General features: G+C 51.0%; 91 protein-coding genes, 1 other RNA gene and 18 pseudogenes. 72 read left to right on the top strand and 38 right to left on the bottom strand.

Annotated elements, in window-relative coordinates; genetic code table 11:
* The first annotated feature begins 173 nt into the window (after nucleotides 1–173).
* Complete coding sequence (locus tag A3SI_RS08540) at nucleotides 174–956, top strand: NUDIX domain-containing protein (protein WP_009055115.1); 783 nt, start codon at nucleotides 174–176, stop codon at nucleotides 954–956.
* Here A3SI_RS08540 and coaD read toward each other — a convergent pair.
* From coaD to A3SI_RS08520, 4 genes and pseudogenes are all read right to left on the bottom strand, one after another.
* Nucleotides 895–1,349, bottom strand: a pseudogene (coaD, locus tag A3SI_RS08535) (pantetheine-phosphate adenylyltransferase). The gene A3SI_RS08540 and the pseudogene coaD sit on opposite strands and share 62 nt — an antisense overlap.
* On the bottom strand, nucleotides 1,346–2,113 hold the full coding sequence (locus tag A3SI_RS08530; protein ID WP_009055113.1) for a DUF3822 family protein: 768 nt from the start codon (nucleotides 2,111–2,113) through the stop codon (nucleotides 1,346–1,348). Before A3SI_RS08530 ends, coaD begins: the two are co-directional and overlap by 4 nt.
* A 74-nt stretch (nucleotides 2,114–2,187) precedes the next feature.
* Entirely contained in the window at nucleotides 2,188–2,769 is a 582-nt protein-coding gene (locus A3SI_RS08525; protein WP_040670494.1) for a hypothetical protein, read from the bottom strand.
* A gap of 63 nt (nucleotides 2,770–2,832) precedes the next feature.
* The gene (locus tag A3SI_RS08520) at nucleotides 2,833–3,324 is read right to left on the bottom strand and encodes an NUDIX domain-containing protein (RefSeq protein ID WP_009055110.1); all 492 of its coding nucleotides are present in this window, start codon (nucleotides 3,322–3,324) and stop codon (nucleotides 2,833–2,835) included.
* Nucleotides 3,325–3,359: 35 nt separating this feature from the next.
* Between A3SI_RS08520 and A3SI_RS08515 the strand changes: the two are divergent.
* Together A3SI_RS08515 and A3SI_RS08510 are read left to right on the top strand one after the other, a co-directional pair.
* A pseudogene (locus A3SI_RS08515) lies at nucleotides 3,360–4,822 on the top strand (ATP-dependent DNA helicase).
* Nucleotides 4,823–4,911: 89 nt separating this feature from the next.
* Entirely contained in the window at nucleotides 4,912–5,298 is a 387-nt protein-coding gene (locus A3SI_RS08510; protein ID WP_009055109.1) for a DUF1573 domain-containing protein, read from the top strand.
* A 67-nt stretch (nucleotides 5,299–5,365) separates the two neighbouring features.
* Here A3SI_RS08510 and A3SI_RS08505 read toward each other — a convergent pair whose 3' ends face one another.
* The 3 genes from A3SI_RS08505 to A3SI_RS08495 form a co-directional block, all read right to left on the bottom strand.
* Entirely contained in the window at nucleotides 5,366–5,977 is a 612-nt protein-coding gene (locus A3SI_RS08505) for a DUF6992 family protein (protein ID WP_009055108.1), read from the bottom strand.
* A gap of 110 nt (nucleotides 5,978–6,087) precedes the next feature.
* Entirely contained in the window at nucleotides 6,088–6,729 is a 642-nt protein-coding gene (locus tag A3SI_RS08500) for a LysE family translocator (protein WP_009055107.1), read from the bottom strand.
* The gene (locus tag A3SI_RS08495; protein WP_009055106.1) at nucleotides 6,729–8,270 is read right to left on the bottom strand and encodes a GH3 family domain-containing protein; all 1,542 of its coding nucleotides are present in this window, start codon (nucleotides 8,268–8,270) and stop codon (nucleotides 6,729–6,731) included. Before A3SI_RS08495 ends, A3SI_RS08500 begins: the two co-directional genes overlap by 1 nt.
* Before the next feature lie 106 nt (nucleotides 8,271–8,376).
* Here A3SI_RS08495 and A3SI_RS08490 point away from each other — a divergent pair, with 106 nt between their 5' ends.
* The 7 genes from A3SI_RS08490 to A3SI_RS08470 all read left to right on the top strand — a co-directional run bounded on the left by A3SI_RS08490 (nucleotide 8,377) and on the right by A3SI_RS08470 (nucleotide 12,530).
* Nucleotides 8,377–8,982 (top strand): YggS family pyridoxal phosphate-dependent enzyme, encoded by a 606-nt coding sequence (locus A3SI_RS08490; RefSeq protein ID WP_316929146.1) that lies wholly within the window; start codon nucleotides 8,377–8,379, stop codon nucleotides 8,980–8,982.
* Nucleotides 8,983–9,381: a DUF423 domain-containing protein gene (locus A3SI_RS18890; protein WP_316929149.1), complete on the top strand. Its 399-nt coding sequence runs from the start codon at nucleotides 8,983–8,985 to the stop codon at nucleotides 9,379–9,381. It abuts the gene before it with no gap.
* A gap of 1 nt (nucleotide 9,382) precedes the next feature.
* Nucleotides 9,383–9,919 carry a hypothetical protein gene (locus A3SI_RS20615; RefSeq protein WP_238531675.1) on the top strand — a complete coding sequence of 179 codons (537 nt, stop codon included), beginning with the start codon at nucleotides 9,383–9,385 and terminating at the stop codon, nucleotides 9,917–9,919.
* A complete protein-coding gene (locus A3SI_RS20610) occupies nucleotides 9,856–10,692 on the top strand; it encodes a D-alanyl-D-alanine carboxypeptidase (RefSeq protein WP_238531674.1) in 837 nt (278 codons plus the stop codon). The genes A3SI_RS20615 and A3SI_RS20610 overlap by 64 nt, the downstream gene beginning before the upstream one ends.
* A gap of 88 nt (nucleotides 10,693–10,780) precedes the next feature.
* A complete protein-coding gene (locus A3SI_RS08475; protein WP_316929145.1) occupies nucleotides 10,781–11,545 on the top strand; it encodes a S66 peptidase family protein in 765 nt (254 codons plus the stop codon).
* A complete protein-coding gene (locus A3SI_RS22590; RefSeq protein ID WP_316929144.1) occupies nucleotides 11,482–11,850 on the top strand; it encodes a hypothetical protein in 369 nt (122 codons plus the stop codon). Before A3SI_RS08475 ends, A3SI_RS22590 begins: the two co-directional genes overlap by 64 nt.
* Before the next feature lie 89 nt (nucleotides 11,851–11,939).
* Nucleotides 11,940–12,530 (top strand): SGNH/GDSL hydrolase family protein, encoded by a 591-nt coding sequence (locus tag A3SI_RS08470; protein ID WP_040670502.1) that lies wholly within the window; start codon nucleotides 11,940–11,942, stop codon nucleotides 12,528–12,530.
* Between the two features lie 164 nt (nucleotides 12,531–12,694).
* On the opposite strand, the gene ald is transcribed toward A3SI_RS08470, so the two are convergent.
* Nucleotides 12,695–13,813: an alanine dehydrogenase gene (gene ald / locus A3SI_RS08465; RefSeq protein WP_009055101.1), complete on the bottom strand. Its 1,119-nt coding sequence runs from the start codon at nucleotides 13,811–13,813 to the stop codon at nucleotides 12,695–12,697.
* Nucleotides 13,814–14,246: 433 nt separating this feature from the next.
* Here ald and A3SI_RS08460 point away from each other — a divergent pair, with 433 nt between their 5' ends.
* Entirely contained in the window at nucleotides 14,247–16,664 is a 2,418-nt protein-coding gene (locus A3SI_RS08460; protein WP_009055099.1) for an alpha-ketoacid dehydrogenase subunit alpha/beta, read from the top strand.
* 143 nt (nucleotides 16,665–16,807) lie between these two features.
* On the opposite strand, the gene A3SI_RS08455 is transcribed toward A3SI_RS08460, so the two are convergent.
* A complete protein-coding gene (locus A3SI_RS08455) occupies nucleotides 16,808–17,482 on the bottom strand; it encodes a hypothetical protein (protein WP_009055098.1) in 675 nt (224 codons plus the stop codon).
* A gap of 117 nt (nucleotides 17,483–17,599) precedes the next feature.
* On the opposite strand from A3SI_RS08455, the gene A3SI_RS08450 reads away from it, so the two are divergent.
* On the top strand, nucleotides 17,600–18,538 hold the full coding sequence (locus A3SI_RS08450; protein ID WP_009055097.1) for an acyltransferase: 939 nt from the start codon (nucleotides 17,600–17,602) through the stop codon (nucleotides 18,536–18,538).
* A gap of 251 nt (nucleotides 18,539–18,789) precedes the next feature.
* Here A3SI_RS08450 and A3SI_RS08445 read toward each other — a convergent pair whose 3' ends face one another.
* Together A3SI_RS08445 and rnpB are read right to left on the bottom strand one after the other, a co-directional pair.
* Nucleotides 18,790–19,947: a sigma-54-dependent transcriptional regulator gene (locus A3SI_RS08445; RefSeq protein ID WP_009055096.1), complete on the bottom strand. Its 1,158-nt coding sequence runs from the start codon at nucleotides 19,945–19,947 to the stop codon at nucleotides 18,790–18,792.
* A gap of 20 nt (nucleotides 19,948–19,967) precedes the next feature.
* Nucleotides 19,968–20,363: RNase P RNA component class A (gene rnpB / locus A3SI_RS17345), an RNA gene on the bottom strand.
* A gap of 325 nt (nucleotides 20,364–20,688) precedes the next feature.
* Between rnpB and A3SI_RS08440 the strand changes: the two genes are divergently transcribed.
* The 5 genes from A3SI_RS08440 to A3SI_RS08425 all read left to right on the top strand — a co-directional run bounded on the left by A3SI_RS08440 (nucleotide 20,689) and on the right by A3SI_RS08425 (nucleotide 27,575).
* On the top strand, nucleotides 20,689–23,136 hold the full coding sequence (locus A3SI_RS08440) for a TonB-dependent receptor (RefSeq protein ID WP_009055095.1): 2,448 nt from the start codon (nucleotides 20,689–20,691) through the stop codon (nucleotides 23,134–23,136).
* Between the two features lie 348 nt (nucleotides 23,137–23,484).
* Nucleotides 23,485–25,902: a TonB-dependent receptor gene (locus A3SI_RS08435; protein WP_009055094.1), complete on the top strand. Its 2,418-nt coding sequence runs from the start codon at nucleotides 23,485–23,487 to the stop codon at nucleotides 25,900–25,902.
* A 491-nt stretch (nucleotides 25,903–26,393) separates the two neighbouring features.
* Complete coding sequence (locus A3SI_RS18885; protein WP_009055093.1) at nucleotides 26,394–26,681, top strand: hypothetical protein; 288 nt, start codon at nucleotides 26,394–26,396, stop codon at nucleotides 26,679–26,681.
* A gap of 70 nt (nucleotides 26,682–26,751) precedes the next feature.
* On the top strand, nucleotides 26,752–26,883 hold the full coding sequence (locus A3SI_RS21580; protein WP_262491766.1) for a hypothetical protein: 132 nt from the start codon (nucleotides 26,752–26,754) through the stop codon (nucleotides 26,881–26,883).
* A 107-nt stretch (nucleotides 26,884–26,990) separates the two neighbouring features.
* The gene (locus tag A3SI_RS08425) at nucleotides 26,991–27,575 is read left to right on the top strand and encodes a DUF3109 family protein (RefSeq protein WP_009055091.1); all 585 of its coding nucleotides are present in this window, start codon (nucleotides 26,991–26,993) and stop codon (nucleotides 27,573–27,575) included.
* Nucleotides 27,576–27,585: 10 nt separating this feature from the next.
* Here the strand turns inward: A3SI_RS08425 and A3SI_RS08420 are convergent, their stop codons facing one another.
* Genes A3SI_RS08420 through A3SI_RS08405 form a run of 4 tightly spaced genes read right to left on the bottom strand, consistent with a single transcriptional unit; the run spans nucleotide 27,586 to nucleotide 30,679 of the window.
* Complete coding sequence (locus tag A3SI_RS08420) at nucleotides 27,586–27,984, bottom strand: hypothetical protein (protein ID WP_009055089.1); 399 nt, start codon at nucleotides 27,982–27,984, stop codon at nucleotides 27,586–27,588.
* A complete protein-coding gene (locus A3SI_RS19320; protein WP_009055087.1) occupies nucleotides 27,981–28,919 on the bottom strand; it encodes a hypothetical protein in 939 nt (312 codons plus the stop codon). Before A3SI_RS19320 ends, A3SI_RS08420 begins: the two co-directional genes overlap by 4 nt.
* Nucleotides 28,920–28,949: 30 nt before the next feature.
* Complete coding sequence (locus A3SI_RS08410; RefSeq protein ID WP_009055085.1) at nucleotides 28,950–29,843, bottom strand: hypothetical protein; 894 nt, start codon at nucleotides 29,841–29,843, stop codon at nucleotides 28,950–28,952.
* The gene (locus A3SI_RS08405; protein ID WP_156810230.1) at nucleotides 29,840–30,679 is read right to left on the bottom strand and encodes an aminotransferase class IV; all 840 of its coding nucleotides are present in this window, start codon (nucleotides 30,677–30,679) and stop codon (nucleotides 29,840–29,842) included. The genes A3SI_RS08410 and A3SI_RS08405 overlap by 4 nt, the downstream gene beginning before the upstream one ends.
* Nucleotides 30,680–30,836: 157 nt before the next feature.
* Between A3SI_RS08405 and sdaAB the strand changes: the two genes are divergently transcribed.
* The 3 genes from sdaAB to A3SI_RS08390 all read left to right on the top strand — a co-directional run bounded on the left by sdaAB (nucleotide 30,837) and on the right by A3SI_RS08390 (nucleotide 34,287).
* A complete protein-coding gene (sdaAB, locus tag A3SI_RS08400) occupies nucleotides 30,837–31,511 on the top strand; it encodes an L-serine ammonia-lyase, iron-sulfur-dependent subunit beta (protein ID WP_009055081.1) in 675 nt (224 codons plus the stop codon).
* Between the two features lie 105 nt (nucleotides 31,512–31,616).
* The gene (locus tag A3SI_RS08395; RefSeq protein WP_009055080.1) at nucleotides 31,617–32,957 is read left to right on the top strand and encodes a TolC family protein; all 1,341 of its coding nucleotides are present in this window, start codon (nucleotides 31,617–31,619) and stop codon (nucleotides 32,955–32,957) included.
* A gap of 34 nt (nucleotides 32,958–32,991) precedes the next feature.
* Nucleotides 32,992–34,287, top strand: a complete 1,296-nt coding sequence (locus tag A3SI_RS08390; protein ID WP_009055078.1) for an efflux RND transporter periplasmic adaptor subunit — start codon at nucleotides 32,992–32,994, stop codon at nucleotides 34,285–34,287.
* 165 nt (nucleotides 34,288–34,452) lie between these two features.
* On the opposite strand, the gene A3SI_RS08385 is transcribed toward A3SI_RS08390, so the two are convergent.
* The 4 genes from A3SI_RS08385 to accC (A3SI_RS08375) are packed head-to-tail and all read right to left on the bottom strand — an operon-like array spanning nucleotide 34,453 to nucleotide 37,828.
* Complete coding sequence (locus A3SI_RS08385; protein WP_009055076.1) at nucleotides 34,453–35,052, bottom strand: Maf family nucleotide pyrophosphatase; 600 nt, start codon at nucleotides 35,050–35,052, stop codon at nucleotides 34,453–34,455.
* Nucleotides 35,049–35,792, bottom strand: a complete 744-nt coding sequence (locus A3SI_RS22585) for a DUF1015 family protein (protein ID WP_316929143.1) — start codon at nucleotides 35,790–35,792, stop codon at nucleotides 35,049–35,051. Before A3SI_RS22585 ends, A3SI_RS08385 begins: the two co-directional genes overlap by 4 nt.
* Nucleotides 35,687–36,319, bottom strand: coding sequence for a DUF1015 domain-containing protein (locus tag A3SI_RS22580; RefSeq protein ID WP_316929142.1), 633 nt, complete (start codon nucleotides 36,317–36,319; stop codon nucleotides 35,687–35,689). The genes A3SI_RS22585 and A3SI_RS22580 overlap by 106 nt, the downstream gene beginning before the upstream one ends.
* Before the next feature lie 3 nt (nucleotides 36,320–36,322).
* On the bottom strand, nucleotides 36,323–37,828 hold the full coding sequence (accC, locus tag A3SI_RS08375; RefSeq protein WP_009055070.1) for an acetyl-CoA carboxylase biotin carboxylase subunit: 1,506 nt from the start codon (nucleotides 37,826–37,828) through the stop codon (nucleotides 36,323–36,325).
* Nucleotides 37,829–38,038: 210 nt separating this feature from the next.
* Between accC (A3SI_RS08375) and A3SI_RS08370 the strand changes: the two genes are divergently transcribed.
* Both A3SI_RS08370 and A3SI_RS08365 read left to right on the top strand, forming a co-directional pair.
* Nucleotides 38,039–39,289, top strand: a complete 1,251-nt coding sequence (locus tag A3SI_RS08370) for an aminotransferase class I/II-fold pyridoxal phosphate-dependent enzyme (RefSeq protein WP_009055068.1) — start codon at nucleotides 38,039–38,041, stop codon at nucleotides 39,287–39,289.
* 94 nt (nucleotides 39,290–39,383) lie between these two features.
* Nucleotides 39,384–39,563: a hypothetical protein gene (locus A3SI_RS08365; protein WP_009055066.1), complete on the top strand. Its 180-nt coding sequence runs from the start codon at nucleotides 39,384–39,386 to the stop codon at nucleotides 39,561–39,563.
* A gap of 165 nt (nucleotides 39,564–39,728) precedes the next feature.
* Here the strand turns inward: A3SI_RS08365 and A3SI_RS08360 are convergent.
* Nucleotides 39,729–41,566: pseudogene (locus A3SI_RS08360) on the bottom strand (M1 family metallopeptidase).
* 229 nt (nucleotides 41,567–41,795) lie between these two features.
* Here A3SI_RS08360 and A3SI_RS08355 point away from each other — a divergent pair.
* The 11 genes and pseudogenes from A3SI_RS08355 (at nucleotide 41,796) to A3SI_RS08320 (ending at nucleotide 54,225) form a co-directional block, all read left to right on the top strand.
* Nucleotides 41,796–44,951, top strand: a complete 3,156-nt coding sequence (locus tag A3SI_RS08355; RefSeq protein ID WP_009055064.1) for a VPS10 domain-containing protein — start codon at nucleotides 41,796–41,798, stop codon at nucleotides 44,949–44,951.
* A gap of 247 nt (nucleotides 44,952–45,198) precedes the next feature.
* Nucleotides 45,199–46,065 carry a hypothetical protein gene (locus tag A3SI_RS08350; protein ID WP_156810229.1) on the top strand — a complete coding sequence of 289 codons (867 nt, stop codon included), beginning with the start codon at nucleotides 45,199–45,201 and terminating at the stop codon, nucleotides 46,063–46,065.
* A 157-nt stretch (nucleotides 46,066–46,222) separates the two neighbouring features.
* On the top strand, nucleotides 46,223–47,407 hold the full coding sequence (locus A3SI_RS17330; RefSeq protein WP_009055061.1) for a VOC family protein: 1,185 nt from the start codon (nucleotides 46,223–46,225) through the stop codon (nucleotides 47,405–47,407).
* 488 nt (nucleotides 47,408–47,895) lie between these two features.
* Nucleotides 47,896–48,468, top strand: a complete 573-nt coding sequence (locus tag A3SI_RS08335; protein ID WP_009055057.1) for a helix-turn-helix domain-containing protein — start codon at nucleotides 47,896–47,898, stop codon at nucleotides 48,466–48,468.
* Nucleotides 48,469–48,648: 180 nt separating this feature from the next.
* Nucleotides 48,649–49,134, top strand: a complete 486-nt coding sequence (locus tag A3SI_RS20605; RefSeq protein ID WP_238531673.1) for a TolC family protein — start codon at nucleotides 48,649–48,651, stop codon at nucleotides 49,132–49,134.
* On the top strand, nucleotides 49,088–49,999 hold the full coding sequence (locus A3SI_RS08330) for a TolC family protein (protein ID WP_394330367.1): 912 nt from the start codon (nucleotides 49,088–49,090) through the stop codon (nucleotides 49,997–49,999). Before A3SI_RS20605 ends, A3SI_RS08330 begins: the two co-directional genes overlap by 47 nt.
* Nucleotides 50,000–50,002: 3 nt before the next feature.
* Nucleotides 50,003–50,191 carry an efflux RND transporter permease subunit gene (locus A3SI_RS22575; protein WP_238531672.1) on the top strand — a complete coding sequence of 63 codons (189 nt, stop codon included), beginning with the start codon at nucleotides 50,003–50,005 and terminating at the stop codon, nucleotides 50,189–50,191.
* A complete protein-coding gene (locus A3SI_RS22570; protein ID WP_316929141.1) occupies nucleotides 50,188–50,640 on the top strand; it encodes an efflux RND transporter permease subunit in 453 nt (150 codons plus the stop codon). Before A3SI_RS22575 ends, A3SI_RS22570 begins: the two co-directional genes overlap by 4 nt.
* 31 nt (nucleotides 50,641–50,671) lie before the next feature.
* A pseudogene (locus tag A3SI_RS23240) lies at nucleotides 50,672–51,819 on the top strand (efflux RND transporter permease subunit).
* Nucleotides 51,816–53,138 (top strand): efflux RND transporter permease subunit, encoded by a 1,323-nt coding sequence (locus A3SI_RS22555; protein WP_238531671.1) that lies wholly within the window; start codon nucleotides 51,816–51,818, stop codon nucleotides 53,136–53,138. The pseudogene A3SI_RS23240 and the gene A3SI_RS22555 overlap by 4 nt, the downstream one beginning before the upstream one ends.
* A 4-nt stretch (nucleotides 53,139–53,142) precedes the next feature.
* Nucleotides 53,143–54,225, top strand: a complete 1,083-nt coding sequence (locus tag A3SI_RS08320; protein WP_009055052.1) for an efflux RND transporter periplasmic adaptor subunit — start codon at nucleotides 53,143–53,145, stop codon at nucleotides 54,223–54,225.
* Between the two features lie 181 nt (nucleotides 54,226–54,406).
* Here A3SI_RS08320 and accC (A3SI_RS08315) read toward each other — a convergent pair.
* From accC (A3SI_RS08315) to pdxA, 7 genes and pseudogenes are all read right to left on the bottom strand, one after another.
* A pseudogene (accC, locus tag A3SI_RS08315) lies at nucleotides 54,407–55,758 on the bottom strand (acetyl-CoA carboxylase biotin carboxylase subunit).
* A gap of 26 nt (nucleotides 55,759–55,784) precedes the next feature.
* Entirely contained in the window at nucleotides 55,785–56,285 is a 501-nt protein-coding gene (gene accB / locus A3SI_RS08310; protein ID WP_009055051.1) for an acetyl-CoA carboxylase biotin carboxyl carrier protein, read from the bottom strand.
* Nucleotides 56,286–56,366: 81 nt separating this feature from the next.
* Nucleotides 56,367–56,930: an elongation factor P gene (efp, locus tag A3SI_RS08305; protein WP_009055050.1), complete on the bottom strand. Its 564-nt coding sequence runs from the start codon at nucleotides 56,928–56,930 to the stop codon at nucleotides 56,367–56,369.
* Nucleotides 56,931–57,011: 81 nt separating this feature from the next.
* Nucleotides 57,012–58,009 (bottom strand): annotated as a pseudogene (locus A3SI_RS08300) (beta-ketoacyl-ACP synthase III).
* A 251-nt stretch (nucleotides 58,010–58,260) separates the two neighbouring features.
* Nucleotides 58,261–58,453, bottom strand: a pseudogene (gene rpmF, locus A3SI_RS18175) (50S ribosomal protein L32).
* Nucleotides 58,454–58,493: 40 nt separating this feature from the next.
* Nucleotides 58,494–59,060, bottom strand: a complete 567-nt coding sequence (locus A3SI_RS08295; protein ID WP_009055048.1) for a YceD family protein — start codon at nucleotides 59,058–59,060, stop codon at nucleotides 58,494–58,496.
* Between the two features lie 173 nt (nucleotides 59,061–59,233).
* On the bottom strand, nucleotides 59,234–60,268 hold the full coding sequence (pdxA, locus tag A3SI_RS08290) for a 4-hydroxythreonine-4-phosphate dehydrogenase PdxA (protein ID WP_009055047.1): 1,035 nt from the start codon (nucleotides 60,266–60,268) through the stop codon (nucleotides 59,234–59,236).
* A 175-nt stretch (nucleotides 60,269–60,443) separates the two neighbouring features.
* On the opposite strand from pdxA, the pseudogene rsmA reads away from it, so the two are divergent.
* The 18 genes and pseudogenes from rsmA (at nucleotide 60,444) to A3SI_RS08210 (ending at nucleotide 74,414) form a co-directional block, all read left to right on the top strand.
* Nucleotides 60,444–61,225: pseudogene (gene rsmA / locus A3SI_RS08285) on the top strand (16S rRNA (adenine(1518)-N(6)/adenine(1519)-N(6))-dimethyltransferase RsmA).
* Nucleotides 61,212–62,582, top strand: coding sequence for a magnesium transporter (mgtE, locus tag A3SI_RS08280; RefSeq protein ID WP_009055046.1), 1,371 nt, complete (start codon nucleotides 61,212–61,214; stop codon nucleotides 62,580–62,582). The pseudogene rsmA and the gene mgtE overlap by 14 nt, the downstream one beginning before the upstream one ends.
* Nucleotides 62,583–62,584: 2 nt before the next feature.
* Nucleotides 62,585–63,561: pseudogene (locus tag A3SI_RS08275) on the top strand (NAD(P)-dependent oxidoreductase).
* 206 nt (nucleotides 63,562–63,767) lie between these two features.
* Nucleotides 63,768–64,241, top strand: coding sequence for a transcription elongation factor GreA (gene greA / locus A3SI_RS08270; protein ID WP_009055045.1), 474 nt, complete (start codon nucleotides 63,768–63,770; stop codon nucleotides 64,239–64,241).
* Between the two features lie 116 nt (nucleotides 64,242–64,357).
* Nucleotides 64,358–64,756 carry an HIT family protein gene (locus tag A3SI_RS08265; protein ID WP_009055044.1) on the top strand — a complete coding sequence of 133 codons (399 nt, stop codon included), beginning with the start codon at nucleotides 64,358–64,360 and terminating at the stop codon, nucleotides 64,754–64,756.
* A gap of 76 nt (nucleotides 64,757–64,832) precedes the next feature.
* Nucleotides 64,833–65,276 (top strand): annotated as a pseudogene (locus tag A3SI_RS23235) (glycosyltransferase); the annotation flags it as partial.
* A gap of 334 nt (nucleotides 65,277–65,610) precedes the next feature.
* Nucleotides 65,611–65,814 (top strand): annotated as a pseudogene (locus tag A3SI_RS23230) (hypothetical protein); the annotation flags it as partial.
* A gap of 3 nt (nucleotides 65,815–65,817) precedes the next feature.
* Nucleotides 65,818–66,000: a hypothetical protein gene (locus tag A3SI_RS19315; protein ID WP_162098436.1), complete on the top strand. Its 183-nt coding sequence runs from the start codon at nucleotides 65,818–65,820 to the stop codon at nucleotides 65,998–66,000.
* A gap of 103 nt (nucleotides 66,001–66,103) precedes the next feature.
* Nucleotides 66,104–67,157: pseudogene (locus A3SI_RS08250) on the top strand (NAD-dependent epimerase).
* 4 nt (nucleotides 67,158–67,161) lie between these two features.
* Entirely contained in the window at nucleotides 67,162–68,223 is a 1,062-nt protein-coding gene (rfbB, locus tag A3SI_RS08245) for a dTDP-glucose 4,6-dehydratase (RefSeq protein WP_009055035.1), read from the top strand.
* Between the two features lie 148 nt (nucleotides 68,224–68,371).
* Complete coding sequence (locus A3SI_RS08240) at nucleotides 68,372–69,031, top strand: hypothetical protein (protein ID WP_009055034.1); 660 nt, start codon at nucleotides 68,372–68,374, stop codon at nucleotides 69,029–69,031.
* 77 nt (nucleotides 69,032–69,108) lie between these two features.
* Nucleotides 69,109–69,653: pseudogene (locus A3SI_RS20580) on the top strand (DUF6503 family protein).
* A complete protein-coding gene (locus A3SI_RS20570) occupies nucleotides 69,595–69,879 on the top strand; it encodes a DUF6503 family protein (protein WP_009055032.1) in 285 nt (94 codons plus the stop codon). The pseudogene A3SI_RS20580 and the gene A3SI_RS20570 overlap by 59 nt, the downstream one beginning before the upstream one ends.
* A 158-nt stretch (nucleotides 69,880–70,037) precedes the next feature.
* Nucleotides 70,038–71,251 (top strand): annotated as a pseudogene (locus tag A3SI_RS08230) (arginine deiminase).
* Between the two features lie 113 nt (nucleotides 71,252–71,364).
* Nucleotides 71,365–72,669 (top strand): DivIVA domain-containing protein, encoded by a 1,305-nt coding sequence (locus A3SI_RS08225; protein WP_009055029.1) that lies wholly within the window; start codon nucleotides 71,365–71,367, stop codon nucleotides 72,667–72,669.
* A gap of 4 nt (nucleotides 72,670–72,673) precedes the next feature.
* The gene (gene folB, locus A3SI_RS08220) at nucleotides 72,674–73,042 is read left to right on the top strand and encodes a dihydroneopterin aldolase (protein WP_009055028.1); all 369 of its coding nucleotides are present in this window, start codon (nucleotides 72,674–72,676) and stop codon (nucleotides 73,040–73,042) included.
* A 34-nt stretch (nucleotides 73,043–73,076) separates the two neighbouring features.
* Nucleotides 73,077–73,955: a ChaN family lipoprotein gene (locus A3SI_RS08215; RefSeq protein WP_156810234.1), complete on the top strand. Its 879-nt coding sequence runs from the start codon at nucleotides 73,077–73,079 to the stop codon at nucleotides 73,953–73,955.
* 3 nt (nucleotides 73,956–73,958) lie between these two features.
* The gene (locus A3SI_RS08210) at nucleotides 73,959–74,414 is read left to right on the top strand and encodes a DUF4268 domain-containing protein (RefSeq protein WP_009055025.1); all 456 of its coding nucleotides are present in this window, start codon (nucleotides 73,959–73,961) and stop codon (nucleotides 74,412–74,414) included.
* Between the two features lie 66 nt (nucleotides 74,415–74,480).
* Here the strand turns inward: A3SI_RS08210 and A3SI_RS08205 are convergent, their stop codons facing one another.
* The 6 genes from A3SI_RS08205 to A3SI_RS08185 all read right to left on the bottom strand — a co-directional run bounded on the left by A3SI_RS08205 (nucleotide 74,481) and on the right by A3SI_RS08185 (nucleotide 78,754).
* The gene (locus tag A3SI_RS08205; RefSeq protein WP_009055024.1) at nucleotides 74,481–75,071 is read right to left on the bottom strand and encodes a hypothetical protein; all 591 of its coding nucleotides are present in this window, start codon (nucleotides 75,069–75,071) and stop codon (nucleotides 74,481–74,483) included.
* Nucleotides 75,072–75,073: 2 nt separating this feature from the next.
* The gene (locus A3SI_RS08200) at nucleotides 75,074–75,253 is read right to left on the bottom strand and encodes a hypothetical protein (protein WP_040670489.1); all 180 of its coding nucleotides are present in this window, start codon (nucleotides 75,251–75,253) and stop codon (nucleotides 75,074–75,076) included.
* A 21-nt stretch (nucleotides 75,254–75,274) separates the two neighbouring features.
* Nucleotides 75,275–75,862, bottom strand: coding sequence for a transglutaminase-like domain-containing protein (locus tag A3SI_RS08195; protein ID WP_316929140.1), 588 nt, complete (start codon nucleotides 75,860–75,862; stop codon nucleotides 75,275–75,277).
* Nucleotides 75,811–76,131, bottom strand: coding sequence for a hypothetical protein (locus tag A3SI_RS22550; protein ID WP_316929139.1), 321 nt, complete (start codon nucleotides 76,129–76,131; stop codon nucleotides 75,811–75,813). The genes A3SI_RS08195 and A3SI_RS22550 overlap by 52 nt, the downstream gene beginning before the upstream one ends.
* Nucleotides 76,132–76,225: 94 nt before the next feature.
* A complete protein-coding gene (locus A3SI_RS08190; protein ID WP_009055021.1) occupies nucleotides 76,226–77,854 on the bottom strand; it encodes an acyl-CoA carboxylase subunit beta in 1,629 nt (542 codons plus the stop codon).
* A gap of 99 nt (nucleotides 77,855–77,953) precedes the next feature.
* Nucleotides 77,954–78,754 carry an N-acetylmuramoyl-L-alanine amidase family protein gene (locus A3SI_RS08185; protein WP_040670497.1) on the bottom strand — a complete coding sequence of 267 codons (801 nt, stop codon included), beginning with the start codon at nucleotides 78,752–78,754 and terminating at the stop codon, nucleotides 77,954–77,956.
* Between the two features lie 68 nt (nucleotides 78,755–78,822).
* Here A3SI_RS08185 and A3SI_RS22545 point away from each other — a divergent pair, with 68 nt between their 5' ends.
* Entirely contained in the window at nucleotides 78,823–80,334 is a 1,512-nt protein-coding gene (locus A3SI_RS22545) for a putative LPS assembly protein LptD (protein ID WP_316929138.1), read from the top strand.
* The gene (locus A3SI_RS22540; RefSeq protein WP_316929137.1) at nucleotides 80,270–81,583 is read left to right on the top strand and encodes a putative LPS assembly protein LptD; all 1,314 of its coding nucleotides are present in this window, start codon (nucleotides 80,270–80,272) and stop codon (nucleotides 81,581–81,583) included. The genes A3SI_RS22545 and A3SI_RS22540 overlap by 65 nt, the downstream gene beginning before the upstream one ends.
* A gap of 7 nt (nucleotides 81,584–81,590) precedes the next feature.
* Here A3SI_RS22540 and A3SI_RS08175 read toward each other — a convergent pair whose 3' ends face one another.
* Nucleotides 81,591–82,508: a WD40 repeat domain-containing protein gene (locus A3SI_RS08175; RefSeq protein WP_009055019.1), complete on the bottom strand. Its 918-nt coding sequence runs from the start codon at nucleotides 82,506–82,508 to the stop codon at nucleotides 81,591–81,593.
* 14 nt (nucleotides 82,509–82,522) lie between these two features.
* On the opposite strand from A3SI_RS08175, the gene A3SI_RS08170 reads away from it, so the two are divergent.
* The 9 genes and pseudogenes from A3SI_RS08170 (at nucleotide 82,523) to A3SI_RS23220 (ending at nucleotide 92,977) form a co-directional block, all read left to right on the top strand.
* Nucleotides 82,523–83,176 carry a 4'-phosphopantetheinyl transferase family protein gene (locus A3SI_RS08170; RefSeq protein ID WP_009055018.1) on the top strand — a complete coding sequence of 218 codons (654 nt, stop codon included), beginning with the start codon at nucleotides 82,523–82,525 and terminating at the stop codon, nucleotides 83,174–83,176.
* 392 nt (nucleotides 83,177–83,568) lie between these two features.
* On the top strand, nucleotides 83,569–84,675 hold the full coding sequence (locus A3SI_RS08165) for a chorismate mutase (protein ID WP_009055017.1): 1,107 nt from the start codon (nucleotides 83,569–83,571) through the stop codon (nucleotides 84,673–84,675).
* A 63-nt stretch (nucleotides 84,676–84,738) separates the two neighbouring features.
* Nucleotides 84,739–85,175, top strand: a pseudogene (locus tag A3SI_RS23545) (3-dehydroquinate synthase); the annotation flags it as partial.
* On the top strand, nucleotides 85,164–85,793 hold the full coding sequence (locus tag A3SI_RS23540; protein ID WP_449406404.1) for a 3-dehydroquinate synthase family protein: 630 nt from the start codon (nucleotides 85,164–85,166) through the stop codon (nucleotides 85,791–85,793). The pseudogene A3SI_RS23545 and the gene A3SI_RS23540, both read left to right, overlap by 12 nt.
* A 173-nt stretch (nucleotides 85,794–85,966) precedes the next feature.
* Nucleotides 85,967–87,045 (top strand): annotated as a pseudogene (locus A3SI_RS08155) (3-phosphoshikimate 1-carboxyvinyltransferase).
* Nucleotides 87,032–87,900: pseudogene (locus tag A3SI_RS08150) on the top strand (prephenate dehydratase). Before A3SI_RS08155 ends, A3SI_RS08150 begins: the two co-directional pseudogenes overlap by 14 nt.
* Nucleotides 87,897–89,060 (top strand): pyridoxal phosphate-dependent aminotransferase, encoded by a 1,164-nt coding sequence (locus A3SI_RS08145; protein WP_009055012.1) that lies wholly within the window; start codon nucleotides 87,897–87,899, stop codon nucleotides 89,058–89,060. Before A3SI_RS08150 ends, A3SI_RS08145 begins: the two are co-directional and overlap by 4 nt.
* Nucleotides 89,061–89,111: 51 nt before the next feature.
* Complete coding sequence (locus A3SI_RS08140) at nucleotides 89,112–89,960, top strand: prephenate dehydrogenase (protein ID WP_009055010.1); 849 nt, start codon at nucleotides 89,112–89,114, stop codon at nucleotides 89,958–89,960.
* A gap of 66 nt (nucleotides 89,961–90,026) precedes the next feature.
* Nucleotides 90,027–92,977 (top strand): annotated as a pseudogene (locus A3SI_RS23220) (FAD-binding and (Fe-S)-binding domain-containing protein).
* A gap of 23 nt (nucleotides 92,978–93,000) precedes the next feature.
* On the opposite strand, the gene A3SI_RS08130 reads toward A3SI_RS23220, so the two are convergent.
* The 3 genes from A3SI_RS08130 to A3SI_RS18875 are packed head-to-tail and all read right to left on the bottom strand — an operon-like array spanning nucleotide 93,001 to nucleotide 94,624.
* A complete protein-coding gene (locus A3SI_RS08130; RefSeq protein WP_156810226.1) occupies nucleotides 93,001–93,603 on the bottom strand; it encodes a hypothetical protein in 603 nt (200 codons plus the stop codon).
* Complete coding sequence (locus A3SI_RS08125) at nucleotides 93,587–94,252, bottom strand: hypothetical protein (RefSeq protein WP_009055006.1); 666 nt, start codon at nucleotides 94,250–94,252, stop codon at nucleotides 93,587–93,589. The genes A3SI_RS08130 and A3SI_RS08125 overlap by 17 nt, the downstream gene beginning before the upstream one ends.
* 54 nt (nucleotides 94,253–94,306) lie before the next feature.
* Nucleotides 94,307–94,624, bottom strand: a complete 318-nt coding sequence (locus A3SI_RS18875; RefSeq protein WP_394330366.1) for a hypothetical protein — start codon at nucleotides 94,622–94,624, stop codon at nucleotides 94,307–94,309.
* A 177-nt stretch (nucleotides 94,625–94,801) separates the two neighbouring features.
* Here A3SI_RS18875 and A3SI_RS08120 point away from each other — a divergent pair, with 177 nt between their 5' ends.
* The gene (locus A3SI_RS08120; RefSeq protein ID WP_009055005.1) at nucleotides 94,802–95,113 is read left to right on the top strand and encodes a transposase; all 312 of its coding nucleotides are present in this window, start codon (nucleotides 94,802–94,804) and stop codon (nucleotides 95,111–95,113) included.
* Nucleotides 95,114–95,151: 38 nt separating this feature from the next.
* Entirely contained in the window at nucleotides 95,152–96,231 is a 1,080-nt protein-coding gene (locus A3SI_RS08115) for a DDE-type integrase/transposase/recombinase (RefSeq protein WP_009055004.1), read from the top strand.
* A 415-nt stretch (nucleotides 96,232–96,646) separates the two neighbouring features.
* Here the strand turns inward: A3SI_RS08115 and A3SI_RS08105 are convergent, their stop codons facing one another.
* Nucleotides 96,647–97,195, bottom strand: a complete 549-nt coding sequence (locus A3SI_RS08105; RefSeq protein ID WP_009055003.1) for a hypothetical protein — start codon at nucleotides 97,193–97,195, stop codon at nucleotides 96,647–96,649.
* A 291-nt stretch (nucleotides 97,196–97,486) separates the two neighbouring features.
* Here A3SI_RS08105 and A3SI_RS17325 point away from each other — a divergent pair, with 291 nt between their 5' ends.
* From A3SI_RS17325 to A3SI_RS08090, 8 genes are read left to right on the top strand one after another with little or no spacing between them, the layout of a single operon-like run.
* Complete coding sequence (locus A3SI_RS17325) at nucleotides 97,487–99,409, top strand: UvrD-helicase domain-containing protein (RefSeq protein ID WP_050977443.1); 1,923 nt, start codon at nucleotides 97,487–97,489, stop codon at nucleotides 99,407–99,409.
* Between the two features lie 29 nt (nucleotides 99,410–99,438).
* The gene (locus A3SI_RS17320) at nucleotides 99,439–100,425 is read left to right on the top strand and encodes a hypothetical protein (protein WP_050977441.1); all 987 of its coding nucleotides are present in this window, start codon (nucleotides 99,439–99,441) and stop codon (nucleotides 100,423–100,425) included.
* Nucleotides 100,338–100,772 carry a PD-(D/E)XK nuclease family protein gene (locus tag A3SI_RS18170; RefSeq protein WP_083836464.1) on the top strand — a complete coding sequence of 145 codons (435 nt, stop codon included), beginning with the start codon at nucleotides 100,338–100,340 and terminating at the stop codon, nucleotides 100,770–100,772. Before A3SI_RS17320 ends, A3SI_RS18170 begins: the two co-directional genes overlap by 88 nt.
* A 4-nt stretch (nucleotides 100,773–100,776) precedes the next feature.
* The gene (locus A3SI_RS20560; protein WP_238531669.1) at nucleotides 100,777–101,454 is read left to right on the top strand and encodes a hypothetical protein; all 678 of its coding nucleotides are present in this window, start codon (nucleotides 100,777–100,779) and stop codon (nucleotides 101,452–101,454) included.
* Nucleotides 101,364–102,611, top strand: a complete 1,248-nt coding sequence (locus A3SI_RS20555) for a hypothetical protein (protein WP_238531668.1) — start codon at nucleotides 101,364–101,366, stop codon at nucleotides 102,609–102,611. The genes A3SI_RS20560 and A3SI_RS20555 overlap by 91 nt, the downstream gene beginning before the upstream one ends.
* Nucleotides 102,612–102,654: 43 nt before the next feature.
* The gene (locus tag A3SI_RS20550) at nucleotides 102,655–102,837 is read left to right on the top strand and encodes a PD-(D/E)XK nuclease family protein (RefSeq protein WP_009055001.1); all 183 of its coding nucleotides are present in this window, start codon (nucleotides 102,655–102,657) and stop codon (nucleotides 102,835–102,837) included.
* Nucleotides 102,822–103,640, top strand: a complete 819-nt coding sequence (locus tag A3SI_RS20545) for a PD-(D/E)XK nuclease family protein (RefSeq protein WP_009055000.1) — start codon at nucleotides 102,822–102,824, stop codon at nucleotides 103,638–103,640. The genes A3SI_RS20550 and A3SI_RS20545 overlap by 16 nt, the downstream gene beginning before the upstream one ends.
* A 27-nt stretch (nucleotides 103,641–103,667) precedes the next feature.
* Nucleotides 103,668–104,858, top strand: coding sequence for a bifunctional 3-deoxy-7-phosphoheptulonate synthase/chorismate mutase type II (locus tag A3SI_RS08090; RefSeq protein WP_009054999.1), 1,191 nt, complete (start codon nucleotides 103,668–103,670; stop codon nucleotides 104,856–104,858).
* Nucleotides 104,859–105,007: the final 149 nt, after the last annotated feature.

Genomic DNA, 105,007 nt, shown 5'->3' with positions numbered 1-105,007 from the left:
TGAAAGGATTTTTCGGCTGTAAACGTATGGCTTCGATGGATAAAAGTGCCCCAGCTACCCGAGAGGCTACTTCTCTGTCTAAAATTTTCATGACTCAAAATTAACATTTTATCCATTGGAAATTGGTGTGCCTGTTTTTTTTGTGCATTTTTGAAAGGATTACCTTTGCGACTATGCGAATTTTTGTAAATGATAAGCCGCTGGATCTGCTGGCAGTACGGGATGTGGAACAGCGCGAGCGCTTCGATCACGTGTATGAGGGAGAAAACCTGACGGTGGATCAAGTGAAACTGGAGGACGATGTGCTGATTTTGCACCCTTCACAGACCTGCATCATCTCGCTGCTGCAGCGCCTAAGGACGCGTAGACTGAATAAGTTGGATACGCTCACGCTAGTGTGGACGGATAAGGACGCGCTGAAGAAATTTGTAAAAAGCCGCTTTTTAACCATCGAGGCGGCTGGCGGACTCGTCCGCAAAGGGGAGCAACTCCTTTTCATCCATCGGCTAGGGAAGTGGGACTTGCCGAAAGGCAAATTCGAAAAAGGAGAGCGCCCCGTGCAGTGCGCTGTACGTGAGGTGGAGGAGGAATGTGCTGTGCGGGTAAAAGCAGGGCCATTGGTACTGAAAACCTGGCACACCTACACCCAAAACCGAAAAAATATTCTGAAAAAGACGTATTGGTTCGAGATGGAATGCATAGATGATCGGGAGATGGCCCCACAGAAAGAGGAGGGGATCCACGACATCGCATGGAAGAATCATGAAGAGGCGAAGCTGGCACTCATTAATTCGTACCCTTCCATGCGTTATCTCTACCAGATGTATCTGAAAAAAGGAACAGGAGGCTGCCCGCTAAAAAACGTGTCGGGAGGCTTTCTTCTTTTCCTTCTTCCTACAGGCTGTAGGGCAAGTAGTCCTTTACATTTCCTCCATAGCGATGCACCTCCCGGATGATCGTGGAGCTGATCGGAGAATAGGTCGGCGAAGTGATGAGAAAGACAGTTTCCAGGTCTTCGTTTAGGTAGCGATTCATCTGACTGATCGTATTTTCGTACTCGAAATCGGTGGTATTCCGCAGGCCCCGAATGATAAAGCGGCGCCCTCACTTTTCGCTAAGGTAGAGGTGAGCTCGTTATAGACGATGACGCGAACACGTGGATTTTCTTCGTACACACTGGAAATCTTTTCTACCATTAGTTCTACATCGAAGTACCTATTTTTTTTCGCTGAGTTATAGCCGATGCCGATGATCACCTCATCGAATAAATGGAGGCTGCGCAAGACGATGTCATGGTGGCCCATAGTAAAGGGGTCAAAAGATCCCGGAAATATAGCTATCTTCTTCATGGTTTTTTGGGTTTAGTGTTCGATAAGCCTTCGAGTGGAAGCATGAGCATGTCCAGCTGCAAGTCGGGATGCAAGCGAAGACTAGGCTTAATCGGGTCAATGATGAAATTTTTAAAATACTGAGCCCCCCAGTTTTGATCGATGCTCAGCGCCTGCCTGTTGCCGATGAAGGAGCAGCGGCACATAAAGCGGTCGAAGTTCAAATGCTCTGCTACGCCTAAAGCATACTGGGTGATCTCTGTCCAACTGTTAATTTCATAGCGATTAAAGCTTAAGAGTCGCTGATTCCCTAAGGCTGCGATGTACATGAATCCCGGATAGCTGATCAGTACGAGCTCCTCTTTTAGCATTTTGCGCTTTTCTTCGCCAGTATATTGAAGGCCGGTGAAGGCACCATGCCAAAATTCCACATCCCAGTGCTTGGGAAGCGCCGCTAGCAGCTCTTGTGGCAAGCTGTATAGGAGTTGGAGCGACCAGGAGGAGACCCGATCGGAGCGCAGCACATGATTTTCCTGAGGGCCGCAGGTGGCTTCCAGGAACGTTTTATTTCCCTCTTCTCCCGCTAAGTGGGCAGGCACCAGCGTAAAGTCGGCGCCGTGGTAAAAAATACGTAGCCGTAGCTTATCATGGTCGGGGAAGCTCGCCGAAAAGTCCCTAATAAAAGCCGCTTGCTCTGTAAATGCGTACTTTTCGATCCCACATACCAGTCCCTGTGCCGTAAAGTACAGCACAAGTGCCTCCTGTGGAAACAGTACTAAATGCAAACGGAAAACGCTATGTTTTCCCGTTCGTCACGATTATACGATTGAAATAATTTCTTCACGTCTTGGCGTTAAGCTTATTCCCAGTTTCCTGATGTAGAAGTGTCTGTGCGTGAACCTACGCGCAAGGCATTTTCTTTGTTATTCGCTCTTCTTTTCGGGTTCACTGGATCTGGATCACGGATCTCAAATACCCCGATCTCGCGGTTACTTCTTTCGATTTTATCAGCGAAAAACTCGAAAGTCTGGCCACCGGAACCTGGCACTACATTTAGCGCTTCTAAGTTAAAGTTCGGGTAACGACGCTCATTAAATAAGGAGTCGATTACTTTCACAGACCCTAAGGTGTCGAACGTTACCGTCGTCTCTTCTTTTCCGTATTCCAGTAGTTTCGTTTCTTCGATGCGCTGTACCAACCAAATTTCACCTGACTCGATGAATGCGCGCAGGTCTTCCCAGTTGTCTGCGTACTCATTATTGGTAGCATAATACGCCACTTGAGCATCGCGAAGCATCTGAAGTTTTTCGATGATGCGGGCCTCTGTACTTGCGATACGCTTCTCTTCTTGCATTACGTCATCCACAGACTTGTATAGAAGATATCCTAATCCAAAGGAAATCAGCAGTGCTACAAGGGATACAATACGTGTTACGTTCATTTCAAATTAAATTTATGAGGTAAACAAAGGTTGATGGTTTCTAACAGGATGCTATTTTAGGTATTATTTTTCAAATTTAAAATAACCTTTCCATTTTAGCACGTCATTGACCGTTTTTATTCCCCAAAATAGCTGATGTACGGCGTCCTGAGGTAAAGCAGCGATGTTTTTGGCGTCCATAAACCGTAATTCTTCCAGTAATTGCTTGTTTTCAGGCATTTCAGGGTCTTTGCCCAGCATGGGCTCCCCTGCCACACGCTCCACCTGAAAAAATAGCTCTACGGCATGTAAAGGAGGCTCCAGATACTCGTGCACCCCTAAAAATGCGCCCACACGTACCTCTAGGCCTGTTTCCTCCCGAAATTCCCGCCGTAGATTCTCCCGGGCACTGCTTCCGAACTCCATCCCTCCGCCTGGCACATTCCAAAACAGCCGCTCCGGCCCCATCCGATGACAGAGCAGGAGTACCTTACCTTCCTCGATTAGAACCCCATTTACGCGTGTACGCAGCCGATGCCCGAAGGTCTTATCGATTTCATTCTGTATATTTGACATCCTTTGTTGAATCGCCCTAAAAATTTTCCCTTTTCATGGAGGAAAACCCTCGGAACCCGGTAAAAGTTGCACTTCTCCCCCATCTGCTTCGGCAGTTTCCTTTTGCGCCCACGGCGGGGCAGGAAGACTTCTTCCGTCAGATAGCGGCTTTTTTAGAAGGTGCGGCGCTGCGCAAAAGCTCCTTTGCACTCTTTATCCTAAAGGGTTTCGCCGGAACCGGAAAGACCAGCGTCCTGGCGGCGCTCGTGCGCGTGCTACCGAAAATCAACATGCGGGCCTTGCTGCTGGCACCTACCGGAAGGGCTGCGAAGGTGATGGGCAACTACAGCGGGAGGACCGCATTTACCATTCATAAAATCATCTACCGCCCTGTGGAGGAAAATACCCCTGGAGAAGGTTTTTTTCTGCTGCAGCGAAATTATTATAAAAATACCCTCTTTATCGTCGATGAGGCCTCCATGCTCGGGGATCAACTGACTGCCGCTGCGGGCAATCTTCTCCGCGACTTGATCGAGTTTGTGCAGGACGGGGAGGGGAACCAACTGCTTTTCGTGGGAGACACTGCGCAGCTCCCTCCTGTAGGAAGCACGGAAAGTCCGGGGCTGGATGCCGACTATTTACGTAGGCACTACCGACTGCCAGTGGAAGAGGTGCTGCTGACCGAAGTAAAGCGGCAGCAGAGGCTTCTGGGATCTTGTGGAATGCCACGGCGCTGCGCCAGCTTTTATTTCTGCCCACGCCCGAAGTACGTTTTGTGACCAAGGGCTTTGCGGACTGTTTTCGCATGACAGGGCAGCGACTAGAAGACGGCCTGCGCTATGCCTATGAAAAGTACGGCGTGGAACAGAGCATCATCATCACGCGCTCGAACCGTGCCGCCGTACAATACAATGGCTACATCCGCCGTGTCATTCACTTCTTCGAAGAGGAAATCGAAGCGGGCGATTACCTGATGATCGTGAAAAACAATTACGTGTACATGGCCGACTCCGAGCAGGTGAATTTTCTGGCGAATGGGGACTTCGTGGAGGTGATGAAAATCCGTGGTTTTGAAACACAGTATGGCCTGCGCTTTGCTACATTAGAACTTCGGCTGGTAGACTATCCTGAAGAGCCCTATTTCGAGGCGAAAGTCCTGCTCGATGTGCTGGCCAGTCATGCGCCCAGTCTGGAGCCTGAGGCTTATCGTGCCTTGTATAAGGCTGTGGCCGAAGACTATAGGGATGTAGCCTCGAAGGTGGAGCGCCGGGATTTGATCCGTAAGGATCCCTACCTGAATGCGCTTCAGGTGAAATTCGCCTACACGCTTACATGCCATAAGGCACAGGGGGGGCAGTGGGATGCCGTTTTCGTGGATCAGGGCTACCTTCCCGAGACGGGGGTGGACCGGGAGTTTATCCGCTGGCTGTACACGGCCATCACGCGGGCGAGAAAAGAGCTGTATTTCGTGAATTTCAAGCCCGAATTCTTTGGCGGCAGCGCCCCTTCTGAGGATTAGACCGAGCGGCGTGGAAACTTATTGGCGGAGCACCTCGTTATCTTGTTTGAATTTATTCGCATCATTTAAATACCCACATACATACTATCATGAAAAAGTATCTTTTATTTTCACTCGCAGCGCTCTTCATGCTTTTAGCGGAGGCGCATGCACAGGCCGATGGTGCCGTGATTACCTTTAAAGAAAAAGAGGTGGATTACGGGGACATCAAGCATGGGGAAAAAGTGACCCATGTCTTTACATTTGAAAATACGGGCAAGCAGCCGCTGGTGATTTCTAATGTAGCGGCCTCTTGTGGCTGTACCACACCGGAATGGCCGAAAGAGCCGATTATGCCGGGGAAGTCAGGCGAAATGAAGGTGGTTTTCGATTCTACAGGTAAGCGCGGGGCGCAAAAGGCAACAGTGCGCATCTATTCGAATGCTTCTGAGCCGATCGAGCGTATCGCCATTATCACGAATGTGATGACCCGATAAGGAAACTTTCTTTTTTCGACATACAAAATGGGCCTCCGATCGGGTGGCCCATTTTTGTTTAGCCCTTTCATTTAAATTTCTTGCCTAAGCTATCTTCTAAAATTCCCAAAGGAGGCCCACTTGTCCGCCGCCCACTTGCACCTTTTCGAGGAGCGGATAGAGGCTTGGGTGTTTGCACGGTGAAAGAAATACTTGATAAGGTCAAAGCTAAACAGGAAGGCACCCTGCAGTACGACCGACTGCCCCAGCCATGGAGACGGGGCTGATCCCGCCGCTGGCCCCGCTCGATCAGGTAAAGCCCTCCTACCATGTAGCCTACATCCAGGGCGGCATTTACCAAGAGTACTTTTTCGATGCTATGCTGTTCCTGAAGGGAAAGCAGCAGACTGCCGCCCTCTACCGCTCGGCTGGCACTGTAATAGCCGACACCTGCGATGGCCAAGTTGACGGCATTCCAACCGATATTCATTTCATGAAAGCCCCGTACTCTACCGCTGCTGCTTCCGAGCTGACTGGCGCCCCAGGCCATGTTACCGATCGCCCAGCTGCCCAGAATGAGCATGCCTTGTTTGTTGTAGCGCTGTCTTTTCAGGTCGATCGCTTGGATTTGGTCTGCCTGTTCAGGCGACTGGGCCAAGCAGAGGGGCAGGCTGCCGAAAAAGAGGAGGCAGGCCAGCAAAAGGCTATGCCATAGGAGGGGGTAGAGCGTGTGTTGTGCATGAGCTCCTAACGCGCCAGGGGGTGGAATTGTTGGGACAGCAGGTAGGGCTAAGCCTATCCTTTTGCCCGTCAGGGCGTAGTCCCCAGCAGCAGCTGTTTCTGATAAGCGAACCAAAACAGGCGTAGCGCAAAGCCCAGCATCCCGATGGCTACGGCCTTATTCAGCAGGTACATGCGTCGATCGTTCAGAAAGGGGCTGAGCTGTTTAGCGGCATAGGCTTTCAGCAGGTCGATGCTAAAAACGGTGCCCAAGATGCCTCCGTAATAGGCGGTGGTGTCCCAGGGGCTCTTGTCTTTTAGGTGCAGAAATCCGGCGATGGAGAGCCAAAAAAGCAGTACGAAGGGGTTGATGCCGTTTACGCCGAAGCCTTTCAGCAAAGCACTTTTTTTACCACTGCTTTTGGGCAGCAGGCCGCCGCTATTAGGACGGGGGCTTTGTTTTTTCCACCAGGCGCTCAGCGCAAAACCCAGCAGCACCAGGGCACCTCCGTAGCCCAGCCCGACTTCTAGGTAAGGGTTTTCCTGCAGGCGGGAGACACCCCAGTAGGTGGCCAGCACATAGGCCATGTCGGAAAGGAGGATTCCTGTGGCCACGAGGGCTGCATAGCGAAAGCCTCTTTCCAAGCTGCTCTGGATCAGGGTGAAGAATACGGGCCCGATCATGGAGGAGAGCACGAGCCCCATGAGCAGGCCTTCCTGTAGGGACTGCATCAACGGTTCTCTTGGATGAATGCCTCCCAGGCGCTGGCTTTCTCTCCTTTTAGGACGCGGGGGAATTTGTTTTGGCCCCCTTCTTTCCCCTGGGCGCGCATGTGGGCATAGAATGTTTCGGGAGGGAGGATGCGGACATAAATGGCCTTTAGTGCATGGGCGCGCTCCACGGCATAGTCGTCGTTACAGGCCTTCAGGGCAGCATCTAAGGTTTCGGCCACCTGCTGCTCGTCCACGGCATCGCTGCTTCCGATGTACCAGTGGTGGGCGAATAGACTGCCTTCCGGCTTGCCAATGACCGTAAATTCGCGGATGTGGAGGTCCAGTTTTTCTTCCAGGGCTCGGATGCCTTGGTTCATATTGTCCACGGACAGATGTTCTCCACAGAGAGAAAGAAAATGCTTGGTGCGGCCCACGATCCGGATCTCCGCCTCTTTCACCTGGTCGAAAGCGATCACATCTCCTATCAGGTAACGCCAGGCGCCTGCGCAGGTGCTAATCAGGAGGGCGTAAGGCTTGCCGGGCTCCACCTCCTGCAGGGTGAGGGCTTCTGCTTCGGGGAGGAGCTGTCCGTCTGCATCGAAGTGCTGCTGGTCGAAGGGGATAAATTCGTAGTAGATGCCATTATTTAAGAGCAGGCGCATGCTTGGGGCGAAAGGTTTGGCCTGGAAGGCCAAAAATCCCTCCGAAGCCAAGTACGTTTCCATGTAGATGAGGGGGCGGCCGAGGAGCTTTTCGAAACTTTTCTTGTAGGGGCTGAAGGAGACGCCGCCATGGACGAAGATTTGTAGGTTCGGCCAGATCTCATGGATATGCTTCAGACCATAGCGCTCGATGATTTTTTCCATCAGAATCTGCAGCCAGGCAGGTACGCCGACGATGATGCCGATGTCCCATTTGGGCGCCATTTCAACGATTTGGTCCAGCTTTTCTCCCCAGTTTTTCTGGCGGGAGATGGTTTTTCCGGGCTTGTAGAAGCGCTGAAACCAGATGGGCAGCCTGCCGGCCGTGATGCCACTCAGGTCGCCAGAAAAATAGGTGCCATTAAAGTCCAGGTCGGTGCTCCCCCCCAGCATTAATATACCTTTGGTGAATAGGCTATCGGGGAGCTCGTATTTAGACAGGCTGAGCATCTGCCGGATGCCGCCCTTGCGGATGGCTTTCACCATGGAGCCGGTGATGGGGATATACTTAGAGCTGGCGCCGGAAGTGCCACTGCTGAGCGCAAAATAACGGGTGCGGCCCGGCCAGGTAATGTTTTTTTCTCCCGCCTGCTGCCGCTGCCACCAGCCTGCGTAGAGGCTGTCGTAGTCGTGTATGGGTACCTGCTGGCGAAAAAGCTGCAAGGCCTCCTGCTCGTTTTGGCGGAATTTTTTTAGGATGGAGAGAAAGGCATACCTTTGGCCGAAGGCCGTCTTTCGCGCCCGTAAGAGCAGCTTCTGAAGCTCCCGCGCCTGCAGGTCGGCTGGATTCGTGTACTCCTGCACCAGTGAATCGCGTAAACGAATGCCTTTTTTTAGTAATGTCCCTAATATCGCCATATCTTTGTGTGTACTAGCTGTTCGAACTCCAAAATTATAAGAATGAGCATCAAAGAAAACCTTTCAACCATTAAAAGTTCTTTTTTTAGATCCGGATTGTACGCTGGTGGCGGTCTCGAAAACCAAGCCGGTGGAAGCCATACAAGAGGCCTACGCGGCAGGAATCCGGGATTTCGGCGAAAATAAGGTGCAGGAGCTCATGGAGAAGGCTCCGCAGCTGCCCTCGGATATCCGCTGGCACATGATCGGGCACTTGCAGCGGAATAAGGTTAAATACCTCGTGGACACGGTGCACCTTATTCACGGGGTGGACTCTATGCGCCTGCTGCGGGAGATCGAAAAGCAGGCGGCTAAGGTGGGTCGTGTGCTGCAGGTGCTGCTGCAGGTGCATATCGCCGAAGAGGACAGTAAGTTTGGCTTCGACGCGGAGGAGCTGCAGGAGGCGCTGCTGAGTGAGGAGCTAGCGGCCTGTCGCCACGTGAAGGTCTGCGGCCTGATGGGCATGGCCACTTTTACGGAGGATGAGGCGCAGGTGAGTCGGGAGTTTGAAGGACTGAAGCGGCTTTTTGATCGCTGCAAGTCGCTGTCGCTGCCGGAGCATGTGCAGCTGGAGACACTGAGCATGGGCATGAGTGGTGATTATCTGCTCGCCCAAAAGGCGGGTTCCACCATGGTGCGCATCGGAAGTGCGATTTTCGGCGCGCGCGCCTAAATTTATGTAACGTTACTCTATACTTATGCAAGGGAATACCATTTTACAAGTTGCGGCTTTTTCGGGTGCACTGGCTGTGGGCATCGGGCTTTCGGAGCGCATGGGCTGGCCGAGACGCTGGCCGCAAATGGCCGTACGGACACTTTCGAGACGGCCGTGCTGTATCATTTTTTTCACACTTTGGCCCTGCTGCTGGTGGGGGCTGTGGCGCTTATCCGCCCTGAACGTGCGCTGGGAGGAGTGGCGATCGCCTTTTTGCTCGGCATTTTGATCTTTTCAGGCTCTTTGTATGTCTTGGCGGTGTTCAACTTGCCCTTCTTGGGCGCCATAACGCCTTTCGGAGGGGTGGCCTTTATCGTTGGCTGGGTGCTGTTCGCCCTGAAAATGAGAGGGAAATAGCATGAAGAAATGGTTTTTATGCTTGGTTTTGGGGCTCTTTTGGCAGGGCTCGGGGCTGCTCGCGCAGCAAATTTCCGGGCAGGAGCTCACCCGCTATCAGCAGCTGAATGAACTGCTCGGCCCCACCTCCTTTTTCGATAACCACCTGAGCGGGTTTATGCTGTTCGACCCGGACAGTAATCGGCTTATTTTCGAAAAAAACAGCCACATGCATTTTTTGCCGGCCTCCACGACCAAGCTACTCACCTTTTACGCTTCGCTCGTGGCCCTGAAGGAGGCGCCTGCGCATCTGCGGTATCAAGAGCTGGACGCGGAGACGCTGCAGATCTGGGGAACGGGCTCGCCAGTGTGGAAGTACGGTACGCTACCCCAGCCTCCGATCGATGCACTGCTGAAAAAGTATCGGGTGATTTACTTTTCTTCGGCCAACTGGAAAAGTACGGCCTCGGGTATGGCTGGCAGTGGGACGACTACGTGTATGCCTACTCGGCGGAGCGCTCGCCACTGCCTGTGTACGGGAATGTCGTCTCCTTTCTGAATCAAAACCAGCGTCCGCGGCCCCGCTTTAATGTATTCCAAGACTTTATGGCCACGACTACGGAGCCGATTCGCAATGTGCGGCGGGATTTTCATCGTAATCGCTTCGTGTACAATCCCTCGCTGTACAATCATCCCGGCCCTTTACTGCCATTTATTACTTCGGATTCACTCACCGTTCAGCTTTTGGCCTCCATTACCGAGCGGGATGTGCGCCTGAACCAGGCCCCTTTGCCGGCAGGCCATCAGGTACTGCGCCACGGCGACCTGCAGCGTGTATGGAAGGATATTTTACAGGAGAGCGATAATTTTCTCGCCGAGCAGCTGCTGCTGATGGTGGCCGATGCTCTTTTCGGGGAGCTCGACGATGAAAAGGCCATAGCGGCCATCACGAAAACCTTTCTCTGGGACCTGCCCGACGCGCCGAAGTGGGTGGATGGCAGTGGGCTGTCGCGGCATAACCTGGTGACCCCACGAAGTATGATCGCGCTGCTGCAGAAGATCGAGGAGCAGATGCCCCGGCGCCAAGTGCTGGAGCTGCTGCCTAAGGGCGGGGTAAGTGGCACGCTGAAGTTTAATTATGCCGGTCCACGGCCTTATGTGATCGGCAAGACCGGGACGGTGAGCAATCATCACTCTCTGGTGGGTTATATCCGCACGAATCAGGATCGTTACCTTATGTTCGCTTTTATGCACAATAATTATATGGTGAAGGCCTCGGAGGTGCGGAGGGAAATGGAAAAAGTATTGCGCTTTATTCGGGATAATTATTAATTTTAACCTTGTCGTCGAGGTGTTTTGGCCTCTGGCCAAAGCTATTTGAAGGCCTGTTCAGCGCCCAGTGCTGAGAGGATACGCGTACATGTTAACTATACCAATGATGCAGAAAAGGACTTTTTTAAAGAGGAGTTTACTGGGCCTGGCGGGCTTGCCGCTACTGGCGGGGGCTGCCGTGGGGCGCGATGCGCGAGGGGGTAACCAGAGGCCGCTGTTGCAGCCACGTCTGGCGCCTGGGGATACGATCGGTCTGATTAGCCCCTCTTCTGCTTCTACCCCTCGGATGAATTTTGTGTTCGCACAGGAAACGTTAGAGGCGCTCGGTTTTCGGGTCAAGATGGGGTCCCATGTGCAGGCGCGCAGAGGGCATCTAGCTGGCACAGACGCGGAGAAGTTAGCCGATCTCCATGCCCTGTATGCGGATCCTGAGGTAAAGGCCATTATGGCCATGCGGGGGGGCTCGGGTGCTGCCCGGCTTCTGGCAGACATCGACTACGCACTGATTCGGGCGAACCCCAAGCCGCTGATCGGCTATTCGGATATTACGGCCCTGCACTGTGCGATTTACAGCCAGACAGGGCAGCTGAGCTTTCATGGGCCGAATGCCACAGGCAGCTGGAATGCTTTTAATGTGGCGCAGTTTCGGCGCACCTTCCTGGAGGAAGGCCCGATTCTGCTGGAAAATGAGCAGCAGGCAGGGGATGACCTGATCGTGAAACAAAACCGCATCGAGACGCTCGTGCCGGGGCGAGTGCTCAGGGCAAGCTGCTCGGAGGGAACCTCACGGTGCTGGCCGCCCTTTCGGGGACACCCTACTATCCGGACTTTACCGGGAGCATCTTGTTTTTAGAGGATATCGGAGAGGAGCCGTATAAGTTGGACCGCCTTTTTTCCACCCTCAAGCTGAACGGCACGCTGGATAAGATTCGCGGGTTCGTATTCGGGCAGTGTACGTCCTGCGATCCGAGTGGAGGCTATGGGAGTTTGACCTTAGACGAATTGGTAGACGATTATATTTTGCCCCTCGGGGTGCCTGCCTATCGGGGCGCCATGATCGGGCATGTGAACAAACAGTTTTTCATTCCGATCGGCGCTGAGGCCACCTTGGATGCTGATCGGGGGACTTTGACACTTTCCAGCCCTTTATTTCTATGATGTGCTTCACCCGTTTACACTCTTTATGGATGACCGGACTGCTGCTGTTCGGCAGTCTTACCGCATGTAAAACTACACAATCCACACGTATGCCGACTGACACGTTATCGTATTTGGCTTTAGGGGATTCCTACACCATCGGGGAGGGTGTGGGCCCTAAGGACACCTATCCTGAGCAGCTCCGCGCTCTGCTTTCAGTAGAAAAAATCAAGCTGGCTGAGCCCCTAATCATTGCCCGTACGGGCTGGACCACGGATGAGCTCAGCGCCGGAATCGACGATGCCGAAATCGCAGGGCAAACGTATGCTTTGGTTACCTTGTTAATCGGTGTGAACAACCAGTACCGCGGTCGTGCGGTGGAGGACTATGCGCGGGAATTTGAGCAGCTGCTCGATCGGGCGATTGCTTTTGCGGGTGGGCGCGAGGAGCGTGTTTTTGTCCTGTCGATTCCTGACTGGGGGGTGACTCCTTTCGCGGAGGAGCGTGAGGTGGATAGGCAGGCGGTAGCCGCAGCGATTGATGCTTATAATGCCCAGAAGCGCGCCATTTGTGCGGAGAAAGGCGTTCATTTTACCGACATTACGGAGACGTACCGGCAGATTGGAGCCGAGGTGCCTTCTTTGGTGTCGGATAAGTTGCACCCCAGTGCTTTGGTGTACGCCCGCTGGGCAAAGGCCTAGTGGATCCGGTGGCAGCGGTTCTACGGGGGCAGCAGCAGTAGGGAGTATAGGAGATTTTCTTTTTGAAAGGAAAAAAAGAGCCCTGTCACGATGAGGTGACAGGGCTTTTGGTGGTTATGCTGTCTGCTTTGCGCCGGCCGGCGCAAAGGGGAGAGGCCAGCGATTTAGTCTGCGAGGTATTTTTCTACCGGCACATAGTCCATGTCGAAGGCTTCTGCCACGGCTTTATAGACAATATCCCCATGGATGACATTCAGTCCGGGTACCAGTTCCGCATTTTCCTGTGCGGCGCGCTTCCAACCTTTTTCTGCCAGCTGAATGGCGTACGGCAGGGTGGCGTTTGTTAGCGCGAGGGTGGAGGTGTAGGGCACGGCGCCTGGCATGTTAGCCACGCAGTAGTGCAGGACATCGTCGATGATGAAGGTAGGATTTTCGTGGGTGGTCGGTTTACAGGTTTCGATACAACCGCCCTGATCCACGGCCACGTCCACGAGTACAGCACCTGGCTTCATGATTTTCAGCATGTCGCGGGTGATGAGGTGCGGGGCTTTCGCTCCTGGGATAAGTACGGCACCTACGATGAGGTCAGCGTGTACGATCATCTCGCGGATATTGTATTCATTTGACATCATGGTCTTTACGTTCGCCGGCATGACATCGTCGAGGTATCTCATGCGGGGGATGGAAACGTCCATGATGGTCACGTCAGCGCCGAGGCCTGCCGCCATCCAGGCAGCTTGCGTGCCCACGATACCACCACCGAGGATGAGGACCTTGGCAGGAAGTACGCCTGGGACGCCACCGAGGAGGATTCCGCGGCCGCCGAGTGGTTTTTCGAGGTAGTTAGCCCCTTTTTGGATCGCCATACGGCCAGCCACTTCCGACATGGGAACCAGAAGCGGGAGGCTACGGTCTGGTTTCTCTACGGTTTCGTAGGCGAGGCAGACCGCCTTGCTCTCGACCATGGCACGTGTGAGGGGCTCATGTGACGCAAAGTGAAAATAGGTGAAGAGCAGTTGGTCTTCTTTTATAAGTGCGTATTCGGGCTCGATGGGCTCTTTTACTTTTATAATCATTTCCGCGATTCCATAGACATCTTCTATGGTCGGGAGGATGGCTGCACCGGCTTCGGTGTAGAGGTCATCGGAAAAGCCACTTCCTTCGCCGGCGGTATGCTGTACGTAGACGGTATGTCCGCGTTTTACCAGTTCTTTTGCTCCTGCGGGGGTAAGTGCTACCCGGTTTTCGTTGTTTTTAATCTCCTTTGGAACACCTATTATCATGATTATCTGAATTTGGGATTATAGGGGCAAATATACAGCTTGGGGCGAAAAGGGCTTCATTTCAAGTCAAATATTTTGATACGCGTAAGAAAAATGATTAATTTTGAAATTAAATTTGATTTAAAAGCGTTTAGCTGAATATAATTTCAAATCACTCTTTTTAGCTTACATTTATTTGGCGTAGCCAAAGGGGCTCTGGGGCGCTGCTTGTTTGGGAAATCGGGGCAGGGGTCTTTTGGAAAGTGTGGTAAATGTGAGTTTTCTGAAATTAAATTTGGTGGGCTATCCTTTTAAGCGGGGCCTTCGGAATAAATTTTCGAAAAACTGGAAAAATATTTACATTAATGGGTTTGTAAAATTGTGAAAAAGTTTTATTTTTGGAATTACGGTGCTACGGCATCAGAACCCAAAATAGCTTTAAGGATTACTAAATATGACACAAGTGGCAGCATCAACGAAGCAGAAAAACGGCATTAGCAGAACGAAGGCGCAACTTTTAGAAGATTTCAGACTCGCATCGGAGAGTCGGCATGCTTCTCTTATGGGGAGGAAGGAGGTCTTCATGGGTAAGGCTAAGTTTGGTATTTTCGGGGATGGAAAGGAATTAGCGCAGCTGGCCATGGCGCAGTTCTTCCGCAAGGGGGATTTCCGTGCGGGCTACTACCGCGACCAGACCTTTATGTTTGCCGTAGGCGAACTGACGATTCGCCAGTACTTCGCGCAGCTGTATGCACATACAGACGTGCAGGCGGATCCAGCTTCGGCGGGACGTCTGATGAATGGGCACTTTGCTACGCGCTCTTTAGATGAGCAGGGCAACTGGAAAAACCTGATGGAGATGCATAATTCTACGGCGGATATCTCTCCTACGGCGGGTCAGATGCCAAAACTTTTAGGTTTGGCCTATGCGTCTAAGTTGTTCCGTGCTTCTAAGGAGCTGCAGAAAATGACGCAGTTTACCGAGGGCGGAAACGAGGTAGCTTGGGGTACCATCGGGAATGCGAGTACCTCCGAAGGGATGTTTTTCGAGGCCTTGAATGCAGCGGGGGTCTTACAGGTGCCGATGGTCATTTCGGTGTGGGACGATGCTTACGGTATTTCTGTGGGCAGCGAGCACCATACGACGAAGGGCTCCATATCAGAGGCTTTGGCGGGCTTACAGCGCACGGAAGAGCAGCCGGGCTTTGAGATTTTTAAGGTGCGTGGCTGGGATTATCCTGCCCTTATCGATACCTACGCCCGTGCATCGAAGGTGGCGCGCGAGTCCCATGTGCCTTGCTTAGTGCATGTGGTAGAGATGACACAGCCTCAGGGCCATTCGACTTCCGGTTCCCATGAGCGTTATAAGTCGAAGGAGCGCCTGGAGTGGGAAAAAGAATTTGACTGCATCGCTCAGTTTGCTCAGTACCTGGTACAAGAGGGCATCGCGGAGCAGCAAGAGCTAGATGCCATCGATAAAGCGGCGAAAGACAAAGTCAAACAGGAGAAGGAAGCGGCCTGGAAGGCCTTTAGCTCCTCTATTAAAGGTGAATTAGATGAGGCAGTGGCCCTTTTGCAGCGCGTAGCTGCAGAGGCGGGTCCTGCGCAAGATACCCTTAGCCAGATGGCTGAGGAACTGAAAAAGACCATGAACCCGATTCGCAAAGATGTGATTAGCACGGTGCGTCGGGCGCTTTGGGAGCTGCGGGGAGCGGATTTTTCTGCGAAGGCGGAGCTGCAGGCGTGGTATAAAAACATTCAGGCGTTAAATGCAGACCGTTACAACAGTCACTTGTACAGTCAGTCGCCATACAGTACGGCAAAGGTGCAGCCCGAGCCACTTCGGTTCGCTGAGGACGCTCCTCTGGTGGATGGAAGAGAGGTGCTGCAGGCTTGCTTCGACCAGTTGTTAGCACGTGATCCTCGTTTCTTTGCCTTCGGAGAGGATGTGGGCAAAATCGGTGATGTGAACCAGGCTTTTGCGGGCTTGCAGGCTAAATACGGTGAAAATCGCGTGTCCGATACGAGTATTCGTGAGTGTACGATTATCGGTCAGGGTATCGGTGCGGCGCTTCGTGGTCTTCGTCCGATGGCGGAGATTCAGTACCTCGATTATATCCATTATGCGCTGATGACCCTGTCGGATGACTTGGCCTGCTTGCAGTACCGTACGAAGGGTGGGCAGAAAGCGCCTCTTATCGTTCGTACGCGCGGGCATCGTCTGGAAGGGGTGTGGCATGCGGGTTCTCCGATCGGGATGCTCTTACATTCCCTTCGTGGGATGCTTCTCTGCGTACCGCGTAACATGACGCAGGCTGCGGGGATGTACAATACCCTCATGGAGGCCGATGAGCCAGCCTTGGTGATCGAATGTCTAAATGGTTACCGCTTAAAAGAGCGCATGCCTGAAAATATCGGTACTTATAAGGTGCAGCTAGGCCTGCCGGAGGTGATCCGTACGGGTAGTGATGTGACTGTAGCCACTTATGGCTCCATGTGCCGTGTGGTGTTAGATGCTGCGGATTTACTGGCAGATATGGACATCGATGTAGAAGTAATCGATGTACAGACCCTGCTTCCGTTCGATACGACGGGTGTGGTGGGTAAGTCCATCGCCAAGACCAATCGTGCGGTATTCGCCGATGAGGACATGCCAGGAGGTGCATCAGCCTTTATGCTGCAGCAGGTGATCGAGGGTCAAAAGGCTTACTATCACCTCGATGCGGAGCCGGTTACCATTCATGCACAGGCACATCGACCTGCTTACTCTTCAGACGGGGATTATTTCTCTAAGCCTTCTGTGGAGGATGTAGTGGAGCGTATTTATCTGCTCATGCATGAAGCGGATCCGAAGCGTTATCCGATGATCTGATAAAAGTAAATTTCATAAGAAAGGGGAGATGCCGTCACAGGTATCTCCCTTTTTTGGTGTTTACTCCTTCGGGAATAGGAGCTTGCGGACATTTTTTTGCCGCAGGCAGAAGGCCTCAGGGTCCAAAACTGCTGCTCAAGTGCTTATCGGCGGCGGATTCCCTGAAGGGTCACCTCTGGACTGCTCACCCAGGCAGAGGAGTTCAGCTGCCGATCCTGGATGCGGACCTCCACGCGAATGGTGTCGTTCCGGAAAATATTATTCCAGCCGCTACTGACCATGGCATAGGCGATGGTCCCTTCCACTGCTTGGGTGTTATTTCCGGCCAGGATGCGGGGAAAGCGCCCGTTAAAGCTGGTGAAAAATGGAGGGTCCTCCCAGCGAAACTCTTGAAAAACTCCATTTCGCTTGATGAAAAAGCGCACGAAGATATTATTATGGTTCGGGTTTGGTTCCACCCAAATGGTGTCGCGGACCTCTTGATTATTCACGATGGGGTTAATGCGCCAGTCGATCGGATTAAAAGGTGGGGCATTCGCTGGTCGATTTCGAAAGGTGATCAGATTACCTCCCTGATCTCTTCTAAAGGTCAGCTCCTGAAAGGGAGGCTGGATTTCGGTGGCATTTAGGCCTAAGTCACCCTCTGCATCGCGGAAATCCACGGATACGATGAGCGAATCCTGCCCCGGGGTTTCGACGAATTCCAAAGAATTAAATTCGATTTCGGGGACACTGGGGAAATTCGTGGGTGGCGTCACACAGGCCACCATTCCGAGGAGGCCCACGCCCGCGCTGACCAGTGCGTTTTTACAATTCATGGGTATGCATATTTTAGCCTAAGCGTTAGATCCTTTATCTTTGTCCTGACAGCTCCTGCCGCAGTGGTTTTACCTGCAAGGTACGCCTTGTGGCGGGACATTACAAATTAGAAAAGGATGATCGATTTCGAAAGTTTTTCCGAACATATTCTTAACGCAAAAAGTATCGACTTTGATTCGAAGGCTTTAGAAATATTTCATTTTCAGGCGGTACATAACCCGATTTATGCTGCTTATCTGCGTGCGCGTGGGATTCGTTCGTCCTCTGTGCAGCGCGTAGAGGAGATTCCTTTTCTTCCTATTCAGTTTTTTAAGCAGCATGCAGTGGTTTCGGGCGACCTTTCCCGCATGCAGGCTTGCTATACTTCCTCCGGAACCACGGGGGCCATTACCAGCCGCCATCATGTGTGGTCTGAGGCGTTTTATTTGCGCCATGCGCGAAATCTATTTCAGGAGCACTACGGCCCGCTGGAAAATTTCCATGTCTTAGCGCTTTTACCGGCTTATTTAGAGCGGGAAGGCTCCTCTCTGGTGGCGATGGCAGCGGATTTTATCGCGGCGAGTGCTTCGGAGCATAGCGGTTTCTATCTGTATGACCACGATGCGCTACGGGAAAAGTTGGCGCTGCTCGCGCAGCAAAGGGAGCGTAAGGTACTCCTTTTGGGGGTGACGTTTGCGCTTTTGGACCTGGTGGAATCGGGTATTCCGCTGCCGGAGTTTCCGGAATTAATCGTGATGGAAACGGGGGGGATGAAAGGCCGGCGTCGGGAGATGATTCGGGAGGAGGTACATGCTGTACTTCGGCCTGCTTTCGGGGTGGAGCATATCCACTCGGAATATGGGATGACAGAGCTTCTTTCTCAGGCCTATTCTTTCGGTGAAGGGGTGTACCAGTTGCCGAAAACCCTACGTGTACTACTCCGAGATGTACATGATCCGCTTTCTCCTGCTGCGCGTAGCCAAGGGGGGATTAATGTGATTGACTTGGCGAATTTCCATTCCTGCTCCTTTATCGAGACGCAAGATTTAGGAAGGTTACGCCAGATGGAACATTAGAGGTTTTAGGGCGTTATGATCATAGTGATGTGCGGGGGTGCAATTTAATGGTCAATTAGTTTGGCTATCTCCCTGAAATACTCGATATTTAGGCAAAAAAATTACAATTTTATGAAAAAGCTTTTCATCGCAGTTTTGGGCGCGGGTTTGCTGGCCTTTAGTTCTTGTGTCAGCACGAAGCCGTGTCCTGCTTATGCGAAGGCTCCTGTGAGCAGCCTGCAGCAGATGTAAAGGGTTAAAAGTATGCGGATTTAATAGCCCGCATACTTTTTAATGTCTTCAACAGTTATTTCTTTTTGGCCGAGAATGACTAATCTCTCGACCACGTTACGCAGTTCGCGAATATTTCCTGTCCACTCGAATCCTTGAAGTGTTTTGAGTGCGGCTTGTTGAATACTTTTTTTCGGTGCTCCCTGTTCTGCCGCGATGTCTGCTAGGAATTTGTCCACGAGAAGGGGGATATCTTCTGTTCTCTCCTTTAGCGCGGGCACTTGGATGACGATGACGCTAAGACGATGGTACAAGTCTTCTCTGAAGTTTCCTTCTTGAATTTCTTTGCGCAGGTCCTTATTGGTGGCCGCGAGTACACGTACATCTACTTTGATGTCTTTATCTCCTCCTACGCGGGTAATTTTATGTTCCTGGAGGGCGCGCAGTACTTTCGCTTGAGCCGAGAGGCTCATATCTCCGATTTCATCTAGGAATAGTGTGCCCCCATGGGCCTGTTCGAATTTCCCTTGCCGCTGTTTATTGGCTGAGGTAAAGGCGCCTTTTTCATGACCGAAAAGTTCACTTTCGATTAATTCGGATGGGATGGCCGCACAGTTGACTGCGATAAAGGGCGCTGCGCTGCGCGCGCTTTTTTGGTGTAGCCAGTGCGCTACCAGTTCTTTACCTGTTCCATTCGGTCCGTTAATGAGCACGCGCGCTTCGGTAGGGGCCACTTTCTCGATGGTTTCCTTTACTTCGACGATGGCAGCACTTTCTCCTATCATATCGAATTTCTTCGATAGTTTTTTCTTGAGTACCTTCGTTTCCGTGACCAGTGTTTTTTTATCTAGGGCATTTCGGACGGTGAGAAGCAGTCGGTTTAGGTCGGGAGGTTTCGGGATGAAGTCGAAAGCACCTTTTTTGGTGGCTTCTACGGCTGTTTCGATGGTGCCGTGTGCTGATATCATGATGAACTGGGGCTGTTTTTCCAGCTTAGCGACAGCGTCGAGGACTTCGATGCCATCCATTTTCGGCATCTTAATATCACATAGCACCAAGTCAAAATCTTCTTCTTGGATTTTCTTCAGTCCTTCTTGGCCATCTTGTGCTTCGGAGATTTGGTAGTTTTCATATTCTAAAATCTCTCGTAGGGTAGAGCGAATGACGCGCTCATCGTCGATAATCAGTAGTTTTGCCATATAGTGTGTTAAAGGAACAAAAAGTGTGCAAGTCTATAAGCCGGGTTCTGTACTTTTCAGGGAAAAGTGCCTGTCATTTATCTAGGACATTCCTCACGAAATGCCTCCATCGGTCTACCCACTTCGGTTATTTACCGGAGTAAAACGGACGAGCAGCCCTTCACCCGAAGTCTATTTGACCTTTCAACCCATGAGGTTTACCTTGCCTGCGCAGTCACCTGCACAGCGGTGGGCACTTACTCCACCTTTTCACCCTTACCGGAGGAGTTTCCTTCTCTGGCGGTATCTTTTCTGTGGCACTGGCTGTGACTTGGGCCTCTCGCCCCAAGCCCCTTCCCGTTAGGAAGCATGGCGCTCTTTGTTGCCCGGACTTTCCTCCCTCTTTCAAAAAAGACGGCGACAGGCCGACTTGCACGTTACAAAATAAGCGTTTTTTTTCGATTAAATTGCGCTTTTGTTTTTTAGATAGCGCCTTTGTTTTTTGGCGGTACGCCAAAGATCCTTTTGAAGGGTCGCCATTCATGTTTCTTGTAGGCCCATCCTTCCTGAAGAGAATGGATTTTCTGTAAAATCATATCGAAAAGAATAAAAACCTCTTTTTTGCCTTACAGCGTTGTAGAGGCAGTATTTAATATGCTAAAAGGGAAAAAAAATGATACCGAAACCTTTCTGTTATTTGGATTAAGTTTAAACAAGCTTTACATTTGTGGCGTTATTTGAATTAAATCTAAGTAAAGCGAGATGCAAGTGTTCATAAGTAAGCCGATTTGGCGTGTAGGCGTACTCTGTTTTTTCTTTTTGATTGGGAGTATTCGTCAAGTTTCGGCCACGATGCCGAATGATAGGAATGAGAAAGAAGAAGTTCTTCGTGGGGTGGTATTGGGGACAAGTGGCGAGCCCGTTCCTTTTGCTAATGTGCAGGTAGTGGGGACCATTAAAGGTGCGGTGGCTGATGCTGAAGGTAGATTTGTCCTCTCAGACTTAGCGAATGGCCGCTATCAGATGAAGTTTTCAGCCGTCGGTTATCGTTCTGTTACCCGTGAGGTAGAAATTCTGAATGGAGAAATTCAGGAGCTGGAGATTATCTTTAGTGAGATGGGAGTGAATATGCCTGAAATCACCATCATCAGCAGTAAAGATCGGCTGTTTTCGAAAACACCAGGCTCCGTAAATTATATCGATCGTAAGGAATTAGATAAAATTAATCCAATAAGTATTGCTGAGGCGCTGCGTCGTACACCTGGCGTGAATGTGGTGGAAGATGAATTGACAGGCATGCGTCTGAGCATGGGTATCCGGGGCTTGGATCCGAATATGAGCCGTTCGGTTTTGATATTAGAAGATGGTGTGCCCGTGGCTTTAAATCCATATGGGGAGCCCGAGATGTATTATACTCCACCGGTAGATCGGATGGAAGGAATGGAAATTCTGAAAGGCTCTGGCCAGATTCTTTATGGGCCTCGTACGGTAGGGGGTGTGGTGAATTTTATTACAGCGAATCCACCAGAGTCTGCACAGGGGCGTGTGAATATCCAGGGCGGTCAGGGTGGCTTTTTCTCTGGTTTATTGAATTATGGAAACACAGTGGGAAATACGGGCTATCATATAAGCCTTTTGCGCCGCAGCGCAGATAATCTCGGGCCTACCAGCTTCGGGCTGACTGACCTGAATGCCAAGTTCCTTTTTGATTTAAATGAGCGCTCTGAGCTGGGTATGAAAATAGGTGTATACGATGAAACTTCGAATGCCACCTACATCGGTATGAATCAGTTGATGTTCGAGCGCGGAGAAAATGATTTCGACCACTTGGCACCCGATGACCGCTTGGATGTGCGTCGTTATAGTTTGAGTGTATCGCACAAGTATAAGCTAAGCGATCGTGCACGTCTGCGTACCATCGCGTATGGATATACGACGGAGCGTAACTGGAGCCGCCAGGATTTTGCTGTCAATGCGACGAATACGGCTCCGGATGACTGGACGGGTGTGTTCTGGGGTGATTTAGATGTGCCAGGGGGTGCCATTTTTATGCGGGACGGAACTGGAAACAGAGATCGTTCTTACGAAGTGGCGGGTGTAGAGCCACGCTTGGAGTTAGAACACGACCTGTTTCAGGTTAAAAACGAATTGATTACCGGGGTGCGTCTGCATTATGAGCGCGGGTTTATTCGTCGCGTGAACGGAACGCAAGCGGGTGTTCGCAGCGGAGAGTTGGTGGAAGATGAGATACGTACGGGTCATGCTTTCAGTGCTTATTTTCAAAACACCACGAATGTGACGAATAAATTAGATGTAAACGTGGGGCTGCGTTATGAAAACTATGTGGCAGAGCGTGATATTCTTCGTAGACCTTTCGCAGGTGTGGTTCGCGATACTGTGTTAGTAGCGACTAATGTTGTTTCGGAGTTTATTCCAGGCGCGGGTTTTAACTTCCGCCCTGTTTCCCAGGTGAATATCTTTGGTGGTGTGCATCGTGGTTTTGCACCCCCGCGGGTGCAAGACGCCATTACAGGAGACGGTGAACCTTTAGAGCTGGATGCTGAGTCTTCTGTAAACATTGAATTAGGGGTGCGCACGCAGCTGTTTCCATGGTTATTCGTGGAGTTAGCGGGTTTCCGAATGGACTTTAGTAATCAAATCATACCCGTAGCGCAGTCTTTAGGTGGTTCGGGCTTCGGGGTGGTGAATGCAGGACGCACGATCCATGAGGGGGTAGAGGCGATGGTGAATTTCGAGATTTCCAGACTACTCAAGTGGGAAAAAGTAAATCTCTTTTACGACGCGAATATCACGTACGTGAATTCAGTTTTCGGTGAGGATCGCATTATCAATGACGTGAATGTAAAGGGTTTCCGCACGCCTTATGCGCCAGAATGGCTGGTGAATACTGCCCTGACGCTGGAAACGGAAATGGGGTTAGGTGGTCGTCTGACCTTGAATCATGTAAGCGAGCAGTTCACAGATCAGTTGAATACGATTGAGCCGCGTTTTGATGGTAGAATTGGTCTGATGCCAGCGTTCACTACCGTGGATGCGACCTTGCTCTACGATGTAAAAAAATGGAATTCCCGCTTTAACCTCACCATTAAAAACTTGACGAATGAGCGTTTTATCGCTTCGAGAAGACCGGAAGGCATCCGGATGGGCTTACCGCGTTTCATTACTGCTGGTTATGAGTTCCGTTTCTAAGCGAGCGCACTGCTGTTAAAATAGACGCTCCAAGAGGGATCGCTTGTTATTATTTTCGGGTAGAAGTCTTAAGGGGTTCTGGATACATGGATATCTGGAGCCCTTTTTTTATTTAATGGAAAGGGGTAGGGGCTGTAAGCCTACCTCTTTTTATTTTCAGCTCCTGCTTATCGCTTAAGTGTAAGTGGTTTACTGAGTCGGAGGAAAGCGATCAGGTTTAGCAAAAAATCTATAAAATTTATAGGCTGTCTTATTTGGATTAAGTTTAAATAGGTTTACATTTGTGCAATTATTGATACTAAATCTAAATAAAGGCGACAAGATGTTAAAAGGTCTACTTAAGGCTTAGTGGTTCCACTCGTGGCGGCCAGCTTTTTAAATTTGGAGGCATCTGCTTACCCAGTTTTACTCACCAAGACAGAAAATGAAAAAGAAGAGGTGGTTCGTGGCACTATTCGTGCTAAGGATGGGGCACCTGTTCCCTTCGCTAACATTCAAGTGATCGGCACGATTAAGGGCGCTGTCGCTGATATCGACGGGGCTTTTTCTTTAGCGAACTTACAGAATGGTACCTACACGATAAAGGTATCTGCTGTCGGTTACCGTTCTCTTACCAGGGAAGTAACCATTATCAATGGTCAGATTCAGGAGCTAGAGGTTATTTTCGAAGAGATGGGCGTAAACATGCCCGAGTTTACGATCATATCGGCTAAGGATCGACTTTTTTCTAAAACTCCCGGTTCTGTAAATTATATCGATAAGCGCGAGTTAAATTTCGTAAATCCAATCAGCATAGCGGAGGCTTTACGAAGAACGCCAGGGGTAAACGTAGTGGAAGACGAGCTTACCGGTATGCGTCTGAGTATGGGTATCCGAGGGCTGGATCCTAATATGAGCCGTTCTATCTTGATTTTAGAAGACGGTGTTCCTGTGGCTTTGAATCCTTATGGGGAGCCGGAGATGTATTACACGCCGCCCGTGGATCGTATGGAAGGCATGGAAATTTTAAAAGGTTCTGGCCAGATTTTATATGGACCTAGAACCATCGGGGGTGTGGTTAATTTTATTACAGCGAATCCGCCCGAGTCAGCCCAGGGCCGTGTTAACATTCAGGGTGGACAAGGGGGATTTTTTTCCGGTTTGTTTAATTACGGCAACACGGTAGGCAATACTGGTTATCATGTGAGCTTGTTGCGCAGGAGCGCTGAAAACCTTGGGCCAACTACATTTGGTTTGGTGGATTTAAATGCCAAGTTCCTTTTTGATTTAGGTGAGCGTTCGGAGTTGGGTATGAAAGTCGGCTTTTACGATGAGTCTTCAAATGCCACGTATATCGGTATGAATCAGTTGATGTTTGAGCGCGGTGAAAATGATTTTGACGCATTAGCGCCAGATGATTTATTAGAAGTTCGTAGGCTGAGCATGAGCTTATCTCATACCTACCGATTAAGCGACAGGGCGAGATTACGTACGATAGCGTATGGGTATACGACGACCCGGAACTGGAGTCGACAAGATTTTACGATAAATGCGACGAATACTGCACCCTCTAACTGGACGGGGGTGTTTTGGGGAGACTTAGACGTCCCGGGAGGAGCCATTTTTATGCGTGATGGCACTGGGAATAGAGATAGATCCTATGAGGTGGCAGGGATAGAGCCGCGTTTAGAACTGGATCACGATCTATTCGGTGTCAAAAATGAATTGATTACCGGCGTTCGGTTTCATTCTGAGCGTGCCTTCGTGCAGCGTGTCAATGGAACCCGTGCTGGAGTTCGCAGCGGTGTACTGAGAGAAGACGAGATTCGTACCGGGCATGCTGTAAGTGCTTATTTTCAAAATACCACCGAAATCACCTCTAAATTCGATGTGAATGTGGGCTTACGTTTCGAAAACTATGTGGCAGAAAGAGATATTTTAAGAAGACCTTTCGCAGGTGTGGTGCGGGATACTGTGCTTATGGCCACAAATGTCATTCAGGAATTTATTCCTGGCGCTGGATTTAACTATCGACCTGTAAATCATATCAATATTTTCGGTGGTGTGCACAGAGGGTTCGGACCTCCACGGCTTCAAGACGCCATTACAGGGGAGGGAGAGGCGCTCGATTTAGATGCGGAATCTTCTGTTAATATCGAATTAGGAGTTCGCACTCAGGTTTTCCCTTGGCTATTCGTGGAGTTAGCTGGTTTCCGTATGGACTTTAGTAACCAGATTATTCCCGTGGCGCAGTCCTTAGGAGGGGCAGGTTTCGGTGTCGTGAACGCGGGCCGTACGCTGCATGAGGGAGTAGAAGCCATGGTGAACCTCGAAGTATCAAGATTACTTAATTGGGAGAAAGTAAATCTCTTTTATGATGCCAATATCACGTATGTAAACTCTGTCTTCGGTGCAGATCGTATCATCAATGACGTCAATGTGAAGGGCTTCCGTACGCCTTATGCGCCGGAGTGGCTGATTAATACAGCGCTGACCCTAGAAACAGAAATGGGATTTGGTGGACGCCTTACCCTAAATCATGTAGGTGAGCAGTTTACAGACCAGTTGAATTCCATAGATCCCAGTTTCGATGGCAGAACAGGCTTGATGCCTTCCTTTACGACAATCGACGCCACCCTTATTTATGAGGTAAAAAAGTGGAATTCTCGGTTCAACTTAACGATTAAAAACATAACAAATGAGCGTTTCATCGCCTCAAGAAGACCGGAGGGGATTCGTATGGGGCTCCCGCGCTTTATAACTGCTGGCTACGAGTTTCGTTTTTAATGTGTAGGGCTGAACAATCCGCCTTTTAACCTGGTGCAGTACATGGCGCACAAACGAAGCCGAAGGGGATACCAATATAGCCCCCCCCTTCGGTTTTTTTTATGAAAAAATGAAGAAGAATTAATAGTTGTAAAACAGTGCCCTACCCAAGCATCTGCTAATTTTACGGCTCTTATTCCCTCTTATTCTGCTATTAATTCTCCTCTTTTTATTATCTTATTTGGTATGTCTATTATGGGTAGTCAGGTGTTTTTTGAAAAAATATTAGCATGCTAAAAAACCTTTTGCACTCTCTTTCAGTTTAATAGGCATAAGGCTTTTAAAGCTTTTCTTCATAGTGCTGGGTTGAACTGTCTCCATTGGAGGCAGTTCTTTTTTTTTGCCTTTTCGGAAATGAAGCAGCGTTTATTTGGAGTTTTTTTCTATGTCCGCATAAAAGTCCAATCTCCGGCCATGCTGCGTATATGCATATATAAATTAAATAGTTACATATGTATAATTCCATTCGCTATAGTCTTTTCTTCTTTCTTTTTCTTATTGTTTGCGCTTGTTACCAAACAGAAGAAGAAACCCCTGTTTTAGAAGAACCTGAAGAAGTACAATTAATGGGCACGCTCACGCTCGGAAACGTTGGCGCACGTGCCTACCTATTTACGGCCATAGAAGGGGATGGCATCACGGCCGAGTTAGAGGAAGAAAATGCCGACCTCACTCTCGTCATAGGTGGCCGCTACACGGTCATTAATGGCGCTGGGCCCCACATCCATTTCGTCTGTTAGGCCGCCAGAACGGTGAAATTTTACTTTCTGAAGATGAGGCTACGGAGGGCGTTTCGAGTCTGATCCAGACGTGGATTTCCAAGTGGAAGACTTCGTGCTCCAGTTTACGCTCACACCAGCACTAGCAGCGGAACTGATGCCTTATGTGTGTGGTCGCCACCCATCGATGACAGGAAATGTGATCGCGGTGGAGGCAGAATAAACGATTTCGTACGATTTTCCGGTAAGCGGCCCCTTGAGCATTTGGATGGTAGGTGTTTAGGATTTCAAGGGGTTTGCTTACCTTTGTGCATATTAAAGTGAGCAGGGATGATCGTAATCGGGAAAACAGTCCTTTCGGACGATATTAAAGAGCAATTTTTTGTCTGTAATTTAGAGAAGTGTAAAGGTGCCTGCTGCGTCGAAGGGGATGCGGGTGCACCCTTAGAGGAGCGGGAGACCAAGTTATTAGAGCAGCTTTACCCGAAAATAAAACCTTTTATTACCGAAGAGGGGCAGCGTGTTATCGAGGCGCAGGGTACTTGGGTGTACGATATGGATGGCGAGAAGGGGACCCCTACCATCGGAGATAACCGTGAATGTGCTTACGCGCTCTATGACGAACGTGGAATTTTAAAATGTGGCATCGAGCAGGCCTATCTGGCGGGCGCCATTCCCTTTAAAAAACCGATTTCCTGTCACTTATATCCGATTCGTATCGATAAATATGCGGATTTTGAGGCTTTAAATTACGATCGATGGGATATCTGTGCCCCTGCTTGCGAGCTAGGAAGCTCCCTCGGCGTGCCTGTTTACAAATTTTTAAAGGATCCACTTATTCGTAAGTATGGCGAGGCATGGTATGCCGAGCTGGTACGTCTTGTCGAGCAGGAAGATAAGACCTTGGAGGCCTAAGCAGAAGTTTTTAGTGTCTAGAGGTAAAGTAGCGCAGGCGTAGCTTTTGGGCGTCCGCCCAAAGAAAAGGGATTAAACTTCCATAGCCGACCCAGCGGCAAACATGTTCCACCCATTCGGGGTAGCTTCCATAGTGGATGTAGGATAAGAAAGCGATGGCGGTCCAGGGGATGGCTGCACGCATGCCGCTTAAAAGGGCTAGGGGAAGCAGGGGGATCAGGTACCAAGGGTGCAGGGTCGTCTGCGCGATCAGGTACACGCAAAGTGCCATGTACAGATAAGCGCTTAGTGTTTGGATGCCGGGGATGCCGCTTCGCCAGGCGTGTACATACAGCAGGGCTAATGCGATTAAAACTGCTCCGTTCAAGAGTATGCCGAGGGTTTGGATGGGATTATAGCCTAAAATCACCTGTCCGATGTCTCGTAGATACCCGTAGAGAAAGGGGAAAAATTCAAAATTGCTTTGGTACAGGCTGAGGCTACTGCGGAAGCTTCCCAGGCACCAGGTAGCCAGAAGGGTATGCTCAAGCCCAGAGCAATAAAGGTACTGAGTAGCAGTTGTAGCGGCCATTTTTTCGCTTTAAACAGCAAAGGCAAGTAGATTAGAGGGAGTAATTTTAGCCCTACCGCCGCCCAGCAGGCGAGGATGCTGACCTGAAAGTGGCCTTTGGCGTACGCCAAAAGAAGGAGAAGCAGGCAGCTTACGATGTAGATTTCCGCATGTAGATTTCCGACACCTTCTACGATCACGAGGGGGTTTAGCGCGTACAGCAGAGCCTGTCGTGGCTGTGCCAGTAGGTATAAGAGTAGGCGTATGCTTAGCACTTCCGCCAGTAGCAGCAGCACCTTATGGAAAAGCAGTTGGGTGTGCAGCTGAGGGCCCAGCCAGGCGCCAAGGGCGAAAAGACTCTGCTGGAGTGGCGGATACACGGAGTGGTACTGTGGGCTGTTCATCTCCTGAAGCAGTTGGGCGGCGCCATGACGCTGTGCGGCAGGAAGTAGTACGACTGCTTCTTCGGGAAGGTGGCTGTAGGGATTTATGCCCTGCTGCACGAGAAGGCCATCAAAAAAGAAGCGATAAAAATCATCACTCAGCTCTGGCCAGGTGAACAGGTAGCTAAAGCGGACCAGGAGACCTACGAAAAGTAGTGCTTTCAGGTGGTTTTTTTCTTCTGCTTGGCGATAGAGAAGTAGCGAGCAGCCGAAGGTGAGTGCGAAGGTGAGCAGTAGCGGCAGGCTGGCTTCTCGGTTCCAGAAGAACCCCAAGAGGACCATGCCTAGCGCATAGACCAGCCCCAGCGCGATGAGAAGGAGCGGGCGGATTTGAGGTTTGGTTTGTAACATCTGCGGAGGATCGGTCTGGGGTCACAAGCCTTAGCGAAGCTTCAGCTCTTGGCGTAAGAAGCTGTCTTCGAGTCGGTTATTTTTCCAGTAGGCCTGCTTTTTTATGGCCTTTCGGGTCGCTTTCGTCCGGATGATTCCGCCGCCCTTTTCGCTTTGGGACTCCTCCCAGCCGAGAATTTCATGTGGGAACGCGCTGAGGAAGTCGATTTTAAGCGTTCTTCCTGTATCGCCATAGGTCACCTCAAGCTGTCGCCGCGACTCCGATATATCTTGAATCCGGATAAAGGCTTCATGTGCTTCGATCGGAACGTGGCGCAGGCGATTTTCCAGCACGGAAGGGAATAGCTTGACGCTGCCCGTGGGGATGGCCTCCGGCTGGATGCGGAGCAGGGTCCAAAGCTCATCTTCTGCAAGCCCATTTACGGAGCCACTCTGATCTCCTTCCGATTCGAAGTAGGAATACATGCGCCAGCTGTAGCCATCGTCGCTGTTATGGTTGAGCTGTGTAAAACTTTGGCCGCACCATTCTTGGACACTGGCGGTAATTTTCGGGCTGGCACGCTGTACTTTAGTGGGCGTGAAGATGCTGACCATGGTATTGTATTTATATACTCCTGTCTCGAATTCGCGTATGCTGTTTAATTTCAGGACATTTAGCACGTCCTTGCCCCTAGGGTCATCGAGTTTCACCTGTTTTTTCTTGGAGAAATCTTCGGTCACATAGATCAGAACGGCCTCCCCTGGATGTACTTCCCCATAGCGGGCCTGCTCTAGGGTGAAGGAGGTGATTTCTGCTTCTCCTTTAAACCAGTAGCCGCCCCATGTAGTAAAGTCGATGCCTTCACGTGCGATATCTGACTTGCAGGCCACTAGACTCAGACCTATCGTGAGGAGGAAAAAGAAGGGGAGTAGCTTGTGCATCATTCAGGTAGGGTTAAGGTCCGTAAGAAAGGAAATTTTTCTAGTGGGTTAAGCAGGTCTCGGCCTTCGAGCTGCTGCACCCAACTTATGCCGGTCACATTACTGGTCCACACATAGGGAGCACGTTCGAGTATTTCAGGTAAAAACAAGCCCTCTATAAACGTTAAACCTGCCTGTTGGGTGGCTTGTTTAATTCTTTCTCTCCCGATTCCAGCGATGCATCCGCTGCTTAAGGCAGGTGTGAAAATCTGCTCTCCATCACTCCAAAATACGTTAGAAGCCGCACATTCACAAATTTCTCCTCGGCTATTTCGTAGCAGCAGTTCGTCCAGCCCTCTACGTTTTTTTTCCCGAGCGGCCCACACGTAGACGAGTGCACTTCCTGTTTTTACTGCTGACCAGGGGGTAAGGGGTACGCTAAGTTCCTCACTCCATGCGGCTTTCGCTTTTCGTGTGGGCGCCTCGCGCCAAGGGTTCAGGCTGATCCATTCCAGCAGGGGGGCTTCCGTGGAGAGGTAGAGTCCCTGTCCGCTTTTACATACGTCATAGCGTACACGGGCACGCTTACAGTGCGCTGGAAGGTACTGCCGGATGCAGCTTTCCATGTCACTGAAGGAGGAAAGTGTCTTTTCCGGCCAGTCAAAAATTTGGCAGGCTTTTTTTCTTCTTTCCCCATGTAAAGCTTGAAATAAGAGGCGGTCTTCTGCCCAGCACATGGTCTCGAAACTGTTTTCTCCGAAAAAGAAGCCCCTGTTGGGTGGCAGTGCCTCAGCGAGCTGCCAAGATCCCTCGACACGGAGGAGGTAGATTGTCTCGAAATCGTACACTTTATCGTTCATCAGCGAACAGGTTTGCACTAGCGTTTGGTTTTCTTCCTTAAAAGAAGTGAAAATTTTACGCTTAAAATAGTTTTTCCTGCTTTTAAATGCTTCTCCCCTTTTTCACGTACGCTTTCTTTCTATATTAGCATTGTTTTTGGCCAGCAGAACTAGATTTATGAGCAAAAGTGGCATTTTCGATATGATCGGTCCCGTTATGATCGGGCCTTCCTCTTCCCATACGGCGGGTGTCGTGCGCATAGGGCGTGCTGCTGTACGTGTGTTAGGGGGTATTCCGGAGCATGCGGAGATTACCTTTTATAATTCTTTTGCCCGCACCTATGAGGGACACGGCAGCGACCGCGCGATTATCGGCGGGCTATTAGACTTTAAGACAGACGATGCGCGGATCAAGCAGTCTCTGGATTTAGCCAAGGAAAAAGGACTCGTCTATACCTTTAAGTCGGTGGGAAATGCTTCTACCTATCACCCGAATACGGTACGGCTGCTGCTGCGCAAAGGGGACAGGCAGGTGGAGGTCATCGGCGAAAGTTTAGGGGGTGGCTTGATTAATATTTCACGTGTAGATGGGTTTCATGCCAACTTTTCCGCTGCAGCGCATACCTTAATTATTAAGGCTGAGGATACGCATGGAGCCATCGCTTTTATCGCTTCGGTACTGGCACAGGAAAAGGCAAATATCGCGACCATGTCTGTTTCTCGAAAGGGAAAGCATGACCGTGCCTGTCACGTAATCGAGCTGGACTCCGGTATTCCTGATATTACTGTGATGTACCTTAAAAGTATACAGTGGGTGCAGGAGCTTATTTATATCCCCGATATCGATATGTAGGGAAGCTGCAGCGATAGACAAAGGGAATCTTGGTCAGTTGAATTTTATTTTCATTTGAAAATTGAACCACTTAATAAAGCATATGATGAAAACCATACGACGTTTATGAAAAAGTATATTTACGGATTAGTGGCCCTCTGTTTTTTTATGGGGCAAGTGGAAGCGCAGCAGATGCGGGTGGATCGATTGGATTTACGCACCTGTATCGAAGTCGCCTTAGAAAACAATCTAAACTTAAAGCGAACCGAAGTTAGTCTGGCCCAGGAGGAGATTAACCTCTTACAAACCCAAGGCCAGCGTTTGCCCTCGCTTTCCGCAGGTGCGAGTACAGGCTTTCGCTGGGGTCGTTCGATTAACCCGGTTACCAACCTTTTCGAAACGGATCGTATCGGTAACGTGAACCTGACTGCGAATTCCGGTATGCCTGTTTTTCAGGGCGGTCAAATTCATTATTCTGCGCAGCAGGCCAAAACCAACATTCGTGTCGGACAGTATAATGTGGAGGCCACGAGGAATAATATTTCTTTAAATGTTATTAATCTGTTCGTGAACATATTATTCGCTCAGGAGCAGCGTAATATCGCGGAGAATCAGCTTAGCATCACGGAGGAGCAGTTAGGTGTAACGAGAAAGCTGGTAGAGGCCGGATCTCTTCCTCTCGCCAGTCAGCTGGATCTGGAAGCACAGTTGGCCACGAATGAGCTGGACGTGATAAACACGCGTAATAATCTGCGAATCGCACGATTACAACTGGCGCAAGCGATGCAAATTCCTTTTTCTGAGGATTTTAACATTTTTGCTCCGAAGTTAGAGGCAGAAAACTTCACATTAACTCAAAACTCCGTCGAGGAGATTTTTTATATCGCCATGGAGACCTTGCCTGAGATGCGAGCGGCTGAATTAGGGATAGAGAGTGCAGAATATGGAATTAAAATAGCGAGAGGGGCCTTTTTACCTTCCCTATCGCTTGGGGTAAATATCTTTACCAACTATGTAGACCGGATATTTTTAGGAGAGCGTGATCCTTTCGGCACACAGTTAGAAAACAATCTTTCTCAGTCCGCGAATGTCAACTTAAGTATTCCGATTTTCTCAAACTTTCGAAATAAGGCTGGCTTACAGCGAGCACGCCTTCAGAAACGTCTGAGTGAGATTCAGGAGGTAGAGACGCGAAACCAGATTTTACAGGATATAGAGTCTGCCTATACGAACGCTTTTGCGGCACGCCAGTCCTATAATGCGTCCGTTCGTCGCGTAGCGAGTTTGGAAGAAGCTTTTAGAATTGCGCAGCAGCGCTTTGATTCGGGGGCTATTAACTCTGCGGACTATCAGATCGCTCAGAATAATTTATTTAATGCGCAGGCGGATCTGTCTAATGCAAAGTTTGATTTTATTTTCAAGGTGAAGGTCTTAGATTTTTACCTCGGTAATCCATTAGAGTTTTAGAACCATAACCCAGCAAAATTCAATTAAGCATATCATGGCAAAGAAAAAATCGAGCAAGTTACTACCTATTTTAGGTGGACTTTTAGTTCTTATTGTCCTTTTTATACTTATCGGTAAGTCGATGGGTTGGATCGGAGGCGAGCGCGAGGTAATAGTGGAAGTAAAAGAAGCAAAATTGGCTACTATTACGGAAAAAGTGAGCGCTTCAGGTGTTATTCAGCCGGAGATAGAGGTGAAACTTAGTCCAGATGTGGCAGGCGAGATCATCGAGCTGAATGTGCTAGAGGGAGATAGTGTGAAGGTAAATGATCTTTTAGTAAAGATTCGTCCCGATAACTTTATTTCTGCACTGGACAGGAGCCGTGCGCAGTTAAATCAAAATAAGGCTAATTTAGCCCAGTCTGAGGCGAATTTAAAGCGTGCAGAAGCCCAGTTTGTTCGTGCCGAGCTAGAGTTTAAGCGAAATGAAAAGCTGTTTAAGGACGGCGTCATTTCCGAAGCGGATTTCGAGCAGATTAATGCTAATTTCCTTACTGCCCAGAATGACTTGTATGCGGCAGAGCAAAGTGTTTTAGCCGCGCAGTATGTGATTAAAAGTGCGGAGGCGACTGTAGCGGAGGCTGCTGAAAACTTACGCTTGACGAATGTATATAGTCCTGTAAATGGGGTAGTGAGTAAGCTATTAGTGGAAAAAGGCGAACGTGTGGTAGGTACGCAGCAGATGGCGGGTACAGAGATGCTTCGCTTAGCTGATCTCTCCCGGATGGAAGTGCGCGTAAATGTAAATGAGAACGATATCGTCCGTATAAACTTCGGTGATACGACCTTAATCGAGGTGGATTCTTATAGTGCGAATGGACAGCGTTTTAAGGGGATTGTTACCTCGATCGCGAATTCCTCTAATGAAAAAGCCAGTATGGATGCGGTAACGGAATTCGAGGTACGTATTCGTATCTTAAATGAGAGCTACATGCACCTGGTGAGTGAGCGTAACCGTTTTCCATTCCGTCCTGGGATGACGGCCAGTGTGGATATTATCACACAGAAAAAGGAGAAGGCTTTATCGGTTCCTTTGGCAGCGGTGACCACGCGTGAGGCGCAGCTCGATACACTTCCGGATGGCTCCACCCGTGCCAAGACGCTGGTCTTTAAGTACAGTGAAGGCAAAGCGGTTTTAGTACCTGTAAAAACAGGCATTGCTGATTTTGATAACATTGAAATCTTAGAAGGTGTGGCTGAGGGCGATAAAATCATCTCAGGGCCATACATCTCCGTTTCGAAGACCCTTCGTGATGGCGAAAGTGTTCGCCTGATGGAAGGCAGACCCTAAGGAAGGATAAGAATTACTCAGGTTTTGCCCTACGGGCAAAGAAATAAAAAAGCCACTGTCTCGAAAGCAGTGGCTTTTTTTATACGATTTCTTCCTTGGTTATCATGGATTTTCTTTTCGACTTCCTTTCCAACAGTCCCTCTGAAGTCATTCAGAGCAGCTTTTTTAGCGACTGAGCAGCTGAAGAAGTGCGCTGTAGACCAGGTGCACGGGCAGGCCCATCACGGTGTAAAAAGAGCCATGGATGGCTTTTACGCCGATATGCCCGATCCATTCTTGGATGCCATAGGCACCTGCTTTATCGTAGGGACGGGCCGTTTCGATGTAATAAGCGATGGCCTCGGCACTTAGTGGGAGCATGTCTACTTTTACCTCGTCAGCCTGCGTGTAGAGCTGCCCTTCGAAAAGCAAGCTAAACCCTGTGCAGACGGTGTGCGTTTTTCCCGAAAGCAGGTGTAGCATTTCGGAGGCTTCGGAGGCTTCGGCGGGTTTATTTAGGATGTTGTTTTCGGCGATGACGACTGTATCCGCTGTTAGGATAATTTCCTTTGCAGCCACGGTGTCTCGAAAAGCTTGCGCTTTTTTTTCGGCCAGATAGGGGGCTACCTGAAGGGCGGGGAGTGTGTCTGGAAAATCTTCCTCTGTTTTAAGCGTGCGCACGGTGAAGGGAAGGTGCAGTCCTGCGAGCAGCTCTTTCCGTCTCGGGGATCCTGATCCTAAAGTCAGGGAGTAGCCATGGAGTTTTTTTTGTAAAGCTTCTGTCACGGTGTTTCTGGTTCTAAGGAGGCAAAAAGAAGGCCCGAAACGGTTTTCGGGAAGAAGAAGGTGCTTTTTTGCGGCAGGGTATAGCCGCTATGGCAGACATCCAGCACCTCCTGCATGCTGATTTCTTTCGTGATAAAGGCTACTTCAGGGCCTTTGGCAGCCGCCTCATAGCAGCGGTTTAAATTACGCTCATAGCGCAGATGAGTTGAGGTCCGCTGTTCTTCCATCGGCATCCCTAGCGCCTTTTCGAAAGCAAAGTAATGGAGGATGCTGAGATCCAGTTTTTTTACTTTCTCGGGCCATATAGGGTGGGCGTATTCCCAAAGGCCTTCTTTTAACCGGATTTTATAGGCGTTCTGTGCCGTCACAAGGCCAAAAGCATAAGGCCGTTGCAAGATCAGTTCCTCCATCTCCGTTTTGTCGTACAGTTGGCGGATATGGAAATAGGGGCTGAGTTTTTCCAGCAGCATTTCCTCGGGTAGGAAGTTGGTCCACAGCCTATGCGTGGGCAGAATGCGCAGATCTGGGGTATGTGCATTCGTTAAGTACATGAGGTGATACGAAGCCGCGGCTTTTTCTTCTGGGCTGGCCTTAGGGTCGGCGGCACGCTCTTTTTTATAGGCGATGGCGCTCTCTAGGCGATGATGGCCATCTGCGAGGATAATTTTTTTCGAGCGCATAAACCGGCAGATTTTAGCGACTTTTTCCGGGTCTCGAATGACGCCCAGTACTTCGCGCACGCCTGATAGTCTTCTACATCGATCAGTGGGCTTTCCATGGCCTCGCTCACATAGCCATCCAGGATGCCTTCTGGATCCTCATACAGGCCATGTGTAGGGCTGGCTTGTAATTTCGTCGCGCGCAGTAGGCGCAGCCGATCTTCCACAGCATGCGTGATCGTGTTTTCATGACGTAGGATTTGGCCTTCTTCCCAGTCATAGGCTTTTATGTGAGCGATAATGCCCTTTCTACAGGACTCTTTCCGCTGTCCGGGCAGGGTGAAGTACTGGTAGTAGACGTAAATGCCGGGTGCTTCATCCTGCACGATAATCTCTTCTGCCTTCCACCGTGCCAAGGTAAGTGCGGCGTCCTGTTCGGGATGTTCGCCCCTGGGAACGGATAGATGGATGCTGTTATTTGGGTTTCTGTAGAGTGCCTCTCTTTGTCTCGGAGAGACTACATCAAAAAGAGGAGACAAAAGCTCCTCTATAGATGCATGAAGGCTTGGATGGTATCTCCAAGCCTTTATGGGAATGATTTCTGCCATAGATTAACGTAAACGGCTCTTCCAGTTGGATCTCACACGTGAGGTACCGTTTTGGGTGGTGTTAAAGTTACGAATAGCTTGTTTTTTCTCTTCTACCACATGAACTGCCAGCGCCGCCAAAAGTTTTTGTTCGTCCGCTGTCCAGTCTGGGTCTAACTTGTCAGGAGTAAAATATTTTTCGATAAACTTGGTGTCAAACTTCCCGCTGCGGAAGACCTCATGCTTAAGCACAAACTTACAAAAAGTTAGCGTAGTTTCGATGCCGCTGATGCTGTAGTCGTTAATCGCTTGAATCATTTTTTCGATCGCCTTCTCGCGCGTTTCGTCATGCACGATTAGCTTAGAAATCATCGGATCGTAATAGATCGGTATCTCCATGCCCTCTTCGAAGCCATCATCCACCCGAATCCCTGGACCGAAAGGACGTCTATAGGTCGTCAGCGTCCCGATGTCCGGAAGGAAGTTATTACGTGGATCCTCAGCATAGACGCGCACCTCGAAGGAGTGTCCATTTATCTTTAAATCGTCCTGCGTAAAGGGGAGGGGATGGCCTTCGGCAATGTGTATTTGCTCTTTCACCAGGTCCTTACCGGAGATCATTTCTGTCACAGGATGCTCTACCTGCAAGCGGGTGTTCATTTCCAGGAAGTAGAAATTCAAGTCTTCATCGACGATAAATTCCACTGTTCCTGCACCGTAGTAGTTACAGGCTTTGGCTACTTTCACGGCGGCTTCCCCCATGGCTTTACGCATTTCTGGGGAAACTACCGGTGAAGGTGCTTCTTCGATTACCTTCTGGTGTCTACGCTGCACCGAGCATTCTCTTTCGAAAAGGTACACGATATTCCCATGGGTGTCTCCGAGCACTTGGATTTCGATGTGTTTCGGAGAGGTAATAAATTTTTCGATAAAGACTGCTCCATCTCCGAAGGCTGACTGCGCCTCTGAGATGGCGCGCTGCATCTGCTCCTCGAATTCTTCTTCTGCTTCCACGATGCGCATGCCTTTACCGCCACCACCGGCGCTGGCTTTAACTAAAATCGGATAGCCGATTTCTTTGGCGAGGGCTTTAGCAGCTGGGATATCTGTGATCGCATGGTCTGTACCGGGTACCATAGGGATATCGTACTTGCTAACCGCATTTTTAGCAGCCAGCTTAGACCCCATCACTTCGATGGCCTCTGGGCTGGGTCCTACGAATATGAGGCCTGCATCGGTAACATTTTTAGCGAATGTGGCGTTTTCTGATAAAAATCCGTAACCCGGGTGAATCGCATCCACGCCCAGTTCTTTACATACTTCGATAATCTTGTCTCCGAGTAGGTAAGATTGTGAAGAGGGAGGGGGGCCTAAGCACACCGCTTCGTCCGCGAATTTAACATGAGGCGCATGACGATCGGCCTCTGAATAGACTGCCACTGTTTTAATGCCCATTTCTTTGGCAGTCCGCATAATACGCAGACTTATCTCTCCGCGATTAGCGACAAGAAGCTTATTTATCTTTCCCATTAAGTTTTTGGTTGCTTTATTTCACTTGGCTTACGAATTAACTAAATAAATACGGATTATGAAAAGATTTTCGCAAAAAAGGCGGGAATTTTGTGGATGCAAGTGATTTATGTTAATTTCGCCGAGTTAAACGGTCGAAATCGCCCATGAACTGCTGCTTTTTAGGAACAGCGGTCTTAAATGCATGTGAAACTTAAACGTTTTAAAAAATTGGATTTATTTGATAAACTGAAGACTAATTTAGGTCCCTTAGGAAAGCACTCTGAGCTTTCAGAAGGTTATTTTATGTTTCCTAAACTCGAGGGCGAAATCGCGCCCCGCATGCAGTTTAAGGGAAAAGAAGTGTTGACCTGGAGCTTGAACAATTACTTAGGCTTAGCGAATCATCCTGAAATCAGAGAGGCGGATGCTGCTGCTGCTGCCAAATGGGGTGCGGCCTATCCGATGGGTGCACGCATGATGTCGGGCCAGACAGACCTGCACGAGCAGCTGGAGCGGGAACTAGCTGAGTTCGTAGCGAAAGAATCCGCCTACCTCCTGAACTACGGTTATCAGGGTATTATGTCTGTCATCGATGCACTTTTAGACCGTAAAGATGTAGTCGTGTACGATGCCGAGTGTCATGCCTGTATCATCGATGCCCTGCGCATGCATCTTGGTAAGCGCTATGTATTCCCGCATAACGACATTGAAAACTGCGAAAAACAGTTGCAGCGTGCTACCAAGTTAGCTGAAGAGCAGGGGGGAGGCATTCTTCTCATCACCGAGGGCGTTTTCGGTATGACAGGCGACCAAGGAAAGATAGCAGAGATTGTAGCGCTGAAGAAAAAATACAATTTCCGTCTCCTAGTAGATGATGCGCATGGTTTCGGGACCATGGGGAAAACGGGTGCCGGTACCGGTGAAGAACAAGGGGTGCAAAAAGAAATCGACTTGTATTTCTCCACATTCGCTAAATCCATGGCTTCTATAGGAGCTTTTATCGCTGGAGATGCTCCTGTGATTCATTACTTGAAGTACAACATGCGCTCTCAGATTTTCGCCAAGTCACTTCCTATGCTTTTGGTAGAGGGTGCACTGAAGCGATTGGAGTTGCTGCGCACACGCCCTGAATTAAAAGATAATCTTTGGAAGGTTGTGAATGCACTGAAATCGGGCTTAATCGCGAAAGGATTTAGCATCGGTAATTCTAACTCTCCCGTAACTCCTGTGGTGTTAAATGGTACCGTAGGGGAAGCGGCTACGCTGAGCAAGGATTTACGCGAAACGTATAATATTTTCTGTTCTGTGGTGATTTATCCTGTAGTACCTAAGGGCATGATTATTTTAAGGCTAATTCCTACAGCGGTGCATACACTTGAGGATGTGGAAGAGACCATTACAGCCTTCGAAGCGATCAAGAATAAGCTGAGCAGTGGATACTACAAACAAACAGAATTGGCCATGTCTTTTGGCGAATAATCAAAAAAAAACTCTGAAAATGCATGCATTTTGCGTAGACTTTTATTTACTTTAATGCAGCATTCATGAACATCAACCTAAAAATTAAATTTTTATGAACAGATTTAACGAAATTAAGGAGTTAGTATTAAGCCTTGAGGCTGATTTTGAGAAGTTTTACGACAAAAAGAATCAAGCTGCAGGTACACGCGTGAGAAAAGGGATGCAAGACATCAAAAACTTAGCGCAGGATATCCGAAAAGAAGTACAAGATATTAAAAATGCGGAAGGTTGATAAGCTATTTCCTTTAGGTTAAATCTTTATACCGTATACGCACAAACTAAAAAAAGCCAGCTGCATGTAACAGCTGGCTTTTTTGGCTCTTGGTCATGGTATTCGTACGAGGCTACCCGAAGCGTTTCTACTTCTACACGCCTCGGGTAGTCGTCTGTGCATCGATTAACGTTTGTCTTCTACTGCGCCACCGATGAGGAAAACATTATTCTCTCTGTTGGTGTCTGCTAAGCGAAGGCTCGGGTCGATTTCCACCTTCTCGATAGCGGTAAAGTCACGGTCGATTGTGATGGTTTTTTCGGTGTTCGTCCATGGCCAGCGTTCTGTATGTACACGCTTCGGCTTACCTGCTTCTTCTGGCTTATCTCCTCGCTGGATGACCAGTGGTAGATAAACAGTCTCTTGGGAGCCATCCTTATACGTCACTACGATGTCTAAAGGCATCGGCATTAATCCCACACGCTCTAAGGCAATGGAAGTCTTACCGGGTTCTGAAGCCGGCGTTACCGCGCGGATACCGTAATCTACAGACTTCGTGGACGCCACGAAATAGTCTAAATACCAGTCTAATTCCAAGCCGGATACCTTTTCCATCACACGAATAACGTCGTTTCCGTTGGGATGCTTGAACTGCCAGTCATTCCATAAGCGAAGCATGCCCTTTTTAAAGTTTTCTTTTCCGATGATATAGGCCAGCTGCTCCACGAATACAGCACCTTTCGAATAAGTCCCTGCTCCATAGGCTGCATTAAACTGATAATGGTCAGCATGTGTGGTTAGCGGTTCCTCTCTTCCAGAAGCTTCCAGACGGAAGTAGCTGCCATAATTTCCCCCTTGGATGAAGCTATCTTCGTCTCCTTTGTCGAAGACAGCATTCATGACCACGTTCGTGCCCCAAGTGGTGAAGCCTTCATCCAGCCAAGCTCCGAAGACTCGTTAAAGCCTAAGACGCCATAGTACCACATGTGAATCAGCTCATGAACGGTCACCCCCACGAGGCTACGTAGGTTACGATGCCCCGTGACTAAAGTAGCCATGGGGTACTCCATGCCTCCATCTCCACCTTGGATCACACTAAACTGCTTGTACGGGTAGGTGCCAAAATTTTCTGACATATACGCGATGGCATCTACTGTGTAAGGCTTTAGTTTGGCCCAATTTTCTTCTGTCTGCTCATTTTTCACGTAAAGGAAGTGCACCATCGGCCCTCCATTCTCCATTTGGATTTTTTCGTGTGTATAGTTCGGGTCAGCGGCCCACATAAAGTCATGTACGTCCGGCGCGTGGAAGTGCCAGGTCAAGGTTTTGCCGCTAGGCTGAGGGACTTTCACGCCAGCGTCTTCGTAGCCATGTCCGATTTCATTCGCATTTTTCAGGTAGCCAGTGCCCCCTACTGTATAGTCCTTATCGATGGTGATTTTTACGTCGAACTCACCGAAGTTACCATAAAATTCACGGCCGATGTAGGGATTGGCATGCCAGCCGCGCACATCGTAAGCGGCCATTTTCGGGTACCACTGCGCCATGGAGTAGCGGATACCTTCGCGGTTATCACGCCCTGCACGTCGGATTTGCAGGGGGACCTGCCCCTCAAATTCCATGTCGAATACCACGGTCTGACCGGGTAAGATCGGCTCTGTGAGGTTCACTTCCAGGATGGTTTCCACATGTTCGAAAGGTACTGGCTTGCCATTCATGGAGAGCTTTTCTACCTGTAGATACCCGATTTCATCCGCTTTTAAGTTGGCGATACGGTCCATCACGCGGCGGTCCGGATCTCCGATGGTGCGTGAGCGTACATCCATCATGCTGCCCGGCTGAAAGGCATTATAGTATAGGTGGTAAAAAGCACGGGTTAGCGTGTCGGGAGAGTTATTCGTGTAGGCCAGCTGCTGGGTACCTCGGTAGCGGTTGGTTTCCGTGTTCATGGTGACATCCATGTCGTATTTTACACGCTGCTGCCAGCGTTCCACCTGCGCTTCTGCCAGGGAGATACAGGCCATCAGCCAGACGGCTGCTCCTAAAATCACATTTCTCTGCATGATTAGCTTCTTTTTTTGCCATAAAATAAAGCAAATTTAAGTAGCCCCCAAAACCAGTCCTGTAAAATACCGCATTTGTTTTGGCCTCGGCCTTCGGGCACCCATTTATCCCCCTATTTTTCCTTTAAATAAAAAGCGGTAGGCTGGCCACGAAAGAATCATCTTTTTTGGTGATAAATTTTAAAAGAATATGATGAAAAGTTTCTACCACAGCTTCGGCCACTACTGGAAGGCGCTTTGGCTGCTGCTCCTCTTCGGGGGCTTCGCCCAAAGTACCCATGCCCAGGAAGGGGTTGACCTGGACCTTTTTGCGCCGATGAAGGCGCGCTCCATAGGGCCTTCCGCCATGAGTGGGCGAATCACTGCCATCGACGCGGTGCATGCGAATCCGAATATTATCTATGCGGGGGCGGCCTCGGGGGGGATATGGAAGTCTACCTCAGGAGGGATCACCTGGGAGCCGATTTTCGATGAGGAAAAAGTACATAGTATCGGTGCGATCAGTATCTATCAGAAAAATCCAAACATCATTTGGGTGGGAACTGGGGAAGGAAATCCGCGGAACTCACTTAATTTAGGCTATGGCGTGTACCGCTCTTTAGATGCGGGCGAGACCTGGGAGCTGATGGGCTTAGAGAAAACGCGTGCGATTCACCGCATCATCGTGCATCCGGATGATCCGAACACGGTTTATGTGGGAGCGATCGGTTCTCCATGGGGGACGCAGGAAGAGCGTGGCGTGTATAAAACTACGGACGGCGGAAAGACGTGGAAGAAAATCCTGTATGTAGATGAAAAAACAGGTGTGGGAGAGATGATTATGGATCCCAATAATCCAAACAAGCTTTTCGTCAATATGTGGGAGCACAGACGCTATCCTTGGTTTTTTACCTCAGGAGGAGCTTCTTCTGGCTTGTATGTGACCATCGATGGTGGGGACAACTGGAAGCGCTTAGACGATAAGAATGGCTTGCCTAAGGGCGATCTTGGCCGCATGGGCTTAGCGATTTCGAAGGCGAATTCTCAAAAGGTCTATGCGCTGGTGGAATCTTCCAAGAATGCGCTTTACGTGTCGCAGGACGGCGGAAAAAATTTCCGCATGGTGAATGACAAGCCAGAAATCGGCGATAGGCCATTCTATTATTTTGAGATTTATGCCGATCCGAAAAATGAGGACCGCCTGTACACACTGTATTCCCGAGTGGGCATGAGTGAGGATGGGGGCAGAAGTTTTCGTCAGCTGCTGAGCTACAGCGGGGTACACCCGGATCACCATGCTTGGTATATTCACCCAGAAGATCCTAAGTTTATGATCGATGGGAATGATGGTGGCCTAAACATCACACGCGATGGGGGCAAGACCTGGTACTTTGCCGAAGGCCTGCCTGTAGGCCAGTGGTACCATGTGAATGTGGACAATGAGCTACCTTATAATATTTATGGTGGCCTTCAGGATAATGGCAGCTGGGTGGGTCCTGCTTATGTGTGGCGTCGCGATGGGATTCGCAACACCTACTGGCAGGAGCTTATGTTCGGTGATGGCTTCGATGTGGTGCCGGATCCAGAAGATTCGCGCTATGGTTATGCCATGTCGCAGGGGGGAAATGTGGCGCGCTACGATAAGGAAACGGGCCAAAAGCGGGTGATTCGCCCGACGCACCCGGATAAGGATGTGTTTTTACGTTTCAACTGGAACGCGGCGATCGCGCAGTCTCCGCACGATGCAGCCACGATCTATTATGGTAGCCAGTTCCTGCACAAGAGCACGGATCGGGGAGAGACCTGGGAAATTATCAGCCCAGACCTCACCACAGATGATCCGGAGAAGCAGAAGCAACAGGAAACGGGGGGCTTGACCTTTGATATCACTGGGGCTGAGAATCATACGACTATTTTGGCCATCGCGCCGAGCCCGGTAGATCCTGATGTGATCTGGGTGGGAACCGATGACGGTAATGTGCAGGTGACCCGTGATGGTGGGAAGACTTGGACGAATACGAGCATGAACCTGCGTGGCCTGCCGAAGGCGAGTTGGATTCCTCAGCTGCAGGCAAGCCGTTACGATGCTGGCGAAGCATGGGTCGTGGCGAATAATTATCGTAATAACGACTTCAGTGCCTATGCGTACCGCACGAAGGATTTTGGTAAGACCTATGAGCGCATCGCCGATGATTCGAAGGTTTGGGGCTATACCTTGAGCATTTTACAGGATCCTGTCGAGCCGAACTTGGTGTTTTTAGGGACCGAGTTCGGGCTATATGTGAGTTTCGATGGTGCTAAAAACTGGCAGCAGTGGCGTCATGGCTATCCGAAAGCGGTTTCTACCTATGATATGGTCATGCAGGAGCGCGAGTCGGACTTGGTGATCGGGACCTTTGGGCGCTCGCTTTATGTTTTGGATGATGTGAAGCCTCTTCGCCTTTTAGCGGCGAATGGAGGTAAATTGCCTGCGGCAAAGTTGACGGCGATTCAGCCGAATGATGCGTATCAGGTGTCGATCGATCAGCCCCATGGTGAGCGCTTTATGGCGGATGCTAAGTATGCTGGGGAGAACAGATCTTTCGGTGCTCCGATCCAGTTTTTCTTCCATGATGAGGCGAAAAGCAAGCCGGACACGGTGAGCATTCAGCTGGTAGCCTCTTCTGGCGAGGTAATTCGTACGTTTAAGACTGTTCCAAGGAAGGGCTTGAACCGAGTGGTTTGGGGCATGGATCGGAAGGCTAGTGTGGAAACGCCAAGTCGTCGTCCGCGCCGTGGTTTCTATGAGGCGGGCGGTGGTCCAGCGCTTCCGGGAACGTATACGGTGCGCATGCAGTACGGCGAGGAGCAGGCAGAGACTTCGATTCGTTTATTCTCTGACCCACGTACAGATCCGAAGCAGGCCGATTTAATCGCGCGGGATCAGTTTATCCAAGAAACGGAAGCATTAAGTGCTGAGGTGATGGAAGTGATGGGGCATGTAGCTGAGATGCGCGCTGCCGCGCAAAAGGTACTGGACTTCGTAAAAGATGGTAGCTCTGAGGAGCAGAAAGAGCTGGCTAAGGCGGCTAAGGCCCTCCAAGAGGCCATGAAAGCGGTGAATGAGGCCTTCTATGGTCCTTCGCGCGAGGGTCAGGGTATCGTTCGCAACCTCTTCCCGACGACGATGTCGCATTTAAGTGCACCGCGTCGCTATGCTTCTTCTTCTATCGGCGCTCCGGGAGAGACCGAGCAGCGTTTACTTACCCATGCGCGCGAGGCGGTAGCTGAAGCGATGGAAGTGTATACGCGTTTTGTAGAGGAAGAGTGGAAGCCTTTCGAGCAAAAAGTAAATGCGAGTAAAATGCAGTTGGAGCCGATTTTTTAAGGTTTCATAGAAGTAACTGCATGCGAATTTAAGAGCAGCCCAAGAATTTTGGGCTGCTTTTTTTATTCCGTTCTTTTTTAGGTACGGAAGGAGGGTACTTTTACCCAAGTACCAATCAGCCGGGATCTAGTTCGGTCAATGTAAACTGCTCCGACTGCTCGGTTACGATTACGGTGAAAAAAGGCAATAATTCTAAATAATGTTTCACTTGGGCTGCCTTGAGGCAGCCCGCTAATTTCTTTATGCTATGCGTAAATTAATGTTTTTATCTGTTTGGGTCGCCTGTGTAGCTTGTAAGGAGCACAAGCCAAGCACGTATTCGCTTAATGAGCGGCAGGAACTGGTTCTGGATGTTCAAGCGGCGGGGGTTCCTGCCACCTTATCTTTCGCTACGGATTCGGAGGTGACCCTTATTCAGGAAGATTTCGTCAACAAGCAGGGGTTGCGTCCGCATCGTCAGGTCAATATGAATGGTGTTCCTAGTGACGTGGTTTATTTACTCGATTTTCAAGTGGGAGGTGTTCGCCTGGACTCTGTGGAGGCAGTGGTGGCCAGGGTCGAAGATGGGTTCTTCGACTTTTTTGCTTATGATGGTCTGCTAGGCTTGCATATTATTCAAGAGCTAGCGTGGAGTTTCGATCAAGAAAAACAAGAGGTTACGGTGCGTAAAGAAAATATGAAAGCACCTGAAGGGGCTGTTTCTTTGGCTTTCGACACCCGTGGGGCGCCGGGCTACATCGTGGTGGATTTAAAAGACGATTCTGATTCCGATTCCGCGACGCGCGCTCAGTTCAGTTCTCGCAATGCTAGTTTGCTTAGCACAGTTTACCGACAAGAAGCGTTTATGGAGCAGCCAGTATCCCTTGATCAGCAGGTAGAAGCTTCTAAATTAACGACCTTAGCGGTATCTGCATTGGAGTGCAAGGAAGAGATAGTGAGTGATTACAGTTTCCTTGGCCATCGTATCAAGCGTGCACTCTTAAAGGAAATGGAGGGAAATTTCGAAACCAAGGTGCTTTTAGGCAATCAAATCATTCGGGAGTCTTCTCTCTTTATCTTAGATCCGTTCGAGGGCAAGATCCATGTGGCTTTCCCAGAGCAGGGTGCGGAATAAATCGGCATTCCATTAGGGGGGTGGCGAGCCACTGACTGGAAGAAAGGAGTGGGGCGGTGAACCTTAGCGTCTTATTTATTTCTTCCAGTATTTCTTTTGTCGAAGTGCTGGAGGATTTTAGGCGAATGTTGTAACTTGAGCAGAAACTCTAGTCCCTATGAACTACTTGTTACCTCTTCTGCTTTGTTTCTTGGTTTTAGGCTGTCAGTCTGATGCAGAAAAGATTAAACGGCTGGGTCAACTTTCCGCGTTTATGGAGATGGTAGCGGCAGAGGTTAAGCCCATCGCTTTAAGTGCGCCTATGACCCCTTCGGAGCTAGATGAAATCTGGGAGGAAGCTACGCGTATGGCGGAAGAGGCAGGGGTTGAGCTTTACCGAGAGCCTTCTCTGATTCGCACGCTCTTGTTTCCCACAGGGGCGGGAGCAGACCGAGAAGTGCTGCTCGTTTATAAGGGGAATGCTTTAGCTGCGTATTTGGATTTAAAAGAGCACCAGGAGCAGTTGGAAGAGGAACAAGTGGCGCGGCGCTTTGGACGTTTATTGGGGTATCCTACTACATATGTGAATACGCTTTTGGCCACAAATTCATCTTTTCGTAGTCTACCCGATTTCGGAATACAAGGAACGAATATTTTCCTGTACTACGAGGATTTGCCCGCAGCAGAGCAGTTTTACGGGGAACTGCTGGGTTTAGAAAAAGTGTCGGATTATGGTTTTGCGCAGACCTTTCGTATTGCACAGGACGCCTTTCTTACCCTGGTAGATGCGACTATAGGTCGTCATCAGTCTGATGAACCGAAAACGGTGGCCATAGCCTTGCTTACTGATGCTCTTCCTGACTGGTATACCTACCTGCAGGCTGAAGGGGTGGAGATCAAGTATCCGTATAAGCCAAAGGAGGGTGCAGCTCACGACGGGTTTGTGGTTGTGGATCCTGAGGGATACCTTTTAGAGTTTGAGACCTTTAAGCAGCATCCTGAAAATGAGGTGCTTTTGCCGCAACTGCGGCGCTATGCTCCTTTAGAGCTGCATTCTGTGGGCAGCACCTCGCGTAAAGGATTTTATGGTGCAGTATACTGGATGTACTACGAAGATTTACAGGAGGCTGCCTTGTTTTATACCGAAACGATCGGTCTGCCTTTACGCGTGGATCAAGGATGGGCCCATGTGTATCAAGCTTCTGAAACTGGGTATATTGGTTTAGTAGATGAGCGTCGGGGTATGCATCGCTTTACTGAAAAAAAAGGGGCGAGTATGGCCCTGCTAGTGGCTGACTGGGAAGCTGGTATGCGTATGTGCAGGCTACCTCTCCTTTCCCGCTGCATCAAAATAAGTATGTAGGTAGTGAGGGGCGTTATGAAGCTTTCGTAGGCACAGATCCTGGGGGTTACTTTTTAGAATTTAATCGTTTTGCTGCCCATGCAGATAACGAGCGCTTATTGGAAGTACTCGGAGTGGAGGAATAGAGGTGTTCTCGTTGCTTACGAGGCATTTCTTTCTTTTCGAAGGTCATAAAAGGGGGTAGTTGATGTGAAATCAGATAGAAAATATGCATCTTGTACCTGCTATGGAGGCAGAATCACTTATTCGAAGCATTAACAAGTTAGAAAAGCAGGAACTTTTCAAAATTTCCCGCTTTAAGCCACTGATAAAAAAAACCAAGCCGCATACGCATGAGGGTTATTATGAACTCATTTATTTGGCAGAGGGGGAGGGCTTCACTGGTGGAGACGGAGAAATTTCAAATAAAGGCTCCGGATGTTTTCTTTCTAAAGCCGGGTCAATTGCATTTTTGGCAGTTCACTGCTATTCCTAAAGGCTTCGTGTTGATGTTTAAAGAAGCCTATATCGATCCTATAAAGGAAGGGAGGCTACTCCAACAGATCCAGCAGTTGGGCGATTTAACTCGTATTTCGGATTGGAAGGACCCTTTCGTTGGGCCTATTTTAGCGGATGTTTTGCATAGCGCGCAAGAACCCACTCCGCAGCAAGAGACACTCATTAAAGGATATCTGTCTGTCTTGCTTGCCAAAATAGCTTTGCAGCTACGGACGGGAACGCAGTCAGGTGTGGAGCAACCGCTTTGTGACCGCTTTCTGGGCCTTCTGGCCACGCAGCATCCGCCCCTGCATCGAGTGGCGGCTTATGCGGCATTATTACAGACCTCTCCACAAAATTTAAATCAGGCCTGCAAAAAGAAAACAGGCAGCACTGCCTCCGAGCACATAAGCGCACAGCTTGTGCTGGAAGCAAAGCGGGTTATTCTGCATACCGATCAAAACATTAACCAGATCGCTGATTATTTTTCTTTTAATGACGCATCCTATTTTGTCAAGTTTTTCAAAAAGCATACAGGGGAGACGCCTCATCAATATCGAGCACGCTATTTTGGCGATCAGTGAAACGTGAACGGCCAGAGGAATGCCTGAAAATCTTTTGAAAAATAGGATTAGGCTGTAGCGAGCCTTTCATTTTTACCATTTTGCGGATTGATTTTACCACAAGACCTCCTAAAGGTTCCCTTATTTTTGTACAAGCTAATCATTCCCCTTGCTTGTTGAGTCCCTATGTTGAAAAATTATTTGAAAACTAGCCTGCTGCTGCTTGTCTTAGTTTGCGGTAGTACTACCCTCAGTGCTCAGGGAGAGCTTCGCACGCTTGTAGAGCTAAGCACGGCGAATTACCCTGAGTTACGTGCGAAAGGATTCGAACTTGAGGCAGCGCGCCGGCAGGTGCAGTACGAGCGTTCGGCGCTTATGCCCACTTTAGATGGCTCTTATCAACTGATTTACTCTACTAATAATAACATTACGGGCATGTTTTTGCCTAATTTGGTCTTACCCATTTCTGGGCCACCTGTTTTGGAAAATTCTTTCGACATGGTGTTTGGTTCTGCGGCCTCCCTGCTGATGAACTGGACACCGTTTACTTTTGGAAAGCGTTCGAGCCGCATTCAATCGGCGCGTCCTCAGCCAAGAGCTCGCGCAGCAGGAGCAAGCGCTGACGCTTTTAGAGCACCAGGTGCGGTTTATAGAAGCTTACCTAAACTATTGGGCGGCGGTAGCTAGGGTAGAGGCTGCCGAAAAAAATAAAGAGCGCTACGCGGATAACCTAGCGCTTTCCAGTGTCTTGGTAGAAAATGGCTTGCGTCCTGCGGTCGATTCTGCGCAGTTTAATGCCTTGTTTGCGCGTGCTTCCATTTCTTTTTTGCAGGCTCAGAAAAATGTAGCTGCCACCCGTGCTCGTGTGCGCGAACTACTTGGAGACGATATGCAAGTGATCCACATCGATGCCTCTTTAGACCGAATTCTAGCTATGCCTTCGGAAGTAAATCCAGAAGGTCACCCCCTGCTGCAGCGTTCCCGCACGCAGACGCAGCTCGCTCAATCCCTTCAGACCGAATTAAATCGCTCTCTGCTGCCTGATTTAAACTTTTGGGCGACAGCCTTTGCACGCGGCTCCTCCATTCTTTTTGAGGGCGGTTTTGATTCTCCTACCGATGGCCTGGCATTTTCCAAGTACAATTACGGGATGGGCTTCCAAGTGGTGCTACCCCTGCTGCAATTTTCGAGAACTTCTAAGTTGATGCAGCGCCAAAAAGCGCTAATTTCTGCTGCGGAAGTTTATGAGTTGCAGGTGGAGCGTGCACTTGAAAAAGACAGAACGGTAGCGGTGGCGACACTTTCGCATGCGGTGGAAGCGGCTCGTATCGCTCCCCGTTATGTGGAGGCGGCACAGTACAGCTTTCGGTCCTTGCGGGCCAACTATGATGCGGGCTTGATTCAAGCGAATGACCTCATCCAAGGTCAAGCTGACCTTGCTCAGGCAGAGGCAGAAAGTATCGAAATTAAGGTGGAGATGTGGAAGGCACTCTTGTATTATGCCGCAGTCCGTGGGGATGTCACATTATTTCTCGCCTCTTTATCCGAATAAGCTATGCAACTAATAGAAGGATCTCTTCGAAAGCCCCTAACCGTCATGGTCGCCCTACTGGCCATCGCTGTTTTTTCTTTTCTGGCCATTCGGTCGATGAAAATCGACATCTTCCCCACCTTTGGATTGCCTACCATTTACGTGGCGCAGCCTTATGGTGGCTTTCGCCTGATCAGATGGAGTCTTTTGTGACAAATTATTACGAGTATCATTTCCTGTACGTCACAGGAGTGAAAACAGTGGAGTCGAAGTCTGTGCAGGGTAATGCACTCATCAAAATCATTTTTCATGAAGGCACGGATATGAGTCAGGCTGCTGCCGAGGTGGTAGGTTATGTTAATCGCTCTCGGGCCTTTATGCCCCCTGGAACGGTACCTCCCTTTATTACGCGTTTTGATGCTGGATCTGTGCCGGTGGGGCAACTCATTTTTTCTTCGGAGACACGCACCTTAGGTGAGATTTCTGACCTTGCGCTGTTTAATGTTCGTCCTATGTTTTCCACCTTGCCAGGCGTCTCTGCACCACCTCCTTTCGGGGGGAGTGCGAAGTCAGTGATCGTGAGGCTAGATCCTGAAAAATGCAGCGCTATGCGTTTAGCCCCGATGAGGTGGTGGCAGCCCTCGCTCAATATAATGTTATAAGCCTGCGGGAAATTTACGCCAAGGAGATGAGATGCTGCTGACACCTACCAATGCAGTGGCGGAAAGCATCGCTGATTTTGAAACGATACCGCTTACTATTGGTCATGGCCCTGCCGTTTTTTTAAAAGATGTAGCCCAGATAGAGATAGCTTCGGATGTGACGACTGGCTATGCCCTCGTAAATGGTGCGCGCTCTGTTTATATCCCTGTCACGAAGCGTGCCGATGCCTCCACATGGGAGGTGGTAAAAAATGTTAAAGAGGCACTTCCGCGCATGCAGGCCGCCATTCCTGACGATATCCAAGTGTCTTATGCCTTCGATCAGTCTGGCTATGTGATTTATTCACTGCGCAATGTACTTTTCGAAGGAGGGCTTGGCGCCCTGCTGACCGGTTTTATGGTCTTACTTTTCTTGGGTGACAGAAGAGGGGCGCTTATCGTGGTGCTCACCATCCCCATCGCCTTGTTGAGCTCTCTTATTTTGCTTAAGCTTGTCGGTCAAACCATTAACATCATGACTCTAGGAGGATTAGCCTTAGCTATCGGGATACTCGTAGATGAGGCTACCGTCACCATCGAAAATATTCATCGGCATCTGGAAATGGGAAAAAAAGGGTTCCCGCTATTTTAGAAGGGTGTAAGGAAATCGTCACGCCGAAGTTATTGATTCTGTTTAGCATATTGGCGGTTTTCGCGCCGGCTTTTTTTATGTCGGGGGTGCCTAAAGGGATGTTTTTACCCATGTCTCTGGCGGTAGGCTTCGCGATGATAGCTTCCTTTTTGATATCGATGACCCTAGTGCCTGTTTTGGCAGTATGGCTGATGAAGGCGCATGGGCCCGAGGCGGAGTCGCCACGGTTTAACCGTTTTCGGGAGCGGTACCTGCATCGCCTCCAGACCTTTGATAAGCATCATGTGCGTACCCTATCCCTATATTTTCTCCTTGCGGCAGGGCTTTTTATCGGTGGATTTGCACTTATTGGCTTGGATATTTTTCCGAAAGTGGATGCAGGACAGGCGGTAGTGCGTTTACGTCTGGACACGGGTACGCGCTTAGAGCGCACCGAGGAGGCTACTCAGAAGCTCTTGGCACTGGCAGAAGAGGTGGTAGCGCTGGAAATATCGACATCAGCTCGGCCTTTGTCGGTACGCAGCCTTCTAGCTTTCCGGTCAACTTGATTCACCTTTGGACCAGCGGTCCGCATGAATCCGTTACGCGGATCAATTTAAAAAAGCGGGCAGGTATACGAATAGAAGCATTTAAGGAGCAGCTGCGTGCAAAGGTGCGCGAGGAGCTACCAGAGGCGCGAATTTCTTTCGAGCCGGGAGACCTGGTAGACCAGGTTTTGAACCTCGGGGCCAATAACCCGATAGAGGTGGCTATTTTAGGGAAAAACCTGGCTAGTTCTTATGCGGTCGCCCGGGATTTGCGCCAGCACCTCAGTGAAGACCCTGTATTTCGTGATGTGCAGGTGGCTACACCACTGGATTACCCTACCCTAAAAATTCAGATCGACCGCGTGAAGGCTGGGCAGCTCGGTCTCACGGTAAAGGAAATTTCGGAGGCTTTGGTGACGGCCACTTCTTCTAGCCGTTTTACGGAGCCTAATTATTGGCGCGACCCTGAGTCAGCGGTGGCCTACCAGGTGCAAGTGGAGTATCCCCAGTATTTGGTGGCGGACCAGGCGGATGTGGAGCTGGTACCCATTACAAGTCGGAGCGGTGAAAAAGTCTTTCTACGTGACGTAGCACAGTTTGAGACCTTGAAAACGCCTGCTGCCTATGATCGCCTGAACCAGCAGCGTTATGTAACCGTCACTGCGAATACCCATGCTACAGATTTAGGAAGAGCGGTAAAACGATTGGATCAAGCCATCGTAGCACTAGGGGATTTGCCTCCGGGGGTTCAAATCGTCCAGAAGGGGCAGGTGGATCTTCTCGGACAGACCACTCGCGAGCTGCAGCTGGGCCTATTTATCGCCATCGTAGTTATCGTGCTGATGCTGGCAGCGAGTTTTCAGTCTTTTCGGGCGGCGGCAGTTATCCTTATGTTAGTTCCAGCTGTGGTGGCAGGCTCGCTCTTGCTACTTTTACTCACTGGACACACCTTGAATATCCAGTCCTATATGGGGATGATTATGGCGGTGGGAGTAGCCGTGGCCAATGCTATTTTATTCGTCACACGAGCGGAAGATTTACGAAAGAGCGGAGCTTCTTCCGCCTACCGCTTAGCTGCTGAAAATCGTGTGCGCCCGATTTTGATGACCAGTCTGACTATGATCGTCGGTGTGAGCCCCATGGCCTTGGGCCTCGGTGAAGGTGGGGATCAGATCGCACCGCTCGGTGTAGCGGTGATCGGAGGACTACTCTTCTCCCTAGTCAGCACCCTGTTTTTCCTGCCGCTGGTTTACCATCATTTCGTTGGCAAGCGGCCCTATCAAAGTCCTTCCCTTCACCCTACCGATACCGCGAGTGTTTACTACCAAGATAATACCTGATCGTATGCAGCAATCTATTTATTCCCTTTTTACTTGTTTTTTCCTCCTCCAGCTGATGGCGTGTCAGACAGATGCACCGCAGCAGGATACACCTGAGGATGTTCGCGCAGCTTTTCAACTAAAAAAGGAAGCTGTGGCCATCACACTTCGGCTGCCGGCAGAGCTTTTGCCTTATGAGCGGGCGGAGCTTTACACAAAAGTCGATGCCTATGTGCAGCGCGTGCAGGTGGATATCGGAGATCGTGTCCAAAAGGGACAAGAGCTTTTGCTCCTAGATGCCCCAGAAGTGAAAAGTCAGACGGCCGAGGCAGAAGCACGCCTCTTGGAAGCGGAAGCACGGTATCGCGCGTCGGAGGAGCAATACCGTAGGACCCTGCAAGCTGCTCGCACAGAGGGGACAGTAGCAGCGGTGGCACTCAGCACTCTGCGGGGCCAAGCCCAGGCCGACAGTGCACGCTGGCAGGCGGCCCGGCTGTTAGCCCAAAGCTACCGCGAGCAGCAGGAGTACCTGCGCATTCGGGCTCCTTTTACCGGGGTAGTGACCAGTCGCGGGGTAGACCCAGGGGATTTTGCTTCTCGGCAGAATGGAAATCGACTCCTTGTCGTGGAGCGGCCGGATCTTTTACGTCTGCGCGTGCATGTTCCCGAAGCTTATGTGCAGGCACTTCCCGAGTCAGAGGAACTGACTTTTCGGGTGGACGGCTTGCGCCAAAGCGAGTTTTCTGCGAGACTGGCGCGTAAATCGGGCAGCATTCATCCACAGACGCGCACAGAAACTTGGGAGTATACATTTGACAATGCGGAGGGTCAGATTCTGCCGGGTATGTATGCTACAGTGGAGTTAAAATTAGCGCGGGAAGAGCCTTCCTTCGTGGTGCCGTCAGCAGCTGTAGCAACTACCCTAGAGCGTAAGTTTGTTATCCGCGTGCGGGATACCCAAATGGAGTGGGTAGACGTACGTACCGGAATTTCAAAAGCGGGTAAAACAGAAGTTTTCGGCGATTTAGAAGCGGGCGATGTTTTACTCATGAGGGCTTCCGATGAGCTGAAAGCTGGTCAAAAAGTACGCATTGCCCTGCAGGATTGATGGTGTAAGCATGTGGAAGCATGTGGTGAAGCACTTACATTCGACTATGCCCGCATGAAGCGCTTCTCAAGGGAACCATTAAAAAACGGCTGGTTATCCTTAACCAGCCGTCTGTGCTTGGGAGAATTAAATTCCCATGAGGACTATTTTTGCTTTGCCCCGAAAGGGGCGAAGCAGAGACTTACTTATTTTTTAGAATAGAGAAGTCAAAGGAGTCGAGGAATTTCGTGGTGAAATTACCTGCCTTAAACTGCTCATCTTCCATCAAAGCGATGTGGAAAGGAATTGTCGTCTTAATTCCATCGATCACGAATTCCTCTAAGGCGCGCTTCATGCGGACAATCACCTCTTCGCGGGACTGACCAGAAACAATTAATTTCGCGATCATCGAATCGTAATTCGGTGGAATCACGTAGCCTGCATACACGTGGCTATCCACACGCACACCGCGGCCTCCGGGAAGGTGTAGGTTGTTGATGCGGCCTGGAGAAGGGCGGAATCCGTTTGCTGGATCCTCTGCGTTAATGCGGCATTCCATGGCGTAAAGTTTCGGGAAGTAATTTTTACCCGATATTTTTTCGCCAGCGGCTACTTTAATTTGCTCCTTGATCAGGTCGAAATCTGTTACCTCTTCTGTAATCGGATGCTCTACTTGGATACGCGTATTCATCTCCATGAAGTAGAAGTTGCGGTGCTTATCCACTAAGAATTCGATGGTCCCGGCGCCTTCGTAGTTGATGGCTTCTGCCCTTTAATGGCTGCAGCACCCATTTTCTCGCGTAGTTCATCGGTCATAAAAGGACTAGGAGTCTCTTCTACGAGTTTTTGATGTCTTCTTTGGATGGAGCAGTCTCTTTCAGAGAGGTGGCAAGCGCGTCCTGTCGAGTCGCCGATGATTTGGATTTCGATATGGCGTGGCTCTTCTACGAACTTCTCGAGATATAAACCATCATTACCGAAGGCTGCGGCTGCTTCTTGACGTGCAGAGTCCCAGGCCTTCTTAAACTCGGAGGGGTCGTTTACGATACGCATTCCTTTACCACCACCGCCAGCAGTGGCTTTTAGGATTACGGGGTACCCCATTTCCTCGGCGATTTTCATGCCCTGTTCGATAGAGTCCAGAAGTCCTTCTGAGCCAGGGATAGTCGGAACGCCAGCTGCTTTCATAGTGGCCTTCGCGGTGGCTTTATCCCCCATTTTCTGGATCATCTCCGGGCTGGCACCGATAAACTTAATGCCCTGCTCCTGGCAGATGCGCGAAAATTCCGCGTTTTCGGAGAGGAATCCATAGCCAGGATGAATCGCATCGGCATTTGTGATTTCAGCTGCCGCGATGATCCGTGACATGTTGAGGTAGGAGTCCTTCGAAGGAGCGGCACCGATACATACCGCTTCATCGGCAAAACGTACATGCAAACTGTCCTTGTCGGCGGTAGAGTAAACGGCTACGGTTTTGATGCCCATTTCCTTGCACGTGCGGATGACCCGCAGGGCGATCTCTCCTCTATTCGCTATGAGTATTTTTTTAAACACAGTAGTCAGATTTAATGAAACATGAATTAACCTGCAGGATCAACTAAGAATAGGGGCTGGTCGTATTCCACCGGCTGTGCATTTTCTACGAGCACCTTCACGATCTTTCCGGAAATTTCGGATTCTATTTCATTAAATAACTTCATGGCTTCGATGATACATACGGTCTGGCCTGCAGTCACCGTGTCACCTACTTCAGCGAAAGCTGGGCTGTCTGGATTTGGCGTACGGTAGAAGGTACCGATCATCGGAGATTTGATTTCAAGTAAATTCGCAGAAGCTGGTGCTTCGCTGGCTGCTGGCGCCGCCGGTGCTGCTGCCTCCACTGGAGCTGCTGCTACTGGAGCTGGTGCCGCTGCTGGTGCAGGCGCTGCCACAGGAGCCGGTGCTGCTGGTGCCGCTGGCGCTTCCGCTACATCTGCATATTTTTTAATCGCTAACTTTAATTCTTTCGTTTCGATCTTAACCTCAGCAAGGCCTGAGCTGGCAATAAAGTCAATTAACTCTTGAATCTCTTTTGCTTTCATGTTTTTAAAGTTTAGTATAGCCAATCGATATGGCAAGATGGTTATTTTGGATTTATACGCCTCTTGGGCAGTCAGGTTGTACTATTTTACACGTTCAGAATAACTTCCGTCCCGGGTATCTACCTTAATAAGGGTGTCTTGTTCTACGAACAAAGGAACCATAACCGTAGCGCCTGTTTCTACAGTAGCCGGCTTGAGGGCGTTCGTAGCCGTGTCTCCTTTAATTCCTGGCTCTGTATAGGTAATCATCAGCTCCACGAAAGGAGGTAACTCTACCGATAAGGGAGTTTCTGTCTCTGCATGCACGAGGATGTCCACCAGCTGCCCTTCCTTAAGAAGATTCGCACGCTCGATTAACTTTCCCTCGATGGGGATCTGCTCGAAGGTGTTCGAATCCATGAAGTGATAGCCCATATCATCTGCATAGATAAACTGATGTGGACGTTTTTCCACGCGTGCGGTGACGACTTTCTCCCCAGCATTGAAGGTTTTGTCTAGCACTTTTCCGCTGGTAAGGCTTTTCAACTTCGTTCTTACGAAGGCGGCGCCTTTTCCAGGCTTGACATGCTGAAATTCCACGATCGTAAAGATGTCGTGGTTCATTACTAAGCAAAGGCCATTTTTAAAATCTGCCGTAGATGCCATGGTTATTTTTGTTTAGATGATGCGTGTAACTAGAGGGAAGTCCTGTAGGCCTTCCGTTTTTTTAACGACTATAAGTGGATATTACTTGGGATCGTACCCCCACTTGAGGTAAATAGAGCCCCAGGTGAAGCCACCACCGAAGGCCGCCAGGATGATGTTGTCCCCTTTGCGCAGCTGCGCTTCATAGTCAAATAGACAGAGCGGTAGGGTGCCCGCCGTGGTGTTTCCGTAGCGTTCGATGTTCATCATCACCTTTTCAGGGCCTACGCCCATGCGGTTTGCGGTAGCATCGATGATACGTTTATTCGCTTGGTGTGGGACCAGCCAGGCGACATCCTCAGCGGTGAGCTGGTTACGCTCCATGATACGGGCGCTCACCTCGGCCATGTTCGTGACCGCAAACTTAAAGACGGTAGACCCTTCCTGATAGGCGAAGTGCTCGCGGCGTGCTACCGTTTCCGCTGTAGCTGGTCGGCGGCTTCCTCCTGCCTTCATGTGCAGGTAGTTGGCTCCAGAGCCGTCCGCCTGCAAGATGGAATCCATGATGCCGAGAGGTTCCTCGGTAGGTTCTAATAGGACAGCCCCGCCACCATCCCCGAAGATGATGCAGGTAGCACGATCCTGATAATCGATGATGGAAGACATTTTATCTGCCCCGATGACGATCACTTTCTTGTGCATCCCCGTCTCGATAAACTGTGCGCCCATGGTGAGGGCATACAGGAAGCCAGAACAAGCGGCCGAGATATCAAAGCTGTAACTGTTTTTCGCACCGACGAGATCCGCTACGATGTTTGCGGTCGCAGGAAAAGGCATGTCGGGAGTAACCGTGGCGCAGATGATCAGGTCGATGTCCATGGGGTCGGTCCCTGTTTTAGCCAGGAGCCTTTTACCGCCTCTGCCCCGATGACAGAGGTCCCTTGATCGATTCCTTTAAGAATTCTGCGCTCTTTTATCCCCGTTCGGGTCGTGATCCATTCATCGTTCGTGTCCACAAGGGTTTCTAACTCCTTATTGGTCATCACATAATCGGGTAACCAGCCGTGGACGCCAGTAATCACTGCTCGGGTTTTTTTCATTAGGCTTCTCTAAATGCTTCGCTACGGGTGAGTGGGATATGCGGGTCATGGAAAGACTCCCCCGATTTAAGCGGTTGATGAAATTATTTTAGCCCCCAAAAATAGTCAAAATAACGGCTTATAACCAAAGAATTAACGGAAGTTTAGTGGCAGATGGAGGGAATAGGGAATTTTGCTTTGGCCAGGGCCAAAAAAACAGGTAGCCATGCACGCGTCACATAGCTACCTGTAAATGTATAGAAGAGATTAGCTTAGGCTAAGACCTCTTTTTCCATGATCACTTCACCTTTATAGTAAAGCTTTCCGTCTAACCAAAACGCACGATGCGGTAGGTGTAATTCACCTGTGGTAGGACATTTAGCAAGGCCTGGAGCACTTAATTTATAATGTGTTCTGCGCTTGTCTCTTCTGGTTTTCGAAATTTTTTCGTTTAGGATGTGCCATCTCTTCACTCGTTTAGATTAATCTTTTTTCTTTAACTTTTTTAATATCTCCCAGCGGGGGTCGGTGTGCGCCTCATCTTCGTCAGATGCTTCGGGGGTTTCTGCTTCCAGCTCCTCATCGGCATCCTCCTCGTAGGCGTCCGTGTAATACACCATTTTTCCTTCTCCCTCGAAATCTTCCTCGTCCATCTCATCCCGAGTGCGCTTGGGTGGATTTTTTTGGCCGGAAGGCCCAGGAGAAAAAACTCTTTTAATAAGTCCACAAAGCTAAGCTTTGGGGTGTCTTTCGTAATCAAATATACTTCGTCGTCCAACTCGCGCTCCTCTGGGCCATACTTGTAGTGCATGCGGCCAGTGGTGCTGTAAGACTCCTCGAAGGGCTCTAGGCTGCGGTCACAAACTAAGGTTACCACACCCTTCAGGGTGAAGCGCGCCTCGAGTAAGGTGCTCGACTTCAGCAGCTGTAGGTCCACATGGATGTTCATGTGCTCCGCCCAGCCCTCTAAGCCATGATGTGCGATAAAGGCATCGTCCAGCGTGAAGGTGAACGTGTGCTCGCCTTCCTTTAAACGGATGATGTCTATTTCAAAGTTCGCTTCGTATCGCATCGCTTGCCTCCTAATAATTCAAGACCGCAAAATTAGCGGAATTTTATAGAAATAGAAAAGGAATGAATGGAAAATATTCTTTTTGTTGCTTTTTTTTCCAGCACTTCTTTTCCTACGTTATGCTCCTGAATGCTTTTCGGGCGCGAGGATGTGTTTCCGCACCCTCTACTACGTTAGTCCTCCTCTTCGTCTACTTCTTCCCAAGGGTTTCGGTGGCGGATGACTTCTAATGCGAGGTAAAGGGCCGCACGCATGGAGCTCTCATCTGCGATGCCCTTGCCGGCGATGTTATAGGCTGTACCATGGTCGGGCGAGGTGCGGATCAGGGAAAGTCCGGCCGTGAAATTCACTCCGCTCTCAAACGCCAGCGCCTTAAAGGGAGCCAAGCCCTGATCGTGGTACATGGCCAGCACCCCGTCGAACTTGCGCTGATGCATCATGCCGAAGAAACCGTCTGCGGGATAGGGGCCGAAGACAAATTCTCCATTTTCTTTGAAGCGATTGATGACGGGAGCGATCAGTTCCTGCTCTTCCTGTCCCAGCACGCCGCCCTCTCCAGCGTGTGGGTTGAGCCCCAGCACGGCTACTTTCGGTTTGGCGATGCCAAAATCCGTTTTTAAGGATTCCAGCATCAGCTCTAATTTGCGCGTCAGCCGCTCCTCTGTCAGGGCGCTTGCTACCTGTGCCAGCGGGACATGCCCGGTGACTAGACCTACACGCATGTCTTCTGAGCAGAGAAACATGAGGCTATCCTTCGCTTCGAATGCCGCTGTAAAGTACTCGGTATGACCCACGAAAGGTTTTTCTTCCGTGTGGATGGTGTGCTTATTTAAAGGTGCCGTGACGATGGCGTCGATGAAGCCCGCGCGTGCATCCGCGATGGCCTGATCCATGGCCGCTAAAGCCATTTTGCCCGCCTCGCGGGTCTCCACCCCTGGGTGAACCTCTGGGCTTTCCTCCACCACATTCACGACATTGATTTTTTTATGGTGCGCCCCCTCCGCACTTTTTATCTGCATGAAGTTGAACTCCTCCAGCTGCAGGGCCTTGCGGTAAAAGGTCAGCGCCTTTCCATGGGCGTAAATCACGGGCGTCACCAGCCGAAGTAGGCGATTATCCGCTAAGGCCTTCATGGTCACCTCCGCGCCGATACCATTAATATCTCCGATCGTAATGCCGATAACCGGCTTCTTTTTATATTGACTCATAGGGTTACGCGAGCCCGAGTGCCGAACGAATGCCGAAGAAGTGCTCGCTGGCGCACATTCGGGAGGCGGGCTTTTTCGATTTAATAAAGCCGCAAGTTAGACAAAATAATATTATATTCCTTAATTTTGACGGCGTGAAGGGGCATGGGGCCGCTCGAAATCCAAAAGGAAGTACATGGCACAGGTAAGACCGAAGAAACATCTGGGACAGCATTTTTTAACCGATCTCAGTATCGCGAAGCGAATCGCGGAGGCGGTGCAGGGCCATGAGGCGACCCAGCAGGTGCTGGAAATCGGCCTGGTATGGGGGTGCTCACGCAGTTTCTGCTCGAGGGCGGCTGGGATCTGCGTGTCGTAGAAGTGGATAAGGAGTCCGTGGACTACCTGCAGCAGCATTTTCAGCAGCTCGATGGACGCATTTTATTCGGGGATTTTCTGAAGTTACCCCCGGCCGAGCTGCCGCAGGGGGACTATGTGGTGGCGGGTAATTTTCCGTACAACATTTCCTCACAGATCTTTTTTCGTGTCTTAGAGCTGCGCAGCCAGGTGCCCGAGGTGGTGTGCATGCTGCAAAAGGAGGTGGCCGAGCGTATCGCCGCGCCGAAGGGCAGCAAAACCTATGGTATCCTATCGGTGCTTCTTCAGGCCTTTTATGAGGTGGAGTATCTGTTTACCGTGCCTCCCAGCGTGTTTAACCCCCCGCCGAAGGTACAGAGTGGTGTCATTCGCCTGCGCCGCCTGCCGGATTATCAGTTGCCCTGCTCCGAAAAGAAGTTTTTCACGGTCGTGAAACAAAGCTTTAGCACGCGCCGCAAGACGCTGCGTAACTGCCTCAAGTCGATCGGCTTATCGGCAGAGCTGCTCGCTGATCCGATGATGGACCTACGTGCCGAGCAGCTTAGCGTGCAAGACTTTATTCAGCTCACCCAAAAAATAGAAGCAGATGGAACAGCTTAAAGCCTTCGAGCTTTCTCGGGAATTTCTGGAAAGCCTTCGTGAGGCCATCGCACAAGAAGATCATGCCTACCTCACCCAGTCACTGGAAGGGGTGAATGGAGCCGATATTGCCGCCCTCCTGGACGAGCTCAGCTTGGAGGAAGCCCTGTATGTTTTGCGGCTTCAGCCGAAAAGCAGCGCCGCAGACATTCTCATCGAGCTAGAAGAAAATGCTGCCCTGAAGGTAGCTCGTGAGGTAGATCCTGTGGAAATCGCCGCCTGGGTGGAGGAAATGGACTCCGATGATGCCGTGGACCTGCTCAACATGCTCGGTTCTAAGGAAAGGGAGGATATCATCGCGCACCTGCAGGATAAGGAGAAGTCGGCGAACATCCTGGACCTGCTCCGCTACGATGAGGACACCGCGGGGGGGCTGATGGCCAAAGAATATATTAAGGCCAACCAAAACTGGACGGTCGTACAGACCATCGAAGAGATCCGCCGCCAAGCGGAGAAGGTGGAGAAAATTTATTCTATCTATGTGGTGGACAACAAACAGCACCTGCTCGGCAGGGTGTCGCTAAAAAAAATTATCCTATCCGCTTCTTCTACGAAAATCAGCGCTATCTATGAGCCAGACCTGATCTCTGTGGACTCCCATATGCCCGGCGAGGCGGTGGCGGAGGTGATGCGCAAGTATGACCTGGAGTCGGTGCCGGTGGTAAACGCTAAAAATAAGTTGGTGGGACGCATTACCGTGGATGATGTGCTCGACTTGATTCGGGAGCAGTCGGAAGAGGACTTACAGGCCATGACGGGGATCTCGGATGATATCGAGGAGTCGGACAGCATTTTCCGCATCTCGAAGGCGCGCCTCCCGTGGCTGCTAATCGGCGTGGTGGGTGGCCTGCTGGGCTCTCAGATCATCGGTTTTTTCGAGGAAGGTCTCTCGAAGTATTTGGCGCTGGCCTCTTTTATCCCGCTGGTGGGAGCGACCGGCGGAAATGTCGGCATTCAGTCTTCCTCGCTGGTGGTGCAGACGCTGGCGGCCAAGTCGGCCTTCGACGATAGCCCTGCCCAGCGCTTTATAAAAGGCTTCCTCGTGGCGGTCCTGAATGGGGTGGTGCTCGGAGGTTTTGTGTTTATGGTCGTGGTTTTCATCTACGGTTTTGAAGCGATTTTCGGCTTCACTGTAGGTTTGGCGCTCTTCTGCGTGGTGCTTTTGGCCTCTTTTATGGGCACGGTCACCCCGCTGGTGCTGGATCGGCTTGGCATAAACCCGGCCATCGCCTCGGGACCTTTTATTACCACTGCCAACGATCTACTCGGTCTTGCCGTTTATTTTGCAGTGGCGATGTCCTTACTAAATTTAAATTGATCATGGCGCAGCAGCATACTTCTTCTTCAGCGAGTTCACGGGTGCTGATCATCGATGAAATGCATGCCAGCATCGTGCCCCTTCTGGAGGCGGCTGGCTTCCTTCCGAACTATCAGCCTCAGTTAGGTCGAGCGGAAATCTTATCCCAACTCCCCCAGTACGAAGGGCTTATTTTGCGTTCTAAAACTGCCGTAGATGCGGAGCTTTTGCGCCACGCGCCGCCTTACGCTTCATCGGCAGGGCAGGAGCGGGTCTAGACCAGATCGATGTGGAGGCCCTCCGGGCAAAGGGCATTCAGCTCTTCCATGCCGCTGAGGGGAATAAGGATGCTGTGGGGGAACATGCCCTGGGGATGCTTCTGGCCCTGTTTAATCACCTGATGGTGGCGGACGCGCAGGTGCGCAAAGGCATCTGGAAGCGGGAAGCCAACCGTGGGGAGGAGCTGGCCGGAAAGGTGGTCGGCATCATTGGTTTCGGGAACATGGGGCAGGCTTTCGCTAAAAAACTGGCAGGCTTCGACGTGGAGCTGCTCGTTTACGATAAGTACAAGCAGGGTTTCGGCTCGGACCAAGTGCAAGAGGTGGGCTTAGAGGATCTTTTCGAGCGGGCAGAGGTGCTGAGCATCCATGTGCCGCTTACGGAGGAGACTCGGAATATGCTGGATATCGCTTTTTTCCGGCGGTTTCGTCATTCGTTGTTTTTGATTAATACCGCGCGTGGGGAGTTGAGCACCTTTCAAGCACTCAATCAGGCCTTCCAAGAGGGGCTGCTGAAGGGGGCGGTCTTGGATGTGTTAGAGAATGAGCGCTTCGAACGTTTTTCTGCAGAGCAGCAGGCGCAGTTTCAGCAGCTGGCGACCCGCAAGGAGGTGCTTTTTAGCCCTCATGTGGCAGGCTGGACCCATCAGTCCTATGCGAAAATCAATGAGGTGCTGGTGGCTAAAATTCAGGCGGCGGGTTTTTCAGGCCATTCTGCCTAACCTTTTTTTACGTACAGCGTTTAAAAGCCATAACCTCTACCTCCTTCGGGCATGTGAGTGCTGGAAACAGCTGAGAGAGGGCGTTATTGCTTTATGCGGGTATTTTACTTATCTTTGCAAAGCATACAATAAGACTACACGAGAAACGGTTTCATCGCTTTGGAGCCGTTCTTTTATTTTTACAGACAACAAGAAAAAAACACATCATGGGAAAAATCCAATACTACACCGAAGAGGGGCTGCGTAAGCTTAAGGATGAGCTACACGAGCTGAAAACAAAAGGTCGTTCGGACATCGCCAAGCAGATCGCTGAGGCGCGCGACAAGGGAGATTTAAGTGAAAATGCAGAGTACGATGCGGCTAAAGATGCGCAGGGTCTGCTGGAGCTAAAAATTTCCAAGCTGGAAGAAGTGGTCGGGAATGCCCGCATCATGGATGCCAGCAAGTTAGACACTTCCAAGGTGGGGATTTTAAGCACGGTGAAGATTAAAAACGTAAAAAATGGCATGACCGTGGCCTATACCTTGGTATCTGAAGAAGAAGCGAACTTAAAAGAGAATAAGATTTCTTTGGGCTCGCCTTTCGGCAAAGGCCTTTTAGGCAAGACGGTCGGTGAAATCGCGGAGATAAAAGCCCCAGCAGGTACTTTACAATTCGAAGTACTCGAAATTTCGTATTAATAAATGTATCCCGTGCCGCTATGGCCGGGATTTTTTTGTGTGGCGGGAGGTTTGTTGTTGGCCCGCAACACGCTTATCGAAGTAAGTAGCAGTTGAGATTTAACCCATAAGGACCTATGGCCAGCATTTTCACTAAAATTATTCAGCGTGAGATTCCTGCTGAGATTATCGCGGAGGACGCGAATTACATCGCTTTTTTAGACATCATGCCGCTGGTAAAAGGGCATGTGCTCGTGGTACCAAAGGTGGAGGTGGATTACCTCTTTGACTTGGAGGATGAGGTCTTGGCGGGCCTGCATGTGTTCGCGAAAAAGGTGGCGAAGGCCATCGATAAAACCATTCCCTGCACGCGTGTAGGGGTGGCCGTTATCGGGCTGGAAGTGCCACATGTGCACGTGCATCTGGTCCCTCTGCGCAGCATGGATGACATAAATTTCACGAGGCCGAAGTTGAAGCTAAGTCGCGAGGAGCTAGCGGAGATCGGTAACGTGATTCGTAGCGGAATGGAAGGCTAAGGAAGATTGCCGATAGACAGACAAGGTTTGGCAGGGAAAATGCTATATTTGCAAGCTTATTCCTTTTTTCCGAGCCATGAAACTGCATTTAATCGCCTTTGACCCCGTTTACATTCGAAATTCGGTGCTCCCTGAAGTGGAGTTCCTACGTGAAAAAGAGCGCTCTGTAAGTTGCTCGGGGCCTTTTCAGCAGAAGCAGCAGGAACACTTAGAGCGTCTTTCTGCCTCTTTTTTACCCTTAGAAGTCGCGGTTTCACCTCGTTTTTTTGCAGGCCTGTCCGCAGCTTGGGCGCTGTATGGCTTTCTAAAAAAAGAGCGTCCAGACGCTGTGGTGGCCTTCGATGCACATGCTGCAGCGATTGGGTTTTGGGTAGCGGCTTTTTTAGGGATTCCGGTGCGCCTTTTTCGTGCCGACAGCCTGCCTACAGTGCCCTTAGGGCAGGGGTGGAATGGGCTGTGGGGCAGCTTTCTTTTGCGCGCCCTGCGCCGCCACACGAGCAGTGCTTGGGCGAGTGAGTCCTTAGCCGCTCGGAAGTTGAGCCAAGCCCCCTTTGGGCCCCTGCCCCTGAAAAAAAACACCTTTTTTCCCTCCTATGGTCTTCACATCCCACGCCTATTAGAAGAGGCCAATAAGGAAAATCATCTGGTGGCCATGACCATGCGCTTACAGGTGAGTGAAAATGATTTTGTGCTGCTGCACTGGGGGCCATTAGGGCGTCAGAGCGGTATAGAGGCGCTTTTAGATGCATTTATAACCCTTCCCCAGCGGTGTAAATTAGTCTGTGTAGGCCTGGGCCAAAGGGGAAGATGCACTTCCACCCTCTCTACGTCGGCGCTTAGAGGATCATGCTCGGGTGCAGGTGATCGAGGAGGTCAATCATCCTGCGGCGCTGATGACGCTGGTAAATGTGCTCGTAGTGCCCCGTGCTTCTGGTTTTACGCCTGCGCTTATGGATGCGGCGGCTCTTATGCTGCCTATTATCACGGTGGAGGCCAATACACTGGGGGGCTTGCTACGCAATTTAAAAACAGCGCTTTTGTATCCTGAAAAGCAGCCTGCTGTGTTAAAGGAAGCCTTAGAGTTCGCGCTGCTCAAGCCAGAAAAGATGCTTGCACTGGCCGAGGTGCTACAGGGTGAGGTGCTGCAGCAGTGGCATCGGCCGGCTTTACTGCAGCGTACGCTGGGCGCTTATCGAGAACTTTTAGGTGCTGGTCAGCAAAAGGGGAAAGAAAAGCAGGGATAAGTACGTGCCGGGGCGGGGGCAAACCACAAAAAATGTTTAACTTGTGCGCCTAAAGGTGAAGCTACCTTTTTCAGCTTTTTTCTTTTTTTAACCAGACAAATTCATGAAGTATCTCATCACGGGAACCGCAGGCTTTATCGGCTTTCATTTAGCGAATGTTCTTTTAGAACGAGGGGACGCCGTTATCGGAGTCGATAACATCAACGATTACTACGACGTCAACCTCAAGTATCAGCGTTTAGAAATGGCGGGGATAGATCCCGAGCGCGCCAAGACGGGGGAGCGCTGCTTTTCGTCGCGTTTTCCTGCTTATAGTTTTCAGAAGGTAGATCTTTCGGATAAAGCCGCCCTAGAGGTGCTGTTTCGTCAGGAGGAAATCGATGTGGTGGTCAATCTGGCTGCGCAGGCAGGGGTTCGCTACTCGTTGATTAATCCCGACGCCTACATTACTGCGAATATTCAGGGCTTTTTAAATATCTTGGAACTTTGTCGTGCGTTTCCGGTGAAGCACTTGGTGTATGCTTCTTCCAGTTCCGTGTATGGGGCGAATACCAAGATGCCTTTTAGTACCTCCGATAATATCGATCATCCGGTGAGTTTGTATGCTGCCACGAAGAAGTCGAATGAGCTGATGGCGCATACCTACAGCCATCTATTCGGTATTCCGACGACAGGTTTGCGCTTTTTTTACGGTTTATGGACCTTGGGGCAGGCCGGATATGGCCTTATTCCTTTTTGCGGAGGCTATCCGCAAGGGAGAGCCCATACAGGTTTTTAATCATGGTAAGATGAAGCGGGATTTCACCTATATCGATGATATCGTCACGGGTATCGTGAAGGTCTGTGATCATCCGCCTGCGGGCTCTAAGACCTGGTCGGGCGATGCGCCGGATCCGGGAAGTTCCTATGCACCGTATAAGGTGTATAATATCGGCAATAATAATCCTGTACAGCTGATGGATTACATCGGGGCTTTAGAGAAGGCGCTGGGCAAGGTGGCCGAGAAGGAGATGCTCCCACTTCAGCAGGGGGATGTGCCGGCTACCTATGCGGATGTATCCGATTTAGAGCGGGATACGGGCTATAAGCCGAGTACTTCTGTAGAAGAGGGTGTTGCGAAATTTGTGGATTGGTACACGAAACATTACCGTTCGTAAGCGTATGGAAAAAGCTATTTTAATCACTGGGGGTGCTGGATTTATCGGCTCCCATGTGGTGCAGTTGTTTGTGGAAAAGTATCCACAGTATCGGATCGTGAATTTAGACTGCCTGACCTATGCGGGCAATTTGGAAAATTTAAAGGCAGTGGAACATGCTGCCAATTATTTCTTTGAGAAGGTAGACATCTTGGATGTGCCTGCCCTGGAGGATGTTTTTCAGCGTCATGGCATCACGGATGTCATCCATTTAGCGGCGGAGTCGCATGTGGATCGTTCGATTTCGGATCCACTGGCTTTCGTGCGCACGAATGTGATCGGTACGGTCAATTTATTGAATGTGGCGAAGGCCTTTTGGGCGGAAGCCCTGGCGGAACATCTGTTCTACCATGTGTCCACGGATGAGGTGTACGGCTCTCTACATGATGGAGGATTTTTTACCGAGACGACGCCTTATGATCCACAGTCGCCGTATTCGGCATCCAAGGCGAGCAGTGATCATTTTGTGCGTGCCTATGCGAATACGTATAAAATGCGTACGGTGATCAGCAACTGTTCGAATAACTATGGGCCGAATCAGTTTCCGGAGAAGTTGATTCCGCTCTGTATCCATAATATCAAGCAGGGCAAGCCGCTTCCGATTTACGGCAAGGGGGAGAATGTGCGGGATTGGCTGTATGTAGTGGACCATGCGCGAGCTATCGATGTGGTTTTCCATCAGGGGAAGACGGGGGAGACCTATAATATAGGCGGCTTTAATGAGTGGCAGAATATCGCGATCGTGCGGCTGCTATGTCAGAAAATGGATGAGAAATTGGGCCAGGCGCCGGGAACCTCGGAGCAGCTGATCACTTTTGTGAAGGATCGTGCGGGGCATGATTTGCGCTATGCCATCGATGCCACCAAGATTCAGCAGGAGCTAGGTTGGGAGCCGAGCTTGCAGTTCGAGGAGGGGATTTCGCTGACGATCGACTGGTATTTAGCCAATGAGGAGTGGCTCGAGCGTGTCACCTCAGGAGCCTATCAAGCTTACTACGAGGCCCATTATATGAAGGGCGAGGCGTAGGCGACTTGTTTTGAAATTCGCGCCGGCATGCTGAAAGGGATGCCGGCGCTTTTGTGTTATCTTTGGAGGTATGAAACAGGATTCAGGGAGTAAATTAGACGTTTTTAGCGGGGTGCGCTGCTGTCTATTTAGGTTTTTTGGTAGCTGCATGGTGCTAGTGCTTGTAGCGAGCATGCTGCTGTCCGCTTGTGGCGCTGGTGATCGGGACCGGGAGGCGGTGGCCTTTTTAGAGGAGGTTTGGGCTGCACACGGAGAGGTGGCGACCTGGGAGCGCTTGACACGCTTGGCCTTTACGCGGCAGGAGGCTTATTTTACTGCGGATGGTCAGGTGGAGCGTAATCAGACGACCGATTTTAACTTCCGTAACCGTCCGGAAAAGGAGAGTTCCGCGCTGTGGGTTCGGGAGGAGGTACGCCATGCGGTGCAGCAGGATAGACAGGGCTTGCGGTACAGTATGGGGGAGAATGCGATCGAAAACCCTGGGTTTTTAGCCCAGCAGGAGCGCTTTTTAACGCAGGCGCGGCTATGGGCGGAGGGGCCTTTTGCGCTACGCGCGGAGGAAAATACGGAATGGAGGTATGAAGGAGAGGGGCGCCCTGCCTTTTTAGAGGATGCCGCAGTGGGTATCCGTGTGGTGCCGAAGGGGGGAGAAGCCGATGCATTTCGGGTGTATTATTTCCATCCCAAGTCGTACTTATTGCAGGCGGTCTACTGGAAAGAGCGGGGTGCGGAACGTCTGCTCTTGTATGGGGGTTATGTAGCGGAAGGCGGTTTTTTCTGGCCGGAAGCTCAGGAGGAATGGTTTTAGAAGAGGGGCAGCGCCGGTATTTGCGGGCGGCCTATGGGTATCATCAGTATGTAGTCAATTAAGTTATTTAAAGGGAGATGAAAAGACAGTTTTTACATGGGATAGGAGCGGTGCTGCTGCTTGCGTACTTCTTCGGGGCATGTACAGCCGTAGATCCGGCCCAACGGATAGTAGATCAGGCGATTTTAGCCCATGGGGGAGAGCGTTTTAAGGAGGTAGAAATCGCCTTTCAGTTTCGTGATCGGGAGTACACGATTTTCAAGAGTCCAGAGCGGTTTCTGTATACGCGGAGTTTTCGTGATAGCTTAGGGGTGGTGCGGGATGTGTTAGATAATGCCGGTTTTACCCGCTACATCGAAGGTGAAGCGGTGGAGCTGAGCGAAAAAGACCGTGTAGCCTTTACGAACTCGGTGAATTCGGTGGCCTATTTTGCGTTTTTGCCTATGGGCTAAACGATCCAGCCGTGATCAAAACGTATGAGGGGGAGGTGCAGTTCGGTGATGCCCGCTATGAGCGAGTACGCGTGGCCTTTCGTGAAGAAGGGGGCGGAGAGGATTTCGAGGATGTTTTTTTTATACTGGTTCGATACGGTGACAGGAGAAATCGCTTACTTGGCGTATAGTTTTCATACTAATGGGGGAGGTGTTCGTTTCCGCGAGGTGATTCAGCGGCATGATGTGGGGGGATTGATTTTGCTTGATTATGCGAACTACAAGCCAGCGGATGCAGATACTCCCTTAGAAGAGCTGGAGGCTTTGTTTTTAGCAGGTGCTTTAGAGAAGCTTTCTGAGATTCGCTTGGAAAATGTGCGTGTGGAGCCAAAGCGGGAGGATCCTTATGCGCCGTAAGGGTTTGTTATAGTTGTTATTCATTTCCTTCTGGGGTGTTCATAAGAGGCTTTCGGCCTCTTTTTTTTTGCTTAGAAGTGATTTAGCCGTTTAAAAAGTAGGTGGAGTTAGTGAAAGTCAGGTAAAGTGTGTAGTTTAGGCTTTAAATTTTAACAACCATGAAACTGCGTTTATACTCTGAGTTCGGCACTTTACAGGCTGTTCTCATGCATCGACCTGCGCGGGAAATCGACCGCTTAACTCCATATAATAAGGAGTATTTACTTTTCGAGGATGTTCCTTATTTAGAAGCCATGCAGCAGGAACACGATGTGTTTACTGACTTGATTAAGCAAACTACCGGGGCTACGGTGTATCGTTTGCATGAGCTTTTGGTACAGGTACTAGCTGATGAGAATACCCGGCAGCAGATGTTGCAGGCGCATCTGGCGCGTTCGGGTCAGCAGCACCTGAGTAATCTTTTTATGGAGCGGCTTTCTACGGCAGAGTGCGCAGTGGCCTTGACGGCGGGCATAAAGGTGCATGAGCTGAGGCGCAAGGTGCCACATTTAAATGTGGGGAGCTGATGGATTCCGCCTTTATTTTGCCTCCGAGCCCGAATTTATATTTCCAGCGGGATCCCATCGCCTTAACGCCGGGCGGGGTGATTTTTTCCAGCATGAAGATGGAGGGTAGGCAGCGGGAAGCCGATCTTTTACGCAGTATTTTTGAACGGCATCCGCTGTTTAAAGATGCGGTGCATCCTTTATTTCCGGCCGCTGGCCAAAACCCCGTGCCCAGCATCGAGGGGGGCGATGTGATCGTACTCAGTAAGGAGGCAGTGGCCATTGGAAATTCGGAGCGTACCGATGCCAAAGCCATTTATCAGGTGGCCAAGGCCCTGCTGGCGGAGGGTACGGTGCAGCGTGTCTATGAGGTACACTTACCCGAAAAGCGGCAGTACATGCATTTGGATACGGTATTTACGATTTTAGACGAAAATCTGGTGCTCACCTATCCGGACGCTTTAAATGCGGTTTTGCAAACCTCCCTTTACACGCTGAAGAGCCAAGAGGGCGATAAGGTGCATATCAAGCGCGAGGTGCTCAAGGAGTCTTTGCTGACTGTGCTGGAGCGTGAAATTCCTCATTTGGACATCATCCACACCGGAAATGGCAATCCAGAGTATGCGATGCGTGAGCAGTGGTTCGATGGGGCGAATGTGTTTGCGATCGGCGCACGTCGTGTTATTTCGTATAACCGCAACAAGCACACGAACCGAGCGCTTCGAAATGTAGGCGTAGAGGTTTTAGAGATTCCTTCCTCAGAGTTAAGCCGTGGGCTAGGCGGGCCGCGCTGTATGACCATGCCGCTGAGTAGGGCGAAGGTGTAGGAGCCCCCTTTTGTGTAAGGCTGTGGGAATTGTTTTTTGGCTATATTTTTGTGCGGAGGGGGAATAAATCGGAAAGCCCCTTAAATATCCGTAGAAATCTCTAATTTAGCTTTATGAAAATATCGGCCACGCACTTACGTACCTTACAGCTGGAAAGAGTCTTTAGAGGCTATGATCCTCGAGCTATAGATGAACTTTTGGCTCACCTTGCCACCACTTTAGAAGAGCATGAGGAAACTGTCCAGACGTTAACGAAAAAATATAAGGAAAGTCAGCAGGATTCGGAGCGCTTGCGCAACGTGGAAAAGTCGCTTTACCTTACGCTGCAGACTGCGGAGGACACTTCTGCCAAGCTTTTAGCGGATGCTGAGTTAGAGAGCAAGAGGCTGCGTGAAGAAGCCGAGGCCTATCACCAGCGCTTGCATGAGGAGGCGGATGCTTTTCGCGCGGCGCAGGAGGAAGAGGTGCGGGCGAGTTGCACCCAGCTGGTAGAGGAAACTTCTGCTACCGCGCGTCAGCTGCGCGAAGAGGCGGAGGCCGAAGCCCTGCGCATCCGTGAAGAGGCTGCTGCGGAGGCATCGGCGCTTTTAGCCCAAGCGCGCGAAGAAGCAGCGGCGCTAGCAGCCCAGACGGCTGAGCAAACTGCGAACTTCGAGCGTTTAGTTAAGGAGCGTAGTGCTGCCATTATCGCAGACGAGCGTGCAGCGTTACAGCAAGTGGCCACGGATGTGCAACAGGTTTTAGAGGCACGTAAGGTTTTATTTGCTGAGGTGGAACGCATGCACGTATTGTTACAGGAAAACCTAGCGGAAAGTGCCGCACGCATGGAGACCTTGGATTTCAGCTTACCGGAGAAATTGCTGCGCCAGATAGCACCAGAAAACTGGCAGACGGATGGCTTGGAGCAGGAGGTAGCTGCGCGTAGAAGTGCTTTGGTAGAGGCAGAGCAGGCCCTGGAAGCCAAGTCAGAGACTTTGCGCCGGGAGGCGGAGGAGCATGCAGCACGTGTTCAGGAACTCGAAGCCCGAGAGCAGGAGCTGGCTGCCCAGCAGGCGCAGGTAGCTGAAGAAATGGCGCTTCATACGCAAGAGCAGGAGGTCCTAGCCGCAGCTAAAGAAGCGCATGCGCAAGCTCAGCAGCGGTGGGAGGCGGAGCAGGAGGCAGCGCAAGCGAGGGAAGAGTCCAATCAGCGCAAGTTTGAGGCGGAGTTGGCAGCCGCTAGAAAAGAGGTGAAGGAAGTAGATAAGACCAAGGAAGAAGAGGAGGATGAGAAGGATAATGAGCAGGATAAAGAGACTGAGCCTTTAACGCGCAGGCAGCGTCTTCAAGCGTATCGGGCAAAATTACAGGGCGATGGTGTGGTTGAAAATAGAGAGGAAATGCGTAAGGATCGCTCCTTTTTCGATGAATTAGAATAACAGGATGGGTAAAGTAGCATTAGAAGGAATTGAGTTTCACGCCTATCATGGGGTGTTTTCAGAAGAAAATAAGTTGGGCAACCGTTTTACGGTAGATATTTTGGTGGAGACCGATTTCAGGGAGGCGATGGTAACGGATCAGTTAAAGAATACGGTGGACTATGGGCGATTGTATAAAATTGCTCAGGGGCATATGTTGGTGCCGGTCAAGCTTCTCGAGCACTTGGCGCACCTGATGATAGCAGATATTCGGGAGGCGTATCCGGCGAGTACAGTAGTGGAGGTGAAGATCAAGAAGCACAATCCTCCCTTAGGTGGTGTGGTCAATTATTCTGTGGTAACGGTGCGGTATCCAGAAGATTATCAGGCGTAAATAAAAAAAGTAGCGGTAGAAGAAGATGAAAACGATGGAAAAGAAGCGCACACTGTGGCGCTCAGCACTGGCGGCAGTGCTTTTTTTTAGTGTATGCTGTGTGAGTTATGCTCAGGTGCAGCCTTATACGATTTATAAGGCCAGTGAAGGGCGGCAGGTGACCTTCGAGGAGATGCTGGCGCAGCTGCAGGATGCTCCGCTTGTGTTTTTCGGGGAGTTTCATAACAATTCGATTTTGCACTGGCTGCAGTTACAGGTCTTAAAAGGCTTGCAGACAGAGCGCCTGGTATTGGCGGCAGAGTTTTTTGAGCGTGACGATCAGCTGACCCTTGATGAGTGGCTGGCAGGTAAGCTCAGTGATGCTAACTTAGAGGCGGAGACGAAGCTGTGGAATAACTTTAAGGTGGATTACAAGCCGCTTTTGCAGTATGCAAAGGCCAAGGAAATACCTTTTATCGCTTCGAATGTTCCGCGCAAGTATGCCTCCTATGTAAGTCGTGAGGGCTTAGAGGCCTTAGAGACCTTAAGTGAGAAGGCGAAAGCCTATTTGCCGGAGTTGCCCATTCAGGTGGATATGGAGCTCCCCAGTTATGCCGCCATGCAGGAGATGATGCATGGTGCTGGCTCGCGCGCGGCCTATATGGTACAGGCGCAGGCGCTGAAAGATGCCACGATGGCGGAGTCTCTTTTTCCTGCTTTGGAGCAGGGCAAGCAGGTACTCCATATTAATGGTGCCTATCACACGAAAGATGGCGAGGGTATTGTCTGGTATGTGCGCGAGAAGATGCCGGATTTGCCCATCCTTTTAATCAGCTGCGTGGAACAGGAGGATATTCATGCTTGGGATGCTACGCATGCTGGCTTAGCTGATTATGTGGTCGTTTTACCACTTGATAGTCCGAAGTCGTACTGATTTATGTATAAAAAAGGGGAGATTTCGCAGTTGAAGCAAGCTTTTTGGACGGCTTTTGGGCAGTACATGAAGCCGGTGCCTACTGCATCTGGCCTTCCAGTAAACTGGCAAAATTACAAGACGGGCGTAAAGCATGTGTATTTCCGGATGCAGGCGGAGCGCGACCATGCACGTGTGGGCATTTTCTTACAGCATAAAGACGAGACGCTGCGCTTACTGTTTTTTGAGCAGCTGAAGGCCCTCCGGCATCTGCTAGAACAGGAGACGGGAGAGGTGTGGGACTGGGTAGAAGAGGAGCAGGATCCTTTTGGGCTATCCATATCCCATGTTTCGACCAGGCTTTCAGGGGTAAATGTCTTAGAACGAGAGGATTGGGGCGCGTTGATTCGTTTTTTTAAACCACGGATGATCGCATTAGACGCTTTTTGGGATAATGTACATCCGGTTTTCGAGGGGTGAAAATACGCCTCCGACCATTTTCCCGTTCTAGTCGAACTCCACTTTAAGCGCTAAATCCGCTCCGGTTTAGTTGTTGCTGCTTTGCCTTTGGCGCTGGCGCCAAAGGAAATCTGCGACCAATATCCCCATAAACAAAAGGGCGAGCCCTGTGGCAAAACTGCCCAGCGCGCTCGCCTTTCCTCCTCCGCCATTCGCGATGCCCCAAAAGGCCCAAGCGCCAGCCAGCAAGAGGCTGCCGGGAGCGCGTAACAGCCGAAAGGTTACCAAATACAGCAGCATAGCGACCCCCAAGATCAGAAAGGGCCAAAAATCCACTGCCTGCCAGCTTCTCGAAAAGGTGCCTAGCCAGCTCGAAGCGTTTAAAACGGTGGCTGCGATGACCCAACCGCCATACAGCCCGAAAGCCGCGCGTACCCAGGAATGAAGCCGCCCGAAAGGTCGCTCAACTGCTTCCTGGCGGAGGGCAAACAGTAGACGTAAAATACTGAACAGCAGCCCGAAGAGGAGCAGTAAGGCCAGAGCAATCCACTCCGAGGTCCAAGCCACAATCCATGCGGCATTCAGCAGGTGACTGACGAAAAACCAGGGCCAAAGAACAGCAGAAGCCGCCTGCCCACGCCCCTTTAGCACGCCGCGCCACTCTGCCAGCAGCACCAAGCCTAAGCCAAGGTATATAATGCCCCAAATGCTAAAGCAAACCCCGCGGGTGTGAGTTGTGTCGTGTAGAGAGCCGATACCTCGCCGACGGTTTTGCGGCTCGCCGCACCGGAAGCAAAAACATAGTTTAAGGCCAGCATCAAGAGGTAGCCGAGGGTGTTCAGAAGAGGGCGAATGGGCATCGTAAAAGCGGTTAGAAGCGTTTAGCTCGGATCATCCTGCAGCAGGCGCAGCAGTTCCCGAATTTCCTCCACCCGCTCCGGATTTCCTAATTTTTCGAAAGAAAGTCCGAGGTTCCGAAAGAAGCGCCGAATGATCGCCATGCTATCGCAGGGCTCGAAGTAGCTCTCCTTCGTCGGCAGCCGCAGATGCTCGAGGTAATGCTCCACATCCTTTCGTGAAAAAAGAATGCCCTTGTTAAACGGATTGATGTAAAACTGCTGCCCGTCGAATTTATAGGTCAGCACAAACAGATTCGGCAAGTTCACCCCATAAACGGGCAGCCCGAGGCGGTTCGCAACCAGCAGATACACCATGCTCAGGCTGATCGGATTCCCCTTACGGCTTTCCAGGACCTGGTGCAGCATATTATTCGAGGGAGCATGGAAATTTTTTGTATTTGCCGAGAAGCGCAGCCGGGAAAAAAGCAGGTGGTTCAGGAGTTGTATCTGCTCGATAGCATCTCCCTCGTCTGAGAAGTTACTCCACACATCGAAATACAGCTGCTGCAGTTTTGCGTTCAGCTGCTCCAGGCTGAGACTCGCGGATACAGGTAGGTGTTCACCAACCAAAGCCCCTCCAGCAGGTCTCTGCGTTCGGACGCAGCCCAGTCGTGCAGCCGATTTTTCAGCTGCGCGAACTGCAGGTCATGAATGAGCTCCTCCAGTTCCTTTTGGATGCTGGGGTTAAAGCTGCTTTCCCACTGATTCTCGAGGTAGGGGATCAGGTCGGCCCCAAGGGCCAAAAGACGCCCACGCACGTGGTCCTTCACCTCTCTGTCCTCGTCATCCAACAGGGAAATCAAAGCATTTAATTCTTGGTCGGTTAGCGGCGCTTCCATAAATTAAAAAACGGGAGCTGAAACGAGAAGGTTCCGGCTCCCGCATAGGGCCTTGATGTTCAAAAGCTTATTTTTATCCCCTCCGAAGCATCTCTTAGGTTTGGATCACGCCCACATTAAAAGCCTCGCGGATAGGCGCATGGTTGGCGGCTTCGATGCCGCGACTGATCACACGTCGGGTATCCTTCGGATCGATGATACCGTCCACCCAAAGCCGCGCAGCTGCATAGTAGGGGCTCAGCTCCTCGGCGTACTTGGCGGAAATTTCGTCCAGCAGGCGCTTTTCATCTTCTTCTGTGATCGTCTCGCCAGCAGCCTTCAGCGAGGCAACCTTAATCTGAAGCAGGGTTTTTGCTGCAGAGGCACCGGACATCACCGCCATTTGGCCGGTAGGCCAAGTGTAAATGAGCCGCGGATCATAGGCCTTTCCGCACATGGCGTAATTTCCGGCTCCGTAGCTATTTCCGAGGATGATAGTGAACTTGGGGACCACGGAATTTGCCATGGCATTCACCATTTTCGCGCCATCCTTGATGATGCCGCCATGCTCCGACTTGCTGCCCACCATAAAGCCGCTCACGTCCTGTAGGAAGACGAGTGGGATTTTGCGCTGGTTGCAGTTCATGATAAAGCGGGCGGCCTTATCGGCGGAGTCCGAGTAGATCACCCCACCCATCTGCATTTCCCCTTTCTTATTTTTGACCACGGTACGCTGATTGGCGATGATACCCACCGCCCAGCCGTCGATACGCGCTGTCGCGCAAATGAGGGTCTTGCCGTAGTCCTTTTTGTATTCATCGAAAGCGCTGTCGTCCACCAGATGTGCGATGATCTTGCGCATGTCATAAGGCTTTACGCGGTCGGCAGGAAAGTCGCCATAAAGCGTTTCCATATTGCCCTGCGGGGCTTTCGGCTCGATGCGGTTAAAGCCAGCCGTTTCGGGCTCGCCCAGCGTGCTGAAAATGTTTTTGATGGCGTCGAGGCAACTTGCATCGTCCGGGTATTTGTTGTCCGTAACCCCTGAAATTTCGCAGTGTGTGGTCGCTCCGCCGAGGGTTTCGTTATCCACCTGCTCACCGATGGCGGCTTTCACGAGGTAGGAGCCGGCTAAAAAGATGGAGCCCGTTTTATCGACGATCAGCGCCTCATCGGACATGATGGGCAGGTAAGCCCCTCCCGCTACGCAGGAGCCCATGATGGCAGCGATCTGCACGATGCCCATGGAGGACATCTTCGCGTTATTTCGGAATTGTCTGCCGAAATGCTCTTTGTCTGGGAAAATCTCGTTTTGCATCGGCAAGTACACGCCAGCGGAGTCCACCAGGTACACGATCGGAATACGGTTTTCCATGGCGATTTCCTGTGCGCGCAGGTTTTTCTTGGCCGTCATTGGAAACCATGCGCCCGCTTTTACGGTGGCATCGTTTGCCACGATCATGGCCGTTCTGCCTTGGATTTTGCCGATACCGGCCACCACTCCCGCAGCGGGACATCCACCCTGCTCGGCATACATGCCATAAGCCGCTAGGGCACCGATCTCTAAAAAGTCCTCTGGATCATCGATCAGGTAGTCGATACGCTCCCGGGCAGTCAGTTTGCCCTTCGCATGCTCTTTCTCGATACGCTTTTCTCCGCCGCCAAGCTTGATTGTGTCCAAGCGCGAACGCAGTTGGAAGAGCAACTGCTTCTGCTGGTCTTCGTTCCTATTGAACTCGATATTCATAAAGTTATTCGGGTTTAGTAGATATCTCGGCCTAAATTAAAGAATTAATGCGGGCCATAGAAATGGTTTTACAGAAAAGCCCTAATTATCTTATTTTGCCTATAGGGCTTCCACTTCCTCTTTATACGCTTTTATGGAGCGATAGATGGCGGAAGCCAAATAAACTTGGCCATCTTTCGAGTTCAGGTAGCGTTCTTCATTGGCATTCGATAAAAAGCCCAGCTCGATCAGCACCGAAGGCATACTTGTGCTCCAAAGCACCCAAAAGGGCGCCTGCTTCACACCTCGGCTGTGCCGGTTCACCCGCGTCCTAAAATCGGTCTCGATTTTTTCTGCCAGCGAAATGCTATTATGGATGTAGGCCTTCTGGGTGAAATTAAATAAAATGTAGGACTCCGGCGAGGTCGGGTCGAAGCCTTCGTAGGTCTCTTGATTGTCCTCTTCCAGGAGCAGCACCGCATTTTCGCGCTTGACGATGTCGAAGTTGGACTCGAAGTTTTTCGTTCCCATCACGAAAGTCTCCGTGCCATACGCAGCCCTGGAGGGGGAAGCATTACAGTGAATCGAAATAAATAGATCCGCCCGGTTACGGTTGGCGATATTCGAGCGCTCCTTTAGCCCGATAAAAACGTCCGTTTTCCGGGTATAAATTACCTCCACACCTGGCAGAAGCTCCTCCACATACTTGCCCACCTGCAGGGCCACCTTCAGCGCGATGTCCTTTTCTTTCGAGATCGCCCCGACCGTTCCGGGGTCCTTCCCTCCGTGCCCAGCATCGATGACGATGCGGCGAAGTTTATAGTTGGCGCGCTTCGGTCCTGCAGGCTGAAAAGCACTAAAAAGAAATGCCAGGGTCAAGCAGACGAGGAATAGAATATTTTTAAGCCGGATACGTTTCATAAGCATTAAATACCATTAACTTTGCACGGGCAAAATTCAACAATTTTTATATAAACACGAAGAATTCAGTGCGTAATCACCAGTTCTTGCTTCTTCTTCTCGCACTCTGTCTGCTGTCGGATTTGGCCATGGGCCAAAGTCGTAGCAGAAGAAATGTCGAGCGCCCTTTAGTGGCTCCGGACACCCTGCCTGTGCCGGGACAGGAGCGCCCTGAACTGGACCTGAACTTGGACAGCCTTCTGGTAGATTTTCCAGATTCCATCCCCCCTACAGACAGTACCGCGGTGAAGCCTACTGGGGATATTCAGACGACTATCAACTATTACGCCGAAGACTCCATCATCACCGATTTCGTTACAGGGAAAATCTATTTGTATAACGATGCCTGGTTTGAGTACGGAAATATACGATTAGATGCAGATTTAATCATCATCGACCAGAATAAAAGCGAAATCTACGCTTCGGGCATCGTGGACTCCACGGGCGTCGTGCAGGGGAATCCTATCTTTAAAGAGGGGCAGAGTACCTATGAGATCCGTAAGGAGATGCGCTACAATATAAAGTCCCAAAAAGCCATCATCAAGGATGTGGTCACCGAGCAGCAGGATGGGCTCCTGCGGGGTCAAACCATTAAAAAAACCACGGATGGGAGTATTTATATGGATAAGGGGTTTTATACCACCTGTAACCTGGCCGAACCTCACTGGCACATTAATGCAGCTAAAATTAAATCTATTCGTGGTAAGCAGGTGGTCACGGGACCCTTTAACCTCTACTTTAATGATATTCCTACCCCGATCGGCCTGCCCTTTGGGATCATTCCCGACACCCCGGACGAGAAGGCCTCGGGAATTATTTTTCCGTCCTACGGACAAGAGCAGGTGCGCGGATTTTTCCTCCGAAATTTTGGGTATTACTTCGCATTCAACGATTATGTGCACACGCGTCTGACCGGGGAAGTGTACTCCCGAGGGGGCTGGGGGGTGAATGCGGCCTCGGCCTATAAAAAACGCTACCGCTACGGAGGGAGCTTTAACATCGACTTCCAACGCATCACCAGTGACATCACCGAAGTAAACCCACTGGACCTCTCCACCACTTGGGTGACTTGGCAGCATACCCCCGAAGCACGTGGAAATAGCCGTTTTTCCGCCTCCGTAAATGCGGGGAGCACGAATTATAATGATGTGGTGATACGAAACAACTTCCAGCAAAACATTAATGCGGAATTTTCTTCTAACATCGCCTACAGCAAGACATTTGCAGGGACGCCTTTCAGTATGTCTGCCAACTTACGGCACTCTCAAAACGTGCAGACGAATGAGGTGAATCTTATTTTGCCCGATATCGCGGTGAACATGAACCGGCAGTCGCCCTTCCGAAATGTGAAATTCGAGCCACTCCGTACGCTGAATATTGCCTATAACTTTAATTTGACGAACACGATTACCAACCGTGAGCAGCAGCAGATCGGCGTCATTTCAGATGCTTTCTTGGCAGTCTCAGAACTTGCTCATGGAGCAAAACTTCCTGGACTTTACCTTGGCCAACCTGCCTCAGCTGCTTCGCGATGCCAATAACGGGGCTCGAAACACCATTCCGATTACATCGAATTTTACGCTATTCAAGTATTTTACGGGAACGGCTGCGGTGAACTTTACCGAGCTCTGGTACTTAGAGCGCATCAATTATTTCTTTAATCCGGCCGAGCAGCGTGTGGATCGCAATATCGAGCAGGGCTTTAACCGGGTGAGCTTCTTCAACAGCTCATTTGCGCTGAACACGAATATTTACGGTTTCTATAAGTTTAAGCGTTCGAAGCGGGTCGAAACGGTGCGCCATCACATGCAGCCGACCTTTAGCTTTAACTTTACGCCAGATTTTTCGGATCCGAGACGTGGCTTTTTCCAGCGGGTGCAAACGGATAGCTTGGGCAACACCCAGCTGTTTTCCCGCCATCAGGGATTTGTCTTCGGTTCGGCACCTTTGGGCGAAGCCCGCTCCCTGGGTATCAATATCCGAAATACGGTGGAGGCCAAGCTCCTAAATAGAAGCGATACGGCGGCGAATCGTACGCGAAAAATTCCGATTCTACAGACGTTAAATATAGCGACCAACTATAATTTTGCAGCGGACTCGTTTCAGTTGGCTCCCGTAAATATTAATACTCGGACGGCGTTTTTTGATAATAAGTTGAACGTCAACCTTTCAGCGACCTTTGATCCTTATGCTTCGGGAACTTTCCGGAATGCGCAGGGGCAGGAGATTACACGCCGTATTAATGAGTTCGCTTTTACGCGCGGACAGGGCTTGGCGCGGCTGCGTAATGCGACGCTGAACGTGACGGGTAGCCTAAACCCGCGGCGTGCTGACCGAAACCCGGGGCAGATGCGGGATGAGCTGACGAATGATTTTATTAATCAGGGGGGGATCATGAATGAGTTCGTGGAAAATGAGATTACCCGGATCGTGAATGACCCGACCTTATACATCGACTGGGAGATTCCCTGGAACCTGGGCTTTGGCTATAACATCGTGTACAGTGTGCAGGGGAATGGGATGACTAATCTCACCCAGGCGCTGAACCTGAACGGAGATGTGAGCATCAGTGAAAAGTGGAAGATTAATTTCAACTCGGGGATCGATTTTTCCACACGTCAGGTGACGCAGTCCATGATCGGTATCGCACGAAACTTGCACTGCTGGACGATGAATATCAACTGGATCCCTTTCGGGCGATTTACTTCGTACAACATCGACATTCGGGTGAATTCGGCTATGCTGCAGGATCTGAAAGTGTCACGTCGCCGCTCCTTCTTCGATCGCTAAGTTTTGTCTAGCGATAAGGGAGACCGGCTATTTTCCACACTGACACGCTACGGTCATCACTGACGGAAACCACCTGATCGTCGAACCCTGTCCACAGCACCTTGTTGATGGAAGTCCCGTGGCCTGCGTGGCGTGCCTTGTCGATGACTTTTAGCAGGCGCTGTCCTTCTAGCTGCCAGACCTTCACAGATTTATCCATGCTGCCGCTGACGAAGAACTGCCCCTCCGGATGAAAAGCCAGGCTGTTGATGGCATACATGTGTGCCACCACGGCGTTTAGGGGTTCGAAGGTTTCTGCATCCCAAAACTTCAGGTGCGCATCTCTGCTTCCGCTGACCAGATACTGCCCGCAGGGCGAAAATTTGAGCGTAAAAATGGAGTTTTTATGTGCCCCTTCCAGGCGTTTTACAGGAGCGAAAGAGCCGCGCTCCACTACGGTGAGGGCATGTTCCGAATCCCCGATGGCCACATACTTTTCCGATACAGCCAGCGTACGAAGCGATTTTTCAGAGATTTTGATATGTTTTTTCACGGCGCGAGCCTGTATGTCCAGCACGATGAGTACCCCGTCTCCTGTCGCGATGTACAATAGGTTTTCATCTAAAAATAGGTCGAATATTGCGGAATTCGTAACTTTTATCGACCAAATTTGGTTATTTCTTTCGAGATCGATCACATGAATGCCTTCGAAATTCTGACCGAGATAGAGCAACTTACCTGCTTTATCCACCGTAAGGGCATAGATGGAGTTCGGAACTTTCGCTACCAGTTTTCCGGGGTCTGGCTGGCGTAAATCCCAGTAGACCACCATGCCGTTTCCATCCGCAGTGTAGACGGCATGCGATTCTGCACCGGCGACTACAGTGTAAATACAATCGTTATGTCCAGTTAAGGTATGGAGTTTTTCTACGGTAATTCCAGCCATAAAAAGAAAGGGTTATGAAGGCGTTGAAGCAAGAAACTATACAAACAAAAATAGAGAAAATAAGTGCCGTATCGGCTCTAGTTTTGCGAGAAATTCCCGCAGCGCTGGAGACCGAAACATCCTTTCTTAGCTTCCGGGAGCGCCTTTCCCTAGCGAATATCACCCATCCCCTAAAGCAGCGCGAGTGGGTCGCTGCACGCATGGCCGTAAAGGAATCGCTCGACGCGCTGGGTCTGGTGTATCCTGGCTTTTATAAGGATCGCCACGGGAAGTCTCACAGCATGAACGGCATCGGCTACGTGTCCCTGTCCCATACCGAGCGGTTTGCGGCAGCTATTTACCACCAAGAAATGCCCGTAGGCATCGACATCGATCATGTACGGGAGAAAACGCTACGCCTAGGTCCGAAATTCCTTTCCGATAAGGAGCTCGAATTCCTGCCGAAGGATCCGCTGCATTATACTTTGGCCTGGTCGGCCAAAGAAACCATCTTCAAATGCCAGGGTAGAAAAGGAATTAGCCTGCGCGAACATATCCTACTGGATCCCTTTCCCGTGGACGCTCCCTTTATCTATGGTCAAATTCACCACACGGACCATTCCAATCATTTTTATAAAGTGAAGCCCTATGTCCAAAACGACTTGGTGATGACCTATACGGTCTGGTAAATGCTTTCTGTGAAAGGAAAAAATGAAAGTGGTTTAAAATTTTTTATTTCGAATGAATATTTTGTTTATCGGTTGTTATGTGGTTTTTCATTTGTTTTTAGCCCTTTGTCTTGATCTGAAACCAACAAATTAGCTGACTTTCGTCAGTTTTTTAGCGTTCCGGTAATAAAGGGGCTATTTCTTTATTTGTTTTTTTAATTCCGAAGCTTTTACATTTACAGCATGATAACGCTACAGGGACGCTACTTCTTCTACTTTTTACTTTTACTTTCGATCAAAAGTCGAATCGGAGCTCCCTATTGCCGCTTGAAAAAAGAATACATTTATATAATCAAGATAGCAAGGTCCGATTCGAAAGAGTCGGACCTTTTTACATTTTAAACCAGTAACACATGAAAACGCACGTACAAAGTAAAGATTGGGGATTAGGATTAGCAGGTCCGCTGATCATCGCAGGCCCTTGCAGCGCAGAGACGCCGGAGCAGATCGAAAAAATCTGCCTGGAAATGAAAGCCCAAGAAATGATCCCTAAGGTCTTCCGTGCCGGCATCTGGAAGCCTCGAACACGGCCAGGTTCCTTCGAGGGCATCGGCGAAGAGGGACTTCCTTGGATGGAAATCGTCCGCCATCACCTGAACATTCCCATTACCACGGAGGTAGGAAATGCCGCCCATGTGGAGCTGGCGCTCAAACATAATATCGACATCCTCTGGGTCGGAGCGCGTACCACCGTGAATCCCTTCGCCGTCCAGGAAATCGCGGAAGCCCTGCGTGGAACCGATATTCCTGTGATGGTAAAAAATCCGATGAATCCCGACCTGCAGCTTTGGATCGGTGCGCTAGAGCGCTTTCATGCAGTCGGCATCACGAAACTGGCCGCCATCCACCGCGGATTCTCCGACTCCTACGATAAAAAATTCCGAAATAAGCCCAACTGGTCCATGCCGATCCACTTGAAAAGAGAATGGAAAGGGATGGAGGTCGTTAACGATCCCAGTCACATCGTAGGCAAGCGTGAAGGACTCCTCGAAACTGCCCAGCGCGCGATTAACTTCGGCTTGGATGGTCTGATGATCGAGACCCACCATAACCCCGATAAGGCCTGGTCAGATGCTGCCCAGCAGATTACCCCTGCGGCCCTGAAAGCCCTGCTCGCCGCCATCGATTTTAAAGAAACCAATGGCGTAGAAAATCCAGACGAACGTTTAAACGACCTCAGAAAAGCAGTGGACCACATGGACGATCAGCTGCTGGACCTCTTACAGGAGCGTTTTTCCATCATCGAACAGATCGGCGCCTACAAGCGGGAGCATAACCTCACCGTATTTCAGTCGGATCGCTGGAAGTATGTCATGGACTCACGCACCCAAAAAGGCATAGAAAAAAACCTCGGCGAGAAGTTTATGAAAGAATTACTTTACTGTATTCACGAAGAGTCAGTAAAACGTCAAGAAAAGCAGTTGCGAGAAGCCAGCGTCTCGAAAGCCTCGCAGGCATAAGGGAAGCCAAACTTGAAAAAGTGCTATTTCAGCCGTACCTTGCTTCTTTCCTAAACGAAAACCATGGAATTCCAGAGTGTATCCTTTACGACCGACATCCGGTCCCATTTGCGCGAAGCGCTGGAGCAGCTCAGCTTCAGTAGCTTAGCGGTCCTGTGCGATTCGAATACCTACGCAGCGTGCTACCCGCTCTTAGCGGATGCCCTGCCCCCACATACCGTGTACGCTTTTCCCGCAGGGGAGCAGCAGAAGCACCTGCAGACCTGCATGGAGATTTGGACCTGGATGACCGAGCAGCAGCTGGACCGGCAGTCGCTGCTGCTGAATATCGGCGGCGGCGTTACAGGCGACATGGGAGGCTTCTGTGCGGCCACCTATAAGCGCGGCATTCGCTTCCTCAATGTGCCCACCAGCTTGCTGCGCAAGTGGATGCCAGCGTGGGGGGTAAGTTGGGCGTGGACTTCATGGGATTTAAAAATCACCTGGGCGTGTTTACCGACCCGGAGCGCGTCCTGATCGATGCCCGCTTCCTCAGCAGCCTGCCAGAACGCGAGCTGCGCTCGGGCTTCGCCGAAATCATCAAGCATGGCCTTATCCAAGATGCCGCCTACTTCTATTCCCTCAGTAGCCGCAGCGACTGGAAATCACAGGACTGGCCTACGCTCATCCAGCATTCCGTGCGCATCAAGCAAGCGGTGGTAACGGCTGACCCGAAAGAGCAGGGGCTACGGCGCATCCTGAACTTCGGGCATACCATCGGTCATGCCGTAGAGTCACATTTTCTGGAAACAGATGAGCCGCTCCTGCATGGAGAAGCCATCGCTGTCGGTATGATCGCGGAGGCCTTCCTATCCTGGAAACATACCGGTCTCTCCGCCGAAGCGCTGCAGCTGATCACACACTACCTGCTTGACGTCTTCGGGAAGGTAGCCCTTCCGCTGCAGGAGTTTCCACAGCTGCTGGACCGCTGTCTGCAGGATAAAAAGAATGCCGGCAAGGCCCTACAGCTGGCGCTGCTCTCGGATATCGGAGCCGCCCTGCCACTTGTTCACCTGACGTTAACGGATTTAGAGGAATCCCTACACTATTATATGGAGCAGACACTCGAGCTGCCCTGAAAATTTTCCCCAACTATGGACGTATTAACCCTTTCTCAGCACAGCCAGTTTCCACACACACGCATCCCCCTTCCGGCCTCCAAGTCGGAGAGTAACCGTGCGCTGATTATTCAAGCCTCGCGGGTCCGGACTGTGTGCTCGATAATTTGGCTGAGGCGCGCGACACGCAAACGATGATCCGCCTGCTGCAGACCCTGCCGCCCTCCCTAGATGTACTGGATGCGGGGACGACGATGCGTTTTCTGACGGCATTTTTGGCCCGTGGCCAAGAGAAAAAACTGATTACCGGCACTCCGCGCATGTGCGAGCGTCCCATTGGTATCTTAGTGGATGCCTGCGTGCGCTCGGTGCGGAGATCCATTACTTGGGTGCTGAGGGCTACCCCCCGCTGGCCATTCATGGCATGCAGCAGCAGCGCAGTGCCCGCCTGAGCGTGCGTGGTGATGTGAGCAGCCAGTACATCTCTGCACTATTACTCATCGCACCGACCCTGCCCGAAGGCCTGCAGTTGCGCCTAGAGGGGAAAGTGGGCTCGAAAACCTACATCGACATGACGCTGGCCCTGATGCGGCATTTTGGGGCGCAGGCCGAGTGGGTCGAAAACGAAATTCATGTGGCCCCGCAGCCCTACCGCCCGAATCGTTTTGCGGTGGAGGCAGACTGGTCGGGTGCCAGCTACTGGTTTAGTCTGGTGGCCTGTGCGGAAGCGGGCAGCCTCTTTCTGGAGGGCTTGAAGCCGGACAGCCTGCAAGGGGATGCCGCTATCGTCGCCATCATGGAGCGCTTAGGGGTAAAAAGTACCTTCCAAGAGGGGGGCGTGCTGCTCGAAAAGCAGGCCGTGCTGGGGCTGGAGGCCTGGGATTTTACCCACTGCCCTGACCTGGCCCAAACGGTGGCGGTGACCTGCGCGATTCTGGGGCAGCGGGCGGTCTTTACCGGTTTAGAGAGTCTCCGGATTAAAGAAACGGATCGCATCGCTGCCTTGCAGCAAGAGCTGGGCAAGTGGTCGGCCACCCTGATCGAGGAAAGTCCAGGCGCTTTTACCCTTACGCCAAGCATCGAAATGCCCCAAGAGGTGCGGATCCATACCTACGACGATCATCGCATGGCCATGGCCTTTATGCCCTTGATGACGCGCACACAGGTGCTCATCGAAGCGCCCGAGGTGGTGAATAAATCTTATCCGAGCTTTTGGAAGCATCTCGCACTGGTACATCCTACTCTTCAAGTTCCCCACCATGAGCACGCGTAATGTCGCCATCCAAGGCCTGCCCGGCTCCTTCCACCATCAAGTGGCCCTCCGCTACTTTGGGGAAGAGGTGCAGGTGCAGGAATGCAGCACCTTCGAGGAAGTGGCCGCTGCAGTAGCCCGCCAAGAGGTGGCCTACGGGGTGATGGCCATCGAAAACTCCATCGCAGGGGCTATTTTGCCCAATTATGAGTTGATCGACCGCCACCAGCTGCAGATCACCGACGAGCATTACCTGCCCATCGCCCATCACCTGATGCACTACCGGGGCAGGATGTGCAGCATATTCGGGAGGTGCGCTCCCATCCCATGGCCCTGCTGCAGTGTCAGGCTTTTTTTGCGCAGCACCCGCACCTACGTCCGCAAGCGGACACCGATACGGCCACCGTGGCCAAAAGAATCCGGCAGCAGCAGCTCCGCGGTGTGGCGGCCATCGCCTCTGAAGTGGCCGCCTCCATCTACGATCTTCAGATTTTGGCCTCCCATATTCAGACGGTTAAAGAAAACTATACCCGCTTCGTGATCGTGAGCGCCCGAAGTCGGACCCTGCCGAAAGCCTGGCAGCTGGGACTCGGCCTGCATCCGCAGCAACAAAAACGGGCCTTAAAAACCTCGTTAAAGGTGGCCATGCCGAATTCCCCCGGGATTTTAGCACGCCTGCTCAGCCATATCGCTGATGCAGGTGCGGACCTGAGTAAGATTCAGTCCGTGCCGCTGATCCAAAAACCCTGGGAGTACGCCTTCTTTATGGACCTTTGCTATGGTGAACCTAGCCTCTGGGAGCAGCTAAAAGCCGACATCGAGGCGCACTTCGGCGAGGTCACTGTTTTCGGAACCTATCAAAACCGTTTAGCATGAGCAGTGCTTTCGCAGACCGACATGCAGCGATACAGCCCTACTACTTCCAGCGCAAGTTACAAGAGGTGCGCCAACTGGAGGCGGCTGGCCATCGGGTGATTCACCTGGGCATCGGCAGCCCCGATTTGCCCCCGGCGCCGGAAGTGGTGGAGGCCCTTTGTGCGGCAGCACAGCAGCCCGACGTGCATGGCTATCAAAGCTACAGTGGACTGCCTGCCCTGCGCGCGGCTATGGCCCACTACTATGGCGAACAGTATGGCGTGCAGCTGGATCCCGAGCGCGAGATTCTGCCGCTGATGGGCTCTAAAGAAGGTATTATGCACCTTTCCATGGCATTTTTAAACCCAGGGGACGCTGTCATGGTGCCAGATCCGGGCTATCCCAGCTATGCCGCCGCCGCACGGATGCTGGGCGCAGCGGTCATCCCCTACACGCTCAGCGAGGCGGAAGGTTGGGAACCCACTGTAGAGGCACTCGAAGCGGCATGGACAGCGCAGGTGAAAATACTTTACACGAACTTTCCGCACATGCCGACAGGCGCGGTAGGAAGTGCGGCCACGCGGCAGATGCTGGTGGATTTTGCTCGGCAAAAGAACATCGTACTGGTCCATGATAATCCATACAGCCAAGTGCTGGTGGAGCGGCCAGCAAGTTTCCTTTCCCTCCCTGGCGCCACCTCCTGCGTCCTGGAGCTCAATAGCCTGAGTAAGTCCGCGAACCTGGCAGGCTGGCGTATCGGCATGCTTTGCGGTCGCGCCGACTGGATCGCTGCTGTGCTGCGCATGAAAAGCAATATGGACTCAGGCATGTTCTACGGCCTGCAGCAGGGCGCCATCGCTGCCCTTCAGCAGCCGAGAAGTTGGTACGAGTCCTTAAACACCCTTTACGCCGAGCGGCGAGAAGCCTTGTGGGCCTTTTGCACGCAGATGGGCTGGCGCTTCGAGCGGAATCGGGCCGGCATGTTTGTCTGGGCCGGTCTCCCTGAAGGGCAGGAGGGCAGCGAGGTGGTCGATCGCCTGCTGCAGGAAAAGCATATTTTCCTTACCCCCGGGGAGGTTTTTGGGCCTAGCGGCAAAACCTACGTGCGCCTTTCCCTCTGCGCCCCGCTGGAAGCGATCCTAGAAGCCCTGCACAGAATCGGACCCAATTCTATGAAATAAATTGACATACAAATAGGCAGTTAGCCCTCAGCGCTGCCGAACAGGAGTATTATGCAACATATCCACATCATCGGCCTCGGTTTATTAGGAGGCTCTTTCGGCCTGGCGCTACAGCAGGCCAAGCCTGAGCTCAGCTTCAGCGGCTGGGACAGTAATCTCGATCATGCCCATGAGGCCCTGGCCCTCGGTCTGGTGCAGCGCATCGAAGAGACCATCCCCGCCGAAACCGACGTTGTTCTCTTGGCCACTCCAGTAGATACTTTACCCGGTCTCGCGGCGCAGGTCCTGGAGCAGGTAGGCCCCGACACCCTGGTCATCGACCTCGGCTCCACGAAAGGCGCCCTATGTACCGCCCTCAGCCAGCATCCGAAGCGTGCCCAGTTTTTAGCCGGCCACCCCATCGCGGGGACGGAGTATTCAGGACCACGCGCGGCCACGGCAGGGCTGCTGGAGCGCAAAGTCTTTATCGTCTGCGAGATGGAGCGCACCGACCTGCACCTGAAAGAAAAAGCCTATGCCCTGCTGGAAAGCCTGAACATGAAATTGCGCTTTATGGATCCTGAGGAGCATGATCGCCACCTGGCCTTCGTCTCCCACCTCTCCCATGCCACCTCCTTTATGCTGGGCGAAACGGTGCTCCAGAAAATGGAAGACGACCGGCATATTTTCGATATGGCAGGCTCCGGTTTCGCCTCCACCGTGCGTCTGGCCAAGTCCAGCCCCGCCATGTGGACCCCCATCTTTTTGGAAAACCGCAGCCACATGCTGGATGCCTTAGACCGCTACATCGCCAATCTGCAGGAGCTGCGCGGAACCTTAGACCGTGGCGACAGCGCTGCCCTCCATGCCCGCCTGAAAGCCATAAACCGCATCCAGACCATTTTGGACTTGGAGCCCTAAACCCTTCGAATCTTTTGGGCCCCGGCCCAAAGCCCAATTCTTTCCTTTATTTCGTATCTTAGCAGCATGAGTATGCGCACTTCTGATTTACGTCCAGCCCTCGAAGCATTAGCCGAACAGCTTTCTGGCGAGCTGGTTTTTGATAGCCTGAGTAGAAACCTCTATGCCACAGATGCCTCCGTGTATCGAGAGCAGCCCTTAGCGGTAGCTTTTCCAAAGGATTCGGCGGACTTACAGCGGCTGGTGCACTTTGCTAGGGAGCAGGGCACCTCACTGATTCCGCGGACGGCGGGCACCTCGCTGGCAGGGCAGTGTGTAGGAAACGGCATCGTCGTGGACGTAAGTCGGCACATGGGCGCGATCTTGGATTTCGATGCCGAGGCGCGCACTGTGCGCGTGCAGCCTGGCGTGGTGCGCGACTCCCTTAACCGGTTTTTAAAGCCCCATGGCCTGTTTTTTAGCCCCATTACATCTACGGCGAATCGGGCCATGATCGGTGGTATGGTGGGGAATAATTCCTCAGGCACTACCTCCATCGTCTATGGCACTACGCGGGAAAAGGTGCTCCGCCTGGAAACGATCCTGAGCGATGGCTCGGAGGCCGTTTTCGAAGCCCTCAGCCCGGAGGCCTTGCAGGCCAAAGCCCAGGAGCAGACCTTAGAAGGAAGCCTTTACCGCTGGGCACTGGAGACCCTGGCCGATCCGGAGGTGCAAGAGGACATTCGCGAGGGCTTTCCGAAGGCCTCCATCCACCGCCGCAACACAGGCTATGCTTTAGATTACTTGGCAGCTGCCGCCCCTTTTCAGGAGGAGGGTCCGGCCTTCGACTTTTGCAAACTACTCTGCGGCTCAGAGGGCACCCTCGCGCTGACTACCGCGGTGACGCTCTCCTTAGATCCGCTGCCAGAGCCAGTAGAAATCGTCGTGGCGGCTCACTTTGACAGTATCCATGCCTCCATGCAGGCCGCGCAGGTAGCCATGAAGCATCCCGCCACAGCTGTAGAGCTGATGGACAAAATCATTTTAGATTGTACCAAAACCAGCTTGGCCTATGCCCCTAACCGCTACTTTGTGGAGGGCGACCCCGAGGCGCTGCTGATGATCGAGTTCCGAGGGCCCGATGAAGCCAGCGCCCGTGCGAAAGGGGAGGCCTTGATCATGGCTTTGCGCGCAGCGCAACTGGGCTATGCTTACCCCATCATCGGTCCGGATAAGACAGCCGCTGCCTGGGCGCTGCGCAGTGCGGGCCTCGGTCTGCTGGCGAATATTCCGGGTGATCCGAAGGCGGTGGCCTGCATCGAAGACACCGCGGTGGCCATAGAAGATCTCGCCGACTACATCGCAGAGTTCGACCAGATGATGGAGGCCTACGGCCAAAAACCCGTGCATTATGCCCATGCCGGGGCGGGTGAGATTCATCTTCGCCCCATTTTAGACCTGAAAACCAAAAAAGGGAGGGAGGACTTTTATGCCATTTCCCGCGATACTGCCCTGCTCGTAAAAAAATACCGAGGATCTCTGTCCGGCGAGCATGGAGATGGGCGCGTGCGTGCCCTTTTATCCCTTTGGTGGTAGGGGAGCGCAATTACGAACGCTTTCGAGCGCTGAAATATACGTGGGATCCCAAAGGAATTTTTAATCCAGGCAAAATCGTGGATGCAGCACCCATGCAAGAGAACTTGCGCTACGAAGAGGGGATGGAAACGCCCGTACCTGACACGGTGCTCGATTTCTCAGCAGACGGAGGCATTTTACGTATGGCCGAAAAGTGTAATGGCTCTGGCGACTGTCGGAAAGAGGCAGCTTCGGGAGGGACGATGTGTCCCAGCTACCAGGCCACGCGCCTAGAGCGTGACACTACACGCGGCCGGGCCAATACTCTGCGGGAGTTTTTAACCCAAAATAAGGCAGAAAATCCCTTCGATCATGCAGAAATTAAGGAAGTCTTGGACCTTTGTCTTTCCTGCAAGGGGTGCACGGCCGAATGCCCCTCGAATGTGGACATGGCCAGCATGAAGGCGGAATTTTTACATCAGTACCAAAAGACCCATGGCGTTCCGCTCCGCTCGAAGGCTTTTGCCTATATCGATCGTCTGAATGCGCTGAGCAGCCCCTTAGCCCCACTGAGTAATGCGCTGCTGGCCAATTCCTTCACGGGGGGGCTGGTGAAAAAAGTTTTGGGCGTAGCCCCAGAGCGCAGCCTTCCACAGGTGGCCTCCCAGTCGCTGATGGCCTGGTACCGAAAACATGCGCGGACGCGGCAGCCGCTGCAGTCGCCGATCAAGACGGTGTACCTCTTCGTGGATGAGTTTACGAATTTTAATGAGCCTGAAATCGGGAAGGCTGCGCTGGAGCTGCTCTATGCGCTGAATTACGATGTACGCGTGCTGCCGCATCAGGAATCGGGTCGCTCAGCACTTTCTAAGGGGCTTTTAGAAAAAGCCAGGGGGCATGCGGAAGCGAATGTAGCCCTTTTCGGGCCTCTTATCGATGCGAATACGCCACTTATCGGGCTGGAACCCTCTGCCTTGCTTAGCTTTCGCGATGAATATCCACGCCTGGTGCGCGGGGAGGCACTGCGTACACAGGCGAAAAAGTTAAAGCAGTACAGCCTGTTGTTTGAGGAATTTATCGGCCGAGAAGTGGCTGCTGGTGCGATCCGGCCGGAATCCTTTACAGATCAGCAGGCCCAGGTTCTGATCCATGGACACTGCCACCAGAAGGCGCTGTCCAGTGTGAAGTGGATCGAGCGCTGTGTTGGGCTTCCTGCGAATTATCAGGTGCAGGTAATTCCCTCTGGCTGCTGCGGGATGGCTGGCTCTTTCGGTTACGAACAAGAACATTATGCGCTCAGTATGCAAATCGGCGAGCTCGTCTTATTTCCTGCTGTTCGAGCAGCAGCGCCCGAAACGCTTTTGGTCGCTCCAGGGACAAGCTGCCGACATCAGGTATTTGACGGCACGCAGCGGCGGGCGCAGCATCCTGCTACCCTGCTGCGCGCTGCCTTACGGGAGTAGATGAAGCTTGGAATACCGCAGGGTTACAAGCTAAAGCTTATACCAGCATGTAACCAAACAGAGCCAAAGTTTTGCCACCTCGGCGCGTATGCTGCTTGAGTGTGGAGGTGCACGTGCTCTATAAGTTTAAAACGAGCAATGAGTGAAGCTTGGGCAGTAAGGTCACTATTTCTCCTGAATGTTTGTTCTAGACTCCCATCCTCAAAAAGAGTCGCATCTTGTACGAGCGTTTGCTCGGTACGTAAGGATGCTACTTGGGCCGCAAGTGTGAAATTTGGTCTTTGGAAAATATCATATCCTAGACCTAAATTAAAAAATGACAAATCGAAGTCTCTTTGAGCTTCGGGGCCTACATGAAAAATAGAAGGGGCGGCCACGCTGCTATTCACTCGGCCATAGGCTATACTGCCAAAAAACCTTTCACCAAAATATCTAGAATAAGCGATAGAATAGCCAGGTCCTGTCACCTGCATTAAAGAAGAGTTAGCGATCACATAAGTAGCACCAGTGCTTAAGTAATTTTTATGTCGTTTGCTTTTTTCTTGTGCTGAAGCAGAAAAGCTGATAACAATGCTGATGATAAGAAGAATAGTATATCTCCGCATAATTTTATAGTTTAAATCCAAAGCGATAAGAAACATTTAGGTAAAAAGGCCAGTAATTTTCAAAAGAGGACATACTGATAACGGCCCGATGACTTCGGTTCTCTTTGAGAGCAGGCCAGTCAAATACCAATTGTTGTACGTAGCCCAGCCGAACGATTCTATTTACTCTCCAATTTTCGGTTATCTCTCCAAATTCATTTGGAGAGAAACTAGAAATAAAAGCAGATCCTCCTAACTGAAATGAAGGTCCAAAACCGACTCCAAAGCGAAAACCCTTTCGCGTGTGTATCAAATCATATTGGAAACGTGCGTCAGTGAATAGACCAGAAGTGAATTCCTGTAAATTTGCATCGGAATTGGTTAAAGGAATCCAATAATTTCCATCCAAGTCGCCTAGACTCACAAAATAGGTTAAGGAAGGGTTTATAGAAAAGCGTGGAGAGAGGTACCAACTTAGTTCATTTGTCAGCGATAAACCTAATATGCCTCCCATTTCTCCGGCATCTACCAGCAGACCGCCACCCAGTCGAAATACCAAATCACCTGATGAAAACGCGAGTGCTTTGCTCGTTTTTTCAGTATTTTCTTGTGCTAAAGTTACCTGAGACGTAGCTGTTAAAAGCACAAATAAAATGCCACATATCAAAAGAAGTAAAGTCTGTTTTTTCATACGCTTAAAGATTAATAAAACATGCGTAGTGTGAAAAAGCTACGCATGTTTAGGTTAGAAAGAATAGGTCAATCCCAATGAGGTCCAGAAAGATTGAAATCGATCAATCCGAGGACTGAACCCAAGCTCAGGAACTAAAGAAATAGCATCATTAAGTTTAAACGCTGTTTGTAAACCTACACGCGCACCATGATTGGGAACTCGATTTAAAGCAAAATTGACAATGTTCCCCGCTATACCATCCTTAAAATGTCTAACTTGATTTGTACGTAAATAAGCAAGTGTGGTAGATACGGTAAAGCGCTCACGAGAAATCAAATTATATCCGACCCCAAACTCCATAAAGGCAAAGTCAAAGCGAAAATCTCCCACAAAATCTACCAGCTGCGACTCGTTTATTCCACCAACCTCGTAATCTAACCTGCCTACTTGAGCAAATCCAAACCAGCGTTCATTTAAGTGGTAACGATAGGCTAAGTGTATACCATGGTGTATTGGCCCCCTAATTAATCGGACGTAAATTAGTTAAAATTCTGTAAATTTACGTTTATGAAAAAGAGGACATTTTCTAAAGAAGAGAAGCTGAAGGTACTTGAAGAGGCCAAATCGAACGGAGTTCAGGCTACTTTGGATAAGTACGGTGTCTATCCTGCTACCTATTACAGCTGGAAAAAGAAATATGAGACCATGGGAGAAAAGGGTTTCCGGCATGGCATGACACCCGCGCATCTCAAAGAGATCAAGAGGCTTGAGAAGGAGAACGAGCTGCTCAAGAAGCTGTTGGCCGAAAAGGAGATTGAATCTCACCTCAAGGATGATTTGCTAAAAAAGAAGTATCCCTGGGCGAACGGAAAGAACTAGCGGCGGTTTATATCGGTCAGGGACTTAAAAGGGATAGGGTGCTGAAGCTGCTGAGCATCACCCGTCATCAATACTATTACAAGCCTAAAATGGGCAAACGCGGTCGCCGAAAAACTAGTGCAGTGATGATGCGTACAGATACGGGAGACCAGGAGTGTTCCAATGAAAAGGTCGTGGAAGCGATTAAAGAAATACAAAGCGACCCCGATACTGACTATGGGTATCGTAAAATGACATTTAAACTGCTCATCCTTGGTTACGTGATCAACCATAAGAAAGTCTATCGGCTTATGGAAGCTGCACAGTTACTCAAACCTAAGCATAAGCGCTTGGAGCGGAAGTACGTGCGTTTCAGAACAGTTATACCCAAGGAACCGCTAGAAGTACTGGAAATGGACATCAAACAGGTATGGATTACAAAGGATAGGCGACATGCCTATATCCTTACCGTTATGGATACTTTTACTCGTGCAGTATTGCATTGGCAGCTGGGTTACCACATGAAAAAGACTCAGATTAAACAGGCATGGGAGCAGATAATAGCTGAGCACCTTCAACCTGCCGACCTACTGAGTAGAGGTATTCATGTAGAATTGAGAAACGATAATGGTCCCCAGTTCGGGGCGGGTTTGATACAAGAGTTTTTCCGAGAAAACCACATTAACCAGGTATTTACTCACCCTTATACGCCTCAGGAAAATGGCCACGTAGAAAGCTTTCACAGCATCTTAGACCGTGCATTGAAACAACAGGTGTTCTGGTCGTTAGATGAGTTAGAGGATAGGCTTTACACCTTCTACGAAACATACAACAACAGCCGGATACATGCCTCCATCGCTTACCTTTGGCCCATGAAATTTTGGGAGCTTTGGGGCAAAGGAAAGATCGAAATGATAAAAAAAGAGAAAAATAAGGTTAAATTTAAGCTTAGGATACCCTACCAAAGTATATCGGGTAATGGGAGCCTGAGGGAAGTTTCCTGCACAAATTTGACCCCCCTCGATGGGGGTGAAAATTTGCCCTATGAAGAAGTGAGTGGGCCCAATCAAACCGATGGACCCAACACTTCTAATCATACGACTTCGGTGCAAAGGTCACCTTCGGTCGTTTCCTGCTGATGGTAAATATCGTATAAAATGAAGCGATTAAGCAATATCAAAAATAATAAAGTCCGAATAATAGGGGGCTAGACCAATGGCCAGTAAAATTTTCTCCCGATAGTCTTTCAGCTACTACCCCTGTGTATCCTGCCGCAATTTCGTGGCGCTTGAGATCCTGTCCTACAAGTTGACAGGAATATATGAATAATACACCTATCAGATATATTTTTAACATCATCGTAGTTCGGTTATGAAGTAATTTCTGATTCTTCATAATTGATAAACTGCTAAATTGTTTTTTACATACCATATATTGAATATTTATCTTAAAATTATTCAATATTTTTTTTTCCTAACTTTGGTCGTTAATTTTTTGTTAAAATTTGAACGGTTGCTGAATAGCATTATGCCTTAGCCCTTTTCCTCCCCTGCGCTAGGGCAGCTGGAAGATAAAGGTAGCAACATTGCCCTGCCTAAACTCACTATTCCCCCACATGTAGGTCAGCGGATAGCATTTGATACTAAATCTATCGGAATGTACATAAGTAAAAGAAAATCCTGTTTCCAGCGCGATTCGCGTGAAGTTTATGGCCGTTTCGTTAAAAAACAAATCCTGGGCGCGCAGTCCACTAGCATACACGAAAGCGGGTCCAACGAAAGGGGTCAGTCGAAAACGTGGCGTGGCAACTATATCGTAATTGATGTGCGTAGCCAAAGAAATTGTCATATGAAGTTCGGCGAGCTCCCTGTCTTGTCTGCTGTTGAGTAGATTGCCTTGAAGCGTAGGCGTCAAAGAAAATCTACTCTCCTGAAGGTAAAACTGGCGCTGAACTAGCGCCCCAAACCCGTTATGCACTTGTAGACCTGAAGGGCCGAACTCACTATTTACGTAGGTGCCCCCAAGATAAACCTGAGCTACTACAGCCTGTGAGCCTAAAATAAATAGAAGAAGGGGTAAAAGAAATTTTGAAAATCGAAACATGTGTGCTGGTTTTATTAAAATGAAAGGATTATTGTACGAGAAAAATCATATAACGAATATGTTGAGTTATAGCCTATCAAATATCTGTAATTAATGCGCTAAAACCTATAATTTTATGTTGAATTTTGGCTAAGCAGAAAATTTTACCTAAGCAGAATGGGGTGACAGCAGCGCATCATACCCCCTTACCTACCCTTCTTTTTCCCTAAACTCTAAGGGAAGGGACGTGCGCTTCTCCCTGCCGTTTCGTATCTTAGAGCGCAGAAAGCCTTTTTTTAGCCCTACACGTTCATGACAGTAGCCCCCCGTTTGATTCTCTATAAGTCTTCCGCCGGATCCGGAAAAACCTATACACTGACACGCGAATACCTGAAGTTGGCCCTCCAGCATCCACAGGCCTTTCGACATATACTGGCCGTCACCTTCACGAATAAGGCCACCCAAGAAATGAAGGAGCGCATCCTCAGCACCTTGCGCAGAATCGACCGCCAGGGTTTGCGCCCGGGAGAAAACCTCGACGATGCCCTGCTGCAAGCGACCCAACTGCAGCCCGCAGCCCTACAGCGCCGAGCGCGCGAGGTGCTCCGCGCAATCCTGCACGATTATGCCAGCTTCTCCGTCAGCACCATCGATGCCTTTTTCCAAAAAGTCGTCCGAGCCTTCGCCCGTGAAATGGACCTGAACGCCCGCTATGAGGTGGAACTCGACCAGCGTCGCCTGCTCGAAGCCGCCGTGGACAGGCTGATGCTCCGCGTCACCGAAGATCCACAGCTCCTCAGCTGGCTGGTAGAACATGCTACTGCGAAAATCCAAGACGGACGCACCTGGAATACGCGTGAAGATACCCTCAACTTAAGTTTCGAGCTCTTCAGTGAGCAGTTTCAGCGCGTGGCTCCCGCCGTTCTCCAGTTTCTCGGCCAGCCGAAGGGGATGGAAAGCTTTAAAACACAGGTGCTGGCGGAACGAAACGGACTGCTGAAGCGCGCCTACAGCATGCGGCAGGAGGTGCAGCAACTCCTCGCACGTTTTGATCTGCAAGCCAGCGACTTCACTGGAGGATCTAGGAGCTTTATGGTTCGCTTTACCAGCGAAGTAACCAGCAGCGAGCCATTCAGGCCCTTTACGGAAACCCAGCTCAGTAAATTTCAAAACACAAGCGATCTCTACCCCAAAACCTCGAAAAAGAAAGCCGAAATCGAACAGGCCGTCCAAGCAGGGCTGCTGAACTATCTCCTCGAATGGCAAGATAACCACCAGCGCTGGAACCACGTGCAGGCCCTGTACCGGCACCTCTATGTCTTCGGGCTTTTTCAGGAGCTCCTCCGCCAGCTGCAGCAGGTGAAAGAGGAAGAAAATGTGCTGCTCATCTCGGATGCCAATGCCTTCCTAGCCGGTATCACACAGCTGCATGAGGCCCCCTTTATTTATGAAAAGGTGGGCAATCATTACCAGCATTTTCTTATCGATGAGTTTCAGGATACCTCTGGCTTTCAGTGGAAAAGCTTTCGTCCACTGCTGGAAAATAGCTTGGCGCAGGGACAGTCTAACTTACTCGTAGGCGACGTGAAGCAGTCCATCTACCGCTGGCGTGGAGGCGATCTGGGCCTGCTCCTCGAGCAGGTGGAGGGAGAGCTCGGACATTTGGGGATAGAAAGCCGGCAGCTACAGGAAAACTACCGCAGCCTGCCCCACATCATTCAGTTTAATAATGCCCTGTTTACCTATCTGGCGGAAGCGCTGGGGGAAGAGGGCCTGCGCCAAAACCATTTTGAGGCGCCAGCCGCCGCACGCATTCAGCTCGCCTATGCAGATGTGGCCCAGGGCCAAGGCCGCCGCGTGCCCCCCGAGGCCTTTCAGGGGGAGGTTACCTGCCACTTCTCCTTCCCGGGGGAAGAGGAGGAGGACCCCAACTCCACAGGCGCTGGCGCCTCCGAAGAAGCGGAAACTCCAGAGGCATTTCGCCTGCTGGAAGCCAAGCTCATCGCCCTGCAGGAGGCGGGATATGCGCTGCGTGATATCGCCTTCCTTACCCGCACCAAGCAGCAAGGCTTCCGCATCGCAGAGTTTTGTTTGACCCTGGGCCGCCGCTACCGAGAGCAGGAGCACCTGCGCTTCGATGTGCTCTCGGATGAATCCATGTTTTTACAAGCAGCCCTATCCGTTCGTGCCCTCGTGGCAGCCTGCAGGTACTCTTCGATCCTACCGATCAAGTAGCCAGCCGCAGCCTTTGGCATTACCTACATGTGTTAAGGGGAGAAGCCCTCACGCATGCCCTTTATGCAGACGCCGAGGAAGGGGGCACGCTGAAAGCCCTGGAGGAAGCCTTCCAAGCGCAAGCGGAGAATTTGCGCCAGCTTCCCCTACTGGACGCCGTGGAAACCCTTATCGCGCTCTTCGGGCTGATGGAAGCAGGGCAGGAGGAGCAGGCCTATGTCGCCGCCTTTAAGGAAGAGGTCTTCCAATACAGCAGCCGAAAGCGTGCAGACCTCGCCGGATTTTTGGCCTGGTGGGCCGTAGAACAAAACCGCCGCACGGTGAAGGTGCCGGATAGCCACGATGCCATGCGGATTTTAACCATCCATAAGTCAAAGGGCCTACAATTTAAGGTGGTGCTGATGCCTTTCCTGGACTGGCCGGCCATCGACCTGAAAAATACCTTGGTCTGGGCACCCGCCTATGCAGAGCAGCCAGCCCCCATCGTGCCCATTCGCCTCGTAAAAGACCTACGGGACACCCCTTTCCGCCCCCTACTTGAAGCCGAGCAGCTCTGGCAGTACCTCGATGCGCTGAACATGCTCTATGTGGCCCTCACCCGTGCGGAGGAGGTCTTCTGGTCCTGCTCCCAGCTGCGGGGTAAGCGGGAAAAGGCCGGAGAAAGCCTGAAGTCGGTCAGCGACTGGCTATGGAAAGGGACTCAGGTACTGCAGCACAGACTGGAAGCTCTTGACGTGCAGCGTGATGAGGATCATTTTCGCCTGGGCCAGCTTCCTCCGCAGCTCCCTACCTCCACCGTCCCCGCCAGCGCCCCCGCCACCCCGAGCTTTGCCCGCTTTCAGCCCTGGAGCTCCCGACTGGCGCTGCGTGCACAGGCCTTGGACTTTTCCGAGGAGGGCTTGCGCCAAAGGCCCGCAGGCAGTTCGGCATGCTCGTACATGAGTTGCTCGAAACGGCCCAAGACCAGCAGGAACTCCAGCACCTACTCCAGCGCGCGCGCTTTGCCGGGAGGCTAACGGAAGCCGAATTCCAGCTCATCGCCCAGCAGTTCGAAGCCCTCTTTCAGGAGGAGCTGATGCGCTCCTGGTACGCGCCGGGGCGCAAAGTGCTCCGCGAGCAGGGCATCTATGTGCCCGAAAAAGGGCAGAGGCGCCCCGATCGCATCGTCTTCCTGCCCGATGCCGTGCATGTGATCGACTTTAAGACGGGCGAACCGCGGCGCCAAGATCGGGAGCAGGTCTTGGCCTACCAGGCCCTCGTGGAACAACTCCAAGACCTGCCCGTTCAGGCCTTTTTAGTCTATGTAGACCCCGTGCAGCTCGTAGCACTGGGTGGAAATCAACGAAAAAACTCAAGTCAATAAGCAGATGCAAGCCTTTTTAGCCACCATCGCCCAAGATTTAACGCAGCGTTTTCGCGACCTCTCGCGCGTCTGTGTGATCGTCCCGAACCGCCGTGCCGGACTTTTCCTCTTGCAGTACCTCGAGCAGGCACTGGAAAAGGAAAAACGCACCTCCTGGATGCCAGAAGTGCTGCCGATCGAACAGCTTTTCTACCGACTCGCTGGGGCCGAGCCGGCGGATAACCTCACCCTGCTCTTTCAGCTCTATCGGGCCTACACGCGGGTGCATCCCGAGCCTGAGCCCTTCGATGCATTTTACTACTGGGGGGAGCTTATGCTGAAGGACTTTCGGGATATCGACCAGTTTCTAGTGGATCCCGAGCTGCTGTACACCGAGCTGCGCGAAGAAAAAGAGGCACTGAGCGACTTCAGCTTCCTGGAAGCGGAGCAGATCGAACTGATTCGCCAGTTTTGGACACATTTTAGGGCCCAGGCCCAAAACGAAAATCAAGGATTCCTCCAGTACTGGCAGTACCTGGCTCCCCTATATCGGCATTTAAGGAGCAGCTGGCCGCCGCACACCTGCACGATGGCGCTGCGCTGTACCGGCAGGTGGCTACCCGTCTGGAGGAGCTGCCGAAGCCGGAGAAGCAACTGGTTTTCGTGGGTTTTAATGCCTTCACGGCGGCAGAAGAACGGCTGATCAAGCATTACATCACGCAGCATCAGGCGCTGATTTTTTGGGATATCGACGCTTACTACTTAGAGGATCGGCAGCAGGAGGCGGGGCTATTTTTGCGCCAGTACCGAAAGGACCCTGTTTTCGGGCCAACCTTCCCGCAGGTGCTGCCGGATCATATCCGTGGCAAGGCCCCGCACATTCACTGCTATGCCAGCAGCTTGAAGACGATGCAGGCACAGCTGGTAGGAGATATTTTGGCGGATTTGCCCGAAGGGCAAAAGTGGCAGGAAACGGTGGTCATTCTACCCGATGAGCAACTCCTTTTTCCGGTGCTGCATGCGCTGCCGGATCAGGTCGATAAGGTGAATGTAACGATGGGCTATCCAGTGAAAAATGCGCCGATTTATGCCTTTTTAGAGGCCTGCGTGGAGCTTCAGGGGCATATGCGCGAACAGGGAGGCGAGTGGGTCTGCTACCATCAGCCGCTGCGGGATCTGCTGCGCTCGGTATACCTGAAGGATGCAGCCCCGGAGTTTGTGGACCAGCTGCTGAAAGAGATGCTGACCCAAAACCGCGTTTACCTGCCGCTGAGCCGCTTACAGGCTGGAGGGCCGCGCTTTGAGCGTGTTTTTCAGCAGGTGGAGCCGGGAGAGCTGGCCCAGCATCTCGCGGATTTCGTGCGCTTTATGGCTGAGGAGCTGCAGGGAGACACCTTCCAGCAGGCCTACCTCTTTCAGTGTTACAAGCAGCTGCTGCGCCTGGACGATACGCTGCGCCAGGAGGAGATTCCCAACTTAGAATTGCGCTTTTTTATTCGGCTGTTTCGGCAGCTGTTTCGGGAGGTGAAGCTGCCCTTTGATGGGGAGCCGCTCGGGGGGCTGCAACTTATGGGGGTGCTGGAGAGCCGGAATTTGGATTTTAAACGCTTGATTATATGTGATTTGAATGAGGCGAGCTTTCCGCCTTCCGGGGGCTTGAACTCGATGATTCCCTATACCTTACGTAAGGCCTTCCGCCTGCCCGTGCAGGAGCAAAACGATGCCATCTACGCCTATACCTTTTACCGTCTGTTGCACCAAGCTGAGGAAATACACCTGATCTATGCGCAGCAAGGAGACGCCGGTAAGCTCATGGAGCGCAGCCGTTACCTGGAGCAGCTGCGGGTGGAGCTGCCTTAGAGGGGGAGGAGCGTTTGGTGTTTTTGCCGTAGGGCGACGGGAGGTGCCGGAGATCCGGATAGCAAAAACCCCGGAGATTCAGGAGCGGCTGCGGGGCTTTTTGGGCCGGAAGGCCCGCAAACGGTTTTCTGCCACGGCCTTCTCCACCTACCTGGACTGCCGACTGCGCTTTTATTTTAAGTATGTGGCCGAGCTTAAGGAGCCGAGGAGGTGCAGGAGGAGGTAGATGCAGGGGTGTTCGGGAATCTGGCGCATTTTAGCTTGGAGTTTCTATACTTGGGCTACAGGGAGCGGAAGAAAAGCTGGCACATCACGGCGGAGGCTATCGCGGATTTGAAAAAAAACTGGGTGCGGCCGGCGGTAGAAAAGGCCATTCGCAAGCATTATGACCTGCCTGAGACCGGAGAGATTCCCTACAGCGGGCAGCTTTTAGTGGTCCGAGAGGTGCTGGATAGGTATGTGCAGGCGGTTTTAGACCGAGACAGTGCGGCGGCCCCCTTCCAGCTTGTGGGCTTAGAAGTGCGCTGTGAGACCGAAATGCCGATTAGCCTGGCGGGGCGGCAGGAGGAGGTGGCCCTGCAGGGGGTGATCGACCGGGTGGACCTGCGCGAAGAGGAGGGGCTGCGGCTCTTAGACTACAAATCCGGGGCAGATAAAAAGGACTTCCCCAGTGTGCCCAGTCTGTTCGACCGTGCGGATCCTAAGCGAAACAAGGCAGTGATGCAAACGTTCTTCTATGGGTACTTGTACCGGCAGGCTTTTCCTACCGAGGAGCGGCCGCTAAAGCCGGGGTTGATCAATTTAAAAGACATTTTCAATCCCCAGTTTAGTCCCTACCTGCAGCTGAAGGAGCAGGGGCGAGGGTCGGGGCTTCCCGTGACCGATTATCGGCAGTATGCGGAGGTTTTCGAGGAGGGCTTGCGAGGGCTTTTGGAAGAAATTTTCGCTCCGGAGCAGGCGTTTAGTCAGACGGAAGATCTGAAAAAGTGCAGCTACTGCCCCTATAAGGCACTTTGTGGAAGAAATTAAGGGCAGCTAAACCTAAGCGAAAAGGGGATGGTTATAGAAAGTATGCAAGATAAAGTGATAATAGCAGGCCCCTGTTCGGTGGAGACACCTGAGCAGCTGCGGGCCACGGTGGTTCCCCTAGTGGCGGGTGGCATAAAAGAGATACGCGTGGGCATCTGGAAGCCGCGCACACGTCCGGGCTCATTCGAGGGCCTGGGCAAGCAGGCTCTGCCATGGGTGGAGGCCCTAGGTAATGAGCTGGAGGTGGATTTCACTACAGAAGTAGCGCGCCCCTTGCATGTAGAAGAGGCGCTGCGGCATAACATTACCCGGTTTTGGATCGGTGCTCGGAGTACGACCAACCCCTTTACCGTACAGGAATTAGCCGAGGCCATGCGCGGACTAAAGGTGTCGGTGATGATTAAAAATCCCGTTAATCCAGATCCCGCACTCTGGATCGGGGCAGTGGAGCGCATGCAAGCGATGGGAATCGAAGATATTCGTCTCATCCACCGCGGCTTCTCGAACTACAGCGATACTTTTTACCGAAATAGCCCCATGTGGCAACTTCCGATAAGTTTAAAAACGCATTTCCCGGACCTGCCCATGCTCTGTGATCCCAGTCATATTTGCGGTCGGCGCGATACGCTGGCGCAGGTGGCCCAGATGGCCATGGACCTGAATTTCGATGGCTTGATGGTGGAAACTCATCACCAGCCCGATGCCGCCTGGTCCGATGCCGTGCAGCAGCTTACTCCTGAAGCTTTTTTTGCGCTTTTAAAAGGGCTGCGAACGGTGCGCGAAGCGGTGGAGTCTTGGGAGGCGAAAAAAATCTTGCAGGGACTGCGGGATGCCATCGATGCCTGCGACCGAGAGCTGATGGAGGCGCTGCTTCGCCGCCAAAATCTGGCGAAGGAGGTGGGCTTGCTCAAGAAGAAGCATGGCGTGGCGCTGTTTCAGCGGGAACGGTGGAAGCAAGTCTTCGCCAGCCGCGCTGAATGGGCCGAGGCAGCGGGCTTGGACGCGGCCTTTGTGCAACACATGTACGAATTGATCCACGTACATGCCTTAAAAACGCAAGAGGCGGCGCTACAGTCCGGGGGTCCACCGTCCAGTCCGCCGGGCAGCCCGAAAAATGGGGTAAAAGCCCAGCTTAACGGGAAGACCAAAGACGGTGACCAGAAGGACTCTAATCCTGATTCCTCCCCTGCGGAGGGCGAAAATCCGGCGGAGGAATAGGTAGTAGGCCCTGCTATTCGGCTTAAAATCAGCTTTTAAAGTGCAAGTGAATCTCTTTAAAAGGCAAAATATACCAATTACTAAAAAATTTCGATAATTTTATAAACCTTAGACCCTCTTCGTCGTTATAATTACTGAAAGCAGATTAG

This window comes from Nitritalea halalkaliphila LW7 (assembly GCF_000265075.1).
In the GTDB taxonomy this organism is placed as follows: Bacteria; Bacteroidota; Bacteroidia; order Cytophagales; family Cyclobacteriaceae; genus Nitritalea; species Nitritalea halalkaliphila.
Note: the sequence above shows the minus strand (reverse complement) of the source record. Positions and strands in the feature narration are given on the sequence as shown.

What these genes read in the sequence shown, in the direction of transcription:
- A3SI_RS08540 (WP_009055115.1), top strand. Translation starts at nt 174, where the DNA reads ATGCGAATTTTTGTAAATGATAAGCCGCTGGATCTGCTGGCAGTACGG.
- A3SI_RS08525 (WP_040670494.1), bottom strand. Translation starts at nt 2,769, where the DNA reads ATGAACGTAACACGTATTGTATCCCTTGTAGCACTGCTGATTTCCTTT.
- A3SI_RS08520 (WP_009055110.1), bottom strand. Translation starts at nt 3,324, where the DNA reads ATGTCAAATATACAGAATGAAATCGATAAGACCTTCGGGCATCGGCTG.
- A3SI_RS08510 (WP_009055109.1), top strand. Translation starts at nt 4,912, where the DNA reads ATGAAAAAGTATCTTTTATTTTCACTCGCAGCGCTCTTCATGCTTTTA.
- A3SI_RS08500 (WP_009055107.1), bottom strand. Translation starts at nt 6,729, where the DNA reads ATGCAGTCCCTACAGGAAGGCCTGCTCATGGGGCTCGTGCTCTCCTCC.
- A3SI_RS08495 (WP_009055106.1), bottom strand. Translation starts at nt 8,270, where the DNA reads ATGGCGATATTAGGGACATTACTAAAAAAAGGCATTCGTTTACGCGAT.
- A3SI_RS20615 (WP_238531675.1), top strand. Translation starts at nt 9,383, where the DNA reads ATGAAGAAATGGTTTTTATGCTTGGTTTTGGGGCTCTTTTGGCAGGGC.
- A3SI_RS08475 (WP_316929145.1), top strand. Translation starts at nt 10,781, where the DNA reads ATGTTAACTATACCAATGATGCAGAAAAGGACTTTTTTAAAGAGGAGT.
- A3SI_RS08470 (WP_040670502.1), top strand. Translation starts at nt 11,940, where the DNA reads ATGCCGACTGACACGTTATCGTATTTGGCTTTAGGGGATTCCTACACC.
- ald (WP_009055101.1), bottom strand. Translation starts at nt 13,813, where the DNA reads ATGATAATAGGTGTTCCAAAGGAGATTAAAAACAACGAAAACCGGGTA.
- A3SI_RS08460 (WP_009055099.1), top strand. Translation starts at nt 14,247, where the DNA reads ATGACACAAGTGGCAGCATCAACGAAGCAGAAAAACGGCATTAGCAGA.
- A3SI_RS08455 (WP_009055098.1), bottom strand. Translation starts at nt 17,482, where the DNA reads ATGAATTGTAAAAACGCACTGGTCAGCGCGGGCGTGGGCCTCCTCGGA.
- A3SI_RS08450 (WP_009055097.1), top strand. Translation starts at nt 17,600, where the DNA reads ATGATCGATTTCGAAAGTTTTTCCGAACATATTCTTAACGCAAAAAGT.
- A3SI_RS08445 (WP_009055096.1), bottom strand. Translation starts at nt 19,947, where the DNA reads ATGGCAAAACTACTGATTATCGACGATGAGCGCGTCATTCGCTCTACC.
- A3SI_RS08440 (WP_009055095.1), top strand. Translation starts at nt 20,689, where the DNA reads ATGCAAGTGTTCATAAGTAAGCCGATTTGGCGTGTAGGCGTACTCTGT.
- A3SI_RS18885 (WP_009055093.1), top strand. Translation starts at nt 26,394, where the DNA reads ATGTATAATTCCATTCGCTATAGTCTTTTCTTCTTTCTTTTTCTTATT.
- A3SI_RS08425 (WP_009055091.1), top strand. Translation starts at nt 26,991, where the DNA reads ATGATCGTAATCGGGAAAACAGTCCTTTCGGACGATATTAAAGAGCAA.
- A3SI_RS19320 (WP_009055087.1), bottom strand. Translation starts at nt 28,919, where the DNA reads ATGTTACAAACCAAACCTCAAATCCGCCCGCTCCTTCTCATCGCGCTG.
- A3SI_RS08410 (WP_009055085.1), bottom strand. Translation starts at nt 29,843, where the DNA reads ATGATGCACAAGCTACTCCCCTTCTTTTTCCTCCTCACGATAGGTCTG.
- A3SI_RS08405 (WP_156810230.1), bottom strand. Translation starts at nt 30,679, where the DNA reads ATGAACGATAAAGTGTACGATTTCGAGACAATCTACCTCCTCCGTGTC.
- sdaAB (WP_009055081.1), top strand. Translation starts at nt 30,837, where the DNA reads ATGAGCAAAAGTGGCATTTTCGATATGATCGGTCCCGTTATGATCGGG.
- A3SI_RS08395 (WP_009055080.1), top strand. Translation starts at nt 31,617, where the DNA reads ATGAAAAAGTATATTTACGGATTAGTGGCCCTCTGTTTTTTTATGGGG.
- A3SI_RS08390 (WP_009055078.1), top strand. Translation starts at nt 32,992, where the DNA reads ATGGCAAAGAAAAAATCGAGCAAGTTACTACCTATTTTAGGTGGACTT.
- A3SI_RS22580 (WP_316929142.1), bottom strand. Translation starts at nt 36,319, where the DNA reads ATGGCAGAAATCATTCCCATAAAGGCTTGGAGATACCATCCAAGCCTT.
- accC (WP_009055070.1), bottom strand. Translation starts at nt 37,828, where the DNA reads ATGGGAAAGATAAATAAGCTTCTTGTCGCTAATCGCGGAGAGATAAGT.
- A3SI_RS08365 (WP_009055066.1), top strand. Translation starts at nt 39,384, where the DNA reads ATGAACAGATTTAACGAAATTAAGGAGTTAGTATTAAGCCTTGAGGCT.
- A3SI_RS08355 (WP_009055064.1), top strand. Translation starts at nt 41,796, where the DNA reads ATGATGAAAAGTTTCTACCACAGCTTCGGCCACTACTGGAAGGCGCTT.
- A3SI_RS08350 (WP_156810229.1), top strand. Translation starts at nt 45,199, where the DNA reads ATGCGTAAATTAATGTTTTTATCTGTTTGGGTCGCCTGTGTAGCTTGT.
- A3SI_RS17330 (WP_009055061.1), top strand. Translation starts at nt 46,223, where the DNA reads ATGAACTACTTGTTACCTCTTCTGCTTTGTTTCTTGGTTTTAGGCTGT.
- A3SI_RS08335 (WP_009055057.1), top strand. Translation starts at nt 47,896, where the DNA reads ATGTTTAAAGAAGCCTATATCGATCCTATAAAGGAAGGGAGGCTACTC.
- A3SI_RS22575 (WP_238531672.1), top strand. Translation starts at nt 50,003, where the DNA reads ATGCAACTAATAGAAGGATCTCTTCGAAAGCCCCTAACCGTCATGGTC.
- A3SI_RS08320 (WP_009055052.1), top strand. Translation starts at nt 53,143, where the DNA reads ATGCAGCAATCTATTTATTCCCTTTTTACTTGTTTTTTCCTCCTCCAG.
- accB (WP_009055051.1), bottom strand. Translation starts at nt 56,285, where the DNA reads ATGAAAGCAAAAGAGATTCAAGAGTTAATTGACTTTATTGCCAGCTCA.
- efp (WP_009055050.1), bottom strand. Translation starts at nt 56,930, where the DNA reads ATGGCATCTACGGCAGATTTTAAAAATGGCCTTTGCTTAGTAATGAAC.
- A3SI_RS08295 (WP_009055048.1), bottom strand. Translation starts at nt 59,060, where the DNA reads ATGCGATACGAAGCGAACTTTGAAATAGACATCATCCGTTTAAAGGAA.
- pdxA (WP_009055047.1), bottom strand. Translation starts at nt 60,268, where the DNA reads ATGAGTCAATATAAAAAGAAGCCGGTTATCGGCATTACGATCGGAGAT.
- mgtE (WP_009055046.1), top strand. Translation starts at nt 61,212, where the DNA reads ATGGAACAGCTTAAAGCCTTCGAGCTTTCTCGGGAATTTCTGGAAAGC.
- greA (WP_009055045.1), top strand. Translation starts at nt 63,768, where the DNA reads ATGGGAAAAATCCAATACTACACCGAAGAGGGGCTGCGTAAGCTTAAG.
- A3SI_RS08265 (WP_009055044.1), top strand. Translation starts at nt 64,358, where the DNA reads ATGGCCAGCATTTTCACTAAAATTATTCAGCGTGAGATTCCTGCTGAG.
- rfbB (WP_009055035.1), top strand. Translation starts at nt 67,162, where the DNA reads ATGGAAAAAGCTATTTTAATCACTGGGGGTGCTGGATTTATCGGCTCC.
- A3SI_RS08240 (WP_009055034.1), top strand. Translation starts at nt 68,372, where the DNA reads ATGGTGCTAGTGCTTGTAGCGAGCATGCTGCTGTCCGCTTGTGGCGCT.
- A3SI_RS20570 (WP_009055032.1), top strand. Translation starts at nt 69,595, where the DNA reads ATGTTTTTTTTATACTGGTTCGATACGGTGACAGGAGAAATCGCTTAC.
- A3SI_RS08225 (WP_009055029.1), top strand. Translation starts at nt 71,365, where the DNA reads ATGAAAATATCGGCCACGCACTTACGTACCTTACAGCTGGAAAGAGTC.
- folB (WP_009055028.1), top strand. Translation starts at nt 72,674, where the DNA reads ATGGGTAAAGTAGCATTAGAAGGAATTGAGTTTCACGCCTATCATGGG.
- A3SI_RS08215 (WP_156810234.1), top strand. Translation starts at nt 73,077, where the DNA reads ATGGAAAAGAAGCGCACACTGTGGCGCTCAGCACTGGCGGCAGTGCTT.
- A3SI_RS08210 (WP_009055025.1), top strand. Translation starts at nt 73,959, where the DNA reads ATGTATAAAAAAGGGGAGATTTCGCAGTTGAAGCAAGCTTTTTGGACG.
- A3SI_RS08200 (WP_040670489.1), bottom strand. Translation starts at nt 75,253, where the DNA reads ATGCCCATTCGCCCTCTTCTGAACACCCTCGGCTACCTCTTGATGCTG.
- A3SI_RS22550 (WP_316929139.1), bottom strand. Translation starts at nt 76,131, where the DNA reads ATGGAAGCGCCGCTAACCGACCAAGAATTAAATGCTTTGATTTCCCTG.
- A3SI_RS08190 (WP_009055021.1), bottom strand. Translation starts at nt 77,854, where the DNA reads ATGAATATCGAGTTCAATAGGAACGAAGACCAGCAGAAGCAGTTGCTC.
- A3SI_RS08185 (WP_040670497.1), bottom strand. Translation starts at nt 78,754, where the DNA reads ATGAAACGTATCCGGCTTAAAAATATTCTATTCCTCGTCTGCTTGACC.
- A3SI_RS22540 (WP_316929137.1), top strand. Translation starts at nt 80,270, where the DNA reads ATGGAGCAAAACTTCCTGGACTTTACCTTGGCCAACCTGCCTCAGCTG.
- A3SI_RS08175 (WP_009055019.1), bottom strand. Translation starts at nt 82,508, where the DNA reads ATGGCTGGAATTACCGTAGAAAAACTCCATACCTTAACTGGACATAAC.
- A3SI_RS08170 (WP_009055018.1), top strand. Translation starts at nt 82,523, where the DNA reads ATGAAGGCGTTGAAGCAAGAAACTATACAAACAAAAATAGAGAAAATA.
- A3SI_RS08165 (WP_009055017.1), top strand. Translation starts at nt 83,569, where the DNA reads ATGAAAACGCACGTACAAAGTAAAGATTGGGGATTAGGATTAGCAGGT.
- A3SI_RS08145 (WP_009055012.1), top strand. Translation starts at nt 87,897, where the DNA reads ATGAGCAGTGCTTTCGCAGACCGACATGCAGCGATACAGCCCTACTAC.
- A3SI_RS08140 (WP_009055010.1), top strand. Translation starts at nt 89,112, where the DNA reads ATGCAACATATCCACATCATCGGCCTCGGTTTATTAGGAGGCTCTTTC.
- A3SI_RS08125 (WP_009055006.1), bottom strand. Translation starts at nt 94,252, where the DNA reads ATGAAAAAACAGACTTTACTTCTTTTGATATGTGGCATTTTATTTGTG.
- A3SI_RS08120 (WP_009055005.1), top strand. Translation starts at nt 94,802, where the DNA reads ATGAAAAAGAGGACATTTTCTAAAGAAGAGAAGCTGAAGGTACTTGAA.
- A3SI_RS08105 (WP_009055003.1), bottom strand. Translation starts at nt 97,195, where the DNA reads ATGTTTCGATTTTCAAAATTTCTTTTACCCCTTCTTCTATTTATTTTA.
- A3SI_RS17325 (WP_050977443.1), top strand. Translation starts at nt 97,487, where the DNA reads ATGACAGTAGCCCCCCGTTTGATTCTCTATAAGTCTTCCGCCGGATCC.
- A3SI_RS18170 (WP_083836464.1), top strand. Translation starts at nt 100,338, where the DNA reads ATGCTCGTACATGAGTTGCTCGAAACGGCCCAAGACCAGCAGGAACTC.
- A3SI_RS20560 (WP_238531669.1), top strand. Translation starts at nt 100,777, where the DNA reads ATGCAAGCCTTTTTAGCCACCATCGCCCAAGATTTAACGCAGCGTTTT.
- A3SI_RS08090 (WP_009054999.1), top strand. Translation starts at nt 103,668, where the DNA reads ATGGTTATAGAAAGTATGCAAGATAAAGTGATAATAGCAGGCCCCTGT.